The sequence below is a fragment of the Streptomyces sp. NPDC001634 genome (assembly GCF_040298185.1).
Lineage (GTDB): Bacteria > Actinomycetota > Actinomycetes > Streptomycetales > Streptomycetaceae > Streptomyces.
In genome coordinates this window covers 1-80,795 of the sequence record NZ_JBEOZU010000043.1, presented here as the reverse complement: position 1 = coordinate 80,795, position 80,795 = coordinate 1, and the positions used below count along the sequence as shown (strand labels likewise).

General features: G+C 70.0%; 69 protein-coding genes and 9 pseudogenes. 35 read left to right on the top strand and 43 right to left on the bottom strand.

What is annotated here, in order from left to right; translation table 11 throughout:
- Window positions 1-62: 62 nt before the first annotated feature.
- Window positions 63-1,265 (bottom strand): EfeM/EfeO family lipoprotein, encoded by a 1,203-nt coding sequence (locus ABT186_RS27000; RefSeq protein ID WP_351927246.1) that lies wholly within the window; start codon window positions 1,263-1,265, stop codon window positions 63-65.
- Between the two features lie 249 nt (window positions 1,266-1,514).
- On the opposite strand from ABT186_RS27000, the gene ABT186_RS26995 reads away from it, so the two are divergent.
- Window positions 1,515-2,519, top strand: a complete 1,005-nt coding sequence (locus tag ABT186_RS26995) for an NAD-dependent epimerase/dehydratase family protein (protein WP_351232202.1) — start codon at window positions 1,515-1,517, stop codon at window positions 2,517-2,519.
- Between the two features lie 28 nt (window positions 2,520-2,547).
- Here ABT186_RS26995 and ABT186_RS26990 read toward each other — a convergent pair whose 3' ends face one another.
- Both ABT186_RS26990 and ABT186_RS26985 read right to left on the bottom strand, forming a co-directional pair.
- On the bottom strand, window positions 2,548-3,660 hold the full coding sequence (locus ABT186_RS26990) for a sensor histidine kinase (protein ID WP_351232200.1): 1,113 nt from the start codon (window positions 3,658-3,660) through the stop codon (window positions 2,548-2,550).
- 2 nt (window positions 3,661-3,662) lie between these two features.
- On the bottom strand, window positions 3,663-4,403 hold the full coding sequence (locus ABT186_RS26985; RefSeq protein ID WP_351232198.1) for a response regulator transcription factor: 741 nt from the start codon (window positions 4,401-4,403) through the stop codon (window positions 3,663-3,665).
- Between the two features lie 103 nt (window positions 4,404-4,506).
- Here ABT186_RS26985 and ABT186_RS26980 point away from each other — a divergent pair, with 103 nt between their 5' ends.
- From ABT186_RS26980 to ABT186_RS26970, 3 genes are read left to right on the top strand one after another with little or no spacing between them, the layout of a single operon-like run.
- The gene (locus ABT186_RS26980) at window positions 4,507-5,214 is read left to right on the top strand and encodes a glycosyltransferase family 2 protein (RefSeq protein WP_351232196.1); all 708 of its coding nucleotides are present in this window, start codon (window positions 4,507-4,509) and stop codon (window positions 5,212-5,214) included.
- Window positions 5,211-5,828 carry a TIGR04282 family arsenosugar biosynthesis glycosyltransferase gene (locus ABT186_RS26975; protein WP_351232194.1) on the top strand — a complete coding sequence of 206 codons (618 nt, stop codon included), beginning with the start codon at window positions 5,211-5,213 and terminating at the stop codon, window positions 5,826-5,828. The genes ABT186_RS26980 and ABT186_RS26975 overlap by 4 nt, the downstream gene beginning before the upstream one ends.
- A complete protein-coding gene (locus ABT186_RS26970; RefSeq protein WP_351232192.1) occupies window positions 5,825-6,625 on the top strand; it encodes a class I SAM-dependent methyltransferase in 801 nt (266 codons plus the stop codon). The genes ABT186_RS26975 and ABT186_RS26970 overlap by 4 nt, the downstream gene beginning before the upstream one ends.
- A gap of 334 nt (window positions 6,626-6,959) precedes the next feature.
- Here ABT186_RS26970 and ABT186_RS26965 read toward each other — a convergent pair whose 3' ends face one another.
- On the bottom strand, window positions 6,960-8,258 hold the full coding sequence (locus ABT186_RS26965) for a molybdopterin-dependent oxidoreductase (RefSeq protein ID WP_351927244.1): 1,299 nt from the start codon (window positions 8,256-8,258) through the stop codon (window positions 6,960-6,962).
- A 112-nt stretch (window positions 8,259-8,370) separates the two neighbouring features.
- On the opposite strand from ABT186_RS26965, the gene ABT186_RS26960 reads away from it, so the two are divergent.
- Complete coding sequence (locus ABT186_RS26960; RefSeq protein WP_351927243.1) at window positions 8,371-9,702, top strand: hypothetical protein; 1,332 nt, start codon at window positions 8,371-8,373, stop codon at window positions 9,700-9,702.
- A gap of 101 nt (window positions 9,703-9,803) precedes the next feature.
- Here the strand turns inward: ABT186_RS26960 and ABT186_RS26955 are convergent, their stop codons facing one another.
- Window positions 9,804-10,622, bottom strand: a complete 819-nt coding sequence (locus tag ABT186_RS26955) for an amidohydrolase family protein (protein WP_351232209.1) — start codon at window positions 10,620-10,622, stop codon at window positions 9,804-9,806.
- A gap of 50 nt (window positions 10,623-10,672) precedes the next feature.
- On the opposite strand from ABT186_RS26955, the gene ABT186_RS26950 reads away from it, so the two are divergent.
- From ABT186_RS26950 to ABT186_RS26920, 7 genes are all read left to right on the top strand, one after another.
- Window positions 10,673-10,795, top strand: coding sequence for a hypothetical protein (locus ABT186_RS26950; protein WP_351232211.1), 123 nt, complete (start codon window positions 10,673-10,675; stop codon window positions 10,793-10,795).
- Between the two features lie 128 nt (window positions 10,796-10,923).
- Window positions 10,924-12,441, top strand: coding sequence for an alpha-N-arabinofuranosidase (locus tag ABT186_RS26945; protein WP_351232187.1), 1,518 nt, complete (start codon window positions 10,924-10,926; stop codon window positions 12,439-12,441).
- 86 nt (window positions 12,442-12,527) lie between these two features.
- A complete protein-coding gene (locus ABT186_RS26940; protein ID WP_351232185.1) occupies window positions 12,528-13,853 on the top strand; it encodes a glycoside hydrolase family 27 protein in 1,326 nt (441 codons plus the stop codon).
- Between the two features lie 3 nt (window positions 13,854-13,856).
- Window positions 13,857-14,870 carry a LacI family DNA-binding transcriptional regulator gene (locus tag ABT186_RS26935; protein ID WP_351927241.1) on the top strand — a complete coding sequence of 338 codons (1,014 nt, stop codon included), beginning with the start codon at window positions 13,857-13,859 and terminating at the stop codon, window positions 14,868-14,870.
- Between the two features lie 178 nt (window positions 14,871-15,048).
- Window positions 15,049-16,194: an ABC transporter substrate-binding protein gene (locus ABT186_RS26930; protein ID WP_351927239.1), complete on the top strand. Its 1,146-nt coding sequence runs from the start codon at window positions 15,049-15,051 to the stop codon at window positions 16,192-16,194.
- Between the two features lie 126 nt (window positions 16,195-16,320).
- Window positions 16,321-17,577: a sensor histidine kinase gene (locus ABT186_RS26925; protein ID WP_351927237.1), complete on the top strand. Its 1,257-nt coding sequence runs from the start codon at window positions 16,321-16,323 to the stop codon at window positions 17,575-17,577.
- Entirely contained in the window at window positions 17,574-18,221 is a 648-nt protein-coding gene (locus ABT186_RS26920; RefSeq protein WP_351927235.1) for a response regulator, read from the top strand. The genes ABT186_RS26925 and ABT186_RS26920 overlap by 4 nt, the downstream gene beginning before the upstream one ends.
- A 10-nt stretch (window positions 18,222-18,231) precedes the next feature.
- Here the strand turns inward: ABT186_RS26920 and ABT186_RS26915 are convergent, their stop codons facing one another.
- Complete coding sequence (locus tag ABT186_RS26915; RefSeq protein WP_351927233.1) at window positions 18,232-19,455, bottom strand: MFS transporter; 1,224 nt, start codon at window positions 19,453-19,455, stop codon at window positions 18,232-18,234.
- A 186-nt stretch (window positions 19,456-19,641) separates the two neighbouring features.
- Between ABT186_RS26915 and ABT186_RS26910 the strand changes: the two genes are divergently transcribed.
- Window positions 19,642-20,721: an AraC family transcriptional regulator gene (locus ABT186_RS26910; RefSeq protein WP_351927231.1), complete on the top strand. Its 1,080-nt coding sequence runs from the start codon at window positions 19,642-19,644 to the stop codon at window positions 20,719-20,721.
- Window positions 20,722-20,737: 16 nt separating this feature from the next.
- Here the strand turns inward: ABT186_RS26910 and ABT186_RS26905 are convergent, their stop codons facing one another.
- The 9 genes and pseudogenes from ABT186_RS26905 to ABT186_RS26865 all read right to left on the bottom strand — a co-directional run bounded on the left by ABT186_RS26905 (window position 20,738) and on the right by ABT186_RS26865 (window position 26,303).
- A complete protein-coding gene (locus ABT186_RS26905) occupies window positions 20,738-22,156 on the bottom strand; it encodes an aldehyde dehydrogenase family protein (RefSeq protein ID WP_351232171.1) in 1,419 nt (472 codons plus the stop codon).
- Window positions 22,153-23,028, bottom strand: coding sequence for an SDR family NAD(P)-dependent oxidoreductase (locus ABT186_RS26900; RefSeq protein ID WP_351232169.1), 876 nt, complete (start codon window positions 23,026-23,028; stop codon window positions 22,153-22,155). Before ABT186_RS26900 ends, ABT186_RS26905 begins: the two co-directional genes overlap by 4 nt.
- Window positions 23,025-24,371 carry a flavin-containing monooxygenase gene (locus ABT186_RS26895; protein ID WP_351927229.1) on the bottom strand — a complete coding sequence of 449 codons (1,347 nt, stop codon included), beginning with the start codon at window positions 24,369-24,371 and terminating at the stop codon, window positions 23,025-23,027. The genes ABT186_RS26900 and ABT186_RS26895 overlap by 4 nt, the downstream gene beginning before the upstream one ends.
- A gap of 159 nt (window positions 24,372-24,530) precedes the next feature.
- A pseudogene (locus ABT186_RS26890) lies at window positions 24,531-24,992 on the bottom strand (acyl-CoA dehydrogenase family protein); the annotation flags it as partial.
- Window positions 24,983-25,225, bottom strand: coding sequence for a Clp protease/crotonase-like domain-containing protein (locus ABT186_RS26885; RefSeq protein WP_351236615.1), 243 nt, complete (start codon window positions 25,223-25,225; stop codon window positions 24,983-24,985). The gene ABT186_RS26885 and the pseudogene ABT186_RS26890, both read right to left, overlap by 10 nt.
- A complete protein-coding gene (locus ABT186_RS26880; RefSeq protein ID WP_351927228.1) occupies window positions 25,216-25,380 on the bottom strand; it encodes a hypothetical protein in 165 nt (54 codons plus the stop codon). Before ABT186_RS26880 ends, ABT186_RS26885 begins: the two co-directional genes overlap by 10 nt.
- Before the next feature lie 24 nt (window positions 25,381-25,404).
- Complete coding sequence (locus tag ABT186_RS26875; RefSeq protein WP_351927226.1) at window positions 25,405-25,575, bottom strand: enoyl-CoA hydratase-related protein; 171 nt, start codon at window positions 25,573-25,575, stop codon at window positions 25,405-25,407.
- Window positions 25,576-25,591: 16 nt separating this feature from the next.
- Window positions 25,592-25,897 (bottom strand): enoyl-CoA hydratase/isomerase family protein, encoded by a 306-nt coding sequence (locus tag ABT186_RS26870; protein ID WP_351236620.1) that lies wholly within the window; start codon window positions 25,895-25,897, stop codon window positions 25,592-25,594.
- A 73-nt stretch (window positions 25,898-25,970) separates the two neighbouring features.
- Window positions 25,971-26,303, bottom strand: a complete 333-nt coding sequence (locus tag ABT186_RS26865) for a hypothetical protein (RefSeq protein WP_351236622.1) — start codon at window positions 26,301-26,303, stop codon at window positions 25,971-25,973.
- A gap of 306 nt (window positions 26,304-26,609) precedes the next feature.
- On the opposite strand from ABT186_RS26865, the gene ABT186_RS26860 reads away from it, so the two are divergent.
- The gene (locus ABT186_RS26860) at window positions 26,610-28,064 is read left to right on the top strand and encodes a glyceraldehyde-3-phosphate dehydrogenase (RefSeq protein ID WP_351236624.1); all 1,455 of its coding nucleotides are present in this window, start codon (window positions 26,610-26,612) and stop codon (window positions 28,062-28,064) included.
- Window positions 28,065-28,185: 121 nt separating this feature from the next.
- Here the strand turns inward: ABT186_RS26860 and ABT186_RS26855 are convergent.
- The 3 genes and pseudogenes from ABT186_RS26855 to ABT186_RS26845 form a co-directional block, all read right to left on the bottom strand.
- A pseudogene (locus tag ABT186_RS26855) lies at window positions 28,186-28,705 on the bottom strand (ATP-binding protein); the annotation flags it as partial.
- 210 nt (window positions 28,706-28,915) lie between these two features.
- The gene (locus tag ABT186_RS26850) at window positions 28,916-32,290 is read right to left on the bottom strand and encodes a pyruvate carboxylase (RefSeq protein ID WP_351927224.1); all 3,375 of its coding nucleotides are present in this window, start codon (window positions 32,288-32,290) and stop codon (window positions 28,916-28,918) included.
- 346 nt (window positions 32,291-32,636) lie between these two features.
- The gene (locus ABT186_RS26845; RefSeq protein ID WP_351927222.1) at window positions 32,637-33,089 is read right to left on the bottom strand and encodes a YbhB/YbcL family Raf kinase inhibitor-like protein; all 453 of its coding nucleotides are present in this window, start codon (window positions 33,087-33,089) and stop codon (window positions 32,637-32,639) included.
- Window positions 33,090-33,212: 123 nt separating this feature from the next.
- Between ABT186_RS26845 and ABT186_RS26840 the strand changes: the two genes are divergently transcribed.
- The 4 genes and pseudogenes from ABT186_RS26840 to ABT186_RS48045 form a co-directional block, all read left to right on the top strand.
- Window positions 33,213-33,770, top strand: a complete 558-nt coding sequence (locus tag ABT186_RS26840; protein WP_351927220.1) for a nucleoside-triphosphatase — start codon at window positions 33,213-33,215, stop codon at window positions 33,768-33,770.
- 8 nt (window positions 33,771-33,778) lie between these two features.
- A pseudogene (locus tag ABT186_RS26835) lies at window positions 33,779-34,137 on the top strand (LuxR C-terminal-related transcriptional regulator); the annotation flags it as partial.
- Window positions 34,138-34,607: 470 nt separating this feature from the next.
- Window positions 34,608-35,345: a CAP domain-containing protein gene (locus ABT186_RS26830; protein ID WP_351237928.1), complete on the top strand. Its 738-nt coding sequence runs from the start codon at window positions 34,608-34,610 to the stop codon at window positions 35,343-35,345.
- 309 nt (window positions 35,346-35,654) lie between these two features.
- Window positions 35,655-35,909 (top strand): annotated as a pseudogene (locus tag ABT186_RS48045) (IS982 family transposase); the annotation flags it as partial.
- A 583-nt stretch (window positions 35,910-36,492) separates the two neighbouring features.
- Here ABT186_RS48045 and ABT186_RS26820 read toward each other — a convergent pair.
- A complete protein-coding gene (locus ABT186_RS26820) occupies window positions 36,493-38,478 on the bottom strand; it encodes a collagenase (protein WP_351927218.1) in 1,986 nt (661 codons plus the stop codon).
- A 135-nt stretch (window positions 38,479-38,613) separates the two neighbouring features.
- Window positions 38,614-39,573 carry a LysR family transcriptional regulator gene (locus ABT186_RS26815; protein ID WP_351234904.1) on the bottom strand — a complete coding sequence of 320 codons (960 nt, stop codon included), beginning with the start codon at window positions 39,571-39,573 and terminating at the stop codon, window positions 38,614-38,616.
- Window positions 39,574-39,878: 305 nt separating this feature from the next.
- On the opposite strand from ABT186_RS26815, the gene ABT186_RS26810 reads away from it, so the two are divergent.
- Window positions 39,879-40,676, top strand: a complete 798-nt coding sequence (locus ABT186_RS26810) for an SAM-dependent methyltransferase (RefSeq protein WP_351234903.1) — start codon at window positions 39,879-39,881, stop codon at window positions 40,674-40,676.
- A gap of 105 nt (window positions 40,677-40,781) precedes the next feature.
- On the opposite strand, the gene ABT186_RS26805 is transcribed toward ABT186_RS26810, so the two are convergent.
- A complete protein-coding gene (locus ABT186_RS26805) occupies window positions 40,782-41,234 on the bottom strand; it encodes a hypothetical protein (RefSeq protein ID WP_351234902.1) in 453 nt (150 codons plus the stop codon).
- Window positions 41,235-41,972: 738 nt separating this feature from the next.
- Window positions 41,973-42,869, bottom strand: coding sequence for a LysR family transcriptional regulator (locus ABT186_RS26800; RefSeq protein ID WP_351927216.1), 897 nt, complete (start codon window positions 42,867-42,869; stop codon window positions 41,973-41,975).
- A gap of 112 nt (window positions 42,870-42,981) precedes the next feature.
- Here ABT186_RS26800 and ABT186_RS26795 point away from each other — a divergent pair, with 112 nt between their 5' ends.
- Window positions 42,982-43,404 (top strand): tautomerase family protein, encoded by a 423-nt coding sequence (locus tag ABT186_RS26795; RefSeq protein WP_351234899.1) that lies wholly within the window; start codon window positions 42,982-42,984, stop codon window positions 43,402-43,404.
- A gap of 152 nt (window positions 43,405-43,556) precedes the next feature.
- Here the strand turns inward: ABT186_RS26795 and msrA are convergent, their stop codons facing one another.
- The 3 genes from msrA to ABT186_RS26780 all read right to left on the bottom strand — a co-directional run bounded on the left by msrA (window position 43,557) and on the right by ABT186_RS26780 (window position 47,225).
- Window positions 43,557-44,078: a peptide-methionine (S)-S-oxide reductase MsrA gene (gene msrA / locus ABT186_RS26790; RefSeq protein WP_351234898.1), complete on the bottom strand. Its 522-nt coding sequence runs from the start codon at window positions 44,076-44,078 to the stop codon at window positions 43,557-43,559.
- 157 nt (window positions 44,079-44,235) lie between these two features.
- On the bottom strand, window positions 44,236-44,955 hold the full coding sequence (locus ABT186_RS26785; protein WP_351234896.1) for an LmeA family phospholipid-binding protein: 720 nt from the start codon (window positions 44,953-44,955) through the stop codon (window positions 44,236-44,238).
- Window positions 44,956-45,002: 47 nt separating this feature from the next.
- The gene (locus ABT186_RS26780) at window positions 45,003-47,225 is read right to left on the bottom strand and encodes an MMPL family transporter (RefSeq protein ID WP_351927214.1); all 2,223 of its coding nucleotides are present in this window, start codon (window positions 47,223-47,225) and stop codon (window positions 45,003-45,005) included.
- 157 nt (window positions 47,226-47,382) lie between these two features.
- Between ABT186_RS26780 and ABT186_RS26775 the strand changes: the two genes are divergently transcribed.
- On the top strand, window positions 47,383-48,006 hold the full coding sequence (locus ABT186_RS26775) for a TetR/AcrR family transcriptional regulator (protein WP_351234892.1): 624 nt from the start codon (window positions 47,383-47,385) through the stop codon (window positions 48,004-48,006).
- A gap of 261 nt (window positions 48,007-48,267) precedes the next feature.
- On the opposite strand, the gene mshA is transcribed toward ABT186_RS26775, so the two are convergent.
- From mshA to ABT186_RS26740, 7 genes and pseudogenes are all read right to left on the bottom strand, one after another.
- On the bottom strand, window positions 48,268-49,662 hold the full coding sequence (mshA, locus tag ABT186_RS26770; RefSeq protein WP_351927212.1) for a D-inositol-3-phosphate glycosyltransferase: 1,395 nt from the start codon (window positions 49,660-49,662) through the stop codon (window positions 48,268-48,270).
- Window positions 49,659-50,528 (bottom strand): formate dehydrogenase accessory sulfurtransferase FdhD, encoded by an 870-nt coding sequence (fdhD, locus tag ABT186_RS26765; RefSeq protein WP_351927210.1) that lies wholly within the window; start codon window positions 50,526-50,528, stop codon window positions 49,659-49,661. The genes mshA and fdhD overlap by 4 nt, the downstream gene beginning before the upstream one ends.
- A gap of 2 nt (window positions 50,529-50,530) precedes the next feature.
- Window positions 50,531-51,081, bottom strand: a pseudogene (locus ABT186_RS48040) (radical SAM protein); the annotation flags it as partial.
- A 28-nt stretch (window positions 51,082-51,109) separates the two neighbouring features.
- Entirely contained in the window at window positions 51,110-52,492 is a 1,383-nt protein-coding gene (locus tag ABT186_RS26755) for an L-serine ammonia-lyase (protein WP_351927208.1), read from the bottom strand.
- Between the two features lie 37 nt (window positions 52,493-52,529).
- A pseudogene (locus ABT186_RS26750) lies at window positions 52,530-52,814 on the bottom strand (hypothetical protein); the annotation flags it as partial.
- Window positions 52,815-52,911: 97 nt separating this feature from the next.
- A pseudogene (locus tag ABT186_RS26745) lies at window positions 52,912-53,196 on the bottom strand (glycine cleavage system protein H); the annotation flags it as partial.
- Window positions 53,193-54,374, bottom strand: a complete 1,182-nt coding sequence (locus tag ABT186_RS26740; protein WP_351221973.1) for an NAD(P)/FAD-dependent oxidoreductase — start codon at window positions 54,372-54,374, stop codon at window positions 53,193-53,195. The gene ABT186_RS26740 and the pseudogene ABT186_RS26745, both read right to left, overlap by 4 nt.
- A gap of 317 nt (window positions 54,375-54,691) precedes the next feature.
- On the opposite strand from ABT186_RS26740, the gene ABT186_RS26735 reads away from it, so the two are divergent.
- From ABT186_RS26735 to ABT186_RS26700, 8 genes and pseudogenes are all read left to right on the top strand, one after another.
- On the top strand, window positions 54,692-55,024 hold the full coding sequence (locus ABT186_RS26735) for an IclR family transcriptional regulator domain-containing protein (protein WP_351221974.1): 333 nt from the start codon (window positions 54,692-54,694) through the stop codon (window positions 55,022-55,024).
- Between the two features lie 47 nt (window positions 55,025-55,071).
- Window positions 55,072-55,943: pseudogene (gene purU, locus ABT186_RS26730) on the top strand (formyltetrahydrofolate deformylase).
- A gap of 57 nt (window positions 55,944-56,000) precedes the next feature.
- The gene (locus ABT186_RS26725; protein ID WP_351221975.1) at window positions 56,001-56,798 is read left to right on the top strand and encodes an IclR family transcriptional regulator; all 798 of its coding nucleotides are present in this window, start codon (window positions 56,001-56,003) and stop codon (window positions 56,796-56,798) included.
- A gap of 320 nt (window positions 56,799-57,118) precedes the next feature.
- Window positions 57,119-58,135: a GlxA family transcriptional regulator gene (locus tag ABT186_RS26720; RefSeq protein ID WP_502973333.1), complete on the top strand. Its 1,017-nt coding sequence runs from the start codon at window positions 57,119-57,121 to the stop codon at window positions 58,133-58,135.
- A complete protein-coding gene (locus ABT186_RS26715; protein ID WP_351927206.1) occupies window positions 58,132-59,901 on the top strand; it encodes a thiamine pyrophosphate-binding protein in 1,770 nt (589 codons plus the stop codon). Before ABT186_RS26720 ends, ABT186_RS26715 begins: the two co-directional genes overlap by 4 nt.
- Window positions 59,873-60,526 (top strand): SRPBCC family protein, encoded by a 654-nt coding sequence (locus ABT186_RS26710; protein WP_351221978.1) that lies wholly within the window; start codon window positions 59,873-59,875, stop codon window positions 60,524-60,526. Before ABT186_RS26715 ends, ABT186_RS26710 begins: the two co-directional genes overlap by 29 nt.
- Window positions 60,523-61,542 (top strand): 3-oxoacyl-ACP synthase III family protein, encoded by a 1,020-nt coding sequence (locus ABT186_RS26705; protein WP_351221979.1) that lies wholly within the window; start codon window positions 60,523-60,525, stop codon window positions 61,540-61,542. Before ABT186_RS26710 ends, ABT186_RS26705 begins: the two co-directional genes overlap by 4 nt.
- A 184-nt stretch (window positions 61,543-61,726) precedes the next feature.
- Window positions 61,727-62,566, top strand: coding sequence for an aminotransferase class I/II-fold pyridoxal phosphate-dependent enzyme (locus ABT186_RS26700; protein WP_351927204.1), 840 nt, complete (start codon window positions 61,727-61,729; stop codon window positions 62,564-62,566).
- 704 nt (window positions 62,567-63,270) lie between these two features.
- Here the strand turns inward: ABT186_RS26700 and ABT186_RS26695 are convergent.
- Both ABT186_RS26695 and ABT186_RS26690 read right to left on the bottom strand, forming a co-directional pair.
- Window positions 63,271-64,077, bottom strand: a complete 807-nt coding sequence (locus ABT186_RS26695) for an SDR family oxidoreductase (protein WP_351927202.1) — start codon at window positions 64,075-64,077, stop codon at window positions 63,271-63,273.
- Complete coding sequence (locus ABT186_RS26690) at window positions 64,074-65,081, bottom strand: NADP-dependent oxidoreductase (protein WP_351927200.1); 1,008 nt, start codon at window positions 65,079-65,081, stop codon at window positions 64,074-64,076. Before ABT186_RS26690 ends, ABT186_RS26695 begins: the two co-directional genes overlap by 4 nt.
- 273 nt (window positions 65,082-65,354) lie before the next feature.
- Between ABT186_RS26690 and ABT186_RS26685 the strand changes: the two genes are divergently transcribed.
- Together ABT186_RS26685 and ABT186_RS26680 are read left to right on the top strand one after the other, a co-directional pair.
- A complete protein-coding gene (locus ABT186_RS26685) occupies window positions 65,355-65,894 on the top strand; it encodes a DUF485 domain-containing protein (RefSeq protein WP_351927198.1) in 540 nt (179 codons plus the stop codon).
- Window positions 65,891-67,507, top strand: coding sequence for a sodium/solute symporter (locus ABT186_RS26680; RefSeq protein ID WP_351927196.1), 1,617 nt, complete (start codon window positions 65,891-65,893; stop codon window positions 67,505-67,507). Before ABT186_RS26685 ends, ABT186_RS26680 begins: the two co-directional genes overlap by 4 nt.
- 331 nt (window positions 67,508-67,838) lie before the next feature.
- On the opposite strand, the gene ABT186_RS26675 is transcribed toward ABT186_RS26680, so the two are convergent.
- Window positions 67,839-68,300 carry a PucR family transcriptional regulator gene (locus tag ABT186_RS26675; RefSeq protein WP_351927194.1) on the bottom strand — a complete coding sequence of 154 codons (462 nt, stop codon included), beginning with the start codon at window positions 68,298-68,300 and terminating at the stop codon, window positions 67,839-67,841.
- Window positions 68,301-68,521: 221 nt separating this feature from the next.
- A complete protein-coding gene (locus tag ABT186_RS26670; protein WP_502973332.1) occupies window positions 68,522-69,016 on the bottom strand; it encodes an RsbRD N-terminal domain-containing protein in 495 nt (164 codons plus the stop codon).
- A 77-nt stretch (window positions 69,017-69,093) separates the two neighbouring features.
- Here ABT186_RS26670 and ABT186_RS26665 point away from each other — a divergent pair, with 77 nt between their 5' ends.
- The 4 genes from ABT186_RS26665 to ABT186_RS26650 all read left to right on the top strand — a co-directional run bounded on the left by ABT186_RS26665 (window position 69,094) and on the right by ABT186_RS26650 (window position 73,038).
- Window positions 69,094-69,924: an alpha/beta fold hydrolase gene (locus tag ABT186_RS26665; protein ID WP_502973331.1), complete on the top strand. Its 831-nt coding sequence runs from the start codon at window positions 69,094-69,096 to the stop codon at window positions 69,922-69,924.
- 45 nt (window positions 69,925-69,969) lie between these two features.
- Window positions 69,970-70,791: an SCO6745 family protein gene (locus ABT186_RS26660; protein WP_351221988.1), complete on the top strand. Its 822-nt coding sequence runs from the start codon at window positions 69,970-69,972 to the stop codon at window positions 70,789-70,791.
- A gap of 1,495 nt (window positions 70,792-72,286) precedes the next feature.
- Window positions 72,287-72,475, top strand: coding sequence for a hypothetical protein (locus ABT186_RS26655; RefSeq protein WP_351927190.1), 189 nt, complete (start codon window positions 72,287-72,289; stop codon window positions 72,473-72,475).
- Window positions 72,476-72,594: 119 nt separating this feature from the next.
- Entirely contained in the window at window positions 72,595-73,038 is a 444-nt protein-coding gene (locus tag ABT186_RS26650; RefSeq protein WP_351927188.1) for a hypothetical protein, read from the top strand.
- Here ABT186_RS26650 and ABT186_RS26645 read toward each other — a convergent pair.
- From ABT186_RS26645 to ABT186_RS26615, 7 genes and pseudogenes are all read right to left on the bottom strand, one after another.
- Window positions 73,010-73,564, bottom strand: a complete 555-nt coding sequence (locus tag ABT186_RS26645) for an NUDIX domain-containing protein (RefSeq protein ID WP_351927186.1) — start codon at window positions 73,562-73,564, stop codon at window positions 73,010-73,012. The genes ABT186_RS26650 and ABT186_RS26645 overlap by 29 nt on opposite strands.
- Before the next feature lie 235 nt (window positions 73,565-73,799).
- Window positions 73,800-74,357: pseudogene (locus ABT186_RS26640) on the bottom strand (DUF5655 domain-containing protein); the annotation flags it as partial.
- Window positions 74,358-74,873: 516 nt separating this feature from the next.
- Window positions 74,874-76,256, bottom strand: coding sequence for a sensor histidine kinase (locus ABT186_RS26635; RefSeq protein ID WP_351927184.1), 1,383 nt, complete (start codon window positions 76,254-76,256; stop codon window positions 74,874-74,876).
- Window positions 76,253-76,930 (bottom strand): response regulator transcription factor, encoded by a 678-nt coding sequence (locus tag ABT186_RS26630; RefSeq protein ID WP_351927182.1) that lies wholly within the window; start codon window positions 76,928-76,930, stop codon window positions 76,253-76,255. The genes ABT186_RS26635 and ABT186_RS26630 overlap by 4 nt, the downstream gene beginning before the upstream one ends.
- Window positions 76,931-76,933: 3 nt before the next feature.
- On the bottom strand, window positions 76,934-79,099 hold the full coding sequence (locus tag ABT186_RS26625; protein ID WP_351927180.1) for an MMPL family transporter: 2,166 nt from the start codon (window positions 79,097-79,099) through the stop codon (window positions 76,934-76,936).
- Window positions 79,100-79,425: 326 nt separating this feature from the next.
- Complete coding sequence (locus tag ABT186_RS26620) at window positions 79,426-79,875, bottom strand: alpha/beta hydrolase fold domain-containing protein (protein WP_351927178.1); 450 nt, start codon at window positions 79,873-79,875, stop codon at window positions 79,426-79,428.
- Between the two features lie 193 nt (window positions 79,876-80,068).
- Complete coding sequence (locus ABT186_RS26615) at window positions 80,069-80,512, bottom strand: GtrA family protein (RefSeq protein WP_351927176.1); 444 nt, start codon at window positions 80,510-80,512, stop codon at window positions 80,069-80,071.
- Window positions 80,513-80,795 lie beyond the last annotated feature (283 nt).

The following is an 80,795-nucleotide window of genomic DNA, read 5'->3' as shown; positions in this document are numbered from 1 at the left end:
CGCGAGCGCCGCCCCGCGCAGGAAACCGCGTCGCCCGACGCCGCTCGTCTCCGGTGCCCCGCTCATACGGTCCTCCGCGGGTCGCAGAGTGTCGCCACCGAGGCCAGCCGCTCGACCAGGTCGCCGAGGACCGCGTCGACCTGTTCCCGCTGCGCACGGTCCAGCTGGTCGAGCGGAGTCCAGCGGTCGCCGTGACGGAACCCGTCCAGGGTGTGCTGTGCGCGGTCCAACTCCCGGTCGAGGCCGGGCAGATCCGCGTACCGTGTGCTGAGCAGGGGCCGCAGCCGGGCGAGGACGGCGCGGGTGCCGTCGAGGTTGGCACGGGCCGTGGCCAGGTTGCTGCCGCTGCCGTGGTCGGTCCGCCCGGTCAGCTCGAACTGCACGGTGTTCTCCAGGATCTCGTGCGCCCGCAGGCCCAGCTGTGCCGGGTCCATGCGGGCCTGTGCCCAGTTGGTGCTCAGGGCGCGCACGGACTTGACGAGGGCGTCCGCCGGGGCGCGCAGGGCGTCGGCCGACTGGCCGTGCCACAGCCCGTACTCGATGCGGTGGAAGCCGGTGAAGGACGGGTCGTGGACGCCGCCGGGCAGCCCCGCGTCCGTTCCGTTGATCTGTCCGTCCGCGTCACCGAAGGCGTCGTACGCCGCGCCGAGCCGCTCGTAGGCGAGGTGCGCCGGGAGCCAGGCGGAACGGGCGCCGCTGAGGTCCCCGCGGTCGATCGCGTCCCTCAGTTTCCCGGTCAGCCCCACGACCTCGTCCAGACCGCCGGCGACCCACTTCTGGTAGTCGATCGCGAGGGGGATCAGGTCGTGCTCGGTGACCGGCGCCGCGGCGGGCCCGCCCCTCCCCTCGGCGATACGGACCGTGGGGCCGGTGACCGCGTCGGCGTCGTCCGGCAGGCAGGTGAAGGCGTACGAGCCCTTGCCCAGGCGGACGGTCAACGGCCGCGTCGTGCCGGGGCCGAGGCCCTCCACCTCGCCGTACACGGCCCGGCTGCGGGCGTCCTCCAGGTACACCTCGGCGGCACCGCTGGAGGTGTTGTGCAGCTCGAAGACCTGCAGGCCGGGAACCGGACGGTTCCAGCCGCGGCCGCAACCGCTCGGCGACACCTCGACGGTGGTGTGCGGAAGTCCGTCGGCCGCGGCCCGCGCGCGATGGGCTCCGCCGAGGGTCGTGACCAACACGGCCGCCACCAGGGCGAGGGCCGGGAGCAGTCCCCCGGCGGCCCAGAGTCGGGCCGGCCGTGATCCGAGGCCGGGAACCGGCATTCCTCCGCGCCTCCCCGGACGACGTGCGAACGTACCGACGCGCCCGTGTCCCGGGGCGCGATCGCCTCATGCTAGGCAGTGCAACCGGCCCGGACGCACCCTCGACGGGGACCGACACCAAGAGTTCCTTCGCGGTTCACCGAACGGTCCCGGCGGCCGGCGTGCCACGCTACCGCACCTCTTACGGATCCATGACGCGCCCGGCGCGGCCCTGCCGGGTGACGAGGCCGCGCTCCTAGCGTGGGGACCATGCGAGTTCTGGTCACCGGCGGAGCCGGATTCATCGGGTCACATGTCGTCGAGGCCCTTGTGGAGCGTGGGCACGAGGCGGTCGTGTTCGACCGGCGGGAGGGCCGCGACGTGCGGGACGCGAACGTCGTCGCCGGCGCCCTGGCCGGTGTGGACGCGGTGTGCCATCAGGCGGCCATGGTGGGTCTGGGCAACGGCTTCGCCGATGCGGCTGAGTGTGCTGAGTATGTCTCGTGCAACGACCTGGGTACGGCGGTACTGCTCGGCGCCATGGCCGACGCGGGGGTGGGGCGGCTCGTCCTGGCCGGGTCGATGGTGGTCTACGGCGAGGGCGCCTACGCGTGCGAACGGCACGGTACCGTGCGGCCCGGACCCCGGTCCGTCGAGGACCTGGACGCAGGCCGCTTCGAGCCCGTGTGCCCGGCATGCGGGCTGGAGCTCACTCCGGGGTTGGTCGGCGAGGACGCCCGGGTCGATCCACGGAACGTGTACGCGACGACCAAGCTGGCCCAGGAGCATCTGGCGGCCGCATGGGCCCGCTCGACGGGCGGCTCGGCCGTGTCGCTGCGCTACCACAACGTGTACGGCCCCCGGATGCCGCGTGACACCCCGTACGCGGGCGTCGCCTCCTTCTTCCGGTCCGCACTCGCCCGGGGCGAGGCCCCGCGCGTCTTCGAGGACGGCCGCCAGCGACGGGACTTCGTGCACGTACGGGACGTCGCCGCGGCCAATGTGGCGGCGCTGGAGGGGGCTTCACGCGGGGGTGCGCTCACCGCCTACAACACCGGCAGCGGCGAGCCGCACACGGTGGGCGAGATGGCGCGGGCGCTGGCCTCGGCGTACGGCGGGCCGGATCCGGTGGTCACCGGCCAGTACCGGCTGGGGGACGTCCGTCACATCACGGCGGACTCGTCGCGGCTACGGTCCGAGCTGGGCTGGAAACCGGAGGTCGGGTTCGAGGACGGCATGCGGGAGTTCGCACGGGCCGAGCTGCGCGCTCCGTAGGCAACGGCGGAAGGCGGTCCGCCCGCGGTCAGGCACCGGCCGCGGGCAGGCTCACCTCGAAGCGGCAGCCGCCCGGGATGTTGCGTACGGTCGCCCGCCCCTGGTGGGCCTCCACGATGCCGCGGACGATGGCGAGGCCCAGTCCTGCGCCGCCGGGTGGTGTGCGCGCCTCGGTGCCGCGCCAGCCGGTGTCGAAGACCCGCGGCAGGTCCTCCTCGGGGATGCCGCCGCAGCCGTCGGTGACGGCGAGGACCACGCTGTCGGCCGAGCGTTCGGCGCTGACCGCGACCGTGCCGTCCGCGGGGGTGCGCCGGATGGCGTTGACCAGCAGATTGCCCAGGACCCGGCTCATCTCCCCGGCGTCCACCTCGACCGGCACGGGGTCGACGCGGTCGCCGACGAGTTTCACCCCGTGTTCCCGGGCGAGCGGGTCGGCGCCCGCGAGGGCGTCGCCGACCAGGTCGTACAGGGAGACACGGGCGGGGGTGAGGGGGAGCGTCCCGGCATGGATACGGGAGAGTTCGAACAGGTCGCCGACCATGTCGTTGAGGCGCTCGACCTCGGTGCGGATCTGGCGCAGATAGCGGTCGCTGTCGGCGGCGACACCGTCCTCCAGGGCTTCGGACATGGCGCGCAGTCCGGCCAGCGGGGTGCGCAGATCGTGCGAGATCCAGGCGACGAGTTCGCGCCGGGAGGACTCCAGGGCGCGCTCACGCTCCCTGGATTCGGCGAGTTTGGCGCTGGTTGCGGCCAACTCCCGGCTGAGCGCGGCGAATTCGGCTGCGGCCGGGCCGTCGGGGGCGGTGAAGGCGCCGTCGTCGCCGAGGGAACGGGCGGCGCGGGCGAGTTCGTCGCTGCGGGCGACGACCCAGCGGCCCAGCAGCAGGGCGGTGGCCAGGGAGACGACGGCCGCCATCGCGACGACCGTCGTCACGACGGTCAGGTCGTGGACGGACAGGAACATCGCCCATGCGACGGCCAGGGTGCCCGCGAGCATGGCGGTGACGGCGACCGCGGCCACCACGGCGAGGTGGGCGGTCAGCGACCTGCGCCGGATCAGAAGCAGAACACATGCCCCGAGCAGTCCGGCCGCGGCGGCACCGAGGAAGGCGAACAGGGCGATGAGCAGGGTGTCGCGCACGGTCACTCCTCGCCGTCGACGGGGTCGAAGCGGTAGCCCACACCCCATACCGTCTGGATGAGGCGAGGCCTGGCCGGGTCGTCCTCCACCTTGCCGCGCAGCCGCCGGACATGGACGGTGACGGTCGACAGATCACCGAAGTCCCAGCCCCACACCTCGCGCATCAGGTCCTCGCGGCTGAACGCGCGGCCGGGATGGCGCAGGAAGAAGGCGAGCAGGTCGAACTCGCGGAGGGTGAGGGCGAGTTCGGCTCCGTTCTTGGTGGCGCGGCGGGCGGCGGGGTCGACCTGGAGACCGGCTGCGTCCAGCGGATGCGGCGCGGTGGCGGGCCGCGTACGACGCAGTACCGATTCCACCCTCAGCACCAGCTCTCGGGGGCTGAACGGCTTGGTGACGTAGTCGTCGGCGCCCACCTCCAGGCCCAGGATCCGGTCGTCCTCGTCGCCGCGCGCGGTCAGCATGATCACCGGCACGGGTCCGCGTCCGCGCATCCGGCGGCACACCTCCAGGCCGTCCATCCCCGGCAGCATCAGGTCCAGCACGACCAGGTCCGGCCAGTGAGCTGCCGCTCGGGACAGCGCGGTCGGCCCGTCGCCGGCGCGGTCCACGAGGTACCCGGCGCGGTCGAGGTAGCCCGAGACGACCTCGGCGACGGTCGGGTCGTCGTCCACGACGAGGACGCGGGCGCCCGCCGGGCTGCGAGGGGCCGATTCGGGGGTGGGCGATTCGTACGGCTGCTGCATGCCTCCAGCGTTGCACCCGCCCTGGGCACCTGCCTCCCGCCTGCGCCGACGTCCGCGTTTCGTAAGACGTCTGCGCCCTTTATGCCCGTTTCGCGTCCGTAAGGTGAAACCCGTGACGACCTCTCCCACTCCCCCGGACGTCGACGTAGTCCTCCCCTGCCTGAATGAGGCCGAGGCCCTGCCCTGGGTACTCGCCCGCATCCCGTCGGGCTGGCGCGCCCTCGTCGTGGACAACGGATCCACCGACGGCTCGGCAGACATCGCCCGCGAACTGGGCGCGACCGTCGTCGACGAGCCGCGCCGCGGCTTCGGGGCCGCCTGCCACGCCGGGCTGGCCGCCGCCACCGCCGACGTCGTGTGCTTCTGCGACTGTGACGCCTCACTCGACCCGGGGCTACTCGTCCCCTTTGTGCGCCAAGTGCGCGAGGGCGCGGCCGACCTGGTCCTCGGACGACGCCGCCCGCAGGGCCGGGGCGCCTGGCCCGCCCACGCCCGGGCGGGCAATCTCGCGCTCGCCCGGATGCTGCGCCGCCGCACCGGTCTGCACCTGCACGACCTCGGTCCCCTGCGCGCCGCCCGCCGCGAGCCGCTCCTCGCCCTCGGCCTCACCGACCGTCGCAGCGGCTACCCGCTCCAGATGGTCGTCCGCGCCGCCGACGCCGGCTGGCGCATCGCCGAGCACGACGTCCCGTATCTGCCCCGGGCCGGCGCCTCGAAGGTGACGGGCACATGGCGCGGCACCTGGCAGGCGGTACGGGACATGAGCCGCGTCCTCGCCGAAGCCCCCGTCCAAGGAGGAATCCCACGATGACCACCCTGCTCGTCATCGCCAAGGAGCCCCGGCCGGGCCGGGTGAAGACCCGGCTGACGCCGCCGTTCACTCCGGAGGAGGCCGCGGCTCTCGCCGAGGCGGCCCTCGCGGACACCCTCCGTACGGTGGCTGCCGCGCCCGCCGAACGCCGCGTGCTGGTGCTCGACGGGGCGCCCGGCCCGTGGCTGCCCCCGGGCTTCGAAGTGACGCCGCAGTGCGCCGGAGGGCTGGACGAACGGCTGGCCGCCGCGTTCGCGCAATGCACTGGACCTGCGCTGCTGATCGGGATGGACACGCCGCAGGTGACTCCGGAGCTCCTCACCGTGGACTTCGCCGAGTGCGACGCCTGCTTCGGCCCCGCCGACGACGGCGGCTTCTGGGCACTGGGGCTGGCCGCCCCTGAGCCCGCGCTGCTGCGGGGCGTTCCCATGTCGACGCCCACCACGGGCGTCGTGCAGCGCGACCGGCTCGTCGCCGCCGGTCTGCGGGTGCGGGATCTCCCCCGCCTCCGGGACGTGGACACGGCGTACGACGCGGAGGCGGTGGCCGCCTCGGCACCGCACGGCCGCTTCGCCGCGGAGTTCCGCCGGCTGCGGGCGGTCGCCGGGCGATGAGCGCCATACGCCGTCCGGCCGTGGCTTCCCGTGCGTCCACGATCACAGCCGACCGCCCACCTGCCCCGTCCTGGGCCGAGGACCCCTACTCCGAGGCCCTGCACGCCGGGCACGGCCCCCTGTTCCTCAGACGCAGCGACGGCTGGCTGCTCCCCCTGGAGGTGGAACGGTGGTGCGCACGGGCGGACACCGTGGATCTGGAGGTCCTGGGCCGGTGCGAAGGGGCCGTACTGGACGTGGGATGCGGACCGGGGCGCCTGCCGGCGGAACTGGCCGCGCAGGGCCGGACCGCGCTCGGCATCGACGTCAGCGAGACCGCCGTCCTGCGCACCGTGCGCCTCGGTGGCCGCGCACTGCGTCGCTCGGTCTTCGAACCGCTCCCCGATGAAGGCCGCTGGGGCACCGTTCTCCTGATCGACGGCAACATCGGCATCGGCGGCGACCCGCCCGCACTGCTCCGCCGGATCGCCCAACTCCTCGTCCCTGGTGGGCTGTTGATCGCCGAGACCGTGCCGGGCGTCAATGTCGACGAGCGTGTCCAGGTCCATGTCACCGACGGTCGTGGCGCGCCCGGGACTCCCTTCCCCTGGGCGCGCCTGAGCACTCCGGCGCTGCTGAGGCACGCCGTGCGTGCCGGGTGGCGCCCGGACGGTCAGTGGACGGCGGGCGGCCGCTCCTTCCTCGCCCTGCGCAACCGCAGCACGAGCAGCAGCGCCGAGCCCCCGAACAGCACGGCCGTCACCAGCAGCCAACGGGACAGGAACCCGTCGGTGGACAGGCCGGCCGCCGTCCGGTAGCTCGCCGACACCTGCCCGCTGATCAGGGGGAACCAAATCAGCAGGAGCAGCCCGGACAGCGCCGCCGGGACGCGGACGTACATCGTCCACGTCCGGCGGCCGACCGAGCCGAAGGCGCCGGTGACCATCCGGTCCACCACGGAGTACGCCGGCACCAGCACCAGGTCGTGCACCACCGCGGCCCCCACGAACCACAGAGCCACCTGGAGCCAGTCGCCAGCCAGCAGCCGCACCCCCGCGTAGCCTGCGAGCGCGAACGAGCAGGCGAGCAAAAGGAGCTGCAGCGGGCTGCCCACCCACCGGCGCACCGGCCACCCCTTGCGAAGACCGTCCATCACAGTTCTCCGAACGTCATCCGGGCCACCCATTTCGTGTTCAGCACTCCCGGCGCCGCCGGAACGATGACACGGGCGGGGTAGCCGTGGTCGGCGGTCAGCGGCTCGCCGTTGACGTCCAGGGCGAGCAGGGAGCGCGGGTCCGCCACCTGATTGGCCCGCAGCGCGGCCCGGCGGAACGCCCCGTGCCGTTGCAGTGACTCCACCAGGACGTCCGACGGATTCTCGTACCCGACCATTGAGGCGAGACGGCGCAGCTGCACGCCCCGCCACCACTGGTTCGACGTCGACCAGCCCTCCACACAGGCGATGGGCAGAGCGGAACTGTGCAACGGCATGGCGAGCAGGTCGGCGCGGCTGAGCCGGACCGTTCCTGTACGCCCGACGACGACGAGTCTCCACGCGTCATCGCTCGTCTCCTGTGCCGTGATCCCCGCGTACGCGGCCGTCTTGTTGATCTGGAAGCCGCCGGGTCCCGCACCGGGGTCGGCGCCGCCGTGCGGAGCCAGTAGGGCGGTGTCCCGCAGCACTCCGTCGAAGCTGCGCCCCGCCGTCGTGGCGAAAAGCAGCAGCGACGCACCACCGACGAAGCCGAGGGCGCCACGCCGGGAGACCGTGGGCTCGGCGGGATCCGGGGACACCAGATCCCCTTCCTCTTCCTTCGCACGTTCCTCTTCCTTCGCACGTCCCTCTTCCTTCGCACGTTCCTCTTCCTTCGCACGTCCCTCTTCCTTCGCACGGAGTCGACGCAGGTTGCGGACGGCTGCGGGCATCTTCAGCACCGTATGGACGACGAACGCGGCGAAGAACACCCAGGCCCCGTAGAAGTGCAGGGGGTAGAAGGAGCCGGGGAAGATGTAGTCGAGCTGGACGTTGAGCACGCCCGTCGTGAACTCGAAGAGCGCTCCGCCGACCAGCAGGAGCAGGGAGACACGCTCCAGCGCGTGCGCGAGCGAGCGGGCCGGGGGCAGGGCGAACAGCTTGGGTACGACCGACCACAGCTTCGCCAGCAGCACCGGGATCAGTGTGATCCCGAGCGTGACATGGACGCCTTGGGTCAGCCGGTACAGCCACGCGGGATCGGTCGGCCAGGAGAAGAGGTAGAAGCCGAGGATTCCCTTGTCCGGGGTCATGTCGTTCACCCGCGACAGCCCCGGGTTGTACGCGGCGTACGACACGAGCCCGGTGACGAACAGCACCGTGATCCCCGCGAGCAGCACCACACCGAGCACGGAGGTGAACCACGGACCGCGCACGGGACTGCGCCAGAAGGCCGGGGAAGAAGGAGAACGAGCCATGCCTCGACCGTAGGCCCGTGAAGCCCGCCGAAAGGGCCCTGAACCATGACGAAACGCTGACGTCCTCGCCCGCGCGGGCCGCGACCGGCGGTGCGCGGCATAGCGTCCCGGTGTGAACCGCGATCTTCTTCGTGATCTGTATGCCACCGTGGCTGCCGCGCTGCTCGTCGCGGCGGCCGCTGTCGTCGGCACGGTCATCGAGCACCGGCACGGCACCCTGTACGTGAACTGGCCACCGTTGTTCGCGCGTTGGGAACCGCACATCGGTCCCGGCACCCCTGCCGCACTGGCCGTGGCCGCCGCGGTCGTGGTGTACGGCCCCTCCCTCGCGGCCCGTCTGCCATGGCGTGTACTGCTCCTTGCCACCTGGGGCACGGCGATGGCGTGGACGTGGTCACTCGCGCTCGTGGACGGCTGGCAGCGCGGCGTCGCCGGCCGGCTGACGACCCGGGAGGAGTACCTCCGGGTCATCGGCCGCTTCCACGACATCCCGGGCACCCTGCGGGACTTCACCCACCACATTCTGGAAGGCTCGCCGGACTACTGGCCCGCGCACGTGGCCGGACACCCGCCGGGCGCCACCCTCACCTTCGTCCTCCTCGACCGGACCGGGCTGGGCGGCGGGGCATGGGCGGGCGCCTGGTGCATCACCGTCGGCACGACCGCGGCGGTCGCTGTCCTCATCGGCGTACGGGCGCTGGCCGGTGAGGCGCTCGCCCGCCACGCCGCGCCTTTCCTGGTCCTCGCGCCCGCCGCCGTATGGGTGGGCACCTCCGCGGACGGGTACTTCTCAGCAGTGGCCGCCTGGGCCGTGGCGTTCCTCGCCCTGGCGGTGACGGGCTCACGGCCGGGGGCCGCGGGACTCGCGTCGGGACTCCTGTTCGGCCTCACCGTCTATCTCTCCTACGGCCTCACCCTGTTCGCCGTGATCGCGGGCGCCGTCCTCGTGCTCGGAACCCGACGGCTTCGTCCCCTCCCCTTTCTCCTCGCCGGGCTGGCCGTCGTCCCGGTCGCGTTCACCGTGGCGGGCTTCGACTGGTGGGAGGCGTACCCCCTCCTGGTGCGCCGCTACTACCAGGGCATCGGAGGCGCCCGCCCCTACAGCTACTGGATCTGGGCGAACCTCGCCTGCACCGTTGTCATCGTGGGACCTGCCACGGTGGCAGGGCTACGACGGGCCGCCGCCACCGTGATCCCCTCGGTCCGTGCGCGTGTGCCCGCCACCCCGGAGACACGCCTCGCCGTGCTCGTGTTCGCCACGCTCGCCGCCCTGCTCGTGGCCGATGTGTCGGGGATGAGCAAGGCGGAGACGGAGCGCATCTGGCTGCCGTTCGCGATGTGGCTGCTGCCGGCCTGCGCGTACCTCACCCGGCCCCGAGCCTGGCTCACGGCTCAGGCCGTTCTCGCCCTGCTCGTCAATCACCTGCTGCTGACCGGCTGGTGACCGCGCCCCACAGGTCAGGTGTGCTCGGTGCCACGCCCACCGGTCAGACGGTCCCGGTGCCACGCCCACCGGTCAGACGGTCCCGGTGCCACGCCCACCGGTCAGACGGTCCCCGTGGCCCGGCGTTCGAAGACCACGCGTCCGTCGAAGACGGTCAGGTCCACCTGCACCTGTGTGATCTCGTGCGGGTCGAGGTCCAGCAGCGGCCGGTCCAGGACGCACAGGTCGGCTGCCTTGCCCGACTCGATGGTGCCCTTCCAGTCGTCCGCGAAGTCCTGCCACGCCGTACGGTTCGGCGGCACCCCGTCGCCGAAGATCTTGACGCCGATGGCGCTGAGCAGCCGTGGGTCGGCCGCCTCTGGGCGGCTCAGCTCGGCCAGGCCCTTGCGGAGGTCGTCGGCGGAGCCGCCCATCGGGGCGGGCAGCAGCAGCACGCTGACCCGGGCATCGAGTTCGCCGTCCGCCACGAGTTCGGCGTACGCCGTCCAGTTGTCGGTACTCAGGCCGCCGTACAGGCTTCCGGTGCCACCGGGGCCGAGGCCTGGCTCGTGGTGCACCTCTCCACGGCCGGCGCCGACGCCTACGACACCGAGGCACGCCGACTGCTCGCCGCCGTCATGCCTGCCCTCGCGGCACTCGCCGACCCTGTGGCGCGGGTCGGCGACCTGCACGGCCTCGCGAAGGAGCGCGCGGCGAGCCTGGTGACCGCGGGCGGAGCCGTCGACCTCCCCGGCAGGGACCGCCCTCGGGTACTGGAGGGCGGGGAGTTCCACCGTCTGGCACGCGCCTTCGCCGACACGGGCGGGCCCCGGCATGAGGGCGGACTTGACGCTGGTGCACGAGACGCCCACCGAACTGCCGTACGGACTCAGTCCGCAGGAGCCGGAGGTGCTCACTCTGGCCGCCACCGGACAGACCAACCAGGCCATCGCGCAGGCGCTGTTCCTCTCGCCGCGGACCGTGCACAGCCATGTCGAGCATCTGCTCCCGCAGGACGGGCGCCGCCTCCCGCGCCGAGGCCACGGCTCTCGCCCTCCGCGACGGCCTGCTCCGGCCGACCCCGGACCGCCTCGCGCACCTCGTCGAACGGTGAGCCGGACACGTGGCCGACGCCCGTGACGGCGGCCCGGCAACAACCATCCCACGCCTCTCTCTTGACGCGTCCGTCGCACGATGGGAGCTTTTTTATCGATACAAAGGATCTCACGCCGGAGTGCGCCCGTGCCCACTGCCACCGCGGTCATCAACCTCGACATCGAGGGTCCGAGGATCAGCCGCCATTTGTACGGCCATTTCGCCGAGCACCTCGGCCGCTGCATCTACGGCGGCTTCTGGGTCGGAGAGGACTCGCCGGTACCCAACGAGAGCGGCATCCGCCTCGACATCGTGCAGGCCCTGCGCGCCCTGAACATCCCCAACCTGCGCTGGCCCGGCGGCTGTTTCGCCGACGAGTACCACTGGAAGGACGGCATCGGGCCGAGGGACCGGCGGCCCAGGATGGTCAACACGCACTGGGGCGACGTCGAGGAGAACAACCACTTCGGCACCCATGAGTTCATGGCCCTGTGCGAACTGCTCGGCGCCGAGCCGTACATCAGCGGCAACGTGGGCAGCGGCACCGTGCAGGAGATGAGCGAGTGGGTCGAGTACCTGACGCGTGACGGCGACAGCCCGATGGTGCGGCTGCGCAGGGCCAACGGCCGCGAGGCGCCCTGGCGCGTGAAGTTCTGGGGCATCGGGAACGAGACGTGGGGCTGCGGCGGCAACATGCGCGCCGAGTACTCCGCCGACCTGGCCCGGCAGTACGCCACGTACTGCCGGGACCACGGCGACAACAAGCTCTACCGCATCGCCTCGGGCGCGTCCGACGACGACTACAAGTGGACCGAGACGCTGATGCAGCAGATCAGCTGCTTCGGCTGCGAGGCCACCCCGAAGAACTTCTTCCAAGGCATCTCCGTCCACCACTACACACTGTCCGGCCCCTGGGAGTCCAAGGGCAGCGCCACCGGCTTCGACACCGACGACTACTACCGCACGATGCTGTCGGCCCGCCGCATCGACCGCATCCTCACCGGTCACTCCACAGTCATGGACGTCTACGATCCCGCACGCACGGTAGGTCTCGTCCTGGACGAGTGGGGCACCTGGTGGGACGTCGAACCGGGCACCAACCCCGGCTTCCTGTACCAGCAGAACACCCTGCGCGACGCGCTTGTGGCGAGTACGCACTTCGACGTCTTCCACCGGCACGCCGAGCGCCTCTATATGGCCAACATCGCGCAGACCGTGAACGTCCTCCAGGCGATGCTCCTCACCGACGGCGAGGCACTGGTGCTGACCCCGACCTACCACGTGTTCGAGATGAACAAGGGCCACCAGGACGCCACCTCGCTGACCGTCCATCTACGTACGGACGACGCCCGCCGGCGCGTGGGGGACACCGAACTCGACACCCTGTCCGCCTCCGCCAGCGTCAAGGACGGCACGCTCCTCGTCTCGCTGTCCAACCTGGACGCCGAGGAGGCCGCCGAGGTGACGCTCGACCTGCGCGGCGGCTCCGTCGGCGAGCCGACCGCCCGCCTGCTGACGGCCGGCCGGCTCCAGGCCCACAACACCCCGGACGCGCCGACCGCGGTCGCCCCTCGCCCCTTCGACGCTCTCACCGTCACCGATCGGGGCCTGACCCTGACTCTGCCGCCGCACTCGTTCCTGACGCTCCGGGCCCCGATGGCCTGACCACCGCGGCTGTCCGCGCTCGTCTGCGAACTCTCGCCTCCTCCTTCAGCGTTCTGCGCACCCGTACACATAGGAGACGATCAAGCATGACCCGGTCCGCACGCCCGATCCCCGAGCGGCATCTGCGTCCTCCGATGGGCTGGAACAGCTGGGACTGCTACGGCACCACCGTCACCGAGGAAGAGGTCCTCGCCAACGCGGCCTTCCTGCAGGAGCACATGCTGGCCCACGGCTGGGACACGGTCGTCGTGGACATCCAGTGGTACGAGCCCACCGCCCGCGCCCATGGCTACAACCCGGACGCCCCGCTGATCCTCGACGACCACGGCCGCCAGCTCCCCGCTCCGAACCGGTTCCCCTCTGCGGCGAACGGCGCGGGCTTCGGACCACTGGCCGACCGCGTACACCGACTCGGGCTGCGTTTCGGCCTGCACATCATGCGGGGCATTCCACGCCGCGCCGTCGCCGCCCGCCTGCCCGTGGCGGGCACCGGCTGGACCGCCGACGAGATCGCCGACACCGGCTCCGTCTGTCCCTGGAACTCCGACAACTACGGCCTGAACCACGACCACCCGGGCGCCCAGGCGTACTACGACTCACAGGTCGCCCAATTCGCCCGGTGGGGCGTCGACTTCATCAAGGCCGACGACATGCTCTTCCCCTACCACGAGCGGGAGATCTCCGCCTACGCCCGGGCCATCGCGCGCAGCGGCCGGCCCATCGAGCTGAGCCTGTCCCCCGGCACCGACGTCTCCCTCGCACACCTCGCCCACCTGCGGGACACCGCCACCATGTGGCGCGTCTGCGACGACCTGTGGGACCGGTGGGAGGACGTCGAGGCCCAGTTCGCCCGCATGGCCCGGTGGGCCCCGTGGCAGGGCACAGTAGCGACAGGCGGCTCCGCCGCGGGCGGCTGGGCGGACTCCGACATGCTGCCCCTCGGCCATATCGGCATCCGGGCCGAACGGGGCGACGACCGGCTCTGCCGGCTCACCCGCGCCGAGCAGATCAGCCTGCTGACGCTGTGGCTGATCTCCCGCTCCCCGCTGATGATGGGCGGCGACCTGCCCACCAGCCCGCCGGAGACGATCGAGCTGCTCACCAACGACGAAGCGCTCGCCGTCCTGTGGCACAGCACCGACAACCGTGAGGTCCTGCGCGAGGGAGACCTCGTCCTGTGGACCGCCGGCGACACCGACGGGCGCACCCGCTACGCAGCCGTGTTCTCCCTGGCCGATGCCCCCGAGCGCGTCACCGTCCCGCTCGGCTCCCTCGGCGCCCGTCCCGACGACCGCCTCCGGGAACTGTGGACCCGCACCGACACCCCGCACGACGGCCACAGCCTGAGCGTCGACCTGCCCGCCCACGGTGCGGCCCTCTACCGTCTTGCCCAGGACGTGGAGCAGGAGTGAGGCGTGACGACCATCCAGGACGTGGCGAAGGCGGCCGGTGTCTCGGCGATGACCGTCTCCAACGTGATCAACGGCCACCCGAACGTGCGCCCCGCAACGCGTGAGAAAGTCCTCGAGGCGATGGGCCGGCTCGACTACCGCGTCAACGTGGCCGCCCGCAATCTCCGCAAGGGCCGCACCGGAACCATCGGCCTCGCCGTCCCCGAGGTGAACCGGCCCTACTACGGCCGGCTGGCCGCCGCCATCATCACCACGGCCGAACGGTACGGCCTCCGGGTGAGCGTCGAGCAGACCGGCGCGCTGCGGGAGAACGAGCTGGAGGCGCTGTCCCTCTCGCGCAACCGCCTGTACGACGGTCTCATCCTCGCCACCGTGGGCATGGGACCCGCGGATGCCGAGTGGTTCAAGGTGGACCACCCGGTCGTCATCCTGGGCGAGCGGATCTTCGGCGGTCCCGTGGACCATGTCGCCATGCCCAATGTCGAAGCTGCCCGCGCGGCGACCCGCCACCTGATCGAGCGCGGCTGCCGGCGCATCGCGATCGTGTGCGGACGGATGGGCGAGGAGGTCGATGTGTCGAGCCTGCGGTACACCGGCTACCGGGAGGCCCTGGAGGGCGCGGGCCTGCCCGTGGACCCCTGCCTGGTGCGCACCGTGGCGGCGCTCACCATGGGCGAGGGCGCGCTCTGCGCCCACGAGATGGCCCGCAGCGGCCTCGACCACGACGGCGTGTTCTGTGTGACGGACACCGTCGCCATGGGGGTGCTGCGCGGCCTGGCCGATGCGGGGATCCGGGTGCCCGATCAGGTCAAGGTCATCGGCTTCGACAACGTGGAGGAGAGCGAGTTCCTCGTTCCCTCGCTGTCCACTCTCGACCCCGACCACGACACGATGGCCGAGCGGGCGGTGGCACTCCTGGTCCGACGGATCGAGGAGACCGGGCCGCGCGCGGAGCAGGAGGAGTTCGTCGGCCCGTTCTCACTGGTGGTGCGGGAGTCGACGGGTCCGCACGGCTGAGGCCACAGGGCACGAGGAGCCATGGGCGTTCAACCGTTCGGTTGAACGCCCATTCCACCTGAAGCACGCCCGTCGCTCCGTTCGGGCGACGCGGAGATCTGCCCGGGACAACCAGAATCAACACCGCCCATGGCGCCGGGCCCCGGAACATCACCCCCATCAGAGAGGTCTCCGCAGCGTGTCCAGCTTCCTCAGCAGACGACGTGTCCTCACCACCGGAGCCGGTGCCGCCCTCGGAATCGGAGCGCTCGGCGCGAACGCGGTCCCGGCAGCCGCCTCCCCCGCCGCGTCCCGAGGTGCCTCGGGGGCCGAGGAGAGCCGGACGCTCGACGAGCTGTACCAGGCCGCCCTCGCGGAAGGCAGCAAGCTCGTCATCTACGCCGGCGGCGACACCCCTACGCAGCAGGACGCCACCAAGGCAGCCTTCCTGAAGCGCTTCCCGGGCATCGACCTGACGCTCGTCGTCGACTACAGCAAGTACCACGACGTCCGCGTGGACAACCAGTTCGCCACGGGCACCCTCGTCCCTGATGTCGTACAGCTGCAGACCCTGCAGGATTTCGTGCGCTGGAAGGAGCAGGGCCGGCTGCTGCGCTACAAGCCCGCCGGGTTCTCGAAGGTGTACGACGGCTTCAAGGATCCGCAGGGCGCCTGGGTCGCGATCGGGGCGATCGCCTTCAGCTTCATGTACTCCGCCGCCGCGGTCGGCTCGGACGCGCCGCGCACTCCGCTCGATCTGACCGACCCGAAGTGGAAGGGAAAGATCGCGTCGTCCTACCCGCACGACGACGACGCGGTCCTCTACCTCTACTCCTTGTACGCCCAGAGGTACGGCTGGGACTGGGTGGCCGCTCTCGCCGCCCAGGACGTGCGGTTCGCGCGGGGCAGCAACTCCCCGGGCGACGCGGTCCGCGGCGGCCAGAAGGCGATCGGCATCGGCGGTTCGGGCTCACTGGCCGCGCCTGCGTCGTCCCCCACCCGCTTCGTCGTCGCCGACGGACACCCGTTCATGGCCTGGGGCCAGCGGGCCGCGATCCTGAAGCAGGCCAAGAACCCGACCGCGGCCAAGCTCTACCTGAACTGGCAGCTGTCCACCACCCAGCAGCAGGCGTCCTTCAACGGCTGGTCCGTGCGTACCGACATCACTCCCGCGGCGGCTCTGAAGCCGATCTGGGAGTATCCCGACGCGCACATCGACGGGTTCCCCCGTTTCATGGCCGACCGCGCCCAGGTGGAGCGCTGGAAGCAGACGTTCGCCCTGTACTTCGGCGAGGTCAAGGGTGACCCCACGCCCGGCTGGCTGGGCCTGCATCCGGGCGCCTAGCGTCTGCGGGGCTGTCGGCACGGCTCCCCCGCAGGCCGGCAGCCCCGCTCTTCACATCGGTCATACAGCGCGCGGATAGACTCGGACGTCCTTCCGAGTGGATCAGTCCGTCCAGGGGAATCTGCCGTGCCCGACCGCGCTCCCGCCCATGAAGCACCGACGGTCCGCGGCAGGCGGTTCACGCTCGAACACGCCCCGCACCTCGTGTTCTTCCTCGTCGTCGGCGCCGCCGTCATGCGGTTCGTCAGTATGCGCAGCGCGCTGTGCTGGGACATGGTCACCGTCAGCGGTCTGCTGGCTCTGGTGTACACGGCCGGTCTGGCCCTGTGGAACCGGCTTGGTCCGCTCGGCCGGTGCGCCTGGGTCTCGGTGCTGCTCATCCTGTGGGGAGTTCTCGTCCTTCTCGCCCCGGCGCCGCTGACCACCGCGTACGCCTGGTGCGGTGTTCCGCTGGCGTGTGCGGCCCTGCGTGCGCTGGGAGGCCGTTCGGCCGTCGTTGCGGTGGCCGTGATCACCGTCGTGCTGGGCGGGCAACTGATCCGGACGACGGACCGGTTCGACCCGGAGATGGGGTTGATCCCCGTGGCGGCCGTCTGGAGCACCTTGGCCCTGTACCGCATGCAGCAGCGGGACGCCACCGAACGCCGACGTCTCGTGGAGCAGTTGCAGAGTACGCGCGACGTCCTGGCCGAGCAGCAGCGCCGGGCGGGCATGCTCGCGGAGCGCACACGTATCGCCCGGGATCTGCACGACACGCTGGCCCAGGAACTCGCCGCCGGTCTGATGCTGCTCCAGGCGGCCGAGCGGGACTGGGAGCAGCGGCCGACTGTGGCCCGCACCCGGGTCCGTGCGGTCGCCGACGGGCTGGACGCCAATCTCACCGAGACCCGCCGGATCATCCAGGGGCTCACCCCCTCCGCCGTCGCCGAAGCCGGGCTCGAAGGCTCGCTGCGTCTGCTGTGTGCCCAGGCCGGGAAGGACGGCACCGGGGCGCGGGTGCGGTTCCGCTCCGTGGGAGACGATCGCCCCCTGCTGGACGAGCAGGCCGCCGCCACCCTGTTCCGCGTCGCGCAGAGCACGCTGGCGAACGCGCGCGAGCACGCACACGCGGTGAACGTGCTCGTCACCCTCCACCACCATGCAGACCGGGTCGAACTCGACGTCTGCGACGACGGCGTCGGCTTCGACCCCGCCCTCGCCCGCTCAGCCGCCCGGCCGAACCGCGGCTTCGGCCTCCCCGCGGCACGGGCCCGGCTGCGCGAATGGGGCGGTGATCTGGAGGTCACCAGCGTGCCGGGCCGTGGCACCCGGGTCCGGGCCGCCGTGCCCGCGCATCCGGCAGCCCGCCCTCTCGCGCCCATGACCTCGGCGACCGCGGGATGACCGCCGCACCCATCCGCCTGCTGATCGCGGACGATCACGCCGTGGTACGGGCGGGGCTGCGGGCCCTGCTGGAGGGCGAACCGGACTTCGACGTGATCGCGGAAGCGGAGAGCGGCGAGGAGGCCGTGCGCCTTGCCGGCCGGCTGGCGCCGGACGTCGTGCTGATGGACCTGCGGTTCGCCGGCCCGGGAGCCGGAATCGACGGTATCGAGGCGGTCCGCCGGCTGGCGACGGCAGCGCCGGACGTACCTGTACTGATGCTGACCAGCTACTCCGGCCGCACCGACGTCGTGCGCGCACTGGAGGCGGGCGCGCGCGGCTACGTCCTGAAGGCAGGTCCGCCCGAGGAACTCTTCCGGGCCGTCCGTGGCGCGGCCTCCGGGATCATGGCCCTTGCCTCCGAGGTCGTCGGCGCACTCGTCGGCCAAGTGGTCAGTCCCGACCACGAGTTGACCGGACGCGAGATCGAGGTCGTCCGGCTGATGGCGGAGGGCCGCAGCAACCGGGCCATCGCGCAATCCCTGTTCCTCAGCGAGGCGACCGTCAAGACGCACCTCGTACGCATCTACCGGAAGCTGAGCGTCGAGAACAGGGCGGCAGCCGTGTCGGAGGCCGTCCGCAGGGGGCTCCTCGACCTCGACTGACGTGAGCGGTCTAACCGCCTACGCGGGTCGAGGCAGCACCGGGCGATGCGCCGAAGTGACGTGCCGTCGTCAGCAGCACCAGGGCCAGACCGGCCGGCACGGCGTACGCCAGACGGAACAGGCCCGTGGCGCCCAGTGCTCCGCTGACCCCCGCCCCCAAGAGCACACCGGCATAGTTGAAGGCGTTCAGCCGGGCCAGCACGTCCTCGGCGGCATCGGGGCGCAGACGGCCGGCGGAGGCGAGGCACAGCGGTACCAGCACGGCGACGCCCAGGCCCGCGCACCCCGCGGCGAGGACCGCGTACGGCCACCCGGGAGCCGCGGCCAGTCCGGCCAGGGCGGCGGCCGTGAAGAGTGTGGCAGTACGGACGACCGCGGCCGGTCCGATCCTGCGCACGAGGCGGTCGCCGCATGCCCGGCCGGTGACGGTGCCCACCTGATAGGCGGCGTAGGCCAGGGGGGCGGCGGCCGGCGAGGCGCCGAGGGTGCGGTGGAGATACACCGTCGACCAGGCGGAGACCGTGGAGTCGACGACGTAGGCGACCAGGAGGACGCATCCGAACGGGGCGAGCCTTGCCCACAGGCCGCGACCCTGAGGTGCCGGTCGGCGTCCGGCGGCCGGCTGCGACGTCTCGGGTGCGGCGAGTCGGTGCGCGCGGACGGTCAGCGCGAGGGCCGCCACCAGCGCGGCATGCACCGTCAGGACGTCGGCCACCGGCCACCCCAGGCGGGCCATGCCGGCCGTCAGGAGTGCGCCGGTGACCCCGGCGGCGCTCCAGGCCGCGTAGAAGGACGCGAAGATGCTGCGGCCGTAGTGGAGTTCGACGGCGGTTGCCCGGGTGTTCGCCGAGACGTCGATGCCGCCGAGAGCCAGTCCGAGCAGGAGGTACCCGGCGGTGGCCACGGCCGGGTCCGGAGCCCGTCCGACGATCAGCAGGGCGCCGGCGGCCACAAGGGCCGCACCGCGCATGACAGCGACCGCGCCCAGACGCCGCACCGCGGCGAGCCCGGCGAAACTGCCTGCGCCCGCCGCCAGGGCGAGGGCGACAGTGAGCGCGGTCATTGTCAGAGGGGACAGGCCCAGCTGCCGCTCCACGGCCGGCACCGTGGTGGACACGGCGGCCACGGCCGCTCCCTGGGCGGCGAACACGGCCGCCGTGGCCCGCCGGGCCCGCGCGTGCAGGTCCGTCTCCACGAGCTGCTTCGGAGCCGGGGTGCGCAGGGAAAACGTCATAGTAGACCTTCGTTTCACGGGTCACCGACGGATCGGGGTGCGAGGGTGCCGCAACCGTAGGGAGATCGCGGGGACGGGACACAGGACGCCAGGGGCCAGATCGGGGACCGCCGCGGCCACGCGCGCGACGGCTGGGGTCCTGCTGCCTACTGTGGAGCGAGCAACGCCCTGCTCGTGAGGAACGCGATGTCCGACAGCTCCGCCCCGCCGCACCCGCCGGGAACCAGCCGCAGCACCTCGGCGACCATCCAGCCGAACATCCTGCGTTACCTCGCCCTGGTGGCCGACGGGTACGGCGTCGACCTCCAGCCCCTGCTGGCGCAGGTGGGCCTGGACGAGGCGGTGATGCGCTCGGCCGCGCTGCGCGTCTCCTACCGGCAGGGCAGCGCCGTCATCCGGCGGGCGGTGGAACTCACGGGTGACGAGCATCTGGGCCTGCGGGTGGGAGCCGCGCAGCACCTCACCGCATGGGGGCTCCTGGGGTTCGCCCAGATGGCCTCCGACACCTTGCGGGACGCCATCGAGACCGGCGTGCGCTACCAGAACCTCTCCGGAGCGATGGTGGTCTGGTCGGCGACGGCGGAGGACGCCGGCTATGTGCTGCGGGCCGAACTGCCCGACCCCGCCCTCGATCCGGCGGTCGCCGTCTTCCTGGCCGAGGAGGCGTTCGCCAGCGTCGTCACGCTCACCCGGCTGAGCTGCGGTCCCGAGTTCGCCCCGCAGAGCGTCGAGTTCGCCTTTCCGGCGCCGCGCGACACACGCCCCTTCAGCGAACTGTTCCGCTGCCCGGTGCGCTTCGGCACGGCCGGCAACCGCATGGTGTTCCCCGCGCCGTGGATTCACCGGTCCATGCCGGGCCGCGACCCCGTCACCTGTGCCGAAGTGCTGGAACTGCTGGAGCAGCAGACGACGTCCCGTCGCGATCAGCAGGACCTGCTGGAGGTGCTGGAGATCTCCATCGCGCAGAGCCTCCCGCAGGTTCCCTCCTTCATCGAGCAGGCCCGCCGACATGCCTCCAGCGAGCGCACGCTGCGCCGGCGTCTCGCCGAGTGCGGTACCACCTACGAGGCGGTCGTCGACGGGGTGCGCCGCGAGCGGGTCGAACAGCTCTTGCGGCGGCGGGAACTGACGCTGCGTGACATCGGCCGGAGGGCGGGCTTCTCCGATGTGCGCGCGCTGCGGCGGGCGGTGCACCGGTGGCACGGCATGACTCCGCTGCAGCTGCGCGAGCAGGCCCTGGAGCAGAACGGGATCATCGGCGGCTGAGCGCGGGAAGGCGCGATCAGCGGGTGCGGATCCAGACCGTCTTCTGTCTGGTCCACTGCTCGAAGGCGGTGGTGGACTTCTCCGCGCCGCCGAATCCGGACTGCTTCCAGCCGCCGAAGGGGGTGGTGATGTCGCCCTCGCTGTAGGCGTTGACGGAGACCACTCCGGCCTGGATGCCGCGGGACAGGCGCAGGGCGGTGTCCAGGTCGCGGGTCCAGACGGAGGCGGCGAGACCGTACTCGGTGGCGTTCGCCAGCCGGATCGCTTCCTCTTCGGTGGTGAACGTCCGGACGGTGACGACCGGCCCGAACAGCTCACGGGTCATGACCTTGCTGTCCTCGGGTGCCGCGGTGACGATCGTCGGCGGGTAGTAGGCGCCGTGCGGGTGCAGGCCCTGGGGCAGGCCGGCGGTGTGGGCCCGCGCGCCGGAGGCGACGGCTTCGTCCACGGCGGCGGCGATCCGGTCCCGGGCCGTGCGGCTGATCAGAGGTCCCATGCGTGTCTCCGGCCTGGCCGGATCTCCGACGACCAGTGCCTCGGCCGCGGTCGTGAACCGGTCCAGGACCTCGTCGCCGATGTCCCGGTGGACGAGGATGCGGGAGCCGGCCGTGCAGTTCTGGCCCATCGTCAGGAACGCGGCCTCGATCATGTTGTCGATCAGTTCGTCGCCGAAGCCGAGCGCGTCGGCCATCAGGATCTGAGGACTCTTGCCGCCCATCTCCAGGGAGACCCTTTTGAAGTTGGTCTCCGCGGCGTCGGCCAGGATGCGGCGCCCGGTGGCGGTGGAGCCCGTGAACGACAACGCGCCCACCAGCGGATCACGGGCGAGGGCGGTGCCCGCGACAGGGCCGTGGCCGGGGAGCACCGTGAGCACGTCGGCCGGAAGGCCCGCCTCCGATGCCAGGTCGGCGAGGTGCAGGGCGGACCGGGGGGTGGCCTCTGCGGGTTTGAGCAGCAGGCAGTTGCCCGCGGCGAGCGCGGGACCCACCTTCCATGCGGCCATCGCCAAGGGGTAGTTCCACGGCAGGATCGCGGCGGTGACTCCGACGGGTTCCCGGCTCACCAGCCCGAGGTGCTCGTGCCCGGTCGGGGCCAGGCGCCCGAAGAGTTTGTCGGCCGCCTCCGCGAACCATCGGATCGATTCGATCGCCCCCGGGACGTCGCCGGTCCGGCATTCGGTGATCGGTTTGCCCGCGTCCTCGCTGTCCAGCCGGGCGAGGAGGTCGGCGTCGCGTTCCATGAGGTCGGCCAGGCGCAGCAGCACTGCAGCGCGCTCGCGCGGTGCCCGCCGGGCCCAGGTCCCGCCATCGAACACCCGCTGCGCCCGCGCCGACGCCTCCGCGACATCGCGCGCGCTCGCGGCGGGCAGCGTGGTGATCGTCTCGCCGGTCGCGGGGTTGACGACGCGCAGTGCTTCCGTGGTCGTTGCGTTCATGCTTCCTCCACCAGTTCCCAGCGGCCGTCGGTCCGCCGTGCCAGCCCTCGGCGGCGCAGATCCTCCAGGTAGCGGGCCATGCCGCGCTCGCCGCGCCTGCGGAACAGCGGGAAGAGCCTGGGCAGCAGGTTCGGTGCCAGCATCGCGATCCGTACCAGCCAGGACTCGCCGGGGCGCGGGTACGCCTCCAGGCGTGGCCTGTCCAGCAGGCTCACGGCTGCGGCCACGACATCGGCCGGCTGTTGCGGCGGGTCCTGGAACTGCATGGAGTTTCCGCCGTCCACGGCCTCCTGGCGCAGCATGCGGGTGTCGGTCGCCGAGGGCAGCACGGACCCGGCCCGGATGCCCTTGTCCCGCAGATCCAGTGCGATGGCGAGCATCGCTCCGCGCAGCCCGAACTTCGAAGCGGTGTAGATGGGGGTCTCCCCGAGCGGGAAGATCCCGCCGAGGGAGACCGTCGTGATCACCCGGGGGTCGCCGGAGGCCCTCAGCAGCGGGATGGCGATGCGCGTTGTGACCAACGGGGAGAGCAGGTTGAGGTCGATCTCCCGCTCGATGCTCTCTACGCTGCGCACGTCGAACCGTTCGGCACTGGTCATGCCGACGTTGTTGACCAGGACGTCCAGACGGCCGTGGGTGGTGGCGACGTGGTCGAAGAGCTGTTCCACCGCTGTGCGGTCCAGCAGGTCGACCCCGATGCCCGTGTGGCCCGTACCCGGAAGTCCGGCGGCGACGAGTTCGGCGCGCCTCTCGTCGATGTCGACGACCACGCAGTGGGCACCGCCGGAGGCGAAGCGGTGGCACAGCGCACTGCCGATGCCGCCCGCACCGCCCGTCACGGCGATGACCTTGTCCCGGAAGTCGTACGTCATGACGCCACCGCCTGCTGCCGGACCTGCGTGACACACGGCGGCAGGCCTTCCGTGCGCCAGCCCATCTCGGCCGCGGCCTTCGCGAGGTACTTCGCGAAGGCCGCGCTGTCGACGTAACCGGTGTGGCGTGGCGAGTCGACGAACTTCAGGCCACTGGACAGGTCGGGCCGGTCGCTGCGGATCATTCGGGAGAATCGCTCTGCGGTCGGCAGGCCCAGCACCGTGTCCTGGATGAACCCGGCGATCAACTGCGCCTGAGTGTCGAAGAGTTGGTAGGCGCCTGAGTTCGTCTCCACGAAGCCGACGCCGAACAGCCCCTCGTGTTCCCTGGAAAAGGCCGACAGGTACAGATCCGGGTGCTGTTCACTGCCGAAGTACCGCTGGGCGACCGGAACCTTGTGGACGTACCCGGTCGCCAGCAGGATCAGGTCGAAGTCGTCGCTGGTGCCGTCGGTGAAGTGGACCGTCCTGCCGTCGGCGTGGGCGATCCCGGGCCTGGCCGCGATGTCGCCGTGCTGAAGGTGGTGGATCAGCATCGAGTTGATGGCGGGGTGGGTCTCGAAGAGCTTGTGGTCCGGTTTCTGCAGGCCGAGCCGGCGCGGATCGCCGTTGATGAGCCGCAGGATGGCACCGAAGAGTTTCTGCTGCAGCCACATCGGCAGGTGCGGTCCATGGGCGGCGATCGTGTCCACCGGCCGTCCGAAAAGGTGCTTGGGTATGAACCAGTAGCCACGGCGCATGCTGATCACCGCATGGTCGGCGGCACGGGCCGCGTCACAGGCGATGTCGCACCCGGAGTTCCCGGCGCCCACGACGAGCACCCGCTTGCCGCGCAGTTCATCGCTGCTCCGGTAGGTGAGGGTGTGGCGGATCTCCCCGGTGAAGTTCCCCGGAAGATCCGGGATGTTGGGGTGCCACTGCGCGCCGGTGCACACGACAACCCGCCCGTGCACGCTCTCCCGCCCGTCGGACCGGACGACCGTCCAGGTACCGTCCGCGTTCTTCACCACGTCGCGGACTTCCACTCCGAACTCGATCCGGTCCATCAGTCCGTACGACTCCGCGAACGACGTCAGGTAGGAAAGGATCTGCCGGTGCGACGGATAGTCCGCGAAATGATCCGGCATCGGAAATCCACCGAATCCGGAGAGCGTCCTGCTGGAAATGAAATGGGCCGACTCGTACATGGGGCTGCCGGGGTTGTCGATGTCCCACAGGCCTCCCGGCCCGGAGTGGCGTTCGACATGGGTATAGGGAAGATTTCGCTCCGCCAGCGCCCTCGCGACCGCCAGACCCGCAGGTCCCGCGCCGACCACACACGTGTCGTACTTGTTTTCCTCCACGGGGTCGCCTCCTTTCGCCTCACACCTCGCAGGGATTGCCGGAAACCTATGCACCCGGTGTTCGGCGGGAACTGACCTGCGCGGCCACGCAGGGGACCGTGGCGGCCACACGACGGCCGCCCGGCGGGCTTCTGCCCGACGAGCGGGACCCCTCACGCCTCATGGGTCGAGGCCTCCTCGCTTCACCAGCCGGCTTGCGATCACGTTCCGCTGGATCTCGTTCGTGCCTTCACCGACGATCATCAGCGGCGCTTCTCTGAAGTAGCGTTCCACGTCGAACTCGGTGGAGTAGCCGTAACCTCCGTGGATACGGACGGCGTTGAGGTCGATCTGCATGGCCGTCTCGGAGGCGAACAGCTCGGCCATCCCCGCCTCCATGTCCACGCGCCGTCCCGCTTCCGCCTCGTGCGCCGCGTAGAGGGTGAGCCGGCGCGCCGCGGTCAGCGAAGTGGCCATGTCCGCCAGGTAGTTGCCGATCGACTGTTGCTGCCGGATCGGCTTGCCGAACGACTCCCGCTCCTGCGCGTACGCCAGAGCGTCCTCCAGTGCCGCCCGCCCCACGCCCAGTGGACGGGCGGCAACCTGGAGCCGACCGGCCTCCAGGCACTTCATCATCTGCGCGCCGCGGTGGGGACCGGGCCGCCGCCGTCGGGGATCCAGCGGCCCGTGTCGCGCCACTTGACCGCCTCGTGGAAGCCGTGGGTCGCGGCGAACTCCTGGAACCAGCGGCCCTCCGGCGAGTGCCGGGTGATGCCGTCGAACGACGTGGCGAGGATCTGGGTGCCGTGCAGCCCCATGTTGCCGTACGCCTGATTGATCATCAGTTTCTGCATGGCCAGCTGGTTCACCGGCATACCGGCACACTGGCCGTCCGGTCGGCCAGCGTCGCGACGCGTGCGTCCAGTTCGTCGGCCGGTGTGGCGTCCAGCACCAGTCCCCAATCGGCGGCCGTACGTCCGTCGACGGTGAGCAGCATGCGCTTGGCGGGTTCGGCGCCCAGTCGGTACACCCACATCGCCGTGGTCGGGCAGCCTCACACCCGCGCGGGCATGTAGCCGATCCGGGCGTCCTCCGCCATGATCACGACGTCGCAGGAGAGCGCGATGTCGCTGCCGCCGGCGACCGCATGGCCGTGCACCTTGGCGATGGCGGGCTTCAGCGACCGCCACAACGAGAAATAGTCGCCGGTGAACCGCTTCATCATCGTGAAGACCGCTTCATCATCGTGAAGTCCTGGGTCGGGTCCCACACCCCGTCCCGGTACCGGAGCCCTGGGTGCCCTGCCCGTCCTCCGCGTAGATCTTCAGGTCGTACCCCGAACAGAAGGCCCGCCCCGCTCCCTGCAGCACGATGACCTGGACCTCCGGGTCGGCGCCCGCACGCCGTACCGCCGCGGCGAGTTCGCCGGGCATACGGGGGTCGACCGCGTTGAGCCGGTCGGGCCGGTTCAGGGTCGGATACGCCGTGCGGTCCTTCACCACGTACAGCACGGCGGGCTGTGCCCTGCGTCTGGCCGTCTGCGGCATGTGCGGCCGGCCGGACGCCTCTGACTTCTGACACGGGCGCGCCCGCCGAACCACCACCACGGTGGTGAAAAGATCAGCGGCGCGGGCCCTCGTACGGGATATCCGCGTGCGCTCGGACGACATGGTGCCAGTCGTTCACGGAGTACTGATGAACGGGATTTCCGGTTGCCTCGAATATCGCCAGCTGATCCGCGATCCAGGGGTCGAGCATCGCCAGCTGGCCCGCAACCCACGGGTCGGGGTGGGTATGCGCACCCTGGCGCTCGACCACAGCGACCCGGGCCGGGGTGTGGGCGTTCACCTGCTGGGTGGCCGCAGTCGCGGAGCCGCTGGCGGCAAGGAGGGCACCTCCGACGAGCGCGGCGGAAACTCCCGTGGTCGCGATACGCCGCATGAGCTTCTTCATGATCTTTCCTCCTTGCACAGTTCATCGTTCTTTGGTTGTGAACGATGGAAGCCGCCGTTTTCTTTCGGCGCGATTCAAGCTACGCAATTCGACGTGGTTGAACAATAAACTACCCCAGTGAGACATATCACCGAAAGGCTCGGAATACCGGAATGGGCGAGCGCGGCGCCGACAGCCTCGCGGGCGCAGCACGTCGGCACCCGGGCTCCGAGGACCGTGCGGCAGGGGGCGAACCAGGGACCGCTCGGAGGGCCGAAGCAGCGTGGGGTTAGCATATGAGCGCCGCCTAGCTCGAAAGATAAATCTGTGACTGTCAACGAGGACTCGTTCACCAACTGGAAGAACCGCGAGGAGATCGCGGAGTCGATGATCCCGATCATCGGGAAGCTGCACCGGGAGCGGGACGTCACGGTCCTGCTGCACAGCCGCTCCTTGGTGAACAAGTCGGTCGTCAGCATCCTCAAGACCCACCGGTTCGCCCGGCAGATCGCCGGCGAGGAACTCTCGGTCACCGACACGCTGCCGTTCCTGCAGGCTCTGACCACGCTCGATCTCGGCCCTTCCCAGATCGACATCGGCATGCTCGCCGCGACATACAACACCGACGACCGCGGTCTGTCGGTGGAGGAGTTCACCGCCGAGGCCGTTGCCGGCGCCACGGGCGCCAACAAGATCGAGCGCGGCGAGGGCCGCGACGTAGTCCTCTACGGATTCGGCCGCATCGGCCGTCTTGTCGCCCGCCTGCTGATCGAGAAGTCCGGCTCGGGCAACGGTCTGCGACTGCGCGCCATCGTCGTGCGCGGGGGCGGCGGCCGGGCCGATGGGGACCTCGTCAAGCGCGCCTCGCTGCTGCGCCGTGACTCCATCCACGGCCAGTTCCAGGGCACGATCACCGTTGACGAGGCGAACAGCACGATCACAGCCAACGGCAACGAGATCAAGGTGATCTACGCCGACGACCCGACCTCGGTGGACTACACGGCGTACGGCATCAAGGACGCCATCCTCATCGACAACACGGGCAAGTGGCGCGACCGCGAGGGCCTGTCGAAGCACCTGCGCCCCGGCATCGACAAGGTGGTCCTGACCGCGCCGGGCAAGGGCGATGTCCCCAACATCGTCCATGGCGTCAACCACGACACCATCAAGCCGGACGAGCAGATCCTGTCGTGCGCGTCCTGCACCACCAACGCGATCGTGCCGCCGCTGAAGGCCATGGAGGACGAGTTCGGCGTACTCCGCGGGCACGTGGAGACCGTTCACTCGTTCACCAACGACCAGAACCTGCTGGACAATTACCACAAGTCCGAGCGCCGCGGCCGTTCGGCGCCGCTCAACATGGTCATCACGGAGACCGGTGCCGCCTCGGCCGTCGCCAAGGCCCTGCCCGACCTCAAGGCGAAGATCACCGGCAGCTCGATCCGCGTCCCGGTGCCGGACGTCTCGATCGCGATCCTCAACCTGCAGCTCGCGCGCGAGACCACCCGCGAAGAGGTCCTCGACTACCTCCGCAATGTGTCGCTGACCTCGCCGCTCAAGCGCCAGATCGACTTCATCAGCGCCCCCGACGCGGTCTCGAGCGACTTCATCGGCTCACGCCACGCCTCCATCGTCGACGCGGGTGCGACCAAGGTCGAGGGCGACAACGCGATCCTCTACCTGTGGTACGACAACGAGTTCGGCTACTCCTGCCAGGTCATCCGCGTCGTCCAGCATGTGTCCGGGGTGGAGTACCCGACCTACCCGGCGCCGGCGGTCTGAGCCGGGCAGGTTCACTCGCCGTAGTCCGCAGCGACAGGCCGGACCTCCGTCGCAAGATGCATGAATGCCGCCCATCAGAGTCCTGGTGGGCGGCATTCATGTTCGCTTGGTTCCGCCTTGGCTACGGAATCTCTTGTTCGGCCCGGATGACCTTTCCTCCGGCCGTGTACCGAGCACCCCGACGATGGGCGAGCTGGGCCACGAGAAACAGGCCACGGCCTGCTTCGTCCGTGCTCCGGGCATGCCGCAGCCGAGGGGCGGTACTGCTGGCATCGGCGACCTCGCAGGTGAGGCGGGCGTCGTGCAACAGTCGCAGCCGTATGGGCGGTGCGGCGTAGGGGATCGCATGGGTGACCAGCTCACTCACGATGAGCTCCGTAGTCACGGCCAGTTCCTCGAATCCCACGCCGTCACCTGGCGAGTCGCCCGGGCTCGGACGTCACCGACGGCGGCCGGGTCCAGGGGCGCATCCCACGACACGACGTGGTCGGCACCCGTGAGTGCGTGCGCGCCAGGAGAAGGGCGATGTCGTCGAGTTGTACGTCGCCGAGCCGGGACAGACCCAGGTCCATATCGCAGTCGGCGCCCTCGATGAGGCCGTCGGTGCAGAGACCGAACAGGCTGTTCTCGGCGATAATGATCCACGGCTCCTGGATCCCCGACACGGCCCTCGACGCCACCCAGCGCTGACCGGTCAGCACCGTGCCCCGGGTAACGAGCAACCGCTCGGTACCCGGGGCACTGTGATGACGGCCCATGAAGCGGCCGTCATTCATCCGAACCGCTGCCCCGCCGGACAGCTCGGTGGCGGGCCGGCCGAGGCGTTGCGGGTCGACCGCCGCCAGAGCGGATTACGCGATCTCGACGAGGAGATCGCCGCCCTCCACCTGCTGGATCCGGTTGATGGCGAGCCGGGACACCCTTCCCGCCCTCGGGGCGGTGATCGTGGCTTCCATCTTCATCGCCTCGATGGTGGCCACCGTGGCGCCTGCCTCCACCTCGTCGCCCTCGGCCACCGCGAGCGTCACCACGCCGGCGAACGGCGCCGCCACATGGCCGGGGTTGGCCCGGTCCGCCTTCTCCGTCACCGGTACGTCGGAGGCCGCCGCCCGGTCGCGAACCTGGATGGGCCGCAGCTGGCCGTTCAGGGTGGACATCACCGTGCGCATGCCCCGCTCGTCGGCCTCGCCGACGGCCTGCAGTTCGATGAGGAGCCGTACACCGGGCTCCAGATCGACCGCGTACTCCTTGCCCGGACGCAGGCCGTAGAAGAAGTCCTTGCTGTCCAGCACGCTGGTGTCGCCGTAGGCCTGACGGTGGGTCTCGAAGTCGCGCGTCGGGCCGGGGAACAGCAGCCGGTTGAGCGTCGAACGGCGGGACTTCTCCAGGCCCGTACGGTCCTCGGCGGTCAGCTGCTGCACGGGCTTGGCGTCGGCGCGGCCCCGGAGCGCCTTGGTGCGGAACGGCTCCGGCCAGCCACCGGGCGGGGTGCCCAGCTCGCCGCGCAGGAAGCCGATGACGGAGTCGGGGATGTCGTACCGGTCAGGCGTCGCCTCGAAGTCCTCCGGCGCCACTCCTGCGCCGACCAGGTGCAGGGCGAGGTCGCCGACCACCTTGGAGGACGGGGTGACCTTGACCAGACGGCCCAGGATGCGGTCGGCGGCGGCGTACATCGCCTCGATGGCCTCGAAGCGGTCGCCGAGTCCCAGCGCGACCGCCTGGGTGCGAAGGTTGGACAGCTGGCCACCGGGGATCTCGTGGTGGTAGACGCGTCCGGTCGGCGAGGCCAGGCCGGCCTCGAACGGCGCGTAGATCCTGCGGACGCTCTCCCAGTACGGCTCCAGGTTCCCGACCGCCTGGAGGTCCAGCCCGGTGGGCCGCTCGGAGTGGTCGGTCGCGGCCACGATCGCCGACAGTGACGGCTGCGACGTCGTGCCCGCCATCGATGCGACGGCGCCGTCGACCGCGTCCGCCCCGGCCTGGATCGCGGCGAGGTAGGTGGCGAGCTGGCCTCCCGCGGTGTCGTGGGTGTGCAGGTGCACCGGCAGGTCGAACTCGCGGCGCAGCGCCGACACCAGCTGTGCGGCGGCCGGGGCCCGCAGCAGTCCGGCCATGTCCTTGACGGCCAGGACATGGGCACCGGCCTGCACGATCTGCTCGGCCAGGCGGAGGTAGTAGTCCAGCGTGTACAGACGCTCGTTCGGGTCGGACAGGTCGGAGGTGTAGCACAGGGCGACCTCGGCGACTGCCGTTCCGGTCTCCCGTACGGCGTCGATGGCGGGCCGCATCTGGCTGACGTCGTTGAGCGCGTCGAAGATCCGGAAGATGTCGACGCCGGTGGCGGCGGCCTCCTGAACGAAGGAGTCGGTCACTTCGGTCGGGTACGGCGTGTAGCCGACGGTGTTGCGGCCACGCAGCAGCATCTGCAGACAGATGTTGGGCACCGCCTCGCGCAGCGCCGCCAGGCGCTCCCAGGGGTCCTCGGCGAGGAAGCGCAGGGCGACGTCGTAGGTGGCGCCGCCCCAGCACTCCAGGGACAGCAGTTCGGGCAGGGTCCGCGCCACGACAGGGGCGACGGCGAGGAGGTCCTTGGTGCGCACCCGGGTCGCGAGCAGCGACTGGTGGGCGTCGCGGAACGTGGTGTCGGTGACGCCGATGGTCGGCGACTCGCGCAGCCATCGGGCGAAGCCCTCCGGGCCGAGTTCGACGAGCCGCTGCCGGGAGCCCGCGGGCGGTTCGGTGGTGGTCAGGCCGGGCAGCTTGGTGACCGGTTCGATCAGCTCGGGCCGCTCGCCGTGCGGCTTGTTCACCGTGACATCGGCAAGGTAGGTGAGCAGCTTGGTGCCACGGTCGGCGGAGTGGCGCGCGGTGAGCAGGTGCGGGCGCTCTTCGATGAAGGACGTGGTGACCCGTCCTGCCTGGAAGTCGGGGTCGTCGAGCACGGCTTGCAGGAAGGGGATGTTCGTGGCCACGCCGCGGATGCGGAACTCGGCCACGGCACGCCGGGCCCGGCCGATCGCGGCCTTGAAGTCCCGGCCGCGGCAGGTGAGCTTCACGAGCATCGAGTCGAAGTGTGCGCTGATCTCCGTGCCCGCGTGCGTGGTACCGCCGTCCAGGCGGATGCCCGAGCCGCCCGGCGAGCGGTAGGCGCTGATCCTGCCGGTGTCCGGACGGAACCCGTTGGCCGGGTCCTCGGTGGTGATACGGCACTGCAGGGCGGCACCGCGCAGGGTGATCGTCTCCTGCGACAGACCGAGGTCGGCCAGCGTCTCGCCGGACGCGATGCGCAGCTGGGCCTGGACCAGGTCGACGTCGGTGACCTCCTCGGTCACGGTGTGCTCGACCTGGATGCGCGGGTTCATCTCGATGAAGACGTGGTTGCCGTCGCGGTCGAGCAGGAACTCGACGGTGCCCGCGTTGCGGTAGCCGATCTCCCGGGCGAACCGCACCGCGTCCGCACAGATCCGCTCCCGCAGCGCCGGATCGAGGTTCGGTGCGGGCGCCAGTTCGATCACCTTCTGGTGGCGGCGCTGCACCGAGCAGTCACGCTCGAACAGGTGGATGATGTTGCCGTGTCCGTCCGCGAGGATCTGCACCTCGATGTGGCGCGGATCGACGACGGCCTTCTCCAGGAAGACGGTGGGGTCGCCGAACGCGGACGCCGCTTCGCGGGAAGCCGCCTCGATGGACTCGCGCAGCGCGGCCGGGTCCTCGACGCGGCGCATACCGCGCCCGCCGCCACCGGCGACCGCCTTGACGAACACGGGGAAGCCGATGTCCTCGGCGGCACGGACCAGTTCGTCGACGTCGGTCGAGGGGGCGGAGGAGCCGAGCACCGGCACTCCGGCCGCGCGGGCGGCGGCCACCGCACGGGCCTTGTTCCCCGTCAGTTCGAGGGTCTGGGCGCTCGGCCCGACGAACGTGATGCCCGACTCCTCGCAGGCGCGGGCAAGTTCGGGATTCTCGGACAAGAAGCCGTACCCCGGGTACACCGCGTCCGCTCCTGCCCGGCGCGCCGCACCGACGATCTCCTCGACGGAGAGATAGGCCCGCACGGGGTGCCCCGGCTCGCCGATCTCATAGGCTTCGTCTGCCTTCAGCCGGTGCAGCGAGTTGCGGTCCTCGTGGGGGAAGACGGCGACTGTTCGTGCGCCCAGCTCATACCCGGCGCGGAATGCGCGAATCGCGATCTCGCCACGGTTGGCGACCAGCACCTTGCGGAACATCCTGGATTCCCTTCAGCCCGTCGGCGACGAACACCATGGTGTCGGCTACGCACCTGCCGTGCCACGCGGCAACGTTAGGGGGGGCTGGTGGCTTACTGAAGGCGGAAAACATCACATTGACATCGTCGTGCCTCATTGCATCGAACCGATCAGGACCTGCCTGCCCTTCATCATCTTCGGCCAGTGCGTCATCCAGAACTGCGGGCTCCGCCACAGCACATACCGGCCCGGACGCGATCACGTAACCGAAGACTCGGACTACTGCTCCGCGTTCAACTGTCCGGGTCCGCATTCACCGCCCTGCGCATCCACACCGTGGCCCGCCCGCTGCGAGCCCGCCGGCTGGTCAGCGTTCGTATGTGCCCACGAGCGTGCCGCTCGCCAGTTCCCTGCCCTTCGCCGCCCGGTGCACTACGTCGGAAGTGGGCCGGCCCTGCAGGGGAAGGGACTCCGACACGGCCCACAGGCGGAAGAAGTAGCGGTGCGGCCCATGCCCCGGCGGAGGCATCGGACCGCCCCAGCCCGTCCGGCCGAAACCATTGGGCCACTCCTGGCCACCGGGAGGCGGCTCCCCCTCCGCCGCACCGGTACTCCCCGGATCGATACCGGTGACCAGCCAGTGCAGGAACGTCCCGCCCGGGGCATCAGGGTCCTCGCAGAGCAGAACCAACTCCGACGTACCGTCCGGCACCGCCGACCAGGTCAGCGGTGGCGAGACGTTGTCGCCCTCCCCGCTGTGACGTCGGGGGATCGCCTGATGGTCGCCGAACGCCACGCTCCTGAGCTCAATTCCAGTCATACGCGCGGCCCTACCCGGAACAGCGCGGCCCGCACCGGCCCAGGTCGGCCAAACACCCCATTGGCCGAGTACGCCGGCCGGCGCACCGGGAATCTGTAGGACGGGCCTGATACGGAGCACAAGATGCCGACGAGAATTCTGCTCGAGGGACGCCCCGGCGCGGGCAAAACGACCGTGGTCCGCCGACTGGCCGCGCTCCTGCGCACCCGTAGGGTCCTCGGCTTCACCACGGAGGAGATCCGGCACGGCGGTACCCGGAGCGGTTTCGCGCTGGAAACACTGGAGGGCGGTGGGCGAGCCGTGCTCGCCCATGTCGACTTCCCGGGACCACCGCGGGTGGGCCGGTACGGCGTCGATCTGGGCGTCATGGAACGACTCGCGCTGCCGCCGCTCAGGTCAGCGGCAGCGGCAGCGGCAGCGGCAGCGGCAGCGGAGCCTGTTCCTGGAGACCTCGTGCTGATCGACGAGCTCGGGCGCATGGAGCTGGCGTGCACCGCGTTCCAGGACACGGTCCGGCGCCTGTTCGAGTCCGACATCGACATCGTCGCCACGGTCCACGCGCACAGTGACCCGTTCACCGACGCCCTCAAACAGCGCCCTGACATCACACTCGTCCAAGTGACCCGTGCCAGTCGGGACGCCCTGCCCGGGGAACTGGCAGCCCGGCTCGAGGGTCCATGACATCGGACGCCGACGCGTTCCTGCTCAAAGGCACCGACCCTGCCGAGATCTTGCGCGCCGTCCACCTGGTGGCCGCCGGCTCCGCCATGCTCCACCCCACCGCGGCCCGTCGCCTCATCGACCGCTACCACTCCACCACCCAGCCCGGGCCGCCGGGGCCCACGTCCGACGGGACCGCCTCACTCCCCGGGAACGCGATGTGCTCAGCCTGCTGGCCCAGGGAGAGACCAACGCCGACATCGCAGCACAACTCGCCATGCGCGAAAGCACCGTCAAAGCGCACGTCAGCCGCATCCTGCCCGCGCTGGAAGTCACCAACCGCGTCCAGGCCGCCCTGCTGACCCGCGACGCGGGGCTCACTACTTGACCGGCGGAGCGCCCGCTGCAACATGACCGACTGCTACGACATCCTCGCAACCAGAAGCGGAAGCGAAGGTTCCGTGACATCCGTCACACCAGACCCGGGAACTAAGTGCACCGAATAGTAGTTTCCGCTCTCACGATATGAAGGATTTGTCCGGACTTGTCGTAGGCCTTGAGCGCGCCGGTATTGACGGCATTCCGCCGCACGGCACGTTCACCCTTTCCTCGAAATCAAAAGGGTTTCTGACGGATCAACAGAATTCCGCACAGGCCACAGAAGCTGGATCAGCACGCCCCCACTCCCCTGGCAAGAGCCCGCGAAATCTACGAAGCAAGGTAGTACGGAGAGCCTTTGCGCTCCGTGTGAAGCCTTCCTAAGAATGACGACCCGCAGGACATCTCCGCAGTTCAGGAGCGGAGTCCGCGAAGAGCCAGCCGCACAAGGGGCGCTCGGCGATTACCGTGAGGTCACGCATGGGGAAGCACCGTAAAAACCAGCATTACCGGCACATAGTCATTGCTGCCGTCGCCATAAGCACCGTGAGCGTGCCGTCCGTCGCCCTGGCCTGTACCGACTGGCGGGACAGCGGAGGACATCAGTTCCACGGCGCCGAGAACACCGCGGCCAAGGATTGGTGGAAGCACGCCGGCCGACATCGCCATTGGAGCGGGCATGCTCCGACCGCGTCGAAGACGCCGACCGCCGCCGCAAGCACTGCGAAGACCACGGCGCCCAAGCCCACGACCACCGCGCCTTCGAGCACTGGGACGACGACCGCTCCCAAGCCGACCGTCACCGCGTCCCCCAGCGCTCCGACGGCCACCGCCACCGCGTCCGGGGTGGCAGCTCGCATCGTGCAACTCGTCAACGCCGAGCGCAGTAAGGTCGGTTGCTCGGCCCTGACCCTCAACGCGACCCTGACCAAGGCCGCACAGGCACACAGCCAGGACATGGCGGCCCACCAGAACATGTCGCACACCGGATCCGACGGGTCTTCCCCGGGCGACCGGATCACGCGCGCCGGCTACACCTGGAGCACCTACGGCGAGAACATCGCCTATGGCTACGCCACTCCCGAGCAGGTGATGGCGGCCTGGATGTCCAGCCCCGGCCACAAGGCCAACATCCTCAACTGCTCGTTCAAGGAGATCGGCGTCGGTCTCGCGCAGCCCAACGACTACTGGACCCAGGACTTCGGAACCGCCCGGTAAGCGGTGATAGGGGCAACGGGCTTCCGGCTGACGCCGCAGTGGCGCACCGGCTGCAGTCGGAAGCCCAAGGCGTCCATCGCGACGACGGGGGCGCCCCTCGGACGGAGGGGCGCCCCCGTCGTCGTACGCGCTGGGGTGCCCGGTGCGACCTGCCGACGAGCGGCAGCACGCAGCGATGGACACGGCGGCCACCCGTGCTCACCGGCTCCGAGCTCGTCTGCGTCGCGGTCGGCCAGGCCATGCTCGGCACCACCTCCGAATGGCACCGGCTGTGCCTGATCAAACGCGTGATCCGCATCTCGCGACCGGGGGCTGAAGCTCTACCTGGTGTGCGCCCCGAGCGGGATGCCGATCCTGTGGGCCTGGCCAATCAGAAGGCCGGCGAATGTGAAGTCCTGGCCACCGTGATCGAGGCCGAGTCCGACGTCGTGGACGAGCATCCCGGTCAACGACACCTTCAAGGGGCAGCTCGACCTCGAACGGCACGGCGGCCGCTCCTTCGCGGGCGTGGCCGTACGCCTGGCCCGGCGCGTGCTCGCCGGGGCCGCCGCGATCTGGCACAACAGCCAACCGGATCGAGCTCCGTCAGCGGAGCCGAGGTCGAAGCAGCGACGGCTGACCACCGAACGGCGGCGCCGGACCCTTCGCAGGTCCGGCGCCACGTACAGCGCGGTACCGTCCACGGACTCACTCGTCTCGTCGGCCGGCACGGCTTGGGCGGCCCGTATACCTCGCCGCCGCCGTGCGGCCGCGAGAGCGCGTCCTGGTGCCCGGGGCGGCGCACGGTGGGGCCCCTCACGGTTGCAGGTCGTCGCGCGTGCGGGGGCCGAGCTGATCGGATTGGTCGGCCGCCGACCGAACTGGGCCATGCAAGTCGAGGCGCTCGTCGACACCATCGACGGCCCGGCACTGAGGGACGCCCTCGACCTGGTCCGCCCGCGTGGGCGCGCGGCTCTGGTCGGCTGCACCGCGGCAAGGTCGTCATCGACCTGCGCTGCGCGGCCGGCCTGCGTCGGCAGGGCCACGGCGGACCTGCCACAGGTCCTCAGCCCCGCCCCGCCGCGCCACAGGAGTGGGCCTGATCACTGCCAAGGGGGATAGGCGGCAGCCTCGTGGCTGCCGCCTATGCCCTGATCGGCCTGCCGGCCTAGTGCGCGGTACGAAGGTCCCCCGGGTGGAATCCGCCGCGGGCGGGCGTGGAGCATGCGCCGGCGGCGCACGCCGTGAGCCACTGGTCGAAGTCGGCGTCGTAGCGGGTGCCGATCTCGGAGTTGTAGACGGCGTATCCGCCCGCGTAATCGCCGACGCGGAAGAGCGCCAGCATGCGCTGGATGTCCGTCGAGTGCCTCTCGAACATGTAGCGGACCGCGAGGTAGCCCCACGGGTACGTGCGGGTCACGTCGCTGTTGGCGTAGGTGTTCTGGAACAGCGTGCTCAACCGGTAGGTGTGCTTGGCCGCCTCTGCGACCGCCTGGTCGTCGACGATGCCGCGATAGCCGTAGGAAACGTATTCAGCCAGGCCTTCGATCCACCAGACGTCCGGCACCGTCGTCTGCTGGGTGAAGTCGCCCTTCATGTCGTCGCGGGCGTCGAGGAAGTGCGTGTACTCGTGGTTGAGGTTCCAGATCCGGGCCACGAACCCGTCGTCGTGGTCCTTCTGGTACATGATCGAAAGCGGTTGGTTGGCGGGGTCGGTCGGGTCTCCTTCCAGGGTGATGCCGCCGTTGTCCGTACTGACGCCGAAGATCGCACCGGCGTAGGTCTGATAGTCGGCGCGGCTGGCGAAGACGACGAGTTGGATGGTCGACACGTGCTGGCCGGCAATGGGCCCGTCGTCCTTGACGAGGTCGTGGAAGTACGGGTCCTGGCCGAGAACGCTGGCACACGCGGCGTCGAGATCGGCGGAGGCGAGAGCCTGGGCGCGGATGGTGTGCGTCGCGTCGCAGGTGTGAGTGACCGGCAGGGCCGCCCTTGTCAGCTGACCGGGCAGGTCGCAGATGCCGTAGTACGAGCAGTTCGGGCGGTCGTAGGCGTCGGCCTGCATCGCCACCGCGACCCACAGTCCGGCCGTGGGGCCGGTGATCCTCGATGCGTCCAAAAGGTCCTTGGCCAGCGGCCGGACAGTGTTCTGCAGCGCCTGGTGTTCGACGTAACGGGCGAGGTTCATCCCGGCGTTGGAATCCAGGTAGGTGCGGTCGGTCCCGAGCAGGTCCATGTGGCTCAGCGCGAACTCGTCGAGGGTCTCGACGATGCCCGGGTCGGCAGCAACCGCGTCGACGTAGTCCGGGTTCCAGTTACCGCGCCAGAGGGGGGTGTAGACGTCGTTGACAGCCGCGACCATGCTGTCGATGGCTTCGTAGGAGTTGTCGTATCCGTCGAGCACCCGCTGGTAGACGTCCAGATAGCGGGCTTGCTGGTCGGCGCTGTCGGTGAGGATGATGACCTCGCCCAGAACGTCGCCGTTCGCCGCGGTGACATCACCGGAGTGCGGGCGGGCGAAGAAGGCGTCCAGGCCGCGCGTGGTGGCTCCGGCCAGGCGCGCGTCGTAGGGGCCGACGTCGGCCGGGTTGTTGAACTGCACGTAGTAACCGGCACGCAGGAACAGGACGAGCTGCCAGACCTGGGACGAGTTGTCGCCACGATAGCGTCGCGCCGTGCTGGTGAAGGCGTTCGCGACGGTGACCATCTGGGACTGGCGGAAGATGTCGTGCGCGGCCGAACCAGTGGCCGTGAACAGGCTGTTGATGCAGTCCGTGGTCGAGGCTTTGACGAACGCGACGAGTTCGGCTCCGGTCCGGCTTCCGAAGTCATCGGGATTGCACGCGACCGGCTTCGGTTTGGCTTGCGGAGCGGTTCCCTTGCTCGGGCGGGCGCGGGAGGACATCGATGTCAAGGGCGGCAACTGGGCCGGGGTGAGCGGTCGGCCCTGTACGACCGAACGGTCGACGGCGCTCGCGGTCGAGCCGGTCGGCGGCGGAGGCGGCGTCCTCTTCCGGGACGCGGTCACGGTGGCGGTGCCGGCCTGAGTCGAATGTGGTCCCGCGAACGCCGGCGTCGGCACCAGGCCGGCGAACGTGACGCAGACGGCGAGGGCGCAGACGATGCGTCTGGGCAGCGTCAAGCAGTAGCGCATCTGGACTCCTCCACGGATGGATGCGCCTCGATAGGGGCGTTGAGGCGTGTGAGGCACTGTCTCAACGGCGGCTCGCTCCAACAATGGCGTGTGACATAGCACATTGCACCGATGGCCCATAACACCCGGCACCGTCTATGCCCCGGTCACGCTCCATGTGTGCAAGGCCCACGTCCTCAAGTGGGGGGCCTGGGCCACGAGATCGCGATAGGCGGCGGTCGCGGAGCGGAACAGCGTCTCCGCCACCTCCTCGGCAACCGCGTCGGGCCGCCAGGCCAACACATAGCGACACCACAGCGGTGTCCCGACCAGGGACTTGATCACCACGTCCGGGATCGGTCGCAATGTCGCCTGTACGACGGACACTCCGAGGCCGGCGGCGATCATGCTCTGCAACTGCAGCTGGTCGCCGAGGAATTCGTGTACCGCCACCGGTGTGAACCCGGCTGCTTCACAGGCCGCGTAGAAGACTCCCGGCCAGCCCGCCCCGTCGTCCGGCGTCAGAAACCACGCGTCCTCGGCCAGATCGGCGAGCGAGACCTGAGCGCAGCGTCTGAGCCTGTGGCAGAACGGCAGGGCCACGAACGTCGGTTCGGTGACGATTCCGCGGTGCGTCACCGCGGCCGAATGCTTCAGCTCCATTCCGGGGTAGTCCGCGGCGATGGCCGCGTCCACGGCACCCTCCTCCAGAAGTTGGACGATCCGTGAGGAGGCATACACGCTGCTCACTGCGAGCGAGACGTCCGGCACCCGGGCACGCACCCGGGACACGGTGCCCGACAGCACCGGGGAATTGGTCGCGGCCACGCGCAGGATCCGACGTGTTCTCGCAGTGCCGGGGGCCGGACGGTGCCCGATCGCGTCGGCACGGGCCAGGACGTCGCGTGCCTGAGCGACGACCTCGACGCCGTACGGTGTCAGGGTCACCCCTGTCGCCCCGCGCTCGAACAGGGACTTGCCGAAGAACCGTTCAATCCGCTGGAGTTGGGTACTCACGGCCGGCTGCGAGTAGCCCAGGACCGCCGCGGCCCGGCCCACGCTCCCCGCATCGGCGATCGCACACAGCACGCGCAGGTGCCGAAGCTCCAGCTCCATACGCCCACTCCCCCATCCGTCCACCCAGTCGGCCACACGGCGCGATCGGCCCGCGACTCCGCGGCTGAGCCGCTGCCGGTCAGGTCAGGTCAGGTCAGGTCACGACCAGCGGACAGGAAGCGTTCCATCGCGCCCTCTCCCGCACAAGACGCCGGTCCGCCACGGTCGGGCGTGAGAGAGAACGGACCTACCGACCGCGGTCCGCCGCCTGGAACTGCTAGGCCAGGCAGAGTAGTTGATGTGGAAAGCTGTCGTCAGTGGTTCGCGTGCACGCGGGCCGCGACGGGCGTCGAGAGGAGCGCAGCGTGGGACAGGACGGCTTCCGTGCCGAGGAGATCGACACCAGCAGGCCGCATCCTGCGCGGATCTACGACTACCTGCTGGGCGGCAAGGACCACTATGAGGTGGACCAAAAGGCCGGCGACGAACTGGCCGCTGCCGCGCCAGAGGTGCGGATCGGCCTGCAGGCCAACCGTGCCTTCCTGCAGCGCGCCGTCCGTCATGTCGTCAGCAACGGCGTCCGCCAGATCCTCGACGTCGGCACCGGGCTGCCCACCTCACCGAACGTCCACGAGATCGCCCACGAGATGGCGCCGGACGTGCGCGTCGTGTACATCGACAACGATCCGGTCGTGAAGGCACATGGCGACGCACTGCTCAGCCACTCCGGCATGACCAGCATCGTCCTTGCCGACCTGCGCGACCCGGGGGCCATCCTGGACTACCCCGACGTCCGCCAGGTCATCGACTTCGACGAGCCGGTCGCCCTGCTCCTTGTCGCCATCCTCCACTTCCTCACCGACGCGGAGCAGCCCGAGCAGGTCGTCGCCACCCTGTGCGACGCGCTACCGGCCGGAAGCTTCCTGGTGCTTTCGCACGCCACCGGTGACTTCGCCGATCGCAGCGATGCCCAGGCCGTCTACAACAAGGCAACCGCCAGCCTGAATCTGCGGTCCCGCACCGAGATCGAGCGGTTCTTCACCGGCTTCGACCTGGTCGAGCCCGGCCTGACCCAGGTCCCGTTCTGGCGCCCGGACACCCCGCCGCCGGCAAGATCCGCGGAGATCGGCTTGTACGGGGGCGTGGCTCGCAAGAAGGCCTGAACCAGCATCCGCATTCTGGGCGTTCGGCGGAAGCCTCAGATGGCCGCGGGCAGCCCCATCCAGTTCCTCGCCGCGTACTGCGCGTGGTCAAGGCGTAGTTGAACTTCATAAGCCCGCAGCAGCCGAACAAGCGAGGTATTTGCGTACGTAGACAGTGACCCGCGCCCCGGTGACATGACTCGTTCCGCACTCGCGAAAATAGCGCTTCAAGGTCCGGTTTTTCGCCTCCTCCTGCGCATTTGAATTCGAGTGTGCGCCCTCCGCATCGCGGACTGCCACGATCCGACTGAACTCCAGCATACGTACGGGTATGTCTTGGGCCGAAAGCTCGATTCCAGCGAGCGTGTTCGAGGAAACGGAATCCTGCGACAGCGCGAGATCCGATAGCAAACGCGTGTCTTCGAGGTTGGCTTCGGCCCAGACGCGGCGCCGTCCCGGCAGGACGAAGATCTGCTCGCCGCGCGCGCAAGGCGACTCGGGAGTCCTCGGGTGGATCGAGGCCAGGCCGACGCGGCGCAAGGCCGGACCACGCTCCCCCGTCGAGCTGATGCGGGGCACGGGTTCTCCGCCGAGCGCACTCCGCCAGGTCGACGACGGCATAGTCGGCCAGGAGTGGACCGGCGAGGTCGGCCAGTTCCTGGCTGGTCCGCATCACGTCCAGGGTGCTGCCTATCCGGGTGCCGGCCTCGCTGAGGATGGCGAGGCGCTCGCGGCCCGTCGGTTGCCGGTGACATCCACGCTCGTGGTGCACACCCCTGCGGCCGGCCATCGGCGTCGGTCAGACAGAAGAACGAGACCGCAAAGGCGTGCTCCCGGTGCTGATCCGCCAGCGGCCATGCCCGGAATTCAAGGACCGCGGTCACGCCGCTGCCCAGCACCTGGCGCATCACCGCTTCGAGCGCCTCGGATTCGAAGCCGGGCAAAAGCGATTCCCGCACCGATCCGGCAATCTCCTTCGTGGAAAGCGCAGGGCGTCCTGGGTCCTTTGTCATCGGTGACGAGCACTCCGCACGGCTTCGAGAGACCGCGCAGATTTGCCTGGACACCGGCTGCAGTTACACCGCCACCAGAGCGCGTTACTAGCGCGCTCTAGTGGCTCGCACTATGAAACGCCCCACTGGTGATGTCAATAGGTTTGTCAGGACGTCCCAACAAAATGCCGGTCCCCGATGCGTCATCACATCTGTGGATGCCGCGTGCCGGCAGGCCCGAGCGCCGGCCTGCCGGTTGCCCCGAGAAACTGCGCGCCTTGATGGACGACCTGCCGCGGCAGGTCGTCGCGCAGGTGTCGGCCTCTCAGGCGTCCGTGGTCTGGGCCGTCGGGTGTGACAGGTCCAGCAGGGCCCTCAGCGGAGCCGAGGTGTGCGGGCCGGCGCGCCAGATCAGCGCCTTGGCATACGGGATACGGAGGGTGAGCGGCACCACCGTGACCCGGGGATCGCTGGCAGGGGACCGGTCCGCGCCCGCCGCGAGGGCGATGCCGACGCCGGCGGCCACCAACTCGACCTGCAAGGCGACGTGGTTGGTGGCGTAGGCGGGGCGGAAGGGGACCCCGGCGTCCGCGAAGGCGGCGATCAGATGGGGGCGCAGTCCGCTGTCGGGGCCATAGGTGATCAGCGGGGTTCCGGAGAGCTGGGCCAGGCTCAGCGCCGCCTGCTGTGCTTGTGGTTGGTCGGAGGCGACGATGGCGACGATCTCGTCGCGGATCAGGACCCGGTGCCCGAAGTCGGAATCGAGACCTCCGGGCGGGACGGCGACGAAGGCGGCGTCCAGGGATCCTTGGCGCACCTGGGGGACCAGGCTCGCGCTGGTGCCGTCGACGAGGTTGACGCCGACGCCGGGATACAGGCGATGGAAGGCGCCGAGTTGTGCGGGCAGGCTGCTGTGGTCCACGCCGTCGGCGGCTCCCAGCGAGAGGTGTCCGGTGAGCAGCCCGGAGCGGGCCGCGAACTCGGCCCTGGCCGCAGCGACGGCGGCCGAGACCGCGCGGGCGTGCGGCATGAGCGCCTCGCCCGCCGCGGTCAGGCGGACCGTGCGGGAGTCGCGCTCGAAGAGCGCCTCGCCCAGTTCGCGTTCCAGGGCGCGGATCTGCTGGCTGATGGCCGGCTGGGCAACGTGGCAACGCGCCGCGGCCCGGGTGAAGGACTTCTCCTCGGCCACCGCGAGGAAGGACTGCAGGGTGCGCACCTCCATGACCTCAGTGTATTCCTCTGCCTTATGAGAGGAAGAAGACCTAGCTCTTTGCCTTATCAGTAGCCCGGGCCTCAGGCTGGTGGTACAGCCTCACTCGTACAAGGAGTTCTCCATGCCTCTGGTTCGCATCGACCTCGTCAAGGGACGCAGCGACACCCAGGTCCGCGCCGTCGCCGACGCCGTCCACGAGGCCGTCGTCGAGGTGCTCGGCATTCCGGAGCGGGACCGCTTCCAGGTCGTCACCGAGCACGATTCGAGCCGTGTCATCGCGCTTGACGCGGGGCTGGGCTTCGACCGCAGCGATGGCGTCGTGATGATCCAGATCTTCACGCAGACAGGGCGCTCCACGGAGGTCAGGCAGAAGCTGTACGCCGCCATCGCCGCGTCCCTCGCGGCGGTGGGCGTGGCCGGGGAGGACGTGTTCATCGGCTACGTCGAGAACACCCCGGCGGACTGGTCCTTCGGCTTCGGCCGCGCCCAGTACATCGAGGGCGACCTGGGCATACCCGCCGTGACACGGTCGAACGTGGCCTAGGTCGAAACCGGCATCGGGGCACGACTACGGAGAGTCCCAGAACACCGGCTCCGCGCGCGTGAGCTGGAGAGCGCGCCGACCGGGAACCGACTCGCGGTCGGGGCGGCGGCCGGCTCGCCGCCCCCCGGATGCTCGAGGCCCGAACCCCCGTCTCAGTCCGTCGTGTTCGAGGCTCGGCGAGGCAGCTTCCAGTTCGGTCGCGGGAAATGGCACGTGTAGCCGTTGGGGTAGCGCTCCAGGTAGTCCTGGTGCTCGGGCTCCGCCTCCCAGAAGTCGCCCACGGGCTCGACCTCCGTGACCACCTTGCCCGGCCACAGCCCGCTCGCCTCGACGTCCGCGATGGTGTCCACGGCAACGCGGTGCTGGTCTTCGTCGGTGTAGTAGATGGCGGAGCGGTAGCTACGCCCGATGTCGTTGCCCTGACGGTCCTGCGTGGTCGGATCGTGGATCTGGAAGAAGAACTCCAGGATGTCGCGGTAGCTCGTGGCCGTGGGATCGTAGAGGATCTCGATGGCCTCGGCGTGGTCGCCGTGATTGCGGTACGTGGCGTTCGGCGTGTCACCGCCGCTGTAGCCGACGCGCGTGGACACCACGCCCGGCTGCTTGCGGATCAGATCCTGCATGCCCCAGAAACAACCGCCCGCCAGGACGGCTCGCTCTGTTCCCACTGTCATCGTTCGCTCCCTGATGCTCCAGCCCGGCGCGGTCGTTGACGTGCCGGTCACACAGGCACCCAGCTTATTGCTGCCCGCGAGCCGTACGCGCTGCTGCCTGCCCCGGTAAGTGCGGCGCCCGGCCGCTGCACGTCCGGGCGCACCGCCGCTCGGACCGTCAAGCGGCTCCCCCGCCCGCGCTCGGCGTCGGGCCCGCGGCGATCGAGAAGGTGAGCACGAGGCCGTCGTCGGTGGCGTGCGCCGAGGTCAGCGCGACGCCACGGGGCAGTCCGGTGACGGCCACGGTCCGGGGCTCGAGTTCGTCCCGCAGCCCGGAGGCGGCCGACAGGCCGGCGAGGTCATCGACCGCCATACTGCGGCCGAGGACGCTCACCGTCGTGGGCGTGACGGTGAAGGCGTCCGGGGTCGTGGACACCTTGGCCCGTACGGTGACCGGCAACCCCAGGCTGCCGACGCTCCCGCTGAGGATCAGGTCGCCGTTCCGGCCGCCGGCTGTCAGGCCGTCGCCCAGCGAGCCCAGGCGCCGGGTCACCTGGTCGTATCCGACGGTGGCGGTTCCGGTGCCGCCGGCGCTGTCGCCGTCCGTCGTGACGTCCTTCAAGCGGACGGTCACGTCCATCACCGCGTGCTGACGGCGTACGCCTTTGGCGCTCACCTCGATGTCGCCGACCTCCCCGCCGAGGGTGCGCAGCCCCGCGAGCGGTGTGGTGAGATCGATGTGCACCGGCCCTTCCGGCTTCAGTCGGCGCGACGCCTGGGCGGCGATACGCTCCTCGGTCCTGTGCTCGACCAGGAGATCGGTCGCACAGACAAGGGCGGCCAGTGCCGCGGTGATCGCGACGAGGATGCGGTTCTTGTTCCGACGGCTACGGGTCACGTGGTCACTTGCTCCGAATCGATCGGTCGGACGGGCGGGGGAGACGGTCAGGCGTGCAAGTGCGGGAGGACCCGGTCGAGTCGGCGGGGTATCCACCAGTTCGCCTTGCCCATGAGGAACATGGCGGACGGCACGAGGATCAGGCGGACCACCGTGGCGTCGACGATCACGCTGATCGCCAGCCCCAGGGCGAGCATCTTCACGACCACGGTCGGCGAGGCGGTGAAGGACAGGAACACCGCGGTCATGATGAAGGCCGCGGCGGAGATCACACGAGCCGTCGCGGACAGGCCCTCCCCTACGGCGACCCGGTTGTCACCGGTGCGATGCCAGGCTTCGGCGATCCGGGACAGCAGGAAGATCTCGTAGTCCATGGACAGCCCGAAGACGATCGCGAACATCATCATCGGGACGTACGACTCGATAGGCACAGGCTCGGACAGTCCCAGCAGCGAGTCGCCCCAGCCCCATTGGAAGACCATGACAAGCACGCCGTAGGACGCGGCCGTGGTGAAGAGATTGAGAACGACGGCCTTGAGGGGGATCACCACGCTACGGAAGACGGTCATGAGCAGCAGGAAGGCGAGGACCAGGACGATGCCGATGACGACAGGCAGCCGCTCGCCGACCGTGGCACGGAAGTCGGCCTGGCCGGCCACACTGCCGGTGAGATGGGCCGCGGCGCCCGTGCCGTCGAGGGCCTTCGGCAGCGTGCGCCCGGAGAGGGTGTCGAGCAGGGCGTCGGTCGCGGCGTCCTGTGGGCCCGTGGTCGGGGTGACCGTGGTGACGAGGATCCTCCCGTCGGCGCTCGCCTTGACGGGGCTGAATGACGCCACGCCGTGGGTGTCCCTCAGAGCCGCCGTCACGTCGTTCGAGATTCGGTCGACGGGCGATTTCGCCTTGCTCACGTCGACCACGACGAGGACCGGGCCGTTCGCCCCCGCTCCGAAGCCCTGCCCATCGGCGTGTGCGATCCAGTCGTACGCGGTACGGGTGCTGCTGCCCGGTCGGTCCGCACCGGCGTCGACGTGGCCGAGGCGCATGGACAGCAGGGGTGCGGAGCACACGCCGAGGATGACGAGGCCGACGGCCAGGAAGGTCCAGGGGCGCCGGGAGACGAGTTCCGCGTAGCGGTGCCAGCCGTCGTGCACTCCCCCGCTCTCGGCAACGGGGCGGCGCAGTCGGAGCCGGTCGATGTGCCTGCCGACCAGGCCCAGGGCTGCCGGGACCAGAGTGAGGGCGGCACCGGCGGTCACGACCACGGCGAGGGTGGCAGCCAGCCCTATCTTGCCGATGAAGCTCAGCCCGCACGCGTACAGGCTCAGCATGGCGACGGCCACGGTCAGGGCGGCGATGAGGACGGCGCGTCCGCTGGTGCGCGCCGTGCGGGCCGCGGCCTCGACCGGATCGCGCCCGTCGATGAGGTCCTGGCAGAAGCGCGTCGTCAGGAACAGGGCGTAGTCGATCCCGACGCCCAGGCCGATCATACCGGCAAGGGTCGTGGCGGAGGTCGCGAAGGAGAGGGTGGCGGCGACGATGCCCACGATGCCGAGGCCGACTCCGACGCTGATCAGGGCGGTGACCAGCGGCAGCAGCGCGGCGAGGACGGAGCCGAAGGCCAGCAGCAGGATGACGAGGGCGGTGACGACGCCCACTCCCTCGCTCAGCTTGTCGTTGGCCGGTTCACGGACCACCTGTTCGAGGTCACCGCCGTAGGCGACGCCCAGCCCTGCCGCCCGGGCGGGCTCCGTCGCCGTGTCGAGTCGCTCGGTGTAGTCGTGGCCGAGGTTCTTCAGCTGCTCGTCGAAGGAGACGGTGGTGTACGCGGTGCGTCCGTCGTCGCTTGTCACGGGCGCGGAAGCGGCGGTGACATGGGGCAGGTCGCGCAGGTCGGCCAGGGTTCGATCGAGCGCGGACCGCTGGTCGGCCAGGGTGCCGGAGTCGGCATGGAAGACGACTTTGCCGCTGGGCCGGCCCGCTGGGGGCATGGAGGTGGCGAGGAGGTCGGCGCCGGTGTGGGAGGCGGTGCCGGGCAGGCTGACCTGGTCGCTGAAGGTGGGCGCGGCGAGGTGCCGCCCGGCCAGGGCGGCCATGAGGATCAGCAGCCATGCGGCGATGACCGTGGCCGGATGCAGGGCGCAGAAGCCGCCGAGGCTGCCGAGGCTGCCGAGGCTGCCGAGTCCGCCGCGTACCGGGGCGGGGTTCGCCGGCGGCTGCGCGTCGGTCCGCGCGTCGGCAGGCGCCGGTGGAGTCTGTGAGGGTCGGGGCACCGTGGTCTCCAAGAAAAGTGTCACGAGTGACACAAACTCTAGAGAAGAAGTGGCACGTATGACAATTGGCATCCATGACACTTTGCGGCTGCGATGCCTCCTCGCGTGACACGCGTGCCAATTGACAGTCGAGACACCATGGCGGAGGCTTCGACCCATGCCGAGTGAGATCGCCCCCGCTGGACTGCGTGAACGCAAGAAGGAGGAGACGCGGCGCCTGCTTCTCGAGGGAGCCGCGCGCCTGTTCAAGGAGCGCGGCTTCGAGGCCACCACAGTTGCGGACATCGCCGCATACGCGAACGTCTCCGTACGCACGTTCTTCCGCTACTTCGAGAGCAAGGAGGCACTGCTGCTGCCGGACGGCGTCGAGGTCTTCGCCTACGTCGAGAACGCCCTGTCCGAGCGTCCGGCGGACGAGGAGCCCCTGGACGCGGTGTGCAACGCCCTGCTGGAGGCGGCCAAGCCGTTTGCGGCCTCCACTCTCACCGCCCTCAGCCACCCGCTCGAGGACATCGAGAACGTCGTCACGGCCCGTCTCGTGCAGGCATTCTCCGACTTCGAGGAGCGGCTCACCGTCCTGGTTCAGCGCAGACTGCCCCCGGACACACCGGACGCCGACCTCAAGGCGGCCGTGATCGCCTGCGCTGCCCTCTCCGCAGTGCGTGCCGTACTGCGGACTCGCCGGGCACGCCGGGCGTCCGGCATCACGGACACGGGCCCGGCGCCCCTCCTGCGGGCCTTCGGGATCCTGCGCGAGATCGGCTCTCCCGAACATCCGTGACGGCGGGCGGAGGAGGAGGACCCCGGCCGAGGCCCCGGACCCACGGCTGACCATCGTCACAACCGGTGGCCACGACCGGACCCTCGGCCTCCGTGCGAGGCGTACGACTACGAGTACTGCTGGTACTTCCGCTCACGGCGCGACGAAGACGTCAGGGCCGAAGAACTCGACGTAGATGTCAGGGCCGAAGAAGACGTCACGGCCACCGCCGGTGACGCTACTACTTCAGTCAACTCTGGGCGGCGTGCGTGCGGGGCACGGTCAGTCCACCGGCAGGGTCACGAGACGCGATCGGCGAAGTCGACGTTCGTGCATCGCCGCCGTGTACACGTCCGCCGTCGCCACTGCGGCCGTGTCCCAGCCGAAGGACCGGGCGTGCTGTGCCGCGGCCTCGCCCATGCGGGCGGAGAGCGCCGGGTCGTCGGTGAAGCAGCACAACGCCCGCGCGTAATCCGCCGGATCGTGCCCTGGTACGAGAACGCCGCTCATCCCGTCTCGTACCGCCACCGGCAGGCCGCCGACCTCGGCGGCGATCACCGGGGTGCCGCAGGCCTGCGCCTCGACGGCCACCAGGCCGAAGGACTCGCTGTAGGACGGCATGACCAGGACGGACGCGGCCCTGTACCAGTCGGCGAGCTGGTCCTGGCCGACCGGCGGCCGGAACAGTACGACGTCGGAGATGCCGAGCCAGGCCGCCAGCTTCTGCAGTCCTTCCGGCTTGGCGAGGCCGCTGCCGCTCGGCCCGCCCACGACCGGCACCACGATCCGCTCACGCAGCTGTGGCCGGTCCTCGAGCAACCGTGCCACCGCGCGCAGCAGGACGTCCGGCGCCTTCAGCGGCTGTATGCGGCCCGCGAACAGCGGTATGAGCGCGTGCTGCGGCAGTCCGAGGCGTGCCCGGGCAGCGGCCCGGCCGGCCTCGACACCGGACGCGTCGGGCCGGAAGCGTTCCAGGTTGACACCGGGGTGGACGACGGCGACCCGGCCGGGGCCGGCGTCGTAGTGGCGGAGAAGCTCCTCCGCTTCCCTCTCGGTGTTCGCTATCAGCCGGTCGGCGGCCCGTACGACCTGCGTCTCGCCGATCACACGAGCCACGGGCTCGGGGGTGTCGCCCTCGGCGAGGGAGGCGTTCTTGACCTTGGCCATGGTGTGCATGGCGTGCACGAGAGGGACGCCCCAGCGCTCGGCGGCGAGCCGGCCGACGTGGCCGGAGAGCCAGTAGTGCGAATGGACCAGGTCGTAGTACCCGGGGTGGTGGCGGGCCCAAGCCTGCGTCACGCCGTGGGTGAAGGCGCACAGCTGGGCGGGCAGGTTCTCCTTGGCCAGGCCTTCGTAGGGTCCGGCGTCCACGTGCCGCACCAGGACGCCGGGCACGAGTGCGACGCTGGGCGGGAGAGCGGCGGAGGTGGCCCGGGTGAAGATCTCCACCTCGATGTCGATGGCGGCGAGGCGCTTGGCGAGCTCGACGATGTAGACGTTCATCCCACCGGCGTCCCCGGTGCCCGGCTGGTGCAGCGGTGAGGTGTGCACGCTGAGCATCGCGACGCGGCGGGGACGGCCGTACGCACCGGGTGGCCGCAACCGGGGCGGGCCGAGGAGGGTGCTGCCGAGGGCACCGCTGCGGAGTCCTCCGGGCCGGGTCAGGTACTGGCTCACCGGGCGAGGCCCCCTTCCGGCTGCCATGTTCTGCCGACTGTCAGGTCGAGGCGCTGCTCGCCCGCGTACACGTTCATGGAGCCGCCGCGCAGGAAGCCGACGAGCGTGAGCCCGGTCTCCGCCGCCAGGTCCACCGCGAGGGAGGACGGGGCCGAGACCGCCGCCAGCATCGGGATGCCCGCCATGACCGCCTTCTGCGCGAGCTCGAAGGAGGCCCGCCCGGACACCAGCAGAATGCTCCGGGACAGCGGCAGTCGGCCCGACTGGAACGCGCGGCCGATCAGCTTGTCGACGGCGTTGTGCCGGCCGACGTCCTCCCGCAGGTCCAGCAGCTCGCCCTCGGGTGAGAACAGTCCGGCGGCGTGCAGGCCCCCGGTCCGGTCGAACACCCGCTGCGCGGCCCGCAGCCGGTCGGGCAGGGCGGAGAGCAGTCCGGGGCTGACCTGGACCGTGGGCGTGTCGGCAATCGGCCACCGCGCCGTGGTCCGTACGGCGTCCAGGCCGGCCTTCCCGCACAGCCCGCAGGAGGAGGTGGTGTACACATTCCGCTCGAGCGTGATGTCGGGCACCGGCACGCCGGGGGCGAGCTGCACATCGACGACGTTGTACGTGTTCCCGCCGTCATGCGTGGCGCCCGCGCAGTACACGATGTTCGCCACTTCCTCGGTGCGGCCCACGACGCCCTCGCTCACCAGGAACCCGGCGGCCAGGGCGAAGTCGTCACCGGGTGTGCGCATGGTGATCGCCAGTGGCTTGCCGCTCAGCCGGATCTCCAGCGGCTCCTCCGCGACCAGCGTGTCGGGGCGGGTGCTCACCCCACCGTCCCGGATCCGCAGCACGCGCCGTCGCTCGGTGACCCGTCCCATGGCCTCACTCCTGGTTCTCTAGGTGCTGGTGTCCGACCCACCGCTCCCGGGCGGGTGACGGAGGCGATGACGCCGACCGGGCGGGGCCGCCGTCGGCGATCCAGCGCCCGGCGGGCACGGAGCCGCGGGCCTCGGGCTCGGGCTCGGGCTCGGGCTCGGGCTCGGGCTCGGGCTCGGGCTCGGGGGTCAGGGTGAAGCGGGTGCCCGGCTTGTCAGGACGGTCGCGCGGGGTCAGGGTCTTGAGGACGTCCGGGCAAAGGGGGTCGAGCGAGACATCGACGCGGTCGAGGACCCCGGCCTTCAGCGACCGGGCGATGCGCTGCAGGCCGATGCCGTTGGCGTTCAGCGACATCTTCGGGCGCGGTTCGAGGGCGGCGCAGCGCTCGACGGTGCCGACGAGGCCCGGGTGCAGCAGCGGCTCACCGCCGGTGAAGCGGACCTCGTCGACATCGAGGCCGGTGACCGCGTTGCGGATGAGCCCGACGATCTCGTCGTCCGTGAGCAGATCGGACCTGGCCGGCCACTGCTGGCCCTCTTCGGGCGTGCAGTAACTGTCGATGAGCACGGCTCCAGCAACTTCCTCAGCACTCGATCACGTTGACGGCGAGCCCGCCGCGGGCGGTCTCCTTGTACTTGACCTTCATGTCGGCCCCGGTCTCCTTCATGGTCTTGATGACCTTGTCGAGGGAGACGTGGTGACGGCCGTCGCCGCGCAGGGCCATCCGGGCGGCGGTCACGGCCTTGACCGCGGCCATGCCGTTGCGCTCGATGCAGGGGATCTGGACCAGGCCGCCGACCGGATCGCAGGTCAGGCCGAGGTTGTGCTCCATTCCGATCTCGGCCGCGTTCTCGACCTGTTCGGGGGTGCCGCCCAGCACCTCCGCGAGGCCGCCGGCGGCCATGGAGCAGGCCGAGCCGACCTCGCCCTGACAGCCGACCTCGGCGCCGGAGATGGACGCGTTCTCCTTGAAGAGCATGCCGATGGCGCCCGCCGCGAGCAGGAATCGGACGATGCCCTCCTCGTCGGCGCCCGGGACGAAGTCGAGGTAGTACTTCAGAACGGCCGGGATGATGCCCGCCGCGCCGTTCGTCGGGGCGGTGACGACCCGGCCGCCCGCGGCGTTCTCCTCGTTCACAGCCATCGCGTAGAGGGTCACCCACTCCATCGCACGGGCCGTCGGGTCTCCCTCGCTGCGCAGCGCCCGGGCCGCCGCCGCGGCCCGACGGCGGACCTTCAGGCCGCCGGGGAGAATGCCCTCACGGCCCAGCCCGCGGGAGACACAGGCCTCCATGACCCGCCAGATCTCCAGCAGGCCGGCGAGGATCTCCTCCTGCGAGCGCCAGGCCTTCTCGTTCTCCAGCATCAACGCGGAGATGGAAAGGCCGGTCCCCCGGGCGAGTCGGAGCAGCTCGTCACCCGTGCGGAACGGGTGGGCCGGCACCGTGTCGTCGAGCTTGATCCGGTCCGCCCCGACGGCGTCCTCGTCGACCACGAAACCACCACCGACCGAGTAGTACGTTTTCTCCAGGAGCGGCAGACCGTCGGCGTCGTACGCGAAGAGGATCATCCCGTTGGCGTGGTACGGCAGCGAGCGCCGGCGGTGCAGGACCAGCTGGGTGGAGACGTCGAAGTCGATCTCGTGGGCCGGGCCGATCTCGGCACCGAGGAGGCGGATGCGCCGGCTGGTGCGGATCCGCTCGACGTCCAGGTCGGCCTGGGCGATGTCGACCGTGTGCGGCTCGTTGCCCTCCAGGCCGAGCAGTACGGCCTTGGGGGTGCCATGGCCGTGGCCGGTGGCACCGAGGGAGCCGAACAGCTCCGCCCGGACCGCGGCGGTCCGGGCGAGCAGACCGTCCCTCTTCAGCCGGGCGGCGAACATCCCGGCGGCGCGCATCGGGCCGACGGTGTGCGAGCTGGACGGACCGATGCCGATGGAGAACAGGTCGAAGACGCTGATTGCCACGCCATACTCCGGGGGATTGGCGAGGCGTGCCGAGATGTCACGGGCACGCCCCGGCGGGAGGGTTGTCGGTCGGGGCCCAGAGGCCTCGGTGCAGTGGGTGCTTGTCGGCGAGGGCCTTGACCCGGGCCTCCAGTGCCTCCACGTCGGCCGCCCCGAAGGGAGAGGGCGCCTTCAGTACCTGAGCGATGACGTCCGCGACCTCGGCGAAGTCCTCGGCCTGGAAGCCGCGGGTCGCCAGGGCGGGCGTACCGATCCGCAGACCCGAGGTGACCATCGGCGGGCGGGGGTCGTTCGGGACGGCGTTGCGGTTGACCGTGATGCCCGGTCCAGCTCTGCGTCGACCGCGGCGGCGATCTCCGGGTCCAGCTCGTGCAGGGAGCGGCGTTGATGACGCCGGGGTCGTCGGCCCGCGCGGTGCTGACCTCCAGGACCTCGCCCGAGGCAGGGGCGTACAGGCCACTGACGGCTGTCAGCGACCTGATCTCTCCGCAGCTCTCCCCCGCCTCGACCCAGGTGCCGACCTCGGACAGCCGGAGGTGGACGACGTCGCCGAGGACCTTCGCCGTGAACGCGGTGATGCCGACGGTGGCGTTGCCCTCGTCCACGACCAGCCACTCGTGGTCCCAGGTGTAACGCAGGTGCTGCGGAAGGCTGATGGCGGTCTCCCGTGGCGACTGCGCGGGGAGTTGAGGCGGGGGGCTCATGAGACCGCGGCCGCAGTGGCAGGGGTGAGGGTGCGGCGGAGCCGGTTGAAGAACTTGGGCTGGTTCAGGGAGAGCACGGCGACGGGGGCGCCTTCGTGCCGGTAGACGGCGGTGAAGGAGCGACTGTCGAGGTCACCCTCGACGACCTGGGGCTCGGCGCCGGGGGCGACGTGTCCGGCGAGCTGGATGCGCACCTGGTACTGGTCGGACCAGAAGTACGGCGCGGTGAGCGGCGCGGGGGCCGACAGACCGGTGAGCAGCGTGCGGGCGGCGGTCTTCGCCTGCTCGGTGGCGTTGCTCCAGTGCTCGATGCGGGCGTGCCGTCCCGTGAACGGGTTGGGGCAGCGGGCGACGTCACCGACGGCGACCACGCCCGGGACACTGGTCGCGCAGCCGGCGTCGCACACCACACCGTCGTCCACCTGTACGCCGGAACCGCCGAGCCAGTCGGTGGCGGGCCGCACGCCCACACCGACCACGACGATGTCGGCGGGCAGCTCTCGCCCGTCCGCCAGCCGTACGCCGGTGACCCGGCCGGTGCCGGTGAGTCCCGCCACGCCGGTTCCGCACAGCAGGCGAACCCCGTGATCGGTGTGGAGCGAGGAGCACACCAACCCCATCTCACGCCCCAGTTGGCGCTCCAGCGGTACCTCGAGCGCCTCGACGACGGTGACGTGGAGCCCGAGCCGATGGGCGGTGGACGCCACCTCGGCACCGATGAAACCGGCGCCGATGACGACGACCCGGGGCAGTCCGTCCAACAGTTCGGTGCGCAGGGTCTGGGCGTCGTCCAGGGTGCGCAGGGTGTGGACACCGGCCAGCCCGTCCGTGCCGGGGAGCGTGCGGGGTGTGGCGCCGGTCGCGATGACGACCCCGTCGGTGCGCAGCTGCCCTCCTCCGGCCAGGGTGACGGTCCGAGCCCCGGGGTCGAGCCGCACCGCGCGCTCGCCGAGCAGCCAACGCACATCCAGGTCTTCGTACTCGTCCGCGTCGCCGAGCGCGAGCGCGTCGGCATCGATGTCGCCCTTGAGGAAGTCCTTGGACAGCGGCGGGCGGTCATAGGGAGTGTGGCGCTCCTCCCCGATGACGACGACGTCGCCGTCGTAGCCCTCTGCACGCAGCGCTCGGACCGTGCTCAGACCTGCCAGCGACGCTCCGACGACGGTGATGCTCCTCATGCCGGCTCCAGAAGAGGATTGTCTCGCATAACACAACGATATTCGCTATACGCAACATGCTTTCCGTGGGGTCCGGGGGTTGTCAAGGGAAGAGCCGCATCAGTTCACGATGGCGCTCAAGGTTGCACAATCCGCAACGGAGTTCGGGTCGGCCCCTGAGGGCCGGCCGACTGCATGTCATCCGGTGCGGCGTCGTTGCGTCGTCAGGATCGTCCGAGACCGCTCTCCCGCAGACTGTCGCGACGCCCCCCATCGGCCGCAGTGGCCCGCCGGGAGCCGGCGGGAAGGGCACTGGCCTCCACCCGCGTGCGGCCCCGTTGGCGCATCTGTCCGAGCCCGAGCTCGACGGCAGGCTCGCCGCGCCTCTGGAGCGCTGCACACCGCAGCCCGTCACCGATCCCGGCATTCTCCGGGCGCAGTTGAAGAGCGCCCGCACGGACGGCTGCGCCTACGGCGTCGAGGAGCTCGAAACGGGTCTGAACGCGGTGGCCGCACCGGTCTTCACCTTCAACGGGCAGGTGGTCGCCGCGCTCAGCGCCTCGGGGCCGTCCTTCCGGTTGACCGAGCAGCGCCTGCTGGAGGTTTCCGCCCTGGTGCAAGGCGCCGCCGAAAAGATCTCGGACCGGCTCGGTTACCTCCGCCGGGCCTGAGACCTGCGGGCAGGAACACCCCTGATACGAACCCTATGGAGGATGTCATGTCTCCTCGACCGCAGCCCGGCCGCGAGTTCGTCCTCACCCTCTCGTGCCCCGATCAGGCCGGTCTCGTCCACGCCGTGACCACCTTTCTCGTAGGCCACTGCGGCAGCATCATGGAGATTCGGCAGTTCGACGACCGGCTACAGGACCGCTTCTTCATGCGGGTGCACTTCGGTGTCTCGGATCCGGATGTTTCGCTGGAGGAGCTGCGGGCCGGTTTCGGCCCAGTCGGTGAGGCGTACCGGATCACCTGGCAGTTGCCCGACGCCTCGACCCCCACCCGCACGCTGATCATGGTGTCGAAGTTCGGCCACTGCCCGAACGACCTGCTCTTCCGCAAGTCCGCGGGCACGCTCAACATCGAGATCCCGGCGATCGTCTCCAACCACCGCGAATTCGAGTCAATGGCACCGAACTACGGCATTCCCTTCCACCACATCCCGGTCGCCCAGCAGACCAAGGTGGAAGCGGAGGCGCGGCTGCTGTCTCTCGTCAATGAGCTCGACATCGACCTGGTGGCCCTCGCCCGCTACATGCAGATCCTCTCCGACGACCTGTGCAGGCAGCTCGACGGCCGCGCCATCAACACCCATCACTCCTTCCTGCCGAGCTCCAAGGGGGCCGGGCCGTAAGGCCAGGCACACCGGCGCGGCGTCAAACCCGTCGGGGCCACGGCACACTACGTCACAGCCGACCTCGACGAAGGCCCGATCATCGATCAGGACGTCGTCCGCGTGGACCACTCGCGCACTCCGGAGGAACTGGTCACCGTCGGCCGCGATGTCGAGGCCCGGGTACTCGCCCGCGCCGTGCAGTGGCACAGCGAGAGCCGTGTGCCGGCCAAGGCAGATGCACGGTCGTTTTCCGCTGACGAACGGCGATCCGAGCACCACCCAGGTCCGTGGAACCGCCTGCGTATAGTTGCGCCATGAGCAACTCCACGGCAGACGGCGAAACAGCAGGTCCCGCGGTGAACGGGGTCCAGTCCGTCGACCGTGCGGTCAGCGTTCTGGAAATCCTCGCCCAACGCGGCGAGGCCGGTGTCAGCGAGGTTGCCGCCGAGATCGACGTCCACAAGTCGACCGCGTTCCGTCTGCTCGGGGCGCTGGAGGCGCGCGGGCTGGTGGAGCAGGCCGCCGAGCGGGGCAAGTACCGGCTCAGCTTCGGGATCGTACGCCTGGCGGGCGCGGTCACGGGCCGCCTCGACATCACCCAGCAGGGCCGGCCGGTGTGCGAGCGGCTCACCGAGGAGATCGGCGAGACCGTCAATATCGCGGTCCTGCAGGAGCATTACGCGGTCAACCTCTACCAGGTACGCGGCCCGGGCGCGGTCGGCACGCACAACTGGGTCGGGCAGCTGACCCCGGTGCATGCCACGTCCAGCGGCAAGATCCTGCTGGCCCATCTGCCGGAGAAGGAGCGCGCCGCAACGCTCGCGGCGTCGGGGACGAAGAAGCTGACGCCACACACCCTGACCGCCAGGACCAAGCTGGAGAAGAATCTCGTCGAGGCGCGGGAACGCGGGTACGCGGTGACGCTGGAGGAACTCGAGATCGGACTGCACGCCATGGCCGCCCCGATCCGGTCCCGGGACGGCGAGGTCATCGCCGCCCTCAGCGCCTCCGGCCCCGCCTACCGCTTCACCGAGGAGCGCATCCACGAGTTCGCCCCCGTGCTGCTCGAAGGCGCCAGGGAGATCAGCCACCGGATGGGCTACCTGGGCTGATCAGCCCCTGGCCGGCGGGAGGAACCACAGCGCTCCAGGCGTACGACGATGCTCTAGGACGTCGGCGTGTTGGAGGTGTCCGCCACGGAGCCTCGCCGCCAGTCTCATCGGGACCACCATCGAGTGGTACGACAACTCATCCGATCAGAGCCACGCAAGACAACCCGATTCCCTGTGAGTTGCCTCACCCACCGCTGTCGGTTCCCGCACACAAACTGGCTAGTCAGTACCCCCCTCCCACATCCGACGACAGGCTGTTGGCCGGATACGTCAATAATCTGTCATTGCAGCCAGTGCGTTGCCCGATACAGGCTGTGACCGTGTTAGAGCGACGTGTTGTTGTGGTGGTGTACGCGGGTGCGCTGGCCCTGGACATCACCGGACCGATTGAAGTCTTCGATACGGCCAACCGGCTCCTTGCCCCGTCGGTAGCCCCCTACCGGATCGACCTGGTCTCCGCCGACGCACCACTGGTGCGCACGAGTTCCGGAGTGACGGTGGAAGCCTCACCTCTGGAGGCAGGGCAGGGCCCCATCGACACGCTTCTCGTGCCGGGCGGATGGGCTCTCGGCGACGCACTCCGGGACCGGGCGCTGGTCTCCTGGATCGGCCGGGCAGCAGCCCGGTCGCGCAGGGTCGCCTCCGTATGCGGCGGATCCTTTCTGCTGGCCGAGGCGGGCCTTCTGGACGGCAGACGCGCCACCACGCACTGGGCTTACAGCGAGGCGATGGCCTGCCGCTATCCGAACGTGACGGTGGACGCCGAGCCGATCTTCGTCTGGGACGGCCCCTTCGTGACCTCAGCGGGCGTGTCGACCGGGATCGACATGGCGCTGGCCCTGGTGGAGGCCGATCACGGTGCGGCGCTCGCGCTGGAGACGGCGCGGTTTCTGGTGCTTTTCCTGAAGCGGCACGGAGGGCAGTCCCAGTTCAGCGCCGTCCTTGACGCCCAGTTGGCCGACCATCCGCCGATCCGGACCGCACAGGAGTGGATCCTGGACAACCTCCACAACCCGTTACCCGTGGCCGAGATCGCCCGGCGGGCCAATATGAGCCTGCGCAATTTCGCCCGGGTCTTCAGGCGCGAAGTGGGCACGACGCCCGGCCAGTACGTCGAGCGGACGCGCATCGCCCGGGCGCGCGAGCTACTGGAAACCACCGACCTGACGATCAGTCAGGTGGCGACCCGCTGCGGATTCGCCGCCCCCGAGACGTTCTTCCGCTCCTTCGGACGCACTCTGGGGCTTACCCCGAAGGAGTACCGGCACCGCTTTCAGGTCATCTCGCCATCCGGCCTCATCGACCAGCGCCATGAGACGGACAGGAGCTCCGCATGATCACCCCGATCTCGGACATGCCCGAGGCAGGAACGGTCCGCCTGGTCGACTACCTGGCCGGGGAACTCGCCAGGGCCGGCGTCACCCACGTGTTCGGCGTCGGCGGCGCGAACATCGAGGACTTGTACGACGCCGTTCACCGCGGCGGCACCGTCCGCGGCGTCGTCGCCAAGCACGAGTTCTCCGCCGTCACGATGGCCGACGGATACGCCCGAACCACCAGGCGCCTCGGCGTTGTTGCCGCCACCTCGGGCGGCGGTGCGATGAATCTGGTACCGGGCCTGGCAGAAGCGTACGCCTCCCGGGTTCCCGTGCTGGCTCTGGTGGGCCAGCCGCCGACCGGCCAGGCAGGCCACGGGGCGTTCCAGGACTCCAGCGGCAAAGGGGGCTCCTTCGACGTCGCGGACGTCTTCACACCGGTCTCCCGGTTCTGCGCCTGGGTCGAGGACGCTGACTCACTCTTGGAGTTACTGCCCAAGGCGGTGGCGGCGGCACAGACCGATCCGCGGGGGCCGGCGGTACTGCTGCTGCCCAAGGACGTGCAGCAGGAACAGATCCGGTTGCCCGGCCGCAGCGAGGCGCCGGCAATGGGCGTGCAGATGCCGGCGCCGTCGGCGCCACGGCTCGACAGCTCGGCCCTCACCGCTGTGTCGGACATCCTGCGCGGGGCCGACCGCGTCCTCGTCATCGCCGGTGAAGACGTCGCCGCCGCGGACGCGCGTGCGGAACTGGCTCAACTGGCCCGGAACCTCGGGGCGTGGGTGGCGGTCACCCCCGACGCCAAGGATGTCTTCGACAACCGTGATCCCCGGTTCGCCGGCGTAGCCGGGGTGATGGGCCATGCCAACGTCGAGGACTGTCTGCGGCGGGCCGACGTGTGCCTGCTGGCCGGTACCCGGCTGCCGGTCCTGGCACGCGGCGGTCTCGACCGGGCTCTGGCCACCACCGAAGTCGTGTGCCTCGGTCCCGAACCGCCGTTCGTGTCGGGCACCGCACTGCGCGGTTGCCTGCGGGAGGCGCTGCGCGCGGTGACCGGCCGGCTCCCGCCGCGCCCCCATGCCTGCCCGCAGCACGCCGGTCCCCTCCCCGCGCCCATGCCGCACCCGGTTTCTCAGGCCCCCGGGCGAACCGTCCCCTACACCCAGGCGATGGCCGCGGTGGAGGCAGCGCTTCCCCAGTGTGCGCACGTGTTCGTGGACGCCGGCAACGCAGGTGCCAGCGCGGTCCATCTCCTCCCCGCACCGCGCCACGGCCGCTTCGTGGTGGCGGTCGGCATGGGCGGCATGGGCTACACCTTCGGTGCAGGCATCGGCGCCGCGCTCGCCACCGGGCGACGCACCTATGTACTCGCCGGCGATGGGTCCTTCTTCATGCACGGAATGGAGGTGCACACCGCCGTGGAGTACGCCGCACCCGTGACCTTCGTCATCTTCAACAACAACGCCCACGCCATGTGCGCGCTGCGTGAGGAGTTTCTCCAGGGAGGCATCCGCAGCGACGACCTGTTCGGCCGGACCGACCTCGCCGCTGGAGTGGCCGCTGCCTTCCCGTCTCTCGACGTCACCGGAGCCGACGACGCGGAGCAGTTGCGCAAGGCGCTGCTGCGCAGCAACACAAGCGGCGGCCCCGCGTTCGTCGCGCTGGACTGCGACCCGGGGGAGATCCCTCCGTTCCTTCCCTTTCAGTCCTTCGCCACCGCCACCGTCAGTAACCAACGCCGCAGCAAGGAGAATTCAGATGAGCGAGGAGTCGTCCACGTTGGCTGACATCCCCGGCCTGATGCGGATCGAGAACCCCGGAAAAGAGGAGCTGACCGCCCACTGCATGGAGCTCACCCACGCCGTCTACCCCCACCATGAGGTGTACGGGCAGTACTGCACCATCCACGAGTACGTCGACTGCCCCCCGGAGCTGACCTACGACTACCTCCGCCAGGGTCACCACCTGGAGGAGTGGACCTGCAGCCTGCGGGACTTCGCGCCCTCCGGCACACCGGGGCTGTGGGTCGGCCACGACCGGCTCGAGGACGACACCACGATCTACTGCAAGGTGGCCGCCAATCCCGAGGCGATGACCGTGGACTACCACTGCTCCTGGGACCAGGGCGAGAAGCTGTGGATGATCTACCTGATGCGCGTCGTACCGGCCCGCCTGGTGCTCGACAAGCCGGGGTCGGTGATCACTTGGACCAACTGCCGGCACCCCTATTACGACGCCAACCCGCACCCCGACTTGACCCCCCGCCCGGACCGGCCCTGGGTGGGCGACTACTGGGACCTGTTCTACGCGGGGCACACGGTGGAAATGAACAACCTCAAGGCCATCCTGGAACACCGCCATCGCAACGGCCTGCCCGTCAGCGTGGCTCCGGCTACGGCGGTGGCGCGGTGATCACAGTCAGTCTCACCGACGTCGCAGGGTACCTCCCCGGCGAACCGGTCCCCGCCGAGTTCTACACCGACTACCCCGGAGCCGAGGACAAGCTCCGCAACCATCCCATGTTCAAAGTCCCGCCGTTACGGCACCACGTGGCTCGGGACGAGACCAACGCGGACATGGTCGAACGTGCCGTACAGCCACTGATCGAACGGCACGGCCGGGCGGCGATCCGAGCCGTCGACGTGTTGTTGGTGCACAGCCAGCTGCCGGACCTGCCGTTCGTCGGCGCCGGCACCGAGGTGGCACGGCGGTTGGGCCTGAACCCGGAGTGGCTCGTCGACGTGGCCAACGCGGGCTGCGCCTCTTTCATATACATGCTGAAGCTGGCCCGGCAGATCCTCACCACCACCGACGCGAAGACCGCGCTGATCTGCAACGCGCAAAGCGCCGCAGGCCAGTGTTTCACGCAGTCCGAGGTGCGCAGGCTCGCCCAGGCGGCAATTCCGGGCGACGGCTGCGGCGTCGGGTATGTGACGAGATCGGCCGACACCCCGGTCCTCGACGTGGAGACCCGGCACATCGGGGAGTACGCCGGGGACATGACCGTGGCGGTCGACGACGGCCGCAAGTACTGGGAGCCGGGAGAGTCCCAGTTGCGGATCGGGTTCACCGACTCCAGCGTCGCCAAGGTCCTGGCACGCGGCAACCGCCTCGTCCCGGAGGCCGTAACGGACTTGTGCCGACGGCTCGGCGTGGCGACCAGCGACATCGACGTCCTCATCACCAACCAGCCGAACCGTACCTTCCTGCGGAACTGGCAAGAGGCGCTGCAACTGCCTGCCGAACGGCACCTGAACACCTTCGACCAGTACGGGAACCTTTTCGGAGCGGCAATCCCGGTCACCCTGAACCGCGCGATCAGCTCGGGTCGAGTGAAGGACGGTGACCTGGTGGTGCTGGCGGGATTTGCCCACGCGGGCGACTTCGCCGGTGCCGCCGCCATCCGCTGGCGCGGCGGGCGGGGATGACCGATGGGCGTTCCCGTGCTGCACCGACTGGCCCTGAACGAGAGCCCGTACCCTCCACTGCCCGCGGTGCGTACGGCGATGCGACGGGCCGTCGCACAGGCGCACCGATACCCGCAGTTCTACCCCGACGACCTCACCGAGCGGATCGCCGCATGGTGCCGGTTGCCCCCCCGACCATGTCGTGGTGGGCAGCGGATCGGTGGGCGTGGCCTTGCAGTTGCTTCAGGCGGTCGTCCAGCGCGGCGATGCGATGGTCTACGCCTGGCGCACCTTCGACGCGTACCCCCTGCTGGCCGCCATGGTCGGCGCTCAGCCCGTTCCCGTGCCCCTGTCGCCGGACGGACACCAGGATCTGGGCGCCTTGCTGGCCGCGCTCGACCACCGCACCCGCGTCGTGGTGGTGTGCAATCCGCACAACCCCACCGGAAGCCTGGTCACCGCCGACGCCCTGTCGGCGTTCCTGCACCGGGTCCCCCGACACGTCATCGTGCTCCTCGACGAAGCATACGTGGAGTTCACCCGGGACACTGACCTGCCGGACACTGCTGGGCTCTTGCGCTCGCACCCCAACGTGCTGGTCCTGCGCACCTTCTCCAAGGCCTACGGCCTCGCGGCCCTGAGGGTCGGCTACGGACTCGGCGCTCCCGACTTGGTGGAGCGGATCCGCCGCCAACAGTTGCCCTTCGGGATCAATGCGGTGGCGACGGCGGCAGCGAAGGCCTCACTACGGGCCGGCAGCGAACTGCGCCTGCGCGTGGACACCATCGTCGCCGAACGAGACCGACTCCGGCACGAACTCGTCGGCCTGGGCTGGCAAATAGCCCCTGGCCACGCCAATTCCGTCTGGCTCGCCGCGCCCGATCCGATAGACGAGGGCGCCAGGGCACTCACCGTCGCCGGCGTCCAGACGCGCCACTACCCGGGCGAGGGACTGCGTCTCACCGTCGGCAGCAGGAAGGCCAACGACACAGTGCTTGCCGCGCTGGCGGAACTGCGCGCACCCCGAGGTGCGTCACGGACCTGAAGTACACCACTGCGGCGGCCGGGCAGGCGGAAGGTCACCGACGCCGCCCATGCTTCTTGAAGGTGTACAGGCCATGTCGAGGCTCGAACCTATCGGTGGTTCGGGCCTCAACACCGCCTCATCGGTGGCTGCGGGGCGGCGCACTCCTGGCGATCCGATTCTGAGGCGTGCTGGTCGAGCATCCGGCGTAGGCGCGGCCGAGCCGGTCGTCGGTCGGGGTGGCGCGACGGCACCGGGCAGGCCGAGCCCATCAAGGCCCTGCGGGTGCAACAGCACGTGCGGCAGATCGCTGATTTCTTCCCGGCCGTTGCGCGGATGAACAGCGTAAGTTCGCGCACCAAGACGACCCGGCGGCCCCCGGCGACCACGACCTCGTCACGGAGTCCAGGAAGGTGAGGTCGAAACGGCCATAGGAGACGGTCTCGCCGTCCGCGACCACGCGCAAGGACGACTCCGGCACTCCCAGGCCGCGGCGGATGTTCGCGGTGGAGCGCGATCCGACCAGCTCCGCACCGGTCTCCAGCGCCCACACCGGCGCATCGAGGGCGTGATCGTCATGGGAGTGAGCGCAGACAACCGCGGCCGGCGTCCACGGCAGAGTGCATCCTTCGTGATTGATCCACTGCGCTGGAGACCGTTCGCGCCGGTTCCTCACGGCGGTGGGGGTGGGCCCGGTCGTTCTCAAGACCCACCCCGGAAACGTCTCAGACGCCGACGGGCTTGCCCGGGCCGGGAACGCGGCGGAAGCGGAACGGCTCCGGTTCGCGGTCGGCCTGGATGAACCAGCACTCCCCGGTGCCGTCCCCGGAGAGGACCCGCAGCACCGTGTCTGCGACGGCCTCGGCCGGGATGACCGGCAGACCCTGCCCGGAGAGCATGCCACGCAGGGGGTCGATGATCCGCGACTCCGCGAACCCTGGGCAGACCGCGTTGAAGCGCACGTTCTCCGGCGCGAGAGCCGGCCCCAGGGAGCGTGCGAGTCCCACGACCGCGTGCTTGTTGGCCGCATACAGCGGATCGAGTGGCACCGCCGCCAGGCCCGCCAGGGACGCGGTCGCCACGATCGATCCTCCGCCACGGGCCCGCAGCGCGGGCAGCACGGCGTGGGTGCCGAAGACCACGCCGTCGAGGTTGGCCCCCATCGCCCGGCGGTAGCGCGCCGGGTCGAAATCCTCGCCGACGCCGCATCCGGTCGCCACCCCCGCGTTGAGCAGCGCGATGTCGACACCGCCGTACAGCTCCTGGGTGAACTCCACCAGCGCGCGGTTGGCGTCGAGGTCGGAGACGTCGCAGGCGCGGAAGTGGCCGTCGGCCATGTCGGCCACTTCCTGGCCGCCCCGCGGGTCGAGGTCGGCGACGACCACGCGTGCCCCCTCCCTCGCCAGTGCCAGCGCCATGGCCCGGCCCAGCCCGCTGGCAGCGCCGGTGACGATCGCCACCTTTCCCTGGAACGCGGCGCCGTCTCTCTGTCCTCCCCGCGGGGCTGCGGCCCCGCTCTCGGCGGCGGTCATGCCAGCTCCAGCACGAGCTTGCCGACGTTCTCGCCGCGGAAGAGCATCTGCAACGTCTCGGGGAAGTCGTCCACGGTTCCCCTCACCACATGTTCCTTGACCTTGATGCGGCCGGCGCCGATCCAGGCGGAGATCTCCTGGGCTGCCTCCGCGTAGCGCTTGGCGTAGTCGAAGACGACGAAGCCCTCCATCCGGGCGCGGCGCACCAGCAGCGAGAGGTAGTTCGAGGGGCCCTTGACCGGCGTGGCGTTGTTGTACTGACTGATCGCACCGCACACCACGACGCGCGCGTGCATCGCCAGCCGGGTCAGTGCGGTGTCGAGGATGTCCCCTCCGACGTTGTCGAAGTAGACGTCTATGCCGTCGGGGGCGTGCTCGCGCAGCGCCTTTTTGACGTCGTCGGCCCGGTAGTCGATCGCCGCGTCGAATCCGAGTTCGCCGGTGAGCAACGCGCACTTCTCCGGCCCTCCGGCGATGCCCACGACCCGGCAGCCCTTGGCCTTCGCGATCTGACCCGCGATGGTGCCGACCGCGCCGGCGGCTCCGGACACCACGACGGTCTCGCCGTCCTTCAGCGCCCCGACGTCCAGCAGGCCGAAGTAGGCGGTCATGCCGGGCATGCCCAGCGCTCCCAGATACGTCGAAGGCGGGGCGAGCGAGGTGTCGATCTTCATCGCGCCCCTGCCGTCGGATACCACGTACTCCTGGACGCCGAACGTGCCGACCACGTGATCTCCCGGTCGAAAGCCCGGGTGGTTGGATGCGGTGACCTCGATGACCGATCCGGCGCGCATCACCTCCCCGATGCCCACCGGCGGCAGGTAGGAGGGGCGGTCGTCCAGCCATCCCCGCATGGCCGGATCCAGGGAGATGACCCGCGTCCGGCCCGTGAACCGGCCCGGGCCCGGTTCCTCGAGGGGTTCGCAACGGTGCTCCCAGTCTTCGGGTTTCACTTCGCCCACGGGGCGGGCTGCCAGACGGATCTGGCGGTTGGTCGCGGACATCGCGCCTCCTGTCGTTCGCGTCCCGTGACCATACCGACCAGTAGGTACGCGGGTGTGCGTGATATTCCCCACAAGCCATCCGCGAGACCACGCGCCTACAGTCCGGGGGCGTCCCTCGTCGAGCGATCGCTGTCGACCGGATGCCGCATCGAACTCGAAACGTGACACTCAGCAGGCTTATGAGGCATTCCAACCAGTCGGTATCGTGCGCGGCCACACCCCGGCTTCACCGCCCACCTCCCACGCGTCCGAGCCGCACCGGAAGGCCATGCGATGACACACCCCGACGACAACCCGTACCCGCACCCGCCGCCGGCGCTGCCGGGATGGCCGCAGCCGCAGGCCGAGCCCTATGCCCACGCCCCCCGGCGCACGTCATACGAGCGGGATCCATGGCCGTCGTACGGACACGACGTCCCGCAGGGCAACTCGTATGGATACGACACCTCTTGGTACGACCCGTACGGGCAGGCGCTCCGGCACGAACCGTACGCGCCCAAGACCGATCGGCACGGTGGCGACCTCGCCGCCCTGCGCTCGGCCTACCGCCTGCTCCGCCGGATCTCCACGCTTACCGCGCTCGGCTCCTTCGTGGTGTATGTCGTGCTGTCCTGCTACGCACCCTCCCTGATGGGGGCCAAGATCGCCGGAGAGCTGAGCCTGGGAATGGCCCTGGGGGTCCTCCAGCTCGTCGTCACCTTCGGGGCGGTCTTCTGGTACGGACGCAGCGCACAACGCTCAGTGGATCCGTTGGCCCGCGCCGTCAGAGAGCGGGCGGTCCCCACCGGCCGGAACGCGGGGATGGCGAGATGAACGACTTCAGCTCCGGCACGCAGGCCACCGTCCTGATTCTGTTCACCACGCTGGTCACCGTCACGCTGTTGATGTGCGTGATGGCGGGACCGGACCGCGACGACCTGACGAACTTCTACACCGGCTACCGCTCGCTCACCCCGTTCAAGAACGGCCTGGCGATCGCGGGCGACTACATCTCCGCGGCCACGGTGCTGAGCACCACGGGCATCATCGCGCTCGCCGGATACGACGGCTACGTCCTCGCTGTCAGCACGGCTTTGTCCCTGGTGCTGCTGATGTTCCTGCTGGCCGAACCCCTGCGCAACGCCGGCAGGTTCACCATGGGAGACGTCCTGGCCCGCAACATGCCCGGGCGGGCCGTGCGCGTCGCCGCCTGCGTGGTGACGCTTTCGGCGACCCTGCCCTTCCTGGTCGTTCAGCTCTCCGGGGCCGGGTCGCTGCTCACCTTCATCCTCAACATCCCGCACGTGGCGGGCGCCAGGACGGCGTGCATCGTCATTGTCGGCAGCCTAATGATCATTTACGCGGCGCTCGGCGGTATGAGAGGCACCGCGCTCATTCAGATGATCAAGATCGTGTTCCTGCTCGGCACCAGCCTCGTCGTCGCCGCTCTGGTACTGAACCGCTTCAACTGGAGCCCCGGAGACGTCCTCAGGGCGGCCCAGCACGGCAGCGGCGCGGGCCCCGCCTTCCTCCAGCAGGGTCTTCAGTTGGGCACCTCGGCCGTGGACCGGCTGGACTTCGCCAGTCTCCAGATCACTGTGGTCCTCGGCGTCGCCTGCCTGCCCCACATCACGATGCGTCTGTACTCCGCGCAGGACGTGCCGGCCGTGCGCCGTTCCATGTCGTGGGCGGTCGGCACGGTCACCACGTTCTGCCTGCTCGTGATCATCATGGGTACAGGCGCGGCAGCGCTGGTGGGATCGCGGTACATCACCGCGACCGACCCGCACGGCAGGACCTCGGTACTCATGCTGTCGCAGGTGCTCGGCGGAACCTCCGCCTCCGCAGGCGCGACGATTGTCTACTCGGCCGTGGCGGGCATGGTGTTCATCACCCTGCTGTCGTCGGTCGCAGGGATGACCCTGGCCGCGGCCTCGTCGCTCGCCCACGACCTGTTCGCCCACGCGGCGCGGCGGGGACAGGCCGAGCCGCGCACGGAGATGACGGTGGCGGCGTGGACGAGCGTGGCCGTGGGAACCGTTGCCATCGGGCTCTCCACCCTCGTCCAGAATTGGGACGTCGGCGTGCTGACCACTCTGGCCATCTGCATAGGGGCATCGGCGGTGGCACCCGCGCTCACCTACTCCCTGTTCTGGCGAGGATTCACGCGCACCGGCCTGCTCGCCACCCTCTACGGCGGCGCGGCCTGCGCGCTGCTGCTCATGGCATTCTCCAAGGCCGTTTCGGGCACGCCGTCCGCCGTCTTCCCGGACGCCGACTTCGACCTGTTCCCCATGCAGTCCACCGGACTGGTCTCCATCCCGTTCGGCTACCTGATGGGGTGGCTGGGCAGCCGTTTGGACCACCGGCGCCGCCCCGCCGACAGCCGCGAGAACCGGCGGCTGTACGAGGAGAGCGAGGCCCGGCTGCTCGCCGCAGCCGAATGACCACATCTGCGGAGGCGGGCTACGCAAGCGGCCTCGGTGCCGTCGCTGTAGTCCGCCCAGGGACCCAAGTACCGTCGCCCGGCCCCTTCATGGCAGACGCGTGTCTCATCAAGTCCGTTCCAATGCGTCGGCAGGGTTGGCGAGCGCTGCACAGAGCTTGGTCAGGCCGACGCGGCGCAGGCCATGGAGCAGCGCCGGGAGACCGGGTCGCAAACGGCGTACACACAGGTGGCGCCGACGACCTGCTCGCCCACGGATCCTCCGTCCGGAAGGACGGGACCATCCCTGTCGTCGAGCACCGTCAAGGCGGCGAGGTGCGGGGACGGCACCCCTACGGGACTCCGCCATGAACAGGTCCTGCCGGGCCTCCTGGAGGTGTCCCCAGCTCACGTGCCGCCAGGGCCCATCTGAGTTCCACCACGGTCTCCGGAGCGTCCAGGCTGGCGCCGGTGAGCTCCTCGAAACGGCGCAGCCGGTAGCGGACGGTGTGGACATGGACGTGTGCGCTGCGGGCGACTTCGCGGATGCGGCGCCCTCTCTCCAGGTATCCCCTCACCGACTCCTCGATGAGCGCACCGAACTCCCCCTCCGCCTCCTGTGGGCGCAGATAGCGGTCGAGCAGCAACTCGGCGAGTTCCGGTTCGGCGACGACCGCTACCCGCCAGGACAGGTCGCTCAAGTCGTACACGCCGCGCAGACCGTACGCACAGGCGGCTGCCGGCATCCTGCCGGCGGCACGGAAGGAGCGGTGCACCCCGGCCAGGTCCGTCGGTGGGCCGAGCCCCGCCGTCACCTCCAGGTCACCGGTCTCCGGCTTTGCCTCGACGACTCAGGCGACAGCCTCCTCCAGCACGGTGAGCAGCGCGCCTCGGCCACTCCTGCGGCCGTGGGACTCCAGGGAGCGTTCCAAGGCGTCCGGACCGACGTTGCCGATCGGGACAGCTCTGATGGCCTGGTACGGCCGCGACAGGTCCAGTCCGTAGATCGCCGCACCGCTGTGGATCTCCGGCGCGCTCAGCGTCCCGTAGAGCAGTCCACGCAGGAAGTCGGCGTGGCGGCGGGCGTCGAACAGCGCGAGGCGACCTCCGCCTCCCGGTGGACGGCGGCGATCTGCAGGCTCGCGACGTCCCCGAGCTCCCACAGGCACTTGGTGCGGTCGACGATGAGGCCGGGGTCCAGCCCGCGTTCGGCCGCCGCGGCGATGAACAGACCCCGTATCGCGCTCAGCGCCCGGCGGAAGGCGCGGAGCCTGTCGCTGAGCGGCACGCCCCGGGCAGCCCGGTCCCGGGCCACATCGGCTTCGTCGAAGTCCTCCGGCGCGGGCACCGTCCCCTCTCGCACCACCGCGAGAGCCCTCTGGAAGTGCCGGTGCCAGATCTGGTCCAGGAGTTCCCGCGGGACCGCGCGGTAGGACGGGATGTGGTCCACCAGATCCGCGTGCAACCGCCCACCCACGTGCCCTGCTGCGCGGCCATCGTGGCGATGACCCGCTCGAGGGGATGCCTGCATGCTCACGGTCTTGACATCGTGTTTCCCTGCCTGAAGGCTACCGACCAGTCGGTACGAAGAGGTGGGTCGTGACTGAGCTGAGCATCTCCACCGGTGCGGGCGTGTTCGACGCGATCGCGGCGGGTCCGGCCGAGGGCCGCCCGGTACTGCTGCTGCACGGCTTCCCGCAGACGGGGCTGGTGTGGCAACGGCAGATAGCGGCGTTGGCCGCGCACGGCTACCGGGTCGTGGCACCGGACCAGCGTGGGTACTCCCCCGGCGCCCGCCCCAAGCAGCCCGAGGACTACCGCATCAGCCGTCTCGTCGACGACGTGGTCGCGATCACGGAGGAACTGGGCTGGGCGGCATTCGACCTGGTCGGCCACGACTGGGGAGGCGCGGTGGCCTGGTGGACCGCTGACGCCCACCCCGGCCGCGTACGAACCCTGACGGTCGTCTCGACACCGCACCCCGGCGCTCTGGCCACCACCCTGCGCACCGAGCAGGACCAGCGCAAGCGCTCGCGGTACATGATCGACTGGCGCGAAACGCCGGCGACCGAAGAGCGCATGCTGGCCCACCATGCCCAAGAGCTTCGCGCCCTCTACGCCGGAAAGGTCCCACAGGCCAGTGCCGAGGCCTATGTACGGCACCTGTCCCAGCCAGGCGCTCTCACCGCTGCGCTGAACTGGTACCGGGCCGGCCGCCCCGACGGTGCCATCGGCGTCATCGACGTGCCCACGCTGTACATCTGGAGCACCGAGGACATCGCGTTCGGCCCGGCGGCGGCGCAGGAGACAAGGCGGTGGGTCAACGGGCCGTATCGGTTCGAAACCCTCCAGGGCGTCGGCCACTGGGTCCCCGAGGAGGCGCCCGAAACGCTGAGCCACCTGCTGCTCGGCCATCTGCGGGCGCACGGCGAGCACTGAGCCACAGTCAATACCCATTCGTCGACTCTCCGGAGAGGTGACCCGATGAAGTCAGCGCGCGCAGCCTGGCGCCGCCTCGAGCCCGTACACGGCATGATCTACTTCGTTCCCGAGGCAAGGCGACGGTACGCGGATCTCGGACTGACCGGACGCGCCGGGTACTTCGCCTCCCGGAGTGCGGCGTTCGGCCGAGCATCCGCCGAGCTGGTCATCTCGACCTTCTACAACTTCAACCCCGATTTCGTACGGCAGGCGGTCGACGGAGCCTGGGACGCGACGGCGCCGCAGGAAGTGCTGGACGCTCGGTACGCCGCGGCCGGCGAAGCCCTGCGGCGGGCTGGAATCCACGCGCTGCCCGACTTGGACGAGGTCCTCGCGCTGACCCGCCGGGCGGCCGAGGCGGCTTGCGAACATGCGCAGGGCCGCCCGCTGTTCGCCGCGCATGCCGCACTGCCCTGGCCGGAGGAGCCGGTGCTGCAGCTGTGGCACGCCCAGACGCTGCTCCGGGAGTTCCGTGGAGACGGCCATGTCGCGTGCCTGCTGAGCGAGGGCGTCGGGGGCTTGGAAGCCCTGATTCTGCACGCCGCCACCGGTGAGGTTCCCGTCGATTTCCTCAAGGCGAGCCGCGCATGGCCCGAGGAAGAGTGGGTCGGCACCCAGGAACGCCTACGCAAGCGTGGTCTCCTCCGGGGCGACTCCCTCAGTCCGGAAGGCGTCATCCTGCGCCGGCACATCGAGGACCGCACCGACCGCCTGGCCCTTCCCGCCTACGCCGCGCTGGGTGACGCCGACTGTGAGCGTCTCGCCGAACTCGCGAGCCCCTTCGGCCGCGCCGTGGTCGAAGCCGGCCTTCTCAAGCTCGGCTGACCTGGCCTCTTACCCTCCCTCCGCCTCGTGCATGCTCCCTGCTCCTGTACCACCAGCAGACGAAGAATCTGCTGGGACAAACGCGCGCCGCACCCAGGCGCAGCGCCTTGCCCGCGCCCATGCCCGCAGAGGCCGCACCGTCAAATCACTCCGAACTACGCGTCCTGGACGGCACTCACTTCAACCCCTTCGAGCCCCTGAAGCACCCTTCCGCGAGCTGGCATGGTGGCCACACGCATAGTCAATTCCCAAACTATGTTGCCCCACCACATGTGCCCCTGACCTGCATCTTCCTACCGTGTGCCGACACGTACCCGTCCCCACCGCACACGAGGGAGTGGCGAACATGGCCTCCGGAATCACCGCTCCCCCACCCCCCGCCAGCCTCCCCAGAATCGTCGCCGCCAGTCTCATCGGCACCACCATCGAGTGGTACGACAACTCATTCGATCGGCGCTAGGACCTGCGGCTTTCTGCAATTCTGGCTACGGAAGTCAGCACGGAACCAGCACCGGAAGTCGACGGTGATGACTAACGCTCCTTAAAGCGAGTTCAGCAGCTGTCCGCAACGCGACGTCCGAAGCCGCACATCCTCACTCTCCGTGTTGACAATAGCCAAAGAAAAGCTCAAGGGGGAGCGTCGAGTGTCTGAGCGGATACAGGCGCAGACGTCACCGCCCATGTGAGGCGGTGACCGATCTGCATCCGCTGCCGCCCGACCGCGCAAGTTGCTGGTGCTGAGCTGCAAGAGCGCCTCAGCCGGACAGGCCAGCTACAAACAGCGCCCACGGCTGAGTCGGCGTCACAGGTGCACGGCTATGGGGCAGTGGCCGGGCAAACCGCAAACGGCGTGGACAGTACGGCGGATGGCCTTACGAGAGCAGCCAATGGGCGTACCAGGGGGCCCTGCGGTGGGGCTGCGGCGTTTTGAGGCCGCGGACAGCACGGCGTGCGCTGTGCTGCAGCTGACAAACGGCTTCGAGCTTGTCGACGATCGCACTCGCCACTACGTGCCGACGCCTGCGATGGGGCCGTGTCCACACGGACCGCGGACAGACCGCCGCCATGTAGACAAGGTAGTCGGTCGCACTCTTGTGATGGGGCCGCAGCCTGGCAGGCGACGGACAACGCCCCATCCGCGTTGGCCAATGCAACCTGGTCTGCTGATGAGGCGCGACCGCGGAGGCTGCGGACAGGCCACCCGCCCTGCTCATCCACGCATTCACCGACGAGCCGGCCAACACGCCCTACCAACTCGTCGCCGGCAGCCGCCGCGCCCTCGCCGACCTGACCGCCGTACGAACCCGCTGGCACCAAGCCGCCTCACCGGCACCGTCCCCAGCAGCCACGCCCGTACGGACCAAGGCCGCTCCTGCGCCCCGCGCCGGCCCGCCGAAGACCACCGCCCCGACGCCCACGCGTATCTCCCGCTGACCCCGAACTCGCCGGTGGCCGGACCGAAACGGCCAACCGCCGGCAGAAGTGCACACTCTTCGTGACGACACCCTCCATCGACGCACACGTCCGTCTCGACACGCACCCCGCGCACCCCAGCGCCGTGACCGCCACCCTCACCGGCACCCGCCAGGACCTGGCCCGTGGCCTGCTGACCACCTGCGGCTTCGATCCCCTCGACGACCGCACGATGGTCATGGCCCGCATCGACCGCGAGGAGCCCTTCTAGGCCGAGCAGGCCGCACAGGCCCTGGCCTCCGAAGGGATCACGACCCAGATCACGGCCAAGCTCCGCGAGGCGATGTCTACCTCCACGGCGAAGACCACCTGCGGCAGGTCGCCGACAGGGTGGCCATCGCGACACGGGCACCGTTCGCGCCCACCGTCGCAGAACCGCCGCGGGATGATCCGGACTCGCTGATCGGCGAGGCCGTGTACGACAGTGAAGCCGTCCACAAAGCCCTGATGCGCCTGGCCAACGGGATCAACCCCAACCGGCCCGTGACCGTGGCAACGGTCACAGCTCTGTCCGCAGTCGCCGACCTGCTGGCGCTGCGGCCTTCATGGGTCGCCTACTGCAACGACTGCTTCGGCCTCGACCCCGACGACCACGATCCCCGAAGTGAAATGTGCCGTCAGTGGGTGCGCGGCGCAACCGTTCGCGCCTGGACCGGGTTCCCCGAGGCCCAGCGCGTACATCACCGCGCGAGTGAGAGCGTCCTCCAGCTCCGGGCAGAGCTTGCCCAGTTCTGCAGACACGACATCACGTCGCTTGCCCACCCGGCGGCATAGTCCGCAGTACATGCTCGGCCAGCAGGAGGGCCGCCACACTGCCCGCCTCCGTGATCGCCCCCTCCCGGACGGCTCTGATCGCCGCAGGAATCGGCCGCCACTGCACCGTCATGCCGACTTCGGTGGCGTCACGGCTCACGGCCGCCGGGGTCAGACTGGTGGCGAGGAACAAGTGCGTGCGCGCGGCTGTCGTCGCGGGCAGCGGGTCGATCACTCCCAGCAGCCGCAACTCGCCAGCCACCGCCCCCGTCTCCTCTTCCAGCTCCCGCAGCGCAGCGGCACGGGGATCCTGACCTTCGGTTCCCCCGCCCGGCAGATGCAGCACGCGTCGCTGCTGCAGGTAGAAATCATCCTCCACCAGCGCCAGGCACCGATGCTGGTCGAGCGCGACGACGCGCACACCGTCATCGACAACCACATGGTCGTAGATATCGGGGCTTCCGTCCGGGCGAATCACCCCATCCCGGCACAGAGAAACAAAGGGCCCTTCGTGAAGGAGCACCGTCCGTGTCCGCTGCCAGCCCATGCCACCCCCTCGCCTTCGCCCGCAAGACGCTGGCGCGCAAAAGCGGTACGCCTGTTCAGGACGCAGGCGCGCGGCAATATAGCGGCGGATCCCCGGTTACCGAAACCGGGGATCCAGCCGCATCCTTGGAGATCCACCGCCACCCCTGACCGCTACGTCGAAGGGCGATCACCACGACGAAGAGCACGACTTCATCCGCACCTCGGGCCGTCCATCCCGGGAGCGTCGAGCAGCGCTACGCCGCGGCGTAGCTGAGGCGGAACAGGTCCTGGGCGCGCGCCAGGTCCCGCTCCGTACGCAGCTGCAGCTCCAGGTCACCTGTGCCGTGGTGACCGAGCCCCGTCACATCCCGGGTAAAGCCGGGAACCAGGTCGACCGACTTCGGGTCGCCCTTGAGGTAGACGAGCAGCTTGGTCTGCTGCGGCGGGCAGACGCATGCGAAGTTCCGCAACCACTGGTAGGCGCGGTACTGCTTGCGCTGGACACAGGTGACCCCGTCACCGAGTCCGAGCAGCACCTCGTCGACCGCCTCAGCCAGCTGCGCCATCGCTCCGTCCTGGCTCCGAGTCGACGGCATCCCGTCCGCGCGCCGACGACCCCGTTTGGACGCGGCCGAGTGCCCCGTAACGGAAGCCACGGTCTCAAGACCGAAGAGGTCGTTGCCGAAGTACCGGTAGCGGACCAGGTCGATCGAGCGCCGGTGCTCACGTACGGCGTGCGCGTCGTAACGAGTGAAGTCCCCGGCAACGCAGATCAGCCGGGGTGCGCTCCACAGGATCTGGGACGCGGCCGTGCCTCTGTGACTGCCGCAGGTACTTGTCACCGGGGCAGTCTCGCGACAGAACCCGAACCTCATCTACCCAGGCTGGAGTCTCCAGCTCCCTGCCCAGCACGAGGGCGCCTCCCGCCCCACGCCCCGGCCTTCCAGCCCGTCATAACCCGGCAGTGCCCACACGCAAGGAGCGAAAGAGACGGGTACTGCCGCACAGCCGCCAGGCCAGTCCGCGTCCGGGCACACTGTCGGCCGGCACGCGGCGGGCGTCCGGCTGCCTCGCGACGCCGGATACGTGTCCCTCGCTCTGGCTGCCGCTCTCGGTTTGACCGCGCTGCAGGTGATGCGCCGCCGTCCCATCCACGCACCCGCCGGCAATCCCGGCATTGCGAACACGGGCACACCGGCTCCTCGGGGCTGAATGGCCATGTGCGAGGTCCGCGGACCATGGCTCCAGCCAGTTCCGGCCGCTACAGAGCGATGGCGGCCGAGCAAATCACGGCGTGGCCGCCAGCCGACGTCGTGTCACACACCTCGTCAGCGCGGCAGGGTCACGACGGCGCGTACTCCGCCGGTGTCGGCCTCGGTGAGCACGATCGTCGCTCCGTGTGCCGTGGCGATCTCCTTGGCGATCGCCAGGCCGAGTCCGGTGGACCCGCTGGTGCGGCCCCGGCTGGCGTCGAGCCTGACGAAGCGGTCGAACACGCGCTCGCGCTCCTCGGCCGGGATTCCGGGGCCGTCGTCGCTGATCTCCACGCGCACGCTGCCCTCATCACCCCCGGAGGTGAGAGACACTCTCGATCCGGCGTGGCGGACGGCGTTGTCCACGAGGTTGCGGAACAGCCTCGCCAGGTCCTCGGGGTTGCCGGTCACGGTGGTGTCTAGTGGGACCGAGACGTCGATCCGCAGGTGCGGGGCCGTGGTCGTGGCGCGGATCTCGGTGAGCAACGCGCCGAGATCGACGGTCTCCTGCCCTGCGGCCAGTTGTCCAACGTCGGCCCTGGCCAGGGTGAGCAGCTGGGAGATCAGCTCTTCAAGCCGCCCCGTCTGCTGGACCGCGCGCGTGGCGATGTCCGGCCACGGCGCGCGGGCGGGATGGGCCAGCCCCACCTCCAGGCCGGTGCGGATCGCGGTCAGGGGGCTACGGAGCTCGTGGCTGGCGTCGGCGACGAATCGGCGCTGGCGTGCGGCGGAGTCGTCGAGCCGGGTGAGCATGTGGTTCATGGTGCGGGCCAGGTGGCCGATCTCGTCGTCGGTGCCTGGCTCCGGGACGCGCTGGGACAGGTCCGCGGCGGTGATGGCGGTGACGGTGCGCCGGATCTGCTCCACGGGCCGCAGCGCGCGGCCGACGACCCACCACACGGTGCCGCAGGCCAGCAGGAGCGTGGCCGGCACGCCGATGACGAGGAGCCGGGCGAAAGTCTCGTCAACCTGGTCGCGTTGGTTGGTTGAGGTCACGGTGACGACGGTGACCGGTCGGCCGCCGACCGTGGTGCGCTCGCCGACGACGGAGACCTCGGCGGGGAGGATGTCGGCGGCGGCCTTCTGCCGGACCGGGGCGGTGGAGCCGGGCGGGAGCGAGAACACCGCGGATCGGCCGTCGAGGTCGCGGGTGGCGGCGAGGACGGTGCCGTCCGGCGCAAGGACCTGCGCCTGGGCCTGAGCGTCGAGCACCGACGGCGGTAGGGGCCGCGGGAAGATCGGGCCGGTCGCGGACTGCTCGATCTGGACGGCGTAGGTACGCAGTTGGTCGGCGATGGTCCGCTTGGCCTGGTCGACCTGGAGCAGATACATCACGACCAGCCCGAGCATAACGGCGGCGGTCAGCGCGATTCCCGCCAGGAACGTGACCCGGGTCCGCACGCTGCGGGGGTGAGCCGTTCGAGCCAGGCGGTACCAGCCGCGCGGGTGCTCGGTCATGACTCCTCGCTCCTGATGACGTATCCCTTGCCGCGGACGGTCTCGATGACCGCAGGTGCCTCCAGCGTCTCGATCTTGCGGCGCAACCGGTGCACCACGACCTCGACGACCGCGGGATCGCCGTCGCGGGAGGCGTCCCAACAGTGTTCCAACAGTTCGGACTTGGAGATGACGGTGCCTTTGTGCCGGAGCAGGTACTCCAGCACGGCGGCCTCCCGACCGGTCACATCCAGGGGTGCGCCGTCGCGGGTGACGGTGCGCGCGGCGGGGTCGAGCGCCAGGCCGGCGGCGGTGAGTACCGCCGGCCTGGCACCGAGGGTCCGTCGGGTCAGCGAGCGCAGGTGCGCCAGCAGGACCGGGTAGGAGAACGGCTTGGACAGGTAGTCGTCCGCGCCGGAGTCCAGTCCCTCGGCGTGGTCGAGGTCGTCCGTCATGGCGGTCAGCATCAGGATCGGCGTCCAGCGCTCTCGCTCGCGCAGGCTCTGGGCTACTTGGTAGCCGTCCAGGCCCGGCAGCATCACGTCCAGGACGATGACGTCGTAGGCGTTCTCCGTCGCCATCCACAGTCCGTCGGTCCCGTTGTCCGCCGTGTCCACGATGTAGCCCTCGGCCGTCAGACCCCAGACCAGGGCCTGGGCGACGTCCGGCTCGTCCTCGACCACGAGTACCCGCATGGGCTAAGCATCCCCGACGTGCAACGGAACGGACGTCTCGCCCTCGACTACGACGGCGGGCTCCTTCGCCGGCAGCCGCAGCAGCCGCGCGGCCCGGTCCGGCAGCCACCAGTTCCACTCCCCGAGCAGCGAGACCAGCGCGGGCAGCAGCAGCATCCGGACCACGACCGCGTCCAGCAGCACCCCGAACGCCAGACCCATGGCGATCTCCCGCACGGTGACGTCGTTGGCGGTGGCCAGCGAGGCGAGCGCGAAGAACAGGATGAGCGCGGCCGAGGTCACCAGGCGGCCGGTGCGGGACACGCCCTCGATGATGCCCTCCCGGGTGGACCGGGTGCGCTCGTACCCCTCGCGGACCCTGGCCAGGATGAACACCTCGTAGTCCATGGACACCCCGAACAGGAACCCGAAGATCAGCACGGGGGCGAGGGCGTCGATCGCGCCGTAGGTGGACGCGCCCCACAGCGCCTTCATGCCGGCGCCGTGCTGGAAGACGATTACCAGCAGCCCGTAGGAGGCCGCCACCGACAGCATGTTGAGCAGCACGGCCTTGGCGGGCAGCAGGATCGACCGCATCCCGCGCGCCAGCAGCAGGAAGGTGACCACCGCGACCACCGCGAACAGCAGCGGGAACGAGCCGTAGGTGGCGCTGGTCTCGTCGATCTTCTGCGCTCCCTCGCCGCCGGCCAGCACACCAGGCGGGACGCTGCGGCGGATGTCGTCCAGCGAGGTGCCGCCGCTCGCGCTGCCGACCTCGTGCCGCGGGATGGCGATGACCATCGCGCTGCTCCCGGCAGGCCAGCCGGGCCCCGCCGGGGCGACCGCGCCACGAAGGCTGGAGACGGTATCCAGAGCCGCCACGACGGTCCCCGCGTCGGCGGCCTTCGGCACGTACAGCGGCACGGCCGTCAGCGTCCCGGAGGGGAATCCGTCGGCTTCCAGGGCGTGCAGCCCATCGGTGTACGCGCCCGAGGTGGCCAGCGCGTGGCTGCTCGGCGCGCTGATGTTGATCGTCGCGGCGATGCCCGTCAGGGCGGCCAGGATGCCCAGGCCCGCGACGGCCGAGGCCACCCGGTGCCTGATCACGAACCTCGACCAGCCGGTCCAGAACCGGCTGGCGGCCTGGCGCCGCGACGCCCGTCGCGGCCAGTCGACGCTCGGGCCCACCTTGGACAGCACGGCCGGCAGCAGCGTCAGCGCGACCCCGGTCGCGGTGGAGGGGATGAACAGGCCGGACACCCCGATACCGCGGACCATCGAGTTGGGGATGACGATCAGCGCGAACAGGCCGAGCGAGGCCACCATGCCGCTGAACCAGACGCTGTGCCCGGCCCGCTTTACGGCCGCCCGCACCGCCTCGTCGTTGCTCCGTCCCGCCGCGCGCTCCTCCCGCCAGCGGGTGACCACCAGCAGCGAGTAGTCGATGGACAGGCCGAGGCCGAGCAGCGCCACGATGTACTGCACAGCCGGGTTGATCGGCGATGACGAGGGCATCAGGTAGGTGAGGCCATAGACGAAGAGTTGCATCGTCAGCACCGAGACCAGGGCCATGAGGAGCGGCAGCAGCGCCAGCAGCGACCCGAACACCCAGGCCAGCACCACCAGGGCGCCAAGCGCTCCGACGATCAGCTCGCCGGTGACGCTGGAGTTGCCACTGCCCGTGGTGTTGCCCGCCTCCAGGGACAGCAGGCTGGTGCCGTGCACGGTCAGGCCGGGGGCCGCCGACCTGGCAGCGCTGGTGAGGGCGTCAATCTGATCGGTAGCCATGTCGTCGCCCGGCTTCGGCGGGTAGGCGAGCACGATCGTGCTCGTGCCGCCGGTCCCGACCAGCGTCCGGCTGCCGGTCGAGGCGTAGGAGACCACCCGCAGGCTGGGCGCCGCCTTGGCGATCCCCGCATCCACCGCCCTCAGTTCCGTCGCGACCTGCGGCGAGGTCATGGTCTGACCTGCCGGCAGGTCCAGGATCACGACACCGGTGTCCTGGGTCACCCCGCCGAAGACCTGGGCTATCGCCACGTTGGCGGTGTAGCCCGGGCCGCTGACATGCGTGCCCGGCTGCAACCGGCTCGACAGCGACGGGGCCAGCACCACGCCGGCGACCGTGATCACCAGCCAGCCCAGGCCCACCAGCAGCCGATGGCGGATCACCCACCCGCTCAGCTTCTCCATGTTTCCCTCCCGGTGAACGGCAGCAGCGGCGGCCACTGTCTGTCTCACTCGGCAAGGTAGGGAGAGCTTCCTTACGAGACGCTTTCAGTGCCCCCGGCTCGCCCGTTCAACCCCGCGTCAAGGTCGGCAGAAGGGTCGCGTGGAGCGGGGTGGCGGGCCGCCGCTCGATGGCCCGGATGTGGCCGACCTTGTCCCTGTAGAGCCCGACAGCGGTCCTCGCGTGGCCAGGTTCGGAGCCGTGACGGGCGCTGCACCGAACTCTCCGCTGGGCGCAGTGGCGTCCATCGGCGGCGAGCTCGCTGCCACCGGTCCGGCCATCGTCCCGGTCACCGGACAGCCCCGGTGACCGTGGTGGCCAGGAAGTCGGCCACACGCCGCAGTGCGGCCTTCCCCTCGTCCAGCATCCCGGCGAACGCCTGGAACAGGTGCGGCACGCCGGGCGTGACCTCCAGGGTGACGGGTACGTCGTCGGCTGCGGCACGGGCCGCGAGTCGGACCGCGTCGTCGAGCAGCAGTTCGTGCGACCCCGCCTGGATCAGCAGCGGGGGGAGGCTGCGCAGGTCTGCGAAGACCGGGCTGACCAGGGGATCCGATGGATCCACCGCAGCGGCGTAGTCCTTGGCGCGGACCGCGATCGCCTCCGGGATGAAGGACGGGCCGACCGCCTGCTTGCCGGTCATGCTCGCGCCGGAGAAAGTCAGGTCCGCGTAGGGGGAGAACAGGACCCCAGCGGCGGGCATCGGCAGGCCCTGGTCGCGTGCGGCGACCAGCAGCACCGCGGATCAACCGGCTGCTCGTAAGAGGTCTTCGAGCCAGATCATCGAGGCGCGAAGTTCGAGGCCGGCGAGGTAGCGGGCTCCACCACCTTCACGAACGGACCAATGTGGCTCTCATTCCCGTTGCCCAAGTGGCTCCGCTTCGCCCCCGTCGAAAACAGCAGGCGTGTCGGTCGCATCGGGCGCGAGGGGGTCATTGGTGGTGGCTTCTGAAGACGACCACCCGCAGGACCGTGAAGCGCACCACGGTCACCAGGGCGAAGCTCGGCGCAAGTACCAGGGTCTCCGCTATTGGTGAGGCGGTGGGCCGGTAGTGGCGGAAGAGCAGGACAGCACCTGAGGTGACCAGGTACGCCAGGACGAACAGACCACCCGCGGCCAGATGCGCCTGGAGGACCCGGACCGGGGACCGGCGAAAGGTCAGCCGGCGGTTGGCCTCCGTGTTGAGGACGGTGATGACAAGGAGGGAGGTGAAATTGGCCAGGATCGGCGGCGACCACTGGCGCAGAACCCAGTACAGCATGGCCTGAGCCACCGTGGAGGCGACGCCGATCCCGACGAACCAGAACACTTCCATGGTCAGCGCGGTGCGGCCGCGCCAGGTGGCGGCGCTGCGCCATGCGCTGAGGCGTCGCACCCCACCATCATGGGGCCGCCGTGCGACCCGTCGAGCCGTGCGGAGCGCCGGTTCAACCGTTCGGCTGACGACAGACGCCCGCATGCACGACAGACACGGAGAGCCGACCCGATCTGCGCCGGTGTGCAGCTGACGATTTGACAGGCACTGACGGAGCGGTGGGGTTCGACCCACACGTTGAAAGACGGTCTGGGGATACGGGAGGCAGTCGTTGGACAGCGGCGGACGGCCGCCGGCCCCGGGCTCCGGCGGGCCGCAGCGGCGGGGATCGGACGAGGGTCAC

Bases quoted from the DNA above. Each gene is read 5' to 3' on its own strand.
- ABT186_RS26970 (WP_351232192.1), top strand. From the start codon at position 5,825: ATGAGCGCCATACGCCGTCCGGCCGTGGCTTCCCGTGCGTCCACGATC.
- ABT186_RS26685 (WP_351927198.1), top strand. From the start codon at position 65,355: ATGACACACCCCGACGACAACCCGTACCCGCACCCGCCGCCGGCGCTG.
- ABT186_RS26905 (WP_351232171.1), bottom strand. From the start codon at position 22,156: ATGAACGCAACGACCACGGAAGCACTGCGCGTCGTCAACCCCGCGACC.
- ABT186_RS26795 (WP_351234899.1), top strand. From the start codon at position 42,982: ATGCCTCTGGTTCGCATCGACCTCGTCAAGGGACGCAGCGACACCCAG.
- ABT186_RS26690 (WP_351927200.1), bottom strand. From the start codon at position 65,081: ATGTCCGCGACCAACCGCCAGATCCGTCTGGCAGCCCGCCCCGTGGGC.
- ABT186_RS26950 (WP_351232211.1), top strand. From the start codon at position 10,673: ATGTCGAGCATCTGCTCCCGCAGGACGGGCGCCGCCTCCCGCGCCGAG.
- ABT186_RS26845 (WP_351927222.1), bottom strand. From the start codon at position 33,089: ATGACTGGAATTGAGCTCAGGAGCGTGGCGTTCGGCGACCATCAGGCG.
- ABT186_RS26900 (WP_351232169.1), bottom strand. From the start codon at position 23,028: ATGACGTACGACTTCCGGGACAAGGTCATCGCCGTGACGGGCGGTGCG.
- ABT186_RS26995 (WP_351232202.1), top strand. From the start codon at position 1,515: ATGCGAGTTCTGGTCACCGGCGGAGCCGGATTCATCGGGTCACATGTC.
- ABT186_RS26695 (WP_351927202.1), bottom strand. From the start codon at position 64,077: ATGACCGCCGCCGAGAGCGGGGCCGCAGCCCCGCGGGGAGGACAGAGA.
- ABT186_RS26740 (WP_351221973.1), bottom strand. From the start codon at position 54,374: ATGAGGAGCATCACCGTCGTCGGAGCGTCGCTGGCAGGTCTGAGCACG.
- ABT186_RS26915 (WP_351927233.1), bottom strand. From the start codon at position 19,455: ATGACGTTTTCCCTGCGCACCCCGGCTCCGAAGCAGCTCGTGGAGACG.
- ABT186_RS26830 (WP_351237928.1), top strand. From the start codon at position 34,608: ATGGGGAAGCACCGTAAAAACCAGCATTACCGGCACATAGTCATTGCT.
- ABT186_RS26985 (WP_351232198.1), bottom strand. From the start codon at position 4,403: ATGCAGCAGCCGTACGAATCGCCCACCCCCGAATCGGCCCCTCGCAGC.
- ABT186_RS26865 (WP_351236622.1), bottom strand. From the start codon at position 26,303: ATGAAGAAGCTCATGCGGCGTATCGCGACCACGGGAGTTTCCGCCGCG.
- ABT186_RS26870 (WP_351236620.1), bottom strand. From the start codon at position 25,897: ATGCCGCAGACGGCCAGACGCAGGGCACAGCCCGCCGTGCTGTACGTG.
- ABT186_RS26715 (WP_351927206.1), top strand. From the start codon at position 58,132: ATGATCACCCCGATCTCGGACATGCCCGAGGCAGGAACGGTCCGCCTG.
- ABT186_RS26920 (WP_351927235.1), top strand. From the start codon at position 17,574: ATGACCGCCGCACCCATCCGCCTGCTGATCGCGGACGATCACGCCGTG.
- ABT186_RS26710 (WP_351221978.1), top strand. From the start codon at position 59,873: ATGAGCGAGGAGTCGTCCACGTTGGCTGACATCCCCGGCCTGATGCGG.
- ABT186_RS26660 (WP_351221988.1), top strand. From the start codon at position 69,970: ATGAAGTCAGCGCGCGCAGCCTGGCGCCGCCTCGAGCCCGTACACGGC.
- ABT186_RS26940 (WP_351232185.1), top strand. From the start codon at position 12,528: ATGACCCGGTCCGCACGCCCGATCCCCGAGCGGCATCTGCGTCCTCCG.
- ABT186_RS26815 (WP_351234904.1), bottom strand. From the start codon at position 39,573: ATGGAGCTGGAGCTTCGGCACCTGCGCGTGCTGTGTGCGATCGCCGAT.
- ABT186_RS26670 (WP_502973332.1), bottom strand. From the start codon at position 69,016: ATGCAGGCATCCCCTCGAGCGGGTCATCGCCACGATGGCCGCGCAGCA.
- ABT186_RS26840 (WP_351927220.1), top strand. From the start codon at position 33,213: ATGCCGACGAGAATTCTGCTCGAGGGACGCCCCGGCGCGGGCAAAACG.
- ABT186_RS26965 (WP_351927244.1), bottom strand. From the start codon at position 8,258: ATGGCTCGTTCTCCTTCTTCCCCGGCCTTCTGGCGCAGTCCCGTGCGC.
- ABT186_RS26680 (WP_351927196.1), top strand. From the start codon at position 65,891: ATGAACGACTTCAGCTCCGGCACGCAGGCCACCGTCCTGATTCTGTTC.
- ABT186_RS26885 (WP_351236615.1), bottom strand. From the start codon at position 25,225: ATGCCGGTGAACCAGCTGGCCATGCAGAAACTGATGATCAATCAGGCG.
- fdhD (WP_351927210.1), bottom strand. From the start codon at position 50,528: ATGGGACGGGTCACCGAGCGACGGCGCGTGCTGCGGATCCGGGACGGT.
- ABT186_RS26910 (WP_351927231.1), top strand. From the start codon at position 19,642: ATGTCCGACAGCTCCGCCCCGCCGCACCCGCCGGGAACCAGCCGCAGC.
- ABT186_RS26625 (WP_351927180.1), bottom strand. From the start codon at position 79,099: ATGGAGAAGCTGAGCGGGTGGGTGATCCGCCATCGGCTGCTGGTGGGC.
- ABT186_RS27000 (WP_351927246.1), bottom strand. From the start codon at position 1,265: ATGCCGGTTCCCGGCCTCGGATCACGGCCGGCCCGACTCTGGGCCGCC.
- ABT186_RS26630 (WP_351927182.1), bottom strand. From the start codon at position 76,930: ATGCGGGTACTCGTGGTCGAGGACGAGCCGGACGTCGCCCAGGCCCTG.
- ABT186_RS26775 (WP_351234892.1), top strand. From the start codon at position 47,383: ATGCCGAGTGAGATCGCCCCCGCTGGACTGCGTGAACGCAAGAAGGAG.
- ABT186_RS26800 (WP_351927216.1), bottom strand. From the start codon at position 42,869: ATGGAGGTGCGCACCCTGCAGTCCTTCCTCGCGGTGGCCGAGGAGAAG.
- ABT186_RS26850 (WP_351927224.1), bottom strand. From the start codon at position 32,290: ATGTTCCGCAAGGTGCTGGTCGCCAACCGTGGCGAGATCGCGATTCGC.
- msrA (WP_351234898.1), bottom strand. From the start codon at position 44,078: ATGACAGTGGGAACAGAGCGAGCCGTCCTGGCGGGCGGTTGTTTCTGG.
- ABT186_RS26975 (WP_351232194.1), top strand. From the start codon at position 5,211: ATGACCACCCTGCTCGTCATCGCCAAGGAGCCCCGGCCGGGCCGGGTG.
- ABT186_RS26645 (WP_351927186.1), bottom strand. From the start codon at position 73,564: ATGGGCTGGCAGCGGACACGGACGGTGCTCCTTCACGAAGGGCCCTTT.
- ABT186_RS26875 (WP_351927226.1), bottom strand. From the start codon at position 25,575: ATGATGAAGCGGTTCACCGGCGACTATTTCTCGTTGTGGCGGTCGCTG.
- ABT186_RS26635 (WP_351927184.1), bottom strand. From the start codon at position 76,256: ATGACCGAGCACCCGCGCGGCTGGTACCGCCTGGCTCGAACGGCTCAC.
- ABT186_RS26820 (WP_351927218.1), bottom strand. From the start codon at position 38,478: ATGCGCTACTGCTTGACGCTGCCCAGACGCATCGTCTGCGCCCTCGCC.
- ABT186_RS26725 (WP_351221975.1), top strand. From the start codon at position 56,001: ATGAGCAACTCCACGGCAGACGGCGAAACAGCAGGTCCCGCGGTGAAC.